Annotated in this window: 88 protein-coding genes, 3 pseudogenes and 1 riboswitch (2 of these 92 only partly in view); of the genes and pseudogenes, 46 read left to right on the top strand and 45 right to left on the bottom strand. The window is 75.0% G+C overall.

What is annotated here, in order from left to right:
- On the bottom strand, positions 1-824 hold the 5' portion of the coding sequence (gene dhaK, locus ACHZ99_RS19530) for a dihydroxyacetone kinase subunit DhaK (RefSeq protein ID WP_420305923.1). The gene continues 169 nt to the left of window position 1, outside the view; 824 of the gene's 993 nt are visible here — the first part of the coding sequence; it begins with the start codon at positions 822-824; its stop codon lies off the left edge, out of view.
- A 232-nt stretch (positions 825-1,056) separates the two neighbouring features.
- Between dhaK and ACHZ99_RS19525 the strand changes: the two genes are divergently transcribed.
- The 3 genes from ACHZ99_RS19525 to ACHZ99_RS19515 all read left to right on the top strand — a co-directional run bounded on the left by ACHZ99_RS19525 (position 1,057) and on the right by ACHZ99_RS19515 (position 5,335).
- Positions 1,057-1,836, top strand: coding sequence for a class I SAM-dependent methyltransferase (locus ACHZ99_RS19525; protein ID WP_420305922.1), 780 nt, complete (start codon positions 1,057-1,059; stop codon positions 1,834-1,836).
- Between the two features lie 123 nt (positions 1,837-1,959).
- Positions 1,960-2,907, top strand: coding sequence for an oxygenase MpaB family protein (locus ACHZ99_RS19520; RefSeq protein WP_420305921.1), 948 nt, complete (start codon positions 1,960-1,962; stop codon positions 2,905-2,907).
- A 37-nt stretch (positions 2,908-2,944) separates the two neighbouring features.
- Positions 2,945-5,335: a protein kinase domain-containing protein gene (locus ACHZ99_RS19515; protein ID WP_420305920.1), complete on the top strand. Its 2,391-nt coding sequence runs from the start codon at positions 2,945-2,947 to the stop codon at positions 5,333-5,335.
- 46 nt (positions 5,336-5,381) lie between these two features.
- On the opposite strand, the gene ACHZ99_RS19510 is transcribed toward ACHZ99_RS19515, so the two are convergent.
- Entirely contained in the window at positions 5,382-6,146 is a 765-nt protein-coding gene (locus ACHZ99_RS19510) for an SDR family NAD(P)-dependent oxidoreductase (protein ID WP_420305919.1), read from the bottom strand.
- Positions 6,147-6,203: 57 nt separating this feature from the next.
- On the opposite strand from ACHZ99_RS19510, the gene ACHZ99_RS19505 reads away from it, so the two are divergent.
- A complete protein-coding gene (locus tag ACHZ99_RS19505; RefSeq protein WP_420305918.1) occupies positions 6,204-6,608 on the top strand; it encodes an ArsR/SmtB family transcription factor in 405 nt (134 codons plus the stop codon).
- A gap of 59 nt (positions 6,609-6,667) precedes the next feature.
- On the opposite strand, the gene ACHZ99_RS19500 is transcribed toward ACHZ99_RS19505, so the two are convergent.
- On the bottom strand, positions 6,668-8,137 hold the full coding sequence (locus ACHZ99_RS19500; protein WP_420305917.1) for an FAD-dependent monooxygenase: 1,470 nt from the start codon (positions 8,135-8,137) through the stop codon (positions 6,668-6,670).
- A gap of 254 nt (positions 8,138-8,391) precedes the next feature.
- Here ACHZ99_RS19500 and ACHZ99_RS19495 point away from each other — a divergent pair, with 254 nt between their 5' ends.
- The gene (locus ACHZ99_RS19495) at positions 8,392-9,948 is read left to right on the top strand and encodes a phytoene desaturase family protein (protein ID WP_420305916.1); all 1,557 of its coding nucleotides are present in this window, start codon (positions 8,392-8,394) and stop codon (positions 9,946-9,948) included.
- Positions 9,949-9,977: 29 nt separating this feature from the next.
- Here ACHZ99_RS19495 and ACHZ99_RS19490 read toward each other — a convergent pair whose 3' ends face one another.
- Complete coding sequence (locus ACHZ99_RS19490) at positions 9,978-11,759, bottom strand: serine hydrolase (RefSeq protein ID WP_420305915.1); 1,782 nt, start codon at positions 11,757-11,759, stop codon at positions 9,978-9,980.
- Positions 11,760-12,011: 252 nt separating this feature from the next.
- Positions 12,012-12,668 (bottom strand): phosphotransferase, encoded by a 657-nt coding sequence (locus ACHZ99_RS19485; RefSeq protein ID WP_420305914.1) that lies wholly within the window; start codon positions 12,666-12,668, stop codon positions 12,012-12,014.
- Positions 12,669-12,750: 82 nt separating this feature from the next.
- Between ACHZ99_RS19485 and ACHZ99_RS19480 the strand changes: the two genes are divergently transcribed.
- A complete protein-coding gene (locus ACHZ99_RS19480; protein ID WP_420305913.1) occupies positions 12,751-13,581 on the top strand; it encodes an endonuclease/exonuclease/phosphatase family protein in 831 nt (276 codons plus the stop codon).
- Between the two features lie 138 nt (positions 13,582-13,719).
- Positions 13,720-13,959, top strand: coding sequence for a DUF397 domain-containing protein (locus ACHZ99_RS19475; RefSeq protein ID WP_420305912.1), 240 nt, complete (start codon positions 13,720-13,722; stop codon positions 13,957-13,959).
- A 4-nt stretch (positions 13,960-13,963) separates the two neighbouring features.
- On the opposite strand, the gene ACHZ99_RS19470 is transcribed toward ACHZ99_RS19475, so the two are convergent.
- Together ACHZ99_RS19470 and ACHZ99_RS19465 are read right to left on the bottom strand one after the other, a co-directional pair.
- The gene (locus ACHZ99_RS19470; RefSeq protein ID WP_420306065.1) at positions 13,964-14,683 is read right to left on the bottom strand and encodes a leucine-rich repeat domain-containing protein; all 720 of its coding nucleotides are present in this window, start codon (positions 14,681-14,683) and stop codon (positions 13,964-13,966) included.
- The gene (locus tag ACHZ99_RS19465; RefSeq protein ID WP_420305911.1) at positions 14,680-15,405 is read right to left on the bottom strand and encodes a maleylpyruvate isomerase family mycothiol-dependent enzyme; all 726 of its coding nucleotides are present in this window, start codon (positions 15,403-15,405) and stop codon (positions 14,680-14,682) included. Before ACHZ99_RS19465 ends, ACHZ99_RS19470 begins: the two co-directional genes overlap by 4 nt.
- A 138-nt stretch (positions 15,406-15,543) precedes the next feature.
- Here ACHZ99_RS19465 and ACHZ99_RS19460 point away from each other — a divergent pair, with 138 nt between their 5' ends.
- Complete coding sequence (locus tag ACHZ99_RS19460) at positions 15,544-16,047, top strand: hypothetical protein (protein ID WP_420305910.1); 504 nt, start codon at positions 15,544-15,546, stop codon at positions 16,045-16,047.
- A 232-nt stretch (positions 16,048-16,279) separates the two neighbouring features.
- A complete protein-coding gene (locus tag ACHZ99_RS19455; RefSeq protein ID WP_420305909.1) occupies positions 16,280-18,499 on the top strand; it encodes a glycosyl hydrolase family 95 catalytic domain-containing protein in 2,220 nt (739 codons plus the stop codon).
- On the opposite strand, the gene ACHZ99_RS19450 is transcribed toward ACHZ99_RS19455, so the two are convergent.
- Together ACHZ99_RS19450 and ACHZ99_RS19445 are read right to left on the bottom strand one after the other, a co-directional pair.
- Entirely contained in the window at positions 18,484-20,406 is a 1,923-nt protein-coding gene (locus ACHZ99_RS19450; RefSeq protein ID WP_420305908.1) for an N-acetylmuramoyl-L-alanine amidase, read from the bottom strand. The two genes, ACHZ99_RS19455 and ACHZ99_RS19450, sit on opposite strands and share 16 nt — an antisense overlap.
- 169 nt (positions 20,407-20,575) lie before the next feature.
- Positions 20,576-21,697 carry an aminoglycoside phosphotransferase family protein gene (locus ACHZ99_RS19445; protein WP_420305907.1) on the bottom strand — a complete coding sequence of 374 codons (1,122 nt, stop codon included), beginning with the start codon at positions 21,695-21,697 and terminating at the stop codon, positions 20,576-20,578.
- 311 nt (positions 21,698-22,008) lie between these two features.
- Between ACHZ99_RS19445 and ACHZ99_RS19440 the strand changes: the two genes are divergently transcribed.
- A complete protein-coding gene (locus ACHZ99_RS19440) occupies positions 22,009-23,481 on the top strand; it encodes a hypothetical protein (RefSeq protein WP_420305906.1) in 1,473 nt (490 codons plus the stop codon).
- Between the two features lie 90 nt (positions 23,482-23,571).
- Here ACHZ99_RS19440 and ACHZ99_RS19435 read toward each other — a convergent pair whose 3' ends face one another.
- Positions 23,572-24,591, bottom strand: coding sequence for a SpoIIE family protein phosphatase (locus ACHZ99_RS19435; protein ID WP_420306064.1), 1,020 nt, complete (start codon positions 24,589-24,591; stop codon positions 23,572-23,574).
- 728 nt (positions 24,592-25,319) lie between these two features.
- On the opposite strand from ACHZ99_RS19435, the gene ACHZ99_RS19430 reads away from it, so the two are divergent.
- On the top strand, positions 25,320-26,738 hold the full coding sequence (locus tag ACHZ99_RS19430; protein ID WP_420305905.1) for a HEAT repeat domain-containing protein: 1,419 nt from the start codon (positions 25,320-25,322) through the stop codon (positions 26,736-26,738).
- A 50-nt stretch (positions 26,739-26,788) separates the two neighbouring features.
- Positions 26,789-30,409: a hydantoinase B/oxoprolinase family protein gene (locus ACHZ99_RS19425; RefSeq protein ID WP_420305904.1), complete on the top strand. Its 3,621-nt coding sequence runs from the start codon at positions 26,789-26,791 to the stop codon at positions 30,407-30,409.
- Positions 30,410-30,477: 68 nt separating this feature from the next.
- On the opposite strand, the gene ACHZ99_RS19420 is transcribed toward ACHZ99_RS19425, so the two are convergent.
- Genes ACHZ99_RS19420 through ACHZ99_RS19405 form a run of 4 tightly spaced genes read right to left on the bottom strand, consistent with a single transcriptional unit; the run spans position 30,478 to position 35,478 of the window.
- Complete coding sequence (locus ACHZ99_RS19420; protein ID WP_420305903.1) at positions 30,478-31,668, bottom strand: patatin-like phospholipase family protein; 1,191 nt, start codon at positions 31,666-31,668, stop codon at positions 30,478-30,480.
- Positions 31,661-32,677 carry a hypothetical protein gene (locus ACHZ99_RS19415; RefSeq protein WP_420305902.1) on the bottom strand — a complete coding sequence of 339 codons (1,017 nt, stop codon included), beginning with the start codon at positions 32,675-32,677 and terminating at the stop codon, positions 31,661-31,663. Before ACHZ99_RS19415 ends, ACHZ99_RS19420 begins: the two co-directional genes overlap by 8 nt.
- Positions 32,674-33,624 (bottom strand): hypothetical protein, encoded by a 951-nt coding sequence (locus ACHZ99_RS19410; RefSeq protein ID WP_420305901.1) that lies wholly within the window; start codon positions 33,622-33,624, stop codon positions 32,674-32,676. Before ACHZ99_RS19410 ends, ACHZ99_RS19415 begins: the two co-directional genes overlap by 4 nt.
- Positions 33,625-33,627: 3 nt before the next feature.
- Positions 33,628-35,478: an Hsp70 family protein gene (locus ACHZ99_RS19405; protein WP_420305900.1), complete on the bottom strand. Its 1,851-nt coding sequence runs from the start codon at positions 35,476-35,478 to the stop codon at positions 33,628-33,630.
- A 198-nt stretch (positions 35,479-35,676) separates the two neighbouring features.
- Between ACHZ99_RS19405 and ACHZ99_RS19400 the strand changes: the two genes are divergently transcribed.
- Genes ACHZ99_RS19400 through ACHZ99_RS19390 form a run of 3 tightly spaced genes read left to right on the top strand, consistent with a single transcriptional unit; the run spans position 35,677 to position 43,153 of the window.
- A complete protein-coding gene (locus tag ACHZ99_RS19400) occupies positions 35,677-37,194 on the top strand; it encodes a hypothetical protein (RefSeq protein ID WP_420305899.1) in 1,518 nt (505 codons plus the stop codon).
- Entirely contained in the window at positions 37,191-38,105 is a 915-nt protein-coding gene (locus ACHZ99_RS19395) for a hypothetical protein (RefSeq protein ID WP_420305898.1), read from the top strand. Before ACHZ99_RS19400 ends, ACHZ99_RS19395 begins: the two co-directional genes overlap by 4 nt.
- Before the next feature lie 35 nt (positions 38,106-38,140).
- The gene (locus ACHZ99_RS19390; RefSeq protein ID WP_420305897.1) at positions 38,141-43,153 is read left to right on the top strand and encodes a hypothetical protein; all 5,013 of its coding nucleotides are present in this window, start codon (positions 38,141-38,143) and stop codon (positions 43,151-43,153) included.
- Positions 43,154-43,263: 110 nt separating this feature from the next.
- Here ACHZ99_RS19390 and ACHZ99_RS19385 read toward each other — a convergent pair whose 3' ends face one another.
- Together ACHZ99_RS19385 and ACHZ99_RS19380 are read right to left on the bottom strand one after the other, a co-directional pair.
- On the bottom strand, positions 43,264-44,790 hold the full coding sequence (locus ACHZ99_RS19385) for a sensor histidine kinase (RefSeq protein WP_420305896.1): 1,527 nt from the start codon (positions 44,788-44,790) through the stop codon (positions 43,264-43,266).
- Complete coding sequence (locus ACHZ99_RS19380) at positions 44,774-45,457, bottom strand: response regulator transcription factor (RefSeq protein ID WP_420305895.1); 684 nt, start codon at positions 45,455-45,457, stop codon at positions 44,774-44,776. Before ACHZ99_RS19380 ends, ACHZ99_RS19385 begins: the two co-directional genes overlap by 17 nt.
- A gap of 113 nt (positions 45,458-45,570) precedes the next feature.
- Here ACHZ99_RS19380 and ACHZ99_RS19375 point away from each other — a divergent pair, with 113 nt between their 5' ends.
- Positions 45,571-46,812, top strand: coding sequence for a hypothetical protein (locus ACHZ99_RS19375; protein WP_420305894.1), 1,242 nt, complete (start codon positions 45,571-45,573; stop codon positions 46,810-46,812).
- Positions 46,813-46,837: 25 nt separating this feature from the next.
- Here ACHZ99_RS19375 and ACHZ99_RS19370 read toward each other — a convergent pair whose 3' ends face one another.
- Entirely contained in the window at positions 46,838-47,227 is a 390-nt protein-coding gene (locus tag ACHZ99_RS19370; RefSeq protein ID WP_420305893.1) for a hypothetical protein, read from the bottom strand.
- A gap of 173 nt (positions 47,228-47,400) precedes the next feature.
- On the opposite strand from ACHZ99_RS19370, the gene ACHZ99_RS19365 reads away from it, so the two are divergent.
- Complete coding sequence (locus tag ACHZ99_RS19365; RefSeq protein WP_420305892.1) at positions 47,401-47,823, top strand: roadblock/LC7 domain-containing protein; 423 nt, start codon at positions 47,401-47,403, stop codon at positions 47,821-47,823.
- A gap of 45 nt (positions 47,824-47,868) precedes the next feature.
- On the opposite strand, the gene glpK is transcribed toward ACHZ99_RS19365, so the two are convergent.
- From glpK to ACHZ99_RS19340, 5 genes are all read right to left on the bottom strand, one after another.
- Positions 47,869-49,380: a glycerol kinase GlpK gene (gene glpK / locus ACHZ99_RS19360; RefSeq protein ID WP_420305891.1), complete on the bottom strand. Its 1,512-nt coding sequence runs from the start codon at positions 49,378-49,380 to the stop codon at positions 47,869-47,871.
- Positions 49,381-49,493: 113 nt separating this feature from the next.
- Positions 49,494-50,312: an RluA family pseudouridine synthase gene (locus ACHZ99_RS19355; protein ID WP_420305890.1), complete on the bottom strand. Its 819-nt coding sequence runs from the start codon at positions 50,310-50,312 to the stop codon at positions 49,494-49,496.
- Complete coding sequence (locus ACHZ99_RS19350; RefSeq protein ID WP_420305889.1) at positions 50,305-50,799, bottom strand: TrmH family RNA methyltransferase; 495 nt, start codon at positions 50,797-50,799, stop codon at positions 50,305-50,307. Before ACHZ99_RS19350 ends, ACHZ99_RS19355 begins: the two co-directional genes overlap by 8 nt.
- Before the next feature lie 31 nt (positions 50,800-50,830).
- A complete protein-coding gene (locus ACHZ99_RS19345) occupies positions 50,831-51,661 on the bottom strand; it encodes a M15 family metallopeptidase (RefSeq protein WP_420305888.1) in 831 nt (276 codons plus the stop codon).
- A 94-nt stretch (positions 51,662-51,755) separates the two neighbouring features.
- Positions 51,756-54,104: a glycoside hydrolase family 31 protein gene (locus tag ACHZ99_RS19340; protein ID WP_420305887.1), complete on the bottom strand. Its 2,349-nt coding sequence runs from the start codon at positions 54,102-54,104 to the stop codon at positions 51,756-51,758.
- A gap of 292 nt (positions 54,105-54,396) precedes the next feature.
- Between ACHZ99_RS19340 and ACHZ99_RS19335 the strand changes: the two genes are divergently transcribed.
- Together ACHZ99_RS19335 and ACHZ99_RS19330 are read left to right on the top strand one after the other, a co-directional pair.
- A complete protein-coding gene (locus ACHZ99_RS19335; protein WP_420305886.1) occupies positions 54,397-56,472 on the top strand; it encodes an acetoacetate--CoA ligase in 2,076 nt (691 codons plus the stop codon).
- A 71-nt stretch (positions 56,473-56,543) separates the two neighbouring features.
- Entirely contained in the window at positions 56,544-57,428 is an 885-nt protein-coding gene (locus ACHZ99_RS19330) for a hypothetical protein (RefSeq protein WP_420305885.1), read from the top strand.
- Between the two features lie 104 nt (positions 57,429-57,532).
- Here ACHZ99_RS19330 and ptsP read toward each other — a convergent pair whose 3' ends face one another.
- Together ptsP and ACHZ99_RS19320 are read right to left on the bottom strand one after the other, a co-directional pair.
- Positions 57,533-59,203: a phosphoenolpyruvate--protein phosphotransferase gene (gene ptsP, locus ACHZ99_RS19325; RefSeq protein ID WP_420305884.1), complete on the bottom strand. Its 1,671-nt coding sequence runs from the start codon at positions 59,201-59,203 to the stop codon at positions 57,533-57,535.
- Between the two features lie 99 nt (positions 59,204-59,302).
- On the bottom strand, positions 59,303-59,752 hold the full coding sequence (locus tag ACHZ99_RS19320; RefSeq protein ID WP_420305883.1) for a PTS sugar transporter subunit IIA: 450 nt from the start codon (positions 59,750-59,752) through the stop codon (positions 59,303-59,305).
- A gap of 229 nt (positions 59,753-59,981) precedes the next feature.
- On the opposite strand from ACHZ99_RS19320, the gene ACHZ99_RS19315 reads away from it, so the two are divergent.
- From ACHZ99_RS19315 to ACHZ99_RS19270, 10 genes are all read left to right on the top strand, one after another.
- Positions 59,982-60,602, top strand: a complete 621-nt coding sequence (locus ACHZ99_RS19315; protein ID WP_420305882.1) for a CDP-alcohol phosphatidyltransferase family protein — start codon at positions 59,982-59,984, stop codon at positions 60,600-60,602.
- 47 nt (positions 60,603-60,649) lie between these two features.
- A complete protein-coding gene (locus tag ACHZ99_RS19310; RefSeq protein ID WP_420305881.1) occupies positions 60,650-63,169 on the top strand; it encodes a sugar phosphate nucleotidyltransferase in 2,520 nt (839 codons plus the stop codon).
- A gap of 81 nt (positions 63,170-63,250) precedes the next feature.
- A complete protein-coding gene (locus ACHZ99_RS19305; RefSeq protein WP_420305880.1) occupies positions 63,251-64,144 on the top strand; it encodes a DUF881 domain-containing protein in 894 nt (297 codons plus the stop codon).
- The gene (locus tag ACHZ99_RS19300; protein ID WP_027744874.1) at positions 64,141-64,473 is read left to right on the top strand and encodes a small basic family protein; all 333 of its coding nucleotides are present in this window, start codon (positions 64,141-64,143) and stop codon (positions 64,471-64,473) included. The genes ACHZ99_RS19305 and ACHZ99_RS19300 overlap by 4 nt, the downstream gene beginning before the upstream one ends.
- Positions 64,474-64,658: 185 nt before the next feature.
- A complete protein-coding gene (locus ACHZ99_RS19295) occupies positions 64,659-65,567 on the top strand; it encodes a DUF881 domain-containing protein (protein WP_420306063.1) in 909 nt (302 codons plus the stop codon).
- A gap of 156 nt (positions 65,568-65,723) precedes the next feature.
- A complete protein-coding gene (locus ACHZ99_RS19290) occupies positions 65,724-66,554 on the top strand; it encodes an FHA domain-containing protein (protein ID WP_420305879.1) in 831 nt (276 codons plus the stop codon).
- A gap of 33 nt (positions 66,555-66,587) precedes the next feature.
- Positions 66,588-67,319: a MerR family transcriptional regulator gene (locus tag ACHZ99_RS19285; protein WP_420305878.1), complete on the top strand. Its 732-nt coding sequence runs from the start codon at positions 66,588-66,590 to the stop codon at positions 67,317-67,319.
- Positions 67,320-67,372: 53 nt separating this feature from the next.
- Positions 67,373-67,846: a bifunctional nuclease family protein gene (locus tag ACHZ99_RS19280; protein ID WP_420305877.1), complete on the top strand. Its 474-nt coding sequence runs from the start codon at positions 67,373-67,375 to the stop codon at positions 67,844-67,846.
- 158 nt (positions 67,847-68,004) lie between these two features.
- A complete protein-coding gene (locus ACHZ99_RS19275) occupies positions 68,005-68,610 on the top strand; it encodes a MerR family transcriptional regulator (protein WP_420305876.1) in 606 nt (201 codons plus the stop codon).
- 85 nt (positions 68,611-68,695) lie between these two features.
- Positions 68,696-70,066, top strand: coding sequence for a DNA polymerase IV (locus ACHZ99_RS19270; protein WP_420305875.1), 1,371 nt, complete (start codon positions 68,696-68,698; stop codon positions 70,064-70,066).
- Here ACHZ99_RS19270 and ACHZ99_RS19265 read toward each other — a convergent pair whose 3' ends face one another.
- Entirely contained in the window at positions 70,067-70,468 is a 402-nt protein-coding gene (locus ACHZ99_RS19265; RefSeq protein ID WP_420305874.1) for a PRC-barrel domain-containing protein, read from the bottom strand. It lies immediately after the preceding gene.
- A 153-nt stretch (positions 70,469-70,621) separates the two neighbouring features.
- Positions 70,622-70,718, top strand: a riboswitch (glycine riboswitch).
- Between the two features lie 172 nt (positions 70,719-70,890).
- Here ACHZ99_RS19265 and gcvP point away from each other — a divergent pair.
- On the top strand, positions 70,891-73,788 hold the full coding sequence (gene gcvP / locus ACHZ99_RS19260) for an aminomethyl-transferring glycine dehydrogenase (protein WP_420305873.1): 2,898 nt from the start codon (positions 70,891-70,893) through the stop codon (positions 73,786-73,788).
- 173 nt (positions 73,789-73,961) lie between these two features.
- Here the strand turns inward: gcvP and ACHZ99_RS19255 are convergent, their stop codons facing one another.
- Together ACHZ99_RS19255 and ACHZ99_RS19250 are read right to left on the bottom strand one after the other, a co-directional pair.
- Positions 73,962-74,168, bottom strand: a complete 207-nt coding sequence (locus tag ACHZ99_RS19255) for a DUF5999 family protein (RefSeq protein WP_047014426.1) — start codon at positions 74,166-74,168, stop codon at positions 73,962-73,964.
- A gap of 258 nt (positions 74,169-74,426) precedes the next feature.
- Entirely contained in the window at positions 74,427-75,014 is a 588-nt protein-coding gene (locus ACHZ99_RS19250; protein WP_420305872.1) for a hypothetical protein, read from the bottom strand.
- A 457-nt stretch (positions 75,015-75,471) separates the two neighbouring features.
- Between ACHZ99_RS19250 and ACHZ99_RS19245 the strand changes: the two genes are divergently transcribed.
- Positions 75,472-76,965 carry a glutamate--cysteine ligase gene (locus ACHZ99_RS19245; RefSeq protein WP_420305871.1) on the top strand — a complete coding sequence of 498 codons (1,494 nt, stop codon included), beginning with the start codon at positions 75,472-75,474 and terminating at the stop codon, positions 76,963-76,965.
- Between the two features lie 42 nt (positions 76,966-77,007).
- Here ACHZ99_RS19245 and ACHZ99_RS19240 read toward each other — a convergent pair whose 3' ends face one another.
- Positions 77,008-78,774, bottom strand: coding sequence for a substrate-binding domain-containing protein (locus ACHZ99_RS19240; RefSeq protein WP_420305869.1), 1,767 nt, complete (start codon positions 78,772-78,774; stop codon positions 77,008-77,010).
- A gap of 101 nt (positions 78,775-78,875) precedes the next feature.
- On the opposite strand from ACHZ99_RS19240, the gene ACHZ99_RS19235 reads away from it, so the two are divergent.
- From ACHZ99_RS19235 to ACHZ99_RS19225, 3 genes are all read left to right on the top strand, one after another.
- Positions 78,876-79,640 carry a CPBP family intramembrane glutamic endopeptidase gene (locus ACHZ99_RS19235; RefSeq protein ID WP_420305868.1) on the top strand — a complete coding sequence of 255 codons (765 nt, stop codon included), beginning with the start codon at positions 78,876-78,878 and terminating at the stop codon, positions 79,638-79,640.
- Between the two features lie 116 nt (positions 79,641-79,756).
- Entirely contained in the window at positions 79,757-80,272 is a 516-nt protein-coding gene (locus tag ACHZ99_RS19230; protein ID WP_420305867.1) for a lytic polysaccharide monooxygenase auxiliary activity family 9 protein, read from the top strand.
- A gap of 161 nt (positions 80,273-80,433) precedes the next feature.
- Positions 80,434-80,988, top strand: a complete 555-nt coding sequence (locus ACHZ99_RS19225; protein ID WP_420306062.1) for a PadR family transcriptional regulator — start codon at positions 80,434-80,436, stop codon at positions 80,986-80,988.
- Positions 80,989-81,040: 52 nt separating this feature from the next.
- On the opposite strand, the gene ACHZ99_RS19220 is transcribed toward ACHZ99_RS19225, so the two are convergent.
- Positions 81,041-81,835, bottom strand: a complete 795-nt coding sequence (locus ACHZ99_RS19220; protein ID WP_420305866.1) for a DUF4232 domain-containing protein — start codon at positions 81,833-81,835, stop codon at positions 81,041-81,043.
- 162 nt (positions 81,836-81,997) lie between these two features.
- Here ACHZ99_RS19220 and ACHZ99_RS19215 point away from each other — a divergent pair, with 162 nt between their 5' ends.
- Positions 81,998-83,086, top strand: a complete 1,089-nt coding sequence (locus ACHZ99_RS19215) for an EamA family transporter (RefSeq protein ID WP_420305865.1) — start codon at positions 81,998-82,000, stop codon at positions 83,084-83,086.
- On the opposite strand, the gene ACHZ99_RS19210 is transcribed toward ACHZ99_RS19215, so the two are convergent.
- Positions 83,068-83,739 carry a pyridoxamine 5'-phosphate oxidase family protein gene (locus ACHZ99_RS19210; RefSeq protein WP_420305864.1) on the bottom strand — a complete coding sequence of 224 codons (672 nt, stop codon included), beginning with the start codon at positions 83,737-83,739 and terminating at the stop codon, positions 83,068-83,070. The two genes, ACHZ99_RS19215 and ACHZ99_RS19210, sit on opposite strands and share 19 nt — an antisense overlap.
- An 88-nt stretch (positions 83,740-83,827) precedes the next feature.
- On the opposite strand from ACHZ99_RS19210, the gene ACHZ99_RS19205 reads away from it, so the two are divergent.
- Complete coding sequence (locus ACHZ99_RS19205; RefSeq protein ID WP_420305863.1) at positions 83,828-85,159, top strand: aminotransferase class I/II-fold pyridoxal phosphate-dependent enzyme; 1,332 nt, start codon at positions 83,828-83,830, stop codon at positions 85,157-85,159.
- Between the two features lie 45 nt (positions 85,160-85,204).
- Here the strand turns inward: ACHZ99_RS19205 and ACHZ99_RS19200 are convergent, their stop codons facing one another.
- Positions 85,205-86,185 carry a DMT family transporter gene (locus ACHZ99_RS19200; protein ID WP_420305862.1) on the bottom strand — a complete coding sequence of 327 codons (981 nt, stop codon included), beginning with the start codon at positions 86,183-86,185 and terminating at the stop codon, positions 85,205-85,207.
- Between the two features lie 74 nt (positions 86,186-86,259).
- On the opposite strand from ACHZ99_RS19200, the gene ACHZ99_RS19195 reads away from it, so the two are divergent.
- Entirely contained in the window at positions 86,260-87,159 is a 900-nt protein-coding gene (locus tag ACHZ99_RS19195) for a LysR family transcriptional regulator (protein WP_420305861.1), read from the top strand.
- A gap of 23 nt (positions 87,160-87,182) precedes the next feature.
- Here the strand turns inward: ACHZ99_RS19195 and ACHZ99_RS19190 are convergent, their stop codons facing one another.
- Together ACHZ99_RS19190 and ACHZ99_RS19185 are read right to left on the bottom strand one after the other, a co-directional pair.
- Positions 87,183-87,671 (bottom strand): Rieske (2Fe-2S) protein, encoded by a 489-nt coding sequence (locus ACHZ99_RS19190; protein WP_420305860.1) that lies wholly within the window; start codon positions 87,669-87,671, stop codon positions 87,183-87,185.
- A gap of 79 nt (positions 87,672-87,750) precedes the next feature.
- Positions 87,751-89,844 carry a prolyl oligopeptidase family serine peptidase gene (locus ACHZ99_RS19185; RefSeq protein WP_420305859.1) on the bottom strand — a complete coding sequence of 698 codons (2,094 nt, stop codon included), beginning with the start codon at positions 89,842-89,844 and terminating at the stop codon, positions 87,751-87,753.
- Between the two features lie 55 nt (positions 89,845-89,899).
- Between ACHZ99_RS19185 and ACHZ99_RS19180 the strand changes: the two genes are divergently transcribed.
- Entirely contained in the window at positions 89,900-90,487 is a 588-nt protein-coding gene (locus tag ACHZ99_RS19180) for a TetR family transcriptional regulator (protein ID WP_420305858.1), read from the top strand.
- A gap of 36 nt (positions 90,488-90,523) precedes the next feature.
- Here the strand turns inward: ACHZ99_RS19180 and ACHZ99_RS19175 are convergent, their stop codons facing one another.
- Positions 90,524-91,933, bottom strand: a complete 1,410-nt coding sequence (locus tag ACHZ99_RS19175; protein WP_420305857.1) for an MFS transporter — start codon at positions 91,931-91,933, stop codon at positions 90,524-90,526.
- A 116-nt stretch (positions 91,934-92,049) separates the two neighbouring features.
- Between ACHZ99_RS19175 and ACHZ99_RS19170 the strand changes: the two genes are divergently transcribed.
- A complete protein-coding gene (locus ACHZ99_RS19170; RefSeq protein WP_420305856.1) occupies positions 92,050-92,676 on the top strand; it encodes a TetR/AcrR family transcriptional regulator in 627 nt (208 codons plus the stop codon).
- A 43-nt stretch (positions 92,677-92,719) separates the two neighbouring features.
- Here ACHZ99_RS19170 and ACHZ99_RS19165 read toward each other — a convergent pair whose 3' ends face one another.
- On the bottom strand, positions 92,720-94,333 hold the full coding sequence (locus tag ACHZ99_RS19165) for a long-chain fatty acid--CoA ligase (RefSeq protein ID WP_420305855.1): 1,614 nt from the start codon (positions 94,331-94,333) through the stop codon (positions 92,720-92,722).
- Positions 94,334-94,498: 165 nt separating this feature from the next.
- Between ACHZ99_RS19165 and ACHZ99_RS19160 the strand changes: the two genes are divergently transcribed.
- From ACHZ99_RS19160 to ACHZ99_RS19135, 6 genes are all read left to right on the top strand, one after another.
- Entirely contained in the window at positions 94,499-95,302 is an 804-nt protein-coding gene (locus ACHZ99_RS19160) for an ABC transporter ATP-binding protein (RefSeq protein ID WP_420305854.1), read from the top strand.
- Between the two features lie 10 nt (positions 95,303-95,312).
- The gene (locus ACHZ99_RS19155) at positions 95,313-95,987 is read left to right on the top strand and encodes an ABC transporter ATP-binding protein (RefSeq protein ID WP_420305853.1); all 675 of its coding nucleotides are present in this window, start codon (positions 95,313-95,315) and stop codon (positions 95,985-95,987) included.
- 53 nt (positions 95,988-96,040) lie between these two features.
- Positions 96,041-97,291 carry an ABC transporter substrate-binding protein gene (locus ACHZ99_RS19150; protein WP_420305852.1) on the top strand — a complete coding sequence of 417 codons (1,251 nt, stop codon included), beginning with the start codon at positions 96,041-96,043 and terminating at the stop codon, positions 97,289-97,291.
- Positions 97,292-97,355: 64 nt separating this feature from the next.
- Positions 97,356-98,225, top strand: coding sequence for a branched-chain amino acid ABC transporter permease (locus tag ACHZ99_RS19145; protein ID WP_420305851.1), 870 nt, complete (start codon positions 97,356-97,358; stop codon positions 98,223-98,225).
- Positions 98,222-99,277 (top strand): branched-chain amino acid ABC transporter permease, encoded by a 1,056-nt coding sequence (locus tag ACHZ99_RS19140; protein ID WP_420305850.1) that lies wholly within the window; start codon positions 98,222-98,224, stop codon positions 99,275-99,277. Before ACHZ99_RS19145 ends, ACHZ99_RS19140 begins: the two co-directional genes overlap by 4 nt.
- Before the next feature lie 17 nt (positions 99,278-99,294).
- Positions 99,295-101,277 (top strand): helix-turn-helix domain-containing protein, encoded by a 1,983-nt coding sequence (locus tag ACHZ99_RS19135; protein ID WP_420305849.1) that lies wholly within the window; start codon positions 99,295-99,297, stop codon positions 101,275-101,277.
- A 121-nt stretch (positions 101,278-101,398) separates the two neighbouring features.
- Here ACHZ99_RS19135 and ACHZ99_RS19130 read toward each other — a convergent pair.
- The 10 genes and pseudogenes from ACHZ99_RS19130 to ACHZ99_RS19085 all read right to left on the bottom strand — a co-directional run.
- Positions 101,399-103,552, bottom strand: a pseudogene (locus tag ACHZ99_RS19130) (ThuA domain-containing protein); the annotation flags it as partial.
- Positions 103,553-103,632: 80 nt separating this feature from the next.
- Positions 103,633-104,835: an iron-containing alcohol dehydrogenase gene (locus tag ACHZ99_RS19125; RefSeq protein ID WP_420305848.1), complete on the bottom strand. Its 1,203-nt coding sequence runs from the start codon at positions 104,833-104,835 to the stop codon at positions 103,633-103,635.
- Positions 104,796-105,716, bottom strand: a complete 921-nt coding sequence (locus tag ACHZ99_RS19120; RefSeq protein ID WP_420305847.1) for an alpha/beta fold hydrolase — start codon at positions 105,714-105,716, stop codon at positions 104,796-104,798. Before ACHZ99_RS19120 ends, ACHZ99_RS19125 begins: the two co-directional genes overlap by 40 nt.
- A gap of 10 nt (positions 105,717-105,726) precedes the next feature.
- The gene (locus tag ACHZ99_RS19115) at positions 105,727-106,290 is read right to left on the bottom strand and encodes a DJ-1/PfpI family protein (RefSeq protein ID WP_420305846.1); all 564 of its coding nucleotides are present in this window, start codon (positions 106,288-106,290) and stop codon (positions 105,727-105,729) included.
- 141 nt (positions 106,291-106,431) lie between these two features.
- Positions 106,432-107,295 (bottom strand): annotated as a pseudogene (locus ACHZ99_RS19110) (alpha/beta hydrolase family esterase); the annotation flags it as partial.
- Positions 107,296-107,492: 197 nt separating this feature from the next.
- Positions 107,493-109,842: pseudogene (locus tag ACHZ99_RS19105) on the bottom strand (ThuA domain-containing protein); the annotation flags it as partial.
- Positions 109,843-109,992: 150 nt separating this feature from the next.
- Positions 109,993-111,027 carry an endo-1,4-beta-xylanase gene (locus ACHZ99_RS19100; RefSeq protein ID WP_420305845.1) on the bottom strand — a complete coding sequence of 345 codons (1,035 nt, stop codon included), beginning with the start codon at positions 111,025-111,027 and terminating at the stop codon, positions 109,993-109,995.
- Positions 111,028-111,106: 79 nt separating this feature from the next.
- Positions 111,107-112,036, bottom strand: coding sequence for an alpha/beta hydrolase (locus ACHZ99_RS19095; RefSeq protein WP_420305844.1), 930 nt, complete (start codon positions 112,034-112,036; stop codon positions 111,107-111,109).
- A gap of 55 nt (positions 112,037-112,091) precedes the next feature.
- The gene (locus ACHZ99_RS19090) at positions 112,092-113,204 is read right to left on the bottom strand and encodes a non-reducing end alpha-L-arabinofuranosidase family hydrolase (RefSeq protein WP_420305843.1); all 1,113 of its coding nucleotides are present in this window, start codon (positions 113,202-113,204) and stop codon (positions 112,092-112,094) included.
- 329 nt (positions 113,205-113,533) lie between these two features.
- Positions 113,534-114,232: a FadR/GntR family transcriptional regulator gene (locus ACHZ99_RS19085; protein ID WP_420306061.1), complete on the bottom strand. Its 699-nt coding sequence runs from the start codon at positions 114,230-114,232 to the stop codon at positions 113,534-113,536.
- Between the two features lie 469 nt (positions 114,233-114,701).
- On the opposite strand from ACHZ99_RS19085, the gene ACHZ99_RS19080 reads away from it, so the two are divergent.
- Positions 114,702-114,845: the 5' end (the start) of a glycosyl hydrolase family 95 catalytic domain-containing protein gene (locus ACHZ99_RS19080; RefSeq protein WP_420305842.1), read on the top strand. It continues 2,307 nt past the right edge of the window; the window shows 144 of its 2,451 coding nt (coding positions 1-144); its start codon is at positions 114,702-114,704; its stop codon lies off the right edge, out of view.

The following is a 114,845-nucleotide window of genomic DNA, read 5'->3' as shown; positions in this document are numbered from 1 at the left end:
TGCACCTCGGCGTTGAAGCCGTACAGCTCGATCAGCGGGGTGGCGCCCATGCCGTTGACGAGCGCCAGCACCGGGCCCGTCGGCCGCAGGTCCTCCAGCACGGCGTCGACCGACACGTCCGCGATCTCGTGCGACGTCATCATCGGCCGCCGCTCGCGGCCCGGCTCGCCGTGGATGCCGATGCCCAGCTCCAGCTCGCCGTCCGGCAGGTCGAAGGTGGGGCTGCCCTTGGCCGGCGTGGTGCACGCGCTCAGCGCGACGCCGAAGCTGCGCGAGGACTCCACGACCTGCCGGGCCAGCGCCTCCACCCGCTCGAGCGGCGCGCCCTCCTCGGCCGCGGCCCCGGCGATCTTCTCCACGAACAGCGTCGCGCCGACGCCGCGGCGGCCGGCGGTGTAGAGGCTGTCGGTGACGGCGACGTCGTCGTCCACGAGGACCTTCGCGACCTGGATGCCCTCGTCCTGGGCGAGGTCGGCGGCCATGTCGAAGTTCAGCACGTCGCCGGTGTAGTTCTTCACGACGAACAGCACGCCCCGGCCGGCGTCCACGGCCGCCGCGGCGCGGGTCATCTGGTCCGGGACGGGCGAGGTGAAGATCTCGCCGGCGCAGGCGGCGTCCAGCATGCCGCGGCCGACGAAGCCGCCGTGCAGCGGCTCGTGCCCGGAGCCGCCGCCGGAGACCAGGCCGACCTTGTCGGTGACCGGCGCGTCCCGCCGCACCACCACCCGGTTCTCGACGTCGACGGTCAGTTCGGGGTGGGCGGCTGCCATGCCGCGCAGCGCGTCCGGCACCACGGTCTCCGGCACGTTGATGAGCATTCGCATGGGGTACCTCCGGTGGCGTTCGCGCCCGGTCACGACCGGGTCTGGCTTGCCCAGTATCACGGCAGCGGCGGCCCCGGTCACTCCCTGGGCGGGCGTCGGGGGTACGTCCCGGGGCGCGGGTGCGCGCGCGTCACCCGAACGGCCGCCGCCCGCCTTGCGTACGCCCTTCGGGCCTCTAAACTCTGCCGCCATCGTCCGTGCCCGTTCCACTGGCATTCACCAGGGGTGCACCTTGCCGCGCAAGAACCTGACCGCCAACCGGACCACCCTCACCCACCGCGTCCGCTACGCCGCCCGCCACCCGGACCGGGTCCCCCGCTACCTCGCCCGCGCCGGCCGCGACGCCTGGCTGCGGCTGCGCCACCGCGACCACGTCGCGTACTACCGCGCCGTGATGCGCTCCGACTGCGCCGCCGATCCCGAGGCGGCCGTGGGGAGCAAGACGCACGACCGGTGGCTGGCGCTGGGCAAGATGCAGTTCGACTACCTCCTGGAGCACGGGCTGGAGCCCGGCGACCGCATGCTGGAGATCGGCTGCGGCAACCTGCGGGCGGGCTGGCGCTTCATCGACTACCTGAAGACCGGCCGCTACTACGGCCTCGACATCTCCCCGGACATCCTGTTCGCCGCCCAGGACACCCTGATCCGGCACGGGTTGCAGGACAAGCTGCCGCACCTCACGCCCGTACGGGACCTGACCTTCGCCTTCCTCCCGGACCGGCACTTCCGCGTCGTCCACGCGCACAGCGTCTTCTCGCACTCCCCGCCGGACGTCATCGACGAGTGCCTCGCCCACGTCGGCCGGGTGCTGCGGCCCGACGGCTGGTTCGACTTCACCTTCGACCGCACCGAGTCCGAGGAGCACCACGTGCTGCGCGAGGACTTCTACTACCGCACCGGGACGCTGGTGGCGCTGGCGGAGAAGCACGGCCTCACGGCCGAGTTCATGGCGGACTGGGAGAAGCTGCCGCACGGCCAGTCGAAGATCCGCGTACGCCCCGGGGCCGCCTGATCTCCGGCCCGCCCGTCGCCCGTACGCACCGGCCCGCGCCCCGGCCGCGGGAGCGCGCGCCCGGCGGGTGACAATGGACCCGGCGCACGGCGGGCGCCCGCGCGCCGTTGGGGAGGGGTCCGCATGGCCGTGCCGGACGGGACCGGAACGACCGGGACCGAAGAGCCCCCCGGGAGCCCGGATCCGGGGCTGTTCGGGCCCGCGTCGGTGACCTGGCAGCTGCACAGCGACCCCGTGATGTGGATAGGCGGGGTCCGCGCGCTGTACCTCCAGGCCCTGCACCCGCGCGCCGTCCGCGGCGTCGTGCAGAACTCCGACTTCCGTGCCGACGCCTGGGGCCGCCTCCTGCGCACCGCCGCCTTCGTCGGCACCGTCACCTACGCCGCCACCCCCGCCGCCGAACGCGCCGGCGCGCGCGTCCGCGGCATCCACCGCCGCCTGCGCGCCGTCGACCCCGCCACCGGCGCCAGCTACCGCGTGGACGAACCCGGGCTGCTGCTCTGGGTGCACTGCGCCGAGATCGACTCCTACCTCCACGTCGCCCGCCGCTCCGGCCTGACGATCCCCGACGCGCACGCCGACGCCTACGTACGCGAACAGCGCACCGCCGCCCGCCTCGTCGGCCTCGACCCGGAGGCGGTACCGGGCGACACCGCCGCGCTCGCCGCGTACTTCGATCGGGTGGCACCCGAGCTGGCCGCCACCCCCGAATCCGCCGACGTCGACGCGTTCCTCCGCCGCCCGCCCGTCGGCCCGCTCCTGGCCCCCGCCCGCGCACTCCTCTGGAGCCGCGTCGCGGGCCTCGCCTACGCCACCCTGCCGGAGCCCGCCCACCGGCTCTACGGCCGCCCCGCGCCCCCCGCCCCCGTGGTCGACCGCCGGCTGCGCGCGACGGCGGGCATCCTGCGCGCCGTACCGGACGGACTGCGCTGGCGGCTGCCGCCGCGCAACATCCTCAAGGCCATGGAACGGCTCGGTCCCACATCGCGGCCCTCACCTTCCACGCTGGCGCGGACGGCCGCCATACTGGACGAGTCGGGGGATAAGACCACGGGTAACGGCTACGAGTGACGGCTGAAGGCGGCGACGGCGGGGGCGGCAGCGGGAGATGGCGGAGACCAGGCTGATCCAGGGCCGCTACCGGCTGCTCGAACTCCTCGGCCGCGGTGGCATGGGCGAGGTCTGGCAGGCCCGCGACGAGTCGCTGGGCCGCCGCGTCGCCGTGAAGTGCCTCAAGCCGGCCGGTCCGCACCGCCAGGGACACCCCGTCTCCACCGCGATACAGGAACGCTTCCGGCGCGAGGCCCGGGTCGCCGCGCTCCTCCAGCACCGCGGCGTCACCGTCGTGCACGACTTCGGCGAGGACGACGGCGTGCTGTACCTCGTCATGGAGCTGCTGCAGGGCCGCAACCTCAGCCAGCTGCTGGAGGCCGGCGGGCACCGGCCGCGGCCGGTCGAGGAGGTCATCGACATCGCTGAGCAGGTCGCGGCGGCCCTCGCGTACACCCACGACCAGGGCGTCGTGCACCGCGACCTCAAGCCCGCCAACATCATGCGGCTCGGCGACGGCACGGTGAAGATCCTCGACTTCGGCATCGCGCGCCTCGCCCACGACATCGGCTTCACCTCCCGGCTCACCGGCGCGGGCGGCATGGCCATGGGCACCCCGCACTACATGTCGCCCGAGCAGATCTCCGGCAGCGGGGGCATCGACCACCGCAGCGACCTGTACTCGCTGGGCTGCGTCCTGTACGAACTCGCCACCGGCGTCCCCCCGTTCGACATGGACGACGCCTGGGCGGTCCTCGTCGGCCACCGCGACACGCCGCCGGAGCCGCTGCGCACGCACCGGCCGGAGATCCCGGAGCCGCTGGAGCGGGTGGTGCTGGACCTGCTGGCGAAGGCCCCGGAGGACCGGCCGGCGGACGCGGCGGACCTGGCGACGCGGCTGCGCGGCAGCCGCGCGGCGGCGGAGGCGGCGCGGCCGGCGTCGGGCAACGGCTCGGCGGCCGGCGGCGGCGGGGAGAGCCGGGAGAGCGGGCCGGGCACCCCCGGCGGGCGCGACCCCCGGAGCCTGCCCGGCCGGGACAGCGGGGGAAGCGGCGGGTCCGGACTGCCGGCGTGGACGGCGGGCATGACGACGGGCGCCCGCTCCGTACGCGCCACCCGCGACACCCCGGCGCCCCCGCGCCCCGAGGACGCCCTGCGGCGCACCTGGCCCCCGGCGAGCGCGCCGCTCCCCGCCGGGCAGCACCCCGTCTCGCAGGCGCCCCCCTCCTTCCACACCCCGCCCCGCTCCTCCCACCCCCCGCACCCCTACGCCCCCGATCCGCCCACCACCCCGCCGCCCGCGCCGCCCGCGGCACCCCCGCACGTGCTCGACGCCTTCGCCGGCCGCCACGAGGCCGCCGCCAGCCTCGCCCGCCTCGGGCGCTGGGAGGAGGCCGCCGCCGCCCACCGCGCGCTCGCCGCCGAACGCGGCGCCGCGCTCGGCGCCGACCACCCGGACACCCTCGCCAGCCGCCACCAGACCGGCCTGTGCCTGGCCCGCCTCGGCCGCACCGCGGAGGCGCTGGAGGAGTTCCGTACGGCGGCGGCGGGCCGCGAGCGGCGCCTCGGCCGGGAGCACGTCGACACCCTCGCCGTGCGGCAGGAGACCGCGTACGCGCTCGGCCAGCTGGACCGGCACGCCGAGGCGCTGGAGGTGTACGGCGGCGTCCTCGCCGACCGCGAGCGCACCATGGGCCACGAGCACCCCGACACCCTGCGCTGCCGCCACAACCTCGCGTACACCCTCAGCCGCCTCGGCCGCTACGAGGAGTCCTACCGCGTCGCCGGCGAGGTCACCGCCGTCCGCACCCGCGTGCTGGGCGCCGACCACCCCGACACCCTGGTCAGCCGCTACGAGGTCGGCCACGCGCTCGGCAGCCTCGGCCACTGGGAGCAGGCGCTCGCGACGTACCGCGAGGTCGCCGCCGCCCGCGGCGGCACCCTCGGCCGCGACCACCCCGACACCCTCGCCGCGCGCTACGAGGCGGGCATCTGCCTGGGCCGCCTGGGCCGCCACGAGGAGGCCCTCGGCCACTACGAGGCGCTGATCGCCGACCGTACCCAGGCCCTCGGCACCCGCCACCCCGAGACGCTGCGCGCCCGCCACATCCGGTGCGTGACGCTGGGCCGCCTCGGCCGCTGGCACGAGGCGCTGACCGAGGCCCGCGAGGTCACCGCCGTACGCGAACGGGTGCTCGGCCCGGAGCACGCGGACACGCTCGCGGGCCGCCGCGAGACCGCGGTCGCGCTGGGCTGGCTGAACCGCTGGGCGGAGGCCCTGACGGTGCACCGCGAGGTGGCCCGCGCCCGCGAGCGCACGCTGGGCGCGGCGCACCCGGAGACCCTGTCCAGCCGCCACGACGAGGCTCACTGCCTGGAGCAGCTGGGCCGCACGGCGGAGGCGGCGCAGGTCTACCGGCTGGCGGCGTCCCGCCGCGCCTCGGGCTGAGGCCCGGGCCGCGCCGCGGGCCGGGTGAGGGTCCGGACGACGGTCGCTAGGTGAGTTCCAGGCCGCCGTCGACGGTGAGGACCTGCCCGGTGAGCCAGGTGGCGGCGGGGTCGGCCAGGCGCAGGATCCAGGCGGCGACCTCGTGCGGCTCGCCGCGGCGGCCGAGGGGGATGCGCCCGGCCTCGTCCCGCTTGATCCGTTCCACGGCGTCCGGGGGCAGTCCGGCGGCGGCGAGGGCCTGGCTCTCGGTCGGGCCGGGGGCGACGGCGTTGACGCGGACGCCGTCGGCGGCCAGCTCCAGGGCCCAGGTGCGGGTGAGCTGTTCCAGGGCCGCCTTGGAGGCCGCGTAGTGGGCGGCGCCGGGCAGCGGCCGGTGCCCGTAGGTGCTGGAGACGTTGAGGATCGCGCCGCGGCGCCGGCGCAGGTGGGGGAGGGCGGACCGGGCCAGCAGGCTCGGCGCGGTGACGTTGAGGCCGAACAGGTCGGCGATGCCGGCGGCGGTGGTCTCGGCCAGCGGCATCACCCGGGTGGCGCCGGCGTTGTTGACCAGGACGTCGAGGCGCCCCCAGCGTTCGACCGCGGCGTCGATCACCTCGTCGGGAACGTCCGCGGTGAGCAGGTCGGCGGGGTGGGGGGTGATGCGGGGGCGGCCGAGGGCGGTTTCCGCCAGCGCGTCCGTGCGGCGTCCGACGCCCAGCACGTGTGCCCCGGCGTCGGCGAAGGCGTGTGCGGTGGCGCGGCCGATGCCGGAGCCGGCGCCGGTGACGACGACGACCTGCCCGGTGTGGTCGGCCGGTGGCGGGAGGGACATGTCCATTCCTTCGTTCGACGTTCGTAGAACAACGAATGACAACGTAGCATCGCCTCCATGCGGAAGGCACGGCACCCGGAGCGGCACGAGATCGAGGTCCTGTCGGTGATGAGCGCGCTCAGCGACCCGATCCGGGTCGGGCTGGTGCGCGTGCTGGCGGACGGCCGGGAACGCGGCTGGGGCGAACTGCGCGCACCGGTGGCCAAGTCCACCCTCAGCCACCACCTGAGCGTGCTGCGCGACGCCGGCGTCACCCGCACCCGGCAGGAAGGCACCCGCTGCTTCGTCGAACTGCGCCGCGACGACCTGGATGTACGGTTCCCGGGCCTGCTGGCCGCCGTACTCGACGCGGCGGACGCCGCCGACGTCGGTGCCGGCGTCGGCGTGGCCCGGGACTCCGACGCCGGCCCGCCGCAGGCGCCGTGCGCGCCGGCGGCGGGCCCGCGGGCCCGCGCCCGCTAGCGGCACGGGCCCGGCGGCGCGGACGCGGGGGGGGCCGGGACCGGGGAGCGCCGGCGGGATCAGCCGGCGGGCCTGCCGAACCAGCGGGCGAGGTGGGCGTCCAGGTCCGCCTGGTCGTCGCCGATCCAGGCCACGTGCCCGTCGGGGCGCAGCAGCACGCCCGGCACGTCCAGCACCGCGGTTGGGTCCGCGACGTGGTCGACGCGGTCCGACCAGCCGCCGGCGGTCAGGCGGGCGGTGCGGTCCAGCAGCAGGCCGCGGCCGCCGTGCAGCAGGCCGTAGAGGCGGCCTTGGCGGACGTCGGTGTCGGGCAGGCGGCGGCCGAGCAGGTCGGGGCCCGGGCCGAAGTCGTAGCGGAGGCCGGTCGCGGTGATCTTCCCGGTCAGGCGGCGGTTGACCTCGTCGATGTCCATCAGCTCGGTGAGCAGCCGGCGCACGGCCCGCGGGCCCGGCCCGTCGGACAGCAGCTCCGTCTGGGCGCGGGTGTTGTCCAGCACGTCCGCCGCGACCGGACGGCGTTCGGCCTGGTACGTGTCCAGCAGCGCCGCCGGCGCCCAGCCGCGGACCTGGGCGGCCAGCTTCCAGCCGAGGTTGAACGCGTCCTGAACGCCCAGGTTGAGACCCTGACCGCCGAGGGGCGGATGGATGTGCGCCGCGTCGCCGGCCAGCAGCACCCGGCCGACCCGATAGCGGTCGGCCAGCCGGGTGGCGTCCCCGAAGCGGGACAGCCGGCGCGGGGAGTGCACGCCGAAGTCGGTTCCGGCGACGGCGCGCAGCTGCCGGACGAAGTCGTCCAGGGTGGGCGGTTCCGCGCGCCCTGCGACTCCCGCGGCGGGGACCACGACGCTGTAGATCCCCCCGCCGATGGGCCGGAGCCAGAACCGCCGGTTGCTCTCGCGGACTTCGGCCGCCCTGGCGGCGACCTCCTCCTGCGCCACCCCCACCTCCATCTCGCCCATCAGCGTCTCGTTCCGCGAGGGCTCGCCGGGGAAGCCGACGCCGAGGAGCTTGCGCACCGTACTGCGCGCGCCGTCGCAGCCGACGAGCCAGCGCGCCCGCAGCCGCTCGCCTCCCCCGCCGGCTACGCCCTCATGGGCGGGGGTGCCCCCCATGCCGCCCAGCTCGACCGTCACGCCCTCGTCGTCCTGCGCGAAACCGGTCACCGCGCGACCGCGCCGGATCCGCGCACCCAGCCCGGCCGCGTGTTCTTCGAGCAGCCGGACGAGCACCGGCTGCGGGATGCCCAGCAGAAAGGCGTGCGCGGAATCCAGGTCCGCGGGCGGCGGCTTGGGGATCGCGGCGAAGAGCCCGCCGGCCGGGCGCCGCCTGCCCAGCGGCAGAACGCGCTCCAGCAGCCCGCGCATCGCCAGCAGCTCCAGGCTGCGGACGTGCAGGCTCACGATGCGGACGTGCGACGCGGGCTCGGTCTCCTTCTCCAGCACGAGCACCCGCACACCGTGCAGGCGCAGTTCGGCCGCGAGCGTTGCGCCGGTGGGCCCGGAGCCGGCGATGACGACATCGAAATCCATGGGTGTTGCCTCTCAGGAGTGCCTGGTCCGTCAGGCGCTCCCGGCGACACCTACGTCGATCGCCCGGCCGTGACGGGAAGGGGGAGAGCCCACGACGATGCTGCGTTCACGGGTCTCACCTCCTCGGACGGCGTCACGGCCGACCGCACGCTACAAGTCCGCCGATCGGCGCGTCCAGTTCTTTCCGGGCCCGCGCGCCCGCGCCCCGCGCTGTGTCCCCTGGCCCGGGGCGATCTTCCGTGTTACGAAGAGCCATGTCCCTCCGCAGCAGCTACGACGCCGTCGTCGTCGGCGGCGGCCACAACGGCCTCGTCGCCGCCGCCTACCTCGCCCGCGCCGGCCGCTCCGTGCTCGTCCTGGAGCGCCTCGGCCACACCGGCGGCGCCGCCGTCTCCGCCCGCGCCTTCGCCGGCGTCGACGCCCGGCTGTCCCGCTACTCGTACCTCGTCAGCCTGCTGCCCCGCGCCATCGTCGACGACCTCGGCCTGACGTTCGCCGTGCGCAAGCGCGCCGTCTCCTCCTACACCCCCGCCGTCCGTGGCGGGCGGCCCACCGGCCTGCTCGTCGAGACCGGCCCCGGCGCCGCCACCCGGGAGTCGTTCGCCGCCCTGACCGGCGACGACCGCGAGTTCGACGCCTGGCAGCGCTTCTACGGCATGACGCAGCACGTCGCCGAGCGGGTCTTCCCCACCCTCACCGAACCGCTGCCCACCCGCCGCGAGCTGCGCGCCCGCGTCGGCGACGACGACGCCTGGCGGGCGCTGTTCGAGCGGCCGCTCGGCGAGACCGTCGAGGCGGCGTTCGCCGACGACCTCGTCCGCGGCGTCGTGCTCACCGACGGCCTCATCGGCACCTTCGCCTCCGCCCACGACCCGTCCCTCGCCCAGAACCGCTGCTTCCTCTACCACGTCATCGGTGGCGGCACCGGCGACTGGGACGTACCCGTCGGCGGCATGGGCGCGCTCACCGACGCCCTCGCCGCGGCGGCCCGGGCGGCGGGCGCGGAGATCGCCACCGGCCACGAGGCCGTCGCGCTGCGCACCGACGGCGAGCGGGCGGAGGTGACGTACCGGACGGGGGACGGGGAGGACACCGTCGCCGCGCGCACCGTGCTCGTCGGGGCCTCGCCCGTCGCGCTCGCGGCGCTGCTGGGCGAGGATCCGCCGGGCCCCGCCCCCGAGGGCGCGCAGCTCAAGGTGAACATGCTGCTGCGGCGGCTGCCCCGGCTGCGCGACGGGCGGGTGGACCCGCGGCAGGCGTTCGCGGGCACCTTCCATGTCGCCGAGGGCTACGGCGACCTGGAGACCGCCTACCGCGAGGCCGCCGCCGGCATGCTGCCGCACGCGCCGCCGTCGGAGATCTACTGCCACTCGCTGACCGACCCGTCGATCCTCGCCGCCGACCTGGCCCGCGACGGCTACCAGACGCTCACCCTCTTCGGCCTGCACGCCCCCGCCCGTCTCTTCACCGAGGACAACGAGGCCGCCCGCGAAGAACTGCTGCGCGCCACCCTCGCGCAGCTCGACGCCCACCTCGCCGAGCCGCTGGCCGACTGCCTCGCGACGGACGCGGAGGGCCGCCCCTGCATCGAGGCGAAGTCACCGCTCGACCTGGAGCGCGACCTGCGCCTCCCGGGCGGCAACATCTTCCACCGCGAGCTGGCGTTCCCGTACGCGGCCGGGGAGACGGGCCGGTGGGGGGTGGAGACGGCGCACGCGAACGTGCTGCTGTGCGGGGCGGGCGCGGTGCGCGGCGGGGGCGTGAGCGGGATCCCGGGCCACAACGCGGCGATGGCGGCGCTGGGGCGGTAGCGCGGGGCCGCCGCCCGTCAGTCCGCCGGTCAGTCCGCCGACGCCGTCCAGCCGTCCCGCTCGACCCGCGCCGCGTCCCCCCGCCGCCCGTCGTCGAACAGCACCCGGTGCCCGTCCTTCACCCGCACGCCGTCCACGTAGACCCCGCGCCCCACGTACCGCCGGTCCGTCCCGTACCGCCACCGCAGCCGCACCGCCCGGCCGCGCCACGGGCCGAGATCCGCGTGCGCCCGGTGCCACACCCGCCCGGACCACCCGTCGGCCGTCCCCTCCGGGTGCTCCCGCACGTCCCCGTCACGGCCGTCAGCCGGGCGGCTGGTGAACGGCACCGGCTCCCACGTCCCGCCGCCGTCCGCCGACGCCTCCAGGTGGACCTTGTCCCACCGCGGCTCGGTGTCCCACCACAGCCCGAACTCCAGGGACCCGCGCGCACCGCGCACCGTGACCGCGGGCAGAACGAGCGTCGCCGTCCTCTGGTCGGCCGTGCCGCTGAACCACGCCGTGCGCCCCTCCCACGGCCGTACGGGCACGGCCCGGGCCAGGTTCGTCCCCGCCGCCACCCGCGGCGCGCTGCCGGAGCGCCAGCTGCGCACGGGGTGGACCGAGTTGCCGAGGAGGACGAGGAAGCTGTCGGTCGTCGGGTCGACGACCAGCGAGGTGCCGGTGAAACCGGTGTGCCCGGCCGACGCCGGGGTGGCCATGGCGCCCATGAACCAGTGCTGGTACAGCTCGAAGCCGAGCCCGTGCTCGTCGCCCGGGAACGCGGTGTTGAAGTCGGTGAACATCAGCTCCACCGACTCCCGCTCAAGAATCCGGGTCCGCCCGTAGGCGCCGCCGTTCAGCAGCGTGCGGCAGAGGATCGCCAGATCCCACGCGGTCGAGAACAGCCCGGCGTGCCCCGCGACCCCGCCGAAGGAGTACGCGTTCTCGTCGTGCACCTCGCCCCGCACCATCCCGCGGTCGAGCCCCGACCAGGGCTTGCGCGCGTCCTCGGTGGCGGCGATGCGGGGCAGCCACTCGGCGGGCGGGTTGTAGCGGGTGTCGGTCATCCCGAGGGGCCCGGTGATGTCGTCGGCGAGGAGGCGGTCGAGGGGCTTGCCGGTGATCTTCTCCAGGACGAGCTGGAGGGTGATGAGGTTGAGGTCGGAGTAGAGGTACGCGGTCCCGGGCGGGTTGACCGGCTCCTCCCGCCAGAGCCGGGCGAGCTTGGCCTCCCACGTCGGCTCGGCGTACAGCGGGATCCAGGAGGTGAACCCGGAGGTGTGCGTCAGCAGGTTCAGGACGGTGATGTCCTGCTTGCCCGCGGCGCCGAAGTCGGGGAGGTACGAGGCCACGGTGGCGTCGAGGGCGAGCGCCCCGCGCTCGATCTGCTGCACGGCGAGGAGGGAGGTGAAGAGCTTGGAGACGGAGGCGAGGTCGAAGACGGTGTCCATCGACATGTCGACCTGCTGGTCCTCGGGCAGCTCGACACCGGTGTCGGTGGTCTCGTCGTACGCCGCGTAGCGCACCGCCTTCCCGATCGCCCGCTCCAGCGCGACCGTCCGCCCCCGCCCGGCGAGAATCACCGCGCCCGCGTACCAGGGGTGCTCCGGCGACGGGCCGAGGAACGTCTCGGCGTCGGCGACCAGTTGCCGCAGGGGCGACTCGACCAGCCCGGCCCGCGCGGCGCTGCCGCGCCGCAGCACGGGCGCGCCGCCGGCCGCCGCGTCCGCGGCGTGGGCGGGGAGTCCGGTGGCACCGGGGACCACGAAGAGCGCACCTCCTGTAGCGAGTACACCGGCGGTGAAGTGTCGTCGGTCCAGGTGACCCATACTCCGACCCCTCCTGAAAGATTCCTTCCGGGCGCCGCATGAACGGTGAAACTTTCTTCCAGGAGCGTCGGGCTGTCAAGACCGCTGGAGGGCGGTGCCGGTCGGTGCGGCGGCGACCGCGTGGCCCCCGCGGCCGGGACCGGCGCACACCACGAACTGCTGCCGTTCGTCCACTGAGCCGGTAGGAGGCGGAACGGGTGGCCCGCCGGATCCTCGTACACGCCCCCGCCGCCGGCGCGTCATCCCCCGACCCTACGCCCGCGTCCCGTCTCCCAGCGCCCGGCGCAGCCGCCGGGCCTCGCCCGGGGTGAGGTGGGGGTCGGCCAGCCGGGCGGGGAGCGCGTGGGCGTAGCCGGAGGCGGGGTCCGTGGCGGTCGCCCGGAGCAGGGAGCGTACGAGGACGCGTACGGTGAGGGCCTCCGGCGGGCCCGGCTCCACGCCGCGCAGGATGCACACCGTCATCGCCACGTCGCACGCCGGGTCGCCCGCGGCGGCGTTGCGCCAGTCGATGACGTACGGGCCGCGGGCGGTGAGGACCACGTTGTCCGGGTGCAGATCCAGGTGGAGCACCCGGCCGCCGCTCCCGGAGCAGGCGGAGGACGGCAGGAAGCCGGGGGCGGGCACGGCGTGCAGCCTGTCGTGGAGCCGGGCGAGGATCCGCCCGTACGACGCGGCGCGCCACGGCCGGCGGCGCAGCGAGGCGCGCATGGTCGGGCCGTCGAGGCGTTCGAGGATCTGGTCGCGGTCGTTCGCGTCGTACACCCGCGGGACCGGGTAGCCCGCCCCGGCGAGGTGCGTCATCAGCCGCGCCTCCGCCCGCGCCGGACCGTCCTCCCGGTACCGGCGCAGGACCCGGCCGGCGGCCAGCGCGTACACGTCCGCGTCCCGCCCCCGCCCGATCAGCTCCATCCCGTCGACTCTCGCACATCATTCCGGTCCGGTAGAGATAGCCTCTGATCGGAAAGCCGGCCCGTGGTTGGGAAACACACGCATGATCCGCGTCATGACCTGGAATCTCTGGTGGCGCTTCGGGCCGTGGCAGGAGCGGAGCAAGGCCATCCTGCGCACGCTTCGCGACGTGCGTCCGGACGTCGTCGGGTTGCAGGAGGTCTGGGCCCGGGACGGGGAGAACCTCGCCGGATGGCTCGCCAACGAGCTGGGCATGGAGTGGATCTGGGCGCCCTCGACCGAGCCCGGGCGCTGGCAGCGGCGCATCGGCGACCCCACGGTCGAGGTCGGCAACGCGGTGCTCAGCCGGTGGCCGATCGCCGCGCGGGAGACCGTCGTGCTGCCCGCGGGGGAGGAGGAACCGGACGGACAGCAGGCGCTGTACGCGCGCGTGGCCGCGCCGGGCGGGGTGGCGGTGCCGTTCTTCACCACGCACCTCCTCTCCCACGCCCACGCCTCCGCCACCCGCCGCGCGCAGGTCTCGGCGCTCGCCCGGTTCGTCCACCGGCGGCGCGGCGACGGGGACTTCCCGCCCGTGGTCACCGGCGACTTCAACGCCGAGCCCGACTCCGACGAGATGCGGCTGCTGTCCGGCACGAAGACCGCGCCCGCCGTCCGCGGGCAGGTGCTCTACGACGCCTGGCGCTACGCCCGCCCGGGCGCCGCGGGGGCGACGTGGGACCTGGCCAACCCGCACGCGGCACGGGTCCTGGAGTGGGACGCGCGGATCGACTACGTGCTGGTGGGCCCGGCCGGTCCCCGGGGCGAGGGGCACGTACGGGACGTGCGGCGGGCCGGGGACGCGCCGGTCGACGGGGTGTGGGCGTCGGACCACTGCGCGGTCGTCGCGGACCTGGCGACCACCGCCGGCTGAGCCCCCGCCGAACCCCCCGGCCCACCCCCGGCCGCCTTCCCCCTTACCACTTCCGCGGTCCTCCTATCGTGGCCTGTTCCACCGCCCGCCGCGGTGGATACCCTGGCTCCGGACGACGCTCACCGGGAGGAGCAGGACGTGGCCAAGAGCACCACTGAGCAGCCGGCGGCGGGCAGCGGGAAACCGCAGCTCGATCTGACAGGCGCCACGTGGCAGTCGAGCAGTCAGGGAGTGGGGGATGTCGAGATCGCGTTTGTGGAGGGCTACATCGCCATGCGCGACGGGCGCAACCCGGAGGGGCCCGCGCTGATCTTCACCCCGGGCGAGTGGCGTGCCTTCGTCCTCGGCGCCCGCGACGGCGAGTTCGACCTGACCTGACCGGTCACGCCAGCACGGCGCAGCCCCGCTCGCGCAGCGCGACGAGCGGGGCTTCGGTGCCTTCGACGCCGTTCCAGCGCAGATCCAGCTTCTCCAGCGCGGGCAGCTCCGCCAGCCAGCCGGGGACGTCGCCGATCGCGTTGGCCCGGAGATCCAGGCGGCGCAGCAGCGGCAGCCCGGCCAGCGCGGCGGGCACGGTCCGCAGCGCGTTCTCGCGCAACTCCAGCTCGCGCAGCGCCCCCAGCCCCGCCACCGACTCGGGCAGCGCCGTGAGGGCGTTGCCGCGCAGCCACAGCTCGCGCAGCGCGGACAACCGCCCCACCGACTCCGGCAGCCCGGTCAGCCCGCAGCGCTGCGCGCGGAGTTCCTGGAGCGCCGCCATGTCGCCCAGCTCGTCGGGCAGGGCGCCGAGGGGGTTGTCGCCGACGTTGAGGTAGGCAAGCGAGCGCAGCCGGCCGAGCGCGGCGGGCAGGGCGGTCAGCCGGTTGTCGTGCAGGTACAGGCAGCGGGTCAGGGCGGGGAGCGACCCGAGGGCCCCGGGCACCGCCGCGAGCGCGTTGTGCCCGAGGTCGAGGGTGTGCAGCCGGGTGAGGGCGGCGAGGTCGTCCGGGACGTGCGTGAGCGCGTTGCCGGCCAGGACCAGCACCTCGGCGTCCGTCTCCCGCCACACCCCGGGCGGTACGGCGGTGAGGCCGGACCGCCCGAGGTCGACGACCCGGGTCACGGCCACGGGCCGAGTTCCGGCAGCCGGCCGTCGAGCCGCAGGTGCGGGTCGCGGCCCGCCAGCCACGCGGCGAGGTCCGTGAGCCGGCCCCGGACCACCGGCCCGTGGCCGGCGCTCCTGGTGCTCCCGGTGCTCCCGGCGCCGAACGTGTACCGCACCGGCCCGTCCGACTCGACCAGCGTGAGCCCCGCGGGCGCGCGCGGCGCGAGGAAGTCGAAGAGGTGCAGGCACAGCTCGCGCGGCCAGGCCGCCGAGCAGGTCGCCAGATTCGCGTCCGCGGTGTGCACCTCCAGCTCGCGCCACCAGCAGCGCAGCGCGCCCAGCAGGTCGCCGTCCCGGTAGCGCACCGGGCGGTCCCAGTCCGTGTCGCCCACCGACCCCCAGACGGTCTCCGCCTCCGCCAGGGTGGCCGTCACCGCCGCGGTCAACTCCGCGGCGCTGCGTACCGCACCGGCCTCGATGCCCGCGTCGCGGGCCGGCCGGCCGCCGTCGTACACCTCGATCAGCTCGTCCTTCAGCGCGTACCGCGCCTGGCGGGTGAGCGCCCGGCCGATGCCCTCGATGTGCGACAGCACGTGCGCGCGGGTCCAGTCCGGCAGCCTGGACGGTCCGCGCTCCCTGCCCTCGGTGAGCTCTGCCAGCGCGATGCGCAGCCGCTCGTGTCCGTCCAGCACGTACGCCCACACCTCCGGGCCCGCCGGCACGCCCCCGGATCTCGCCATCCGCCCCTCCTCGGTCGTCGACGGGGAGACCCTACTCGGGTGGCAGGCGGGGTACGCCTGATCCGGCAATGCCGGATCAGGAGGACGGCGGAGCCGCCCCGGGGGCCGGCGGTGCCGCGGGACCCGTACGATTGGTGCATGGCCTTCCTCCGCCGCCGCAGCAGCGCCGCCAAGCCCGCGGGCCCGGACTTCGACGTCCTGGCCATGGACCCGGGCGACTGGCCCGGTGACCTCGGCGCCGGCCTGCTGCCCGCGCCCGACGGGAGCTGCCAGGGGGTCTTCCTGCGGTACGACCTGTTCGGCGGCCGCGGCCCCGCGATGATCATCGGTAACCTCCCGGAGGGCTCGCCCGCCCGCGAGGTGCCGGAGGGCCAGCCGCCGTTCGAGGTCGCGCAGCTGCTGCTGGCGCTGGAGCACGACGAGCCGGTGACCGTCACCGACGTCGAGGACGCCCCCGTGATGCAGGGGGACAACCTGCTGATCGTGCGCCGGCTGAAGCTCTCCGAGAGCCGCGTCTCCTGCGTGCAGTTCGACCGCAGCGACAAGGTGCTCGTCACCATCGCGGCCTGGGACCGGCCCATCTCCGAGGAGCTGTACGCGCTGCTCAAGCCGCTGCCCGCGGAGCTGTTCCAGCAGGTCTGAACCCGCGCCCCCGCGCACCCCGCCCGGCATCTCCGCCAACAGCGGGCGCTGCGCGATGTCTTGTCACCTAGTCATCGGACCTCTAGCGTGACGCGTCATGACTGAGGGGATCACGCGCAGAACCACCGTCATGTCAGCGATCGGCGCAGCGGGCGCTATGGCCATGGGGCCGGCCGGCCTCTCCGGGAACGCGTTCGCTTCTTCTGATTCCGCTGATACCTCCGATGAATTGATGCTCTGGTACGCGGCGCCCGCCGCGGACTGGGAGCGCGAGTCGCTGCCCCTGGGCAACGGCGCGCTCGGCCTCGGCGTCTTCGGCACGCTCGCGTCCGAGCAGCTGACCCTGAACGAGAAGACCCTGTGGACCGGCGGCCCCGGCTCCGACGGCTACGACTTCGGCAACTGGCGCGAGCCGCGGCCCGGGGCGCTGGCGGCCGTGCAGGACCGCATCGACGCCGAGGGGCGGCTCGACCCGGAGACCGTCGCGGCGGAGCTGGGCCAGCCCAAGCACGGCTTCGGCGCGTACCAGGTGCTCGGCGACCTCCGGCTGGACCTGGCCGCCGCGCCGGACGCGCCCGACGGCTCGTACCGCCGCGGGCTCGACCTCCGGCGGGCGGTCGCCACCGTCGCGTACGAGCACGAGGGCGCCCGGCACCTGCGGGAGTTCTTCGTCTCGTACCCGGACTCGGTGGCCGTGGGCCGGCTGTCCGCGAGCGAGCCGGGGCGGGTGTCGTTCACCCTGCGCTACACCTCCCCGCGCGACGACTACACGGCCACCGCGGACGGCGACCGGCTGACGGTCCGCGGCACGCTGGCGGACAACGGGCTGGTCTTCGAGGCGCAGATCCGGCTGATCGCCGACGGCGGCACGGTCACGGCCGGGGACGGCACGCTGACCGTGAGCGGCGCGGACAGCGCCCGCTTCGTCCTCGCCGCGGGCACGGACTACGCCGACGCCCACCCCGGCTACCGCGGCCCCGACCCGCACGACCGCGTCACCCGCGCCGTCGACCGGGCCGCCCGGTCGCCGTACCGGCGACTGGCGCGGCGCCATGCCGCCGACCACGGCGAGCTGTTCGACCGCGTCGCCCTCGACGTCGGCGGCAAGCTGCCCGACCTGCCCACGGACCGGCTGCTCGCCGGCTACGGCGGCGGCGACGCGGGCGCGGACCGGGCGCTGGAGCAGCTGTTCTTCCAGTACGGGCGCTACCTGCTGATCGCCTCCTCGCGCCCCGGGTCGACGCCGGCGAACCTCCAGGGGGTGTGGAACAACGTCACGAACCCGCCGTGGAGCGCGGACTACCACGTCAACATCAACCTGCAGATGAACTACTGGCCGGCCGAGGTCACCAACCTCGCCGAGACCACGGTCCCGTACGACGAGTTCGTCGACGCGCTGCGCGCGCCGGGGCGGGTGAGCGCGCGGGAGATCCACGGCAGCGGCGGCTGGGTGGTGCACAACGAGACCAACCCCTACGGCTTCACCGGCGTGCACGACTGGGCCACCGCCTTCTGGTTCCCCGAGGCCGCCGCCTGGGTCACGCAGCAGATGTACGAGCACTACCGCTTCGGCGGCTCGACGGACTACCTGCGCCACACCGCGTACCCGGTGATGAAGGAGGCCGCGGAGTTCTGGCTCGCGAACCTGCGCACCGACCCGCGCGACGGCAAGCTGGTCGTCACCCCCAGCTACTCGCCCGAGCAGGGCGACTTCACCGCGGGCTGCTCCATGTCCCAGCAGATCGTGTACGACCTCTTCACCTCCACGCTCGAAGCCGCCGCGACCCTCGGCGACGACCGGGCGTTCCGTACGCGGCTGGAGCGGGCCCTCGCCGACCTGGACCCCGGGCTGCGGATCGGGTCGTGGGGGCAGTTGCAGGAGTGGAAGGCGGATCTGGACGACCCGGGCAACCGGCACCGGCACGTGTCGCACCTGTTCGCGCTCCACCCGGGGCGGCAGATCGAGGTGGGCAGCGAGTGGGCCGAGGCGGCGAAGGTGTCGCTGACCGCGCGCGGTGACGGGGGAACGGGCTGGAGCAAGGCGTGGAAGATCAATTTCTGGGCGCGGCTGACGGACGGCGACCACGCGCACAAGATGCTGTCCGAGCAGCTGAAGTCGTCCACGCTGCCGAACCTGTGGGACACCCACCCGCCGTTCCAGATCGACGGCAACTTCGGCGCCACCTCCGGCATCGCGGAGATGCTGCTGCAGAGCCAGCACGGCCCCATCGAGGTGCTGCCCGCCCTGCCGGGCGCCTGGCCCGCGGGCTCCGTGACCGGGCTGCGCGCCCGCGGGGGCGCGACCGTCGACGTCACCTGGGCCGGCGGGCGCGCGACCCGCATCGCCCTGCACGCGGGCCGGACGCGCCGGCTCACCCTGCGCAGCGACCTCCTCCCCGGCGGCGAGGAGACCGTCAACGCGCGCGCGGGACGCACCTACACCTTCGGCTGACCGCCGCTCCGGGGCCGCACCACGGTCACGTCCGCCGCCTTGACGTAGCCGATCCGGTGGCCGACCTGGATCTGGTGCCACACGGTGCGGCCCCGGACCACCCGGCTCGGGGCGCCGGACTCGTCGGCGAGACCCGGCGCGTGGAAGTACTCCCCGCGCTGGGTGCCGCCGAGGACGTAGGCCTGTCCCTCGCGCAGCGTGTACGGCAGCGGACGGGCCCGCTCCGGCTCGACGCCCCCGGGGTACGCGGACGCCTCCGGCAGCGCGAGGCCGTGCACCCGCACGGGGCCGGCGCCGCGGCGCGGGGTGACGGTCGCGCCGTCGTCGACGACCGCCGTGGGGGCGGACGCGGGGTTGTGGAACCACGCCTTGCGGCCCAGGTACCAGATCGCCGTCCAGTCGCCGCGGCGGCCGGCGACGGCGAACTGCTGGCCCGTCGAGGCGCGCGCCCCGGTGTCGTTGACGCCGGTGGAGGCGGGGGAGCCGCCGTGCAGCCCGGGGTCGCCGACCAGCGGGGCATCGGGGGCGGGGCGGGCGCGGAGGCGGACCGCGCCGGAGCCGTGGGGCGGGCAGGCGGCGGCGGTGTCGCCGGTGCAGGCGGTGTAGACGGGGCGGTGGCGCGCGTAGTCCGGGCGGATCGTCACCACCCGGCCGTCGGCGTACGCGGCCCGCTCCAGCGGGGCGCCGAGCAGGTCGAAGTAGTGCGCCCAGTCCCAGTAAGGGCCGGGGTCGGTGTGCATGCCGGGGACGTGGTCCGGGCCGGGGGCGGGCACGTTGTCGTGGCCGATGATGTGGTGCCGGTCGAGCGGCACGTCGTACTCCCGCGCCAGGTAGCGCACCAGCCGCGCCGAGGAGCGGTACATCGCCTCCGTGAACCAGGCGTCCGGGTCGGTCAGCCGCGCCTCGTGCTCCAGGCCGATGGACTGCGCGTTGACCTGCCAGTTGCCCGCGTGCCAGGCGACGTCCCGGGTGCGCACGTGCTGCGCGACGTGGCCGTCCGAGGAGCGCAGGGTGTAGTGCCAGGAGACGAACCGGGGGTCCTGCACGGCCTGTACGGAACCGTCGAAGCCGCCCTCGGTGTCGTGCACGACGATGTACCGGACGCGCTGGTCGTGGGGGCGGCGCGCCTTGTCGTGGTTGCCGTAGTCCGGCTTGCCGTCCTTCCCGCCGTACACCTCGTACGGCGCGGGCACCCACGCGCAGGCCAGCTCGGGTGGGCACTCCGCGCCGGCGCCGCCGGTCGCGGCGGCGGTCCGGTGGGCGGCGGGGGCGGCGGGGACCGCGGCGGTGCGCGCGCGGGCGGCGCCGGCCGGGAGCGTGACGGTCTCGCCGGTGTCGGTGGTACGGCGTACGCCCGCGCGGATCACCGCGTACACCTCGTCGGCGAACACCCGCGCCGTCGCCGGGTCCGGGGCCTGCGCGTACGCGGCCACGGCCCCGTACCACGCGGCCGGCCCGTCGCCCGGCTCCGCGCCCAGCCGGCGGCCGTGCTCGGCGAGCAGCGCGGCGCCGCCGAGGACGTTGGCCGCCGGGTCCGTACGCAGCCGGGCCGCCGGGATCCCCGACAGCCGCGCGGCGCGCTGCACCGTCTGCGTCCCCCGCGTCCGCCCGCCCGGCCCGGCGTCCCGGCCGGTGGCCGCGCGCAGGTCCGTCAGGTGCATCGGCCCGTACCCGCCCGCCACGCTCGGCGCCCCGCCGTGCACGTCCCAGCGCGACTCCAGATACGCCACCCCCAGCAGCACGCTCTCCGGCACCCCGTACCGCCGGGCGGCCTCGGCGAACGACGCCCGCAGCGGCTCCGCCCCGGCGGGCGCCTCGCCCGCCGGGGGCGCGCCCGCGGCGAGCAGCGGCAGCAGGACTGCGGATGCGGCGGTGGCGGCGGCGCGGCGCGCGAGGCGTCCGGGCACGGGGTCCTCCGGGTGCGTGGGGCGAACGATCACCCAGCACTACCGCCGGCCTGACAGACCGTCAATCATCTCCCTGGCGCGTCGCCCGCCCGTCAGGCGGTTGCCCCGGCAACCGGACGAGCGGACGGGCGGGCGGGGCGGCGTGTCACGGGCCGCCGCCCCGCCGGGCTCACCGCGTGCCGACCGCCGCGCGCACCGCGCGGCGCGCCATCTGCACGTCGTCGTGGAGCCGGCGCAGCAGCAGCCGGTGCTCCTCCCCGGCGGTCATCCCGCTGTGCACACCGACCGGGGCCGCCGGGTCCCGCATCGCCCGCTGCACGGCGGCCTCGTACGTACGGACCTCGCGCACCAGCACCAGCATCAGGTTGACCAGGAACCCGTCCCGGTGCGCCGCCCCGCCCGCCTGCGCGAGCTGGCTGATCTGCCGGCGGGCCGGCGAGCCCTCGCCCAGCACCGCCCAGAGCGTCGCCAGGTCGTACCCCGGGAGGTACCAGCCGGCCTGCTCCCAGTCGACCAGCACCGGGCCGGCGGGCGACAGCAGGACGTTCGACAGCAGCGCGTCGCCGTGGCAGAACTGCAGGTGCCCCGGCCCGATGCCGTGCAGGAGGGTCTGCAGGTCGCCCATGTCGCGGTCGGTGAGCAGACCCACCTCGTGATACCGGCTGAGCTGCGCCCCGTAGTCCAGCGGGGCGCCGAACGCGCCGGCCGGCGGCCGCCACATCCCGATGCGCACCAGCGCGGCGAGCGTCGCGCGCACGTCCGCGTGCGGCGGGACCTCCAGCGGGTGCCGCTGCAACGCGGCGGCCCGGCCGGGGGTCCGCTCGACGACCAGCGTGCAACTCTCCGGGTCGGCGGCGATGAGGCGCGGTACCCGTACGGGCGGCCGGGCCCGGACGAAGGTGCGGTAGGCCGCTATTTCCTGCCGCAGCTTCGCCACCCGCCCGGCCGACCTGTCGACCGGGCACTTGGCCACCGCCGTGGTCCGGCCCGCGGAGCCGACCAGCAGCACCGTGCGGCTGCTGCGGCGCAGCACCTGCACGGGGTTGAAGTCGGGGACCACGCGGTGCACCGACTCGACGGCCGCGCGCAGCAGCGCCCCCTGCGGGCCGGACAGGTCGAGCCGTCCGCTGACGGGACGGCGCGCGGTGGCGGGGAACTGTCGCAGGCGTGCGCCCGCGGCCGGTGCCCGGCCCGGGTCCAGGAACGGCGCGCCCCCCGCCGCGGTCCGGTGCGGGGCTGGCGGGCGTACCGTACGGACGGGGGCGGACGCGGATGCCGATGCTGCGTACATGGGCGAGACAGATCCCTTCAGGCACGGGCCGGTTGCGCGCGGCGCAGGCCACCGGACGTCCCGTGCCCTCCCGGGCACCGCGCCCGGTGGGCCGGCTGGGGGTCCGGGCCCCGGGCGCTGGGGCCGGGATGTGCGGGTGGGCCGTGCGGTTGGCATGTGCCCCGGCGGTTGCGGCCGGATGGCGCAGTCATAGCCCACACCGCTATACGGGTGGCACACCATCTGGCGCACCCTGGCGAACCCTGGCGAATGGTCGCCGGGCCACCGGGCCGTCGGTACGGTCAAGTGAGCCGAGACCCTGGGGGCTTGATGTGAGCAAGGGACCCAACACCAGGCTCGCCGACCTGTTCGGGATGACCGGATGGTCGAAGGGCGAGCTGGCGAGGCTGGTCAACCGGCAGGCGGCGGCCACCGGCCATCCGCAGCTGTCGACCGACACCTCGCGGGTGCGGCGCTGGATCGAGACGGGCGAGATCCCGCGCGAGCCGGTGCCCAAGGTGCTGGCTGCCCTGTTCACCGAGCGACTCGGCCGTGTCGTGACCACCGAGGATCTCGGGTTCGAACGGGCCGCGGGGCCCGGCAGGGTCAGGCGGCAGTCCGACGACGCACTGCTGCCCTGGGCGCCCGAGCGGACGGCCGAGGTCCTCACCGAATTCACGGGAATGGACCTCATGCTCAATCGACGCGGCCTGATGGGCGCGGGTGCCGCGCTCGCGGCCGGCTCCGCCCTGACCGGTTCCCTGCACGAGTGGCTGGGCTCCGACCCCGCCACGCTCGACCCCGCCGCCGGCGGGGGCGGCACCGTCGAGCCGGCGCGCTTCGGCAGGTACGAGGCGACGCCGGTCGGCGCCCAGGAGGTCGAGGCGCTGGAACGCTCCGTGGCGGTCTTCCGCTCCTGGGACGCCGAACGTGGCGGCGGACTGCAGCGCAAGGCCGTCGTCGGCCAGCTCAACGAGGTCGGCGGCATGCTCGCGTACCGGCACCCGGACCCGCTGCAGAACCGGCTGTGGGGCGTCGCGGCGAACCTCGCCGTGCTGGCCGGCTGGATGTCGCACGACGTGGGGCTGGAGCCCACCGCCCAGCGGTACTTCGTCATCGCCGCGCACGCCGCGCGCGAGGGCGGCGACCGGCCGCGGGCCGCGGAGGCGCTGTCCCGCGCCGCCCGGCAGATGATCCACCTGGGCCGGCCCGACGACGCGGTGGAGCTGATGGCGGTGGCCAGGTCCGGCACCGGCCCGGAGACCCAGCCGCGGATCCGCTCGATGCTCCGCACCGTCGAGGCGTGGGCGCTGGCGGCCAAGGGGCGGTCGGGCGCGGTGCGGCGCACCCTGGGCGAGGCGGAGGACCTGTTCGCCGCGGACCCGGGGGGCGAGCCGGTGCCCAGCTGGATGCAGCTCTTCGACCGGGCCGACCTGCACGGCATGCAGGCGCTGGCGTACCGCACGCTCGCCGAGTTCGACCCGGCCGCGGCGGCGCGCGCCCAGGAGCACGGCAGGCTGGCGCTCGCCCACCGGCCGGAGGGGCGCCAGCGTTCCCAGATCCTCGACCACGTGTCCATGGCCGCCGCCGGCTTCCTCGCCGACGAGCCGGAGGACGGCGAAGCCTACGCCCGGCTCGCGCTGGAGCGCATCGGGGAGAACTCCTCGCACCGCACCTGGGACCGGCTGCGGGAGACGTACCGGCTGACCGCGCCGTACGCGGACGAACCGCTGGTGCGGGCGCTGCGCGAGGAGATCAGGGACGCGCTGCCGCGGGCGGCGCGGGGACGCACGAGCCCCGTCTGACCGGCCCCGGCCCCGGTGCACCGCCGCGGGGCCGGGCGCCCGTACGGGGACGGGCGGGGGGCGGCGGGCCGGGCCGCCGGAGGCAGCGGCTCAGCCGGGCACCCGCGCGAGGAGCACGCACGCGTCGTCCCCGCGACGTCCCCCGCCGAACTCCTCGACGACCGCGCGCAGGCAGTCCTGCGCCCCGGCCGCCGCCGCGAACCGCGGGGCGAGCGCCAGCAGCCGCTCCCGGGCCGGCTCCGGGCTGTGCGCGCCGAGCCCGGCGGTGTGCAGCAGGAGCAGGTCGCCGGCCCGCAGCGGCTCGCTCACCTGCTCGTACGGGCGCTGTGCGCGAGCGGCGCCCAGCAGCATGCCGTCGGGGGCGGCGAGGACGCGGCCGACGCCGTCGCGGAACAGCAGCGGCGGGGTGTGCGCGGCCCGGGCCCAGCGCAGCGCGCGGTCCGCCGGGTCGTAGCGGCAGCAGACCGTGCCGACCAGCACCGGCTGCGCCGACACCTCCAGCAGCTCGTTGACCCGGCCGAGCAGCCCGCCCGGCGCCGTGCCGCCCAGCGCCATGCCGCGCACCGCGCCGAGCAGCATCGTCATCGCGGCGGCGGCGGGCACCCCGCGGCCGGCGACGTCGCCGACGCCGAGCAGGGTGCCGCCGCCGGGCAGCGGCAGCGCGTCGTACCAGACGCCCCGGACCGGGGTGTCGGCGGCGGCCGGAAAGTGGTGCCCGGCGACGGTCAGCGCGCCGGGGCCGCCGGCCGGCAGGTGCACCGCGCCGCGCCACGGCGGCAGCACCGACTCGTGCAGCTCCTGGGCGATGCGGCGCTCGGCGTGCGCGAAGTGCCGCTCGCGCTGCAGCACGGACTCCGACTCCCGCACCGCCTGCCGGCTGCGGCGCAGCTCCGTCACGTCGCGGACGACCGTCCACATCGACGCCGTCGCGCCGCCGGCGTCGAGGACGGGCTCGCCGACGACGTGCAGGGTGCGCGGGGGGCCGTCCGGCCGGCGGACGCGGAACTCGCCGTCGATCGGCCGGCCGTCGACCAGGCAGTCCGTGACCATCGCGGTCAGCCGCGGCTGGTCGGCGGGGTCGAACCAGGACGGCAGGTCGTCCAGCGCCAGCGGGCCGTCGCCGGGGTCCCTGCCGAGGATGTCGTACAGGTCGTCCGACCAGTCGACCTCGTCCGAAAGCAGATGCCACTCGGCGCTGCCGACCCGGGGCTGCGGCCGCTCCCGGGGCTCCTCCGCGGCCGCGTCGCCGGGGCGGCCCGGGCCCCTCGCGCCCGGCGGTGCCGTCGCGGTCCCGCCCGACCGGGTGACCTTCGCGCAGCTGTCCGAGCTGTACGGTCAGCGAGTCGAGCTGCCGCGCCGCCAGGTCGCAGAGCGCCCGCTGCCAGCGCAGCTCGGCCTCCTCGGCGTCGCCCGCGGCGGCGATGGTCTCCCGCCGGACCGCCTCCAGGCTGCCGCGCAGCCGGGCGATCTGCGCGAGCAGCGTGGCCACGGCGCTGTGCTCGGGCTGCTGCGCGGCGCGCGGGTCCGCGGCGCGGGGGAGACGTGCGGCGGCGGCCATGGCGTGATCTCCGAATACCTTCCGACCGTGGGACTGTCGTCTGCGGTTTCGCCGCTACGACTGTGGCACAGGCGGCGACGCTGCGTAAGGCGTTTACGGACAGTCGAGCACATGCGTGGGGCATATGCACCGATGGCCGGTTCCCGACCGCACTTCACCCGGTCTCCGCACTCCAGTAAGCTGCCGCGGCAATGGAGCCGGCAGCCGGCCGGTGGCCCGGTCTGTCCGTTCCGCGGAAAATTCCGTTGCCAGGGGTCCCACCACACCGGATGCTGACGTCATGTTCGAGCCAGCCATAGCGCCCAGCGGCACCCTCCTCGGCCTCCTCCAGCGGGGCCGGGGCGACGGGACCCTGCACGCACTCGCCGCGCCGCGGGCCGAAGCCCTCCAGGCGCTGTACAGCTGCGTGCTCGACGACCCCCGGCACGACTGGCAGGTGGAGAACCGCTCGCTCTATTACGCCCGGCTCTGCCTGGAGCTGGACGCCCCCGTGGACGCCCTCGCCGACCACCTCTTCGCCCCCGACGACCTGCTCCGCCCCGACGAGCAGCGCACCGGCCTCACCCTCTCGGTCCTCGGCCACCTCGCCTCGTACGGCCGCGAGGACGCCCTGAAGCTCCTCCGCCGCTACGCCGCCGCCGGCGGCTGCTGGCAGTGGGCCCTCGACGAGCTCGCCCTGCGCGACGACGACGCCGGTCTGCGCGCCCTCGCCCCGCACGTGCTGGCCCGCTTCCCGCGCACCCCCGAGGGCGAGCGCGAGCTGGCCGCGGAGATGCGCGACGCGTTCGAACCCCGCCCCTGGCGGCTGTGGGCCGAGGACCCCGACCTGGGCGAACGGGTGCGGGCGGCGCGGGAGCAGGGGAGCTTCGACCGCTGGCAGCGCCAGCTCGGCTCCCGCGGCCCGCGGCCCGGCTGGAGCGTCACCGAGATCCTCGACTGGGCGCAGGACGGCCTGGAGCAGTACCCGGCCCAGCCCCGGCACGCCGCCGCCGCCCGCTGTCTCGCGGCCGTCGCCGGGCCCGAGGACCGCCCCGAGCTGCTCGCCGCGGCCCGCGGCGGCGGCGACGGCGCCCGGGCCGCCGCCCTGGCGCACCTCGCGGCGACCGCCGACCCCGAGACGTACGACCTGATCGAGGCCGCCGCCGGCGCGCCCGCCGAGACCCTCGCCGAAGCCGCCCTCGCCACCTTCGGCCGGATGTGCTCCACCGCCGCCCTCGACACCGCCCGCCGCTGGGCGGCGCGCGAGGACGCGCTCGGCACCGCCGCCGGCGTGATGCTCGCCCGGCGGGGCGCCGCGCGCGACGCCCGTGCCGTACGGGCCGTGCTGCTGCGCCGCGTCCGCGACGCCGGGCCCGACGCGCCCGAGCTGTGCGCCCTCGTCGCGGGCGCCGGACGGCTGGCGATCGCCTCCGCCGCGCCCGTGCTCCGGCACATCTACCGCGAGACCGGCAGCTCGCAGCTCCGCGGCTGCACCGCCCGCGCGCTGGCCGCCACCGACCCGTCGTTCCCCGCCTCCTTCGCCGTCGAGTGCCTGTGGGACTGCGAGGACGCCACCCGTGAGATCGGCGCCCGGTACGCCGAGACCGCCGACGCCCGCGTCGTCGCCCGGCTGCGCAGCCTCGCCGCCGACCCGGCCGAGGACGGCGAGGTGCAGAGCACCGTGCGCACCCGCATCACCCCGGACGGCGCCGCCGGCTGACGCCCGTGACGCCTCCTTCCCGTACGGCCGCGAGCTGCGAGAATGGCCGCATGACGGCGCGCTGGCAGTTCTGGATCGACCGCGGCGGCACGTTCACCGACGTGGTGGGCAGACGGCCGGACGGCACCCTCGTCGCCCGCAAGCTGCTCTCGCACGACCCCGGGCGGTACGGCGCCCACGACGACGCGGCCGTCGCCGGCGTCCGGCTGCTGCTCGGCCTCGGCCCGGACGAGCCGGTGCCGGCGGAGCGGGTCGAGGTGGTCAAGATGGGCACGACCGTCGCCACCAACGCCCTCCTCGAACGGAAGGGCGAGCCGACGGTCCTCCTCGTCACCGAGGGGTTCCGGGACGCGCTGCGGATCGCGTACCAGAACCGGCCCCGGCTCTTCGAGCGGCGCATCCTCAAGCCCGAGGCGCTGTACGAGCGGGTGGTCGAGGTGCCGGAGCGCGTCGGCGCGCACGGCGACGCCGTGCGCGAGCTGGACACCGCCGCCGTACGGGAGGCGCTCGCGGCGGCGTACCGCGACGGGTTCCGCAGCGCGGCCGTCGTCCTCGTGCACGGCTACCGCCACGCGGCCTACGAGCGGGCCGTCGCCGCCGAGGCCCGGCGGGCGGGCTTCACGCAGATCAGCTGCGGCCACGAGGTCAGCCCGCTGATGAAGCTCGTGCCGCGCGGCGACACCACCGTCGTCGACGCCTATCTGTCGCCCATCCTCCGCCGCTACGTCGACCGGGTCGCCCGCGAACTGCCCGGCATCCGGCTGCAGTTCATGCAGTCCAACGGCGGCCTGCGGGAGGCCACGCACTTCCGCGGCAAGGACGCCGTGCTCTCCGGGCCCGCCGGGGGAGTCGTCGGCATGGTCCGCTCCTCGGCGGAGGCGGGCCACGACCGGGTGATCGGCTTCGACATGGGCGGCACGTCCACCGACGTCTCCCACTACGCGGGCGAGTTCGAGCGCGACTTCGACACCCGGGTGGCGGGCGTGCGGATGCGCGCGCCGATGCTCAGCATCCACACCGTCGCCGCCGGCGGCGGCTCCGTCCTGCACTTCGACGGCCGCCGCTACCGCGTCGGCCCCGACTCCGCCGGCGCCGTCCCCGGCCCCGCCTGCTACCGCCGCGGCGGGCCGCTCACCGTCACCGACGCCAACGTCATGCTCGGCCGCGTCCAGCCGCGGCACTTCCCGGCGGTCTTCGGGCCCGGCGGCGACCAGCCGCTCGACGACGAGGCCGTCCGGCGGGCGTTCACCGAGCTGGCCGAGGAGTCCGCCGGGGCCGCCGGCGACCGGCGCTCCCCGGAGGAGGTCGCGGCCGGGTTCCTCGACATCGCCGTGCTCAACATGGCCAACGCGGTCAAGAAGATCTCCGTCCAGCGCGGCCACGACGTCACCCGCTACGCCCTCACCAGCTTCGGCGGCGCCGGCGGCCAGCACGCCTGCGCCGTCGCCGACGTGCTCGGCATCTCCACCGTCGTCGTGCCGCCGCACCCGGGCGTGCTCTCCGCGTACGGCATCGGGGTGGCCGCCGCGACGGCCATGCGGGAGCAGGCCGTGGAGGCGGAGCTGGACGAGGCGTCGATGCCGCGGATCCGGAAGGTGTGCGCGGAGCTGGCCGGGCGGGCGGCGGCGGACCTGGTGGACGAGGGCATTCCGGCGGCTGCCGTGGGCACCGGGGCGCGGGTGCACCTGAGGTACGCGGGCACGGACTCCGCGATCGCGGTGCCGCTGGCGGACGAGGCGGAGATGCGGGCGGAGTTCACGGCCGTGCACCGCAGGCGGTTCGCGTTCACGATGGACAAGCCGGTCGTCGCCGAGGCGGTGTCCGTCGAGGCGGCCGCCGAACAGGCCGCGACCACCCGGGAGGAGACCGGCCGGGGCACCGGCGCCGGAGGCCCGCCGGAACCCGCCGACCGGGTACGGATCTTCACCGGCGGGCGGTGGCGCGAGGCCGGGCTGTACCAGCGCACGGAGCTGCGCGCCGGCGACACCGTCACCGGCCCCGCGCTCCTCGCCGAGGAGGGCTCCACCACCGTCGTCGACCCCGGCTGGCAGGCCGCCGTGCACCCGCGCGGCCACCTCACGCTCACCCGCGTCCGGCCGCGGCCCGCCACCCGGGCGGTCGGCACCGGTGTCGACCCGGTGATGCTGGAGGTCTTCAACAGCCTCTTCATGGCGATCGCCGAACAGATGGGCGTACGGCTGGAGAGCACCGCGCACTCCGTCAACATCAAGGAGCGGCTCGACTTCTCCTGCGCCCTGTTCGACGCCGACGGCAACCTGATCTCCAACGCCCCCCACATGCCCGTACACCTGGGGTCGATGGGGGAGTCCATCAAGGAGGTACTGCGCCGCAACCGGGACACCGCCGGCGGCCTGCGGCCCGGCGACGTGTACGCCATCAACGACCCGTACCACGGCGGCACCCACCTGCCCGACGTCACCGTCGTCACGCCGGTCTTCGACGAGGAGAGCCGGCACCTGCTGTTCCTCGTCGCCTCCCGCGGCCACCACGCCGAGATCGGCGGCATCACCCCCGGCTCGATGCCCGCGTTCAGCCGCACCATCCAGGAGGAGGGCGTCCTCTTCGACAACTGGCTGCTCGTACGCGACGGAGAGCTCCGCGAGGCCGAGACGCGCCGGCTGCTGACCTCCGGCCCGTACCCCTCGCGCGCGCCGGACGCCAACCTCGCCGACCTGCGCGCCCAGATCGCCGCCAACAACAAGGGCATCGACGAACTGCGCCGCATGATCGGCACGTTCGGCCTCGACGTCGTGCGCGCCTACATGGGGCACGTGCAGGACAACGCCGAGGAGTCCGTGCGCCGCGTCATCGCCGCCCTGGGCGACGGCTCGTACCGCTACGAGACGGACGCCGGCGCCGTCATCGAGGTCGCCGTCCGCGTCGACCGCGCGGCGCGCGCCGCCGTCGTCGACTTCACCGGCACGTCGGCCCAGCTGCCCGGCAACGCCAACGCGCCCAGCTCCGTCGTCATAGCCGCCGTGCTCTACGTCTTCCGCACGCTCGTCGCCGAGGACATCCCCCTCAACAGCGGCTGCCTGAAGCCGCTGGACGTGCGCATCCCGGCCGGCTCGATGCTCGCGCCGGAGTTCCCCGCCGCGACCGTGGCGGGGAACGTCGAGACCTCGCAGGCGGTGACGGGCGCGCTGTACGCGGCGCTCGGCGTGCAGGCCGAGGGCTCCGGGACGATGAACAACGTCACCTTCGGCAACGACAAGGCGCAGTACTACGAGACCGTCGCCTCCGGCTCCGGCGCGGGCGACGGCTTCCCCGGTGCCGACGTCGTGCAGACCCACATGACCAACTCCCGCCTCACCGACCCCGAGGTGCTGGAGTGGCGCTACCCCGTCCGCGTCGAGGAGTTCGCCGTACGGGACGGCAGCGGCGGCCGGGGCCGCTGGGAGGGCGGGCGCGGCGCGGTGCGGCGCATCCGGTTCCTGGAGCCGATGACGGTCACGCTGCTGACCGGCCACCGGCGGGTCGCGCCGTACGGGATGGCGGGCGGCGGGCCGGGGGCGCTCGGCTGCAACGCCGTGGAGCGGGCCGACGGCACGGTGGAGCCGCTGGCGGGGTCGGACACCGTCGAGGTCGGGGCGGGGGACGTGCTGGTGGTCGAGACGCCCGGCGGCGGGGGGTACGGCGCCCCGGCCTGAGCCACCCCGCTCAGCCGCCCGGGCACCCGGCGGACCGCCGCCCCGGACGCGAGGGCGGCGAGCCTTGTTCACCCGCCGCCGTGTCCGCCGCCCTTCCCCGTCCGGCTCCCCGTCCGGTTCCCCGCCCGGTCCTGGTCTCTCAGCGCGGTCAGCGCCGCGGTCATGCGGGCCTCCGCGGCGGTCAGCCCGCTGCGGGCGGTCAGCAGCCGGCGCACCTCGGCGAAGCGGGCCCTGGCGTCCTGGTAGCCGAGATTCCTGAGCGCCTGGACCCGTTCGGGTGAGAAGGCGAGCATCCCGCTCAGTGGCCCCAGCGGTCCCGGCGGCACGATCGGCACGCTCGGCCGGATGTCGATCCGCAGGAACCGGGCCGTCGAGCCGGGGTTGATCACGGCGTCCGGGTGGAGGTGGACGACGATGAGGACGTCGCAGTGCTCCTGTTCGGCGAACGCGCGGACCGGTGTCCGGTCCCCCGGGCCGCCGAGCCCTCCGTCCAGGTAGGCGCAGCCGTCCACCACCCGGGCGGGGAAGATGAACGGCAGCGCGGCGCTGGCCAGGACGGCCTGCCGGATCTGTTCGTCCGGGTAGCCGTTGAGCCGCAGGATCGTGCCCTGGCCGCCCGCCAGCCAGCGCATGATCTCGACCAGGTGCCGCAGCCGCGGCGGCAGGGGCGCCAGCTTCGGCAGCGTCGCGGGATCGAGCAGCGGGTACGCCGCCACCCACAGGGGGCGGCCCGCGCGGATGGCGGGGGCGTTCACCGCCCGGACCACCATGTCCTCCAGCAGGCCGGCCCGCTGCCTGAGCGCGCGCAGCCGGGGTGCGAAGCGCCGGAGCTGGCGGTGTGTGCTCTCCACCGCCAGCCCCGCCTCGTCCAGCGGCAGCCCGCGGTCGGCGAACGGCGCCACGCCCGACCGGGTGGAGAACTGCTCCCAGAAGGCCGCCAGCTGCGCGGTGCCGCGGCGCAGGTCCGGCTCGGCGGCCAGCACCGCGCCGTTCAGCGCGCCGATGCTGGTCCCGGCGATGGCCGCGACGTCCGTGCCGATCTCCGCCAGGCAGTCGCAGACGCCCAGCTCGTACGCGCCCTTGGCGCCGCCGCCGGCCAGCACCAGGCCGACCCGCGGCAGGGCGGCGCGGTCCGGCGGGGCGGGCTCGCGCCGCCCGGCCGCGGCGGGGGTGCCGACGAGGGGGCGGTGGCCGGCCAGGGCCTCGGCGCGGTCGGCGAGGGCGTCGAAGTTCCGGCCGATCTCCTGCGGGCTAGTCACGGCCGGGCTCCGGCGGCTCCCTGCGGTCGCGCAGCCGCGCCCGGCGGGCCGCGGCCTCCTCGAACTGCTCGTCCACCACGCGGCGCAGCAGGCGTTCGACGCTGAGGCTCGTCCACAGGTAGCCGCCGCCGTTGCCGCTCGCGTTCCGCAGGGCGACGCCGGCGGCCTCACCGGGGTCGGTGTGCGCCGTGGCGACGCGGTGGGCGGTGTCCGCCAGCGCCCGGGTCAACGGGCGTACCGGCTCGGCCAGCTCACCCGCGAGGCCGGCCCCCAGCAGCTCGGCGACCATGCGCCGGTGGTCGTCGCCCGGCAGCGCCGTCACCGAGGCGGTGAGCAGGCCGGCCAGCGACTTGCTGCCGTCGTACCAGGGCGCGGGCGGGTTCTGGAGCATCCGCTCCACCAGGTCGTCGCGGACCCGTACCCGGCCGTCGCCGGTGAAGGCGAACTCCCCGGCCGGGCCGGCGGCCACCTCCCGGGCCAGCAGCACCGCCCGCACCAGCCACGACAGCCCCGGATCGGGGCGCGGCCAGCGCCATCGCCGTACCGACGCGTCGATCGCGAGCTGCGTCTCGACGGCCGCCAGCCGCCGGTCGTGGCCGTGCAGGACCCGGCCAGTGTCGCGGGCCAGGCGGCCCACCAGCTCGCCCAGCTCGTCGATGCGCTCCGCCGACCACTCGCCCTGCGCCACGAGGGCCGCCTGCTGCCGCTTGACGGCGCCGACCTCTTCGATCACCTCGGCCACCACCAGATCGGTGACGGTCAACCGCTCGGTGAGGCTGGTCAGCCACGCGAAGGTGTGCTTCTGCGCGCTGTTGACGCTGTCCCGCATGTTCCGCTCGCGGATCCGCTCCCTGCCGGTGACGTGGCCCAGCAGCCGGGCGAAGAACCCCTCACGCGAGGCCGCGCGGCTCAGATCGTCCGCGGTGTGCAGCTCGTTGGCCAGCTCCAGCAGCAGCCGGTCGTCGACCATCGGCACCCCGCGGGCCACGATGTCCAGGTGGTCGGTCACGCGCCCCGCTCCGCGCCGCCCGGCTGCGCGCCGGCGTCGGCGGGCACGACGAAGACGAGGGGCCGCGCCAGCTCCAGCGGCCGGTCGCCGTCGATGACGTAGGCCGGTGCGACCAGGAACCCGGGTACGCCCGTGGCGCCGCTGTTGTACGGCTCGTAGGCGCCGGGCGGCAGCCCGCGCACATCGGCGCCGAAGACCAGCGTGGCGGGGAGCGTACCCCCGGCGAGCTCGCGGGCGATGTCGGCGGCCCTGTCCACGGTCTGCCCGAGCTTCTGGCCGAAGCCGTCCTGATCGGTGGCGTAGCCGCCGGCCGCCAGCTGTGCGACCAGCTCCTCCACCGCGGGCGGCCGGCCGGCAGGGGAAGCGGCGAAGAGCATGCCGAGCAGCCCGGCCACGGCGCGGGCCCGGCGCGCCGCCAGCGGTTCGTCCTGCTCCGGGCCCACGGGGCACAGGAGGACCGCGAGCCGGCGCAGATCCTGTGCCACCAGCGTGCGGTAGGCGTCGGCGTTGCGCATATGGCGCCGGTGGAGATCGCTGGTGACCTCTCCCGAGTTGATCGCGTCCTGTACGCGCTCCCCGCGCACCCCGTCCAGCAGCCGGTCCATCTCCGCCACGCGTGCGCGCAGTTCGTCCAGCCCCCGCCGCAGGTCGGCGGCGCGCAGCTGCTCGACCTCCGCTTCGAGCCCGACGATGCGGCCGGTCAGCCACTGGATCTGCTTCTGGACCTGCTCCGCGTCGGTGTGGGCAGGGGGCCGGAACCGGCCCCGGGAGCCCGACAGCCGCCGCAGCTCCTCGCCCTGCCGGGCGACCAGCGCCTCCAGGTCGGCCAGCCGCTGCGCGTCCAGGTGCCCGCTCAGCTGCGGGGCCTGCTCGGCGGGTGCCGGCAGGGCGGGAAGGCCCCGAGGGGGCTGCCGGTCGCTCCATTCGTGCTCGCCGTTGGGGGCCATGCCTCATCGCTTCCCTTCGTGACCGGCACCGCTGCCGCGCCCGTACAGCTCGTGGAATTCGATCCCGGTCCGGCGCGTGGCTCCGGAATGCGTGTCCCGGGCCTCCACCTCGATCTCGGTGGTGCCGAAGGAGAACGTCACGTCGAAGTACCGCCTGCCCTCGACCCTGCCCTGGGAAGCGGCGAGGTCGGCGGTGACCGTGCCGATCTCCTGCACGCCTTCCTCGTCGGTGTACACCGGCTCGGCGGCGTAGGTCACCAGAAGGTTGTGGGTGCTCTGCGTGTTGGAGGGGTAGGTCATCACCGTCTGGGTCGTCTTGTGGCCGACCGGGATGGAGTCGCCGCGGCGGGCTATGATCGAGAAGCGGTTGTTGCACCGCTCCTCGCCGTACTCGTCCGTCCACCGCTTCGACTCGGGGTCGATGCCCTCCCGGAAGGGACGCGCGACCCCGAACCCGTAGGTGTACCTGGAGCGGCGCCCCCAGATGACCGACGGGTCGTACGCGAAGTGCACGGCGCCGCCGAGCACGGCGACCGCCGGGTCCTCGGGAAGGATGATCCGCGCCTCCTCGCCGAACCGGTACGCGACGGCGTCCCGCAGATAGGGGGAACGGGCGAAGCCGCCCACGAGGAGCATCTGCTCCCGCCCCGGCGACGGGTCCTCCGCGCGGTTGAGGGCCCGCTGCCGCTCGATGACCGCGAGAATCTCGTCCACCACCGAGTCGAAGAGCCGGGTGACCTCTCCCGGGCCGACCACGAGGGTGTGGGTCTCGCCGTCCGCCAGGTCGGTGAGACGCTCGCGGGTGGCGGGGTCCACGGCGTCCCAGACCCTGCCCGGCACGGAGACGTAGACGGCCTCGGAGACCACGGGCCGGCCGTCGCCCTCGGTCTCGGGGGCGAGGTTCACCTTCACGGACTCCCAGGTGCCCTCCAGCTCGCTCATCTCCCGGGGGAAGTCGGCCAGGAGCTTGTCCAGCCCCTCGGCGCCGAACCGCTCCGCGAGCACCAGGTCGGTGAACGCCTGGTTGACGTACGCGGAGCCCAGCCGGTCGCCGTCGGCGGCCCGGGTCTCGTCGAGGCGGCCCGGGCCGACCCCCTCGGGGCGGATGCGGTAGCTGGTGATGTCCACCGTGCCGCCGCCGCAGTCGACCACCATGAACCGGCTGCCGGGCTCCGCTTCGACGTCCAGCCTGCCCTCGGGGTGGCCGGGGGCGAGAAGCTGCCCGGTGTACAGCGCGCAGTGGACGGCGGCCGCCTCGGGCTCCTGGACGAGCAGCAGGCGCTCCCGGTCGTCGGGCAGTCCGGCGGCCTTCGCGGCCTTCCGCATCAGGCTCCGCTCCGCGTCTCCCCAGATCGCGGGAATCGTCACACACCACCGGATGTCCTCGGCGGCGTAGGGGAACTGAGCGTCGATCTTGAGGATCTGGGCCAGCGCCGCCTGGCTGATGTGCCGCAGGGAGGCTGTGATCAGCTCGACCACCGTGGACCGGTCGGCGCCGCTCAGGCAGCCCTCGAACCGGGGCACCCCGGAATCCGCCCCGCCGGGCTGGAGCGCCATTTTGAACCGGCTCGCGTAGCCGTGGTTGTCGGGATTCCCACGGGCGAGCTCCCGCTCCCAGCGCTGCCGTGCCCTGCTTCCGAACGCCACCGGCTCGCGGTTCGCGTCGACCAGCACGGCGGTGAGGTCCTTGGGGTAGGTCACGCCGCCGGAGTGGGTGAACGGCTGGTAGACGATGACCCGCTGGTTCGCGCGGTCCTGGAGCGCGGAGACGGCAGCCCAGGCGTACCCGGAGCCGTGGGTGCCGAAATCGATCGCCGCCACGATCTTGGGAGTGAAAGTGGTGCTTCCGGGCATCGCGGCTTCTCCTGCCGGGTGAGCTACTGCGTCAACGCATATCGTATGGGCGGCACTTACCGAGTGTGAGTGGGACGATGCAGGTTGCGACCGTCCTGTGACGTGACCGCTCCGGGCAGGCAGGCGGGCCGGCGGGACCCGCTGGAGGCCGCCGTGCCGTTTCGGCCGTTGTCGGTGGCACCGCCTAATCTGTCCGTCGTGACTGCTCCGACCACCGCGACGCCCGCCGCCGGCGCGCCCCGGCCCGCCCCGGGCCCGGCCGCCGACGAGGGCCTGGCCCGCCGCCTGCGCGCCCTGGCGTGCACGGCCCCGCTGCACGACCTGGACGCCCGCAAGGCGATGCTCGCGGGCGAGTTCGGGGTGTACGCGATGGCGGAGGTGGCCCTCTCCGCCATCGACCTGGTCACGCTGCAGATGGACTTCGACACCGGCGCCGAGCCCGACGAGGTCATCGCCCGGCTGCTGCCCCGCGTCGCCGCCCAGGCGCCGCTGCGCCCCCGCGCCGAGCACGAGCGGGTGGCCCACTGGGTGCTGGACAGCCTGGTCAACGTCGGCAGCGTCGACCGCGGCTTCCGCGCGGTGTACGGCACGTTCGGCCACGACGGGGCGTACGTGCGCAGGGAGTACGACTTCAAGCTCGTCGAGGAGGTCCCCGGCCCCGGCGGCGCGGTCTACCTGCGCACCACCGACGAAGCGGTCAACGTGCTGGTGGGCGCGCTCGACACCGATGTCACCAGCGCGCAGATCGCCGCCGAGGTCAAGCTCGACGTCCTCATCAGCCGCGGCCGCCTCGCCGACGCCCAGCTCGCCGCCGAGCAGGCCCGCTACCGCACCGTGCAGTACGCGGAGACGCTGCGCCGCGCCCTGGAGGCCACCCGGCGCAACGTCCGCGCGGTCGACTGGCTGCGGACCGTGCCCGCGATGATCGACGAGGCACTGGACCACGTCGCCGACCGCTACCGGCACGAGAACGCCATCCTCACCAACATCCGCCGCGCCCGCGACGAGGCCGAGGACCCCGACCACAAGCGCCGCGCCGCCGAGCTCGTCGACATCGTCAAGGACTGCATCCGCCGCCACACCCAGCTGCAGACCCGGCTGCTGGACGCCGGCCCGCTGTTCCGCGCCGAGCAGGACCGGCAGGCGTTCGCACCGCCCGCCGCCCGCACCGGGGTCGACCTCTACGGCCAGCTCCTCGCCCCCGTGCTGCCGCTGCCGGTCTCCGCCGCCCACCGCGTCACCGACGCCTTCTTCGCCCGCGGCACCGGCCTGCGCGCCCCGCACGCCGTACGCCTCGCCGACCTCGCGGAGCTGCTGCTCACGCCCCCGCTGGAACGGGCCCACCTCGGCGCCGAGATGCCCGAGCCCGACCTCGTCGCCACCCCGGACGACAGCCGGTTCAGCGAGGAGCAGCTCGCCGCCGCCGGTGAGCTGCTCGACCTGCCGCCCGACGCCCCGCGCCGGCTGTCCGGGCTGCTCGCCGACGCCCGCCGCCGCGACCCCGAGCTGCCGTACCTCGTCGCCCTCCTCGCGGTGCACGCCGCGGGCCCGGCCGTGGGCACGGCGTACCGGCAGGGGGACGAGCGGCTGCTGTTCGCCGTGGACGACGGGACGGAGATGGCGGACGACGAGTTCGGCGGCGCCGACCTCATCGTCGGCACGGCCCTGCTGGACGCCGCCGGGATGGCCGCCGGGCGCACGGAGGCCGCCTCGTGACCCCCGACCCCGCGACCGTCCCCGGCCCCGGAGCGGCCCCCGCGGCCGACGGCGCGGGCGGCGCCGCCGGGCACCCGGCCGCGGTCACCCCCGCCGACGCCGCCGACGCCGCCCGCCTGGTCTCCTTCGGCCTCCAGCCCAAGCTGCTGCCCGCCCGCGACCTGGAGTACGCCGAACTGCTCCGCCGCTACCGCGAAGAGCCGCCCTTCGCCCGCCTCGCCGACGCCGTCGCCACCGGCCTCGGCCTCGTCGTCCTGGAGGTCTCGGCGCGTACCGGCATGGCCGTCACCGCCGCCGAGGACTCCGTCTTCGCCGTCCGCATGGGCGACTACGCCCGCCGCGCCGCGACCGACTCCGCCGACCGCTTCCTGCACGGCCTGGCCCATCTCGCCGTCGCCGCCATGGCGTTCCCCCGCCCCGAGGACCTCGCCGACGACGGGTACATCGGCCGGGTCAGCGTCAACGGCGTCGACGCCTTCGTCCGCCAGGCGTGCCGCCGGCTGGAGGAGCGCGCCGAGGAGGCCGGGGAGAACACCGACCCCGCCGAGGGGGAGCGCGGCCTGGAGGCCGCCTGGCGGGTGTACGCGCGCCGCAGCGCCACCGGCGCCACGAAGGACGCCCGCCGCCTCGCCGGCTCCACGACCGGCATCATCGGCAAGGCCATGGCGTTCCTCACCGACTCCGGCTTCCTGCAGCGCACGTCCGACGACGCCGGGGGCACGTACCGCACCACCGCGCGCTACCAGTTGCAGGTGCGCGACATGGCCGGCAGCGCCGCCATGTCCGAGCTGCTGGAGCTGGGCGTCGTGCCGGTGGCCGACGGCAGCGCCACCCTGGTGCCCGCCGCCGACGACGGCGAGGTGCCCGGCGGCGCGCTGCCGTTCTTCCCCAGCCAGCACGAGCGGGCCTGACGGCCGGTCGAGACGTCACGAGCGAGGGCCCATCGATGTACGAGCTGTCCCGGATCCGCCTCTACTCCATCGGACCCGCCGGCGCGCGGTACGCGGACACCGTGCTCGACCTGCGCGGCGTCGGCGGCGAGGTGCCCCGCCCCGCGCCCGCCCAGGGCGACTTCTTCGCCGCCGAGCCGGCCGGCCCGCCGCGCCGCCCCGCGCCCGCGGGCGTGCTCTTCCTGGAGAACGGCGGCGGCAAGTCCGTACTGCTGAAGCTGATCTTCTCCGTGATGCTGCCCGGCCACCGCAACACCCTCGGCGGCGCCAGCTCCGGCGTGCTGCGCAAGTTCCTGCTCGCCGACGACACCGGGCACGTCGCGCTGGAGTGGCAGCACACCGTGACCGGCGAGCAGATCGTCGTCGGCAAGGTGAGCGAGTGGCGCGGCCGGCAGGTCTCCGGCGACCCGCGGAAGTTCGCCGAGGCGTGGTACTCGTTCCGCCCCGGGCCCGGGATGGGCCTGGACGCGCTGCCGGTCGCGGAGTCCGCGGGCGTACGCCCCGCCGCCGAGGGCGCGTCGGGGGCGCGGGGGCGGCGCCGCACGATGAAGGGCTTCCGGGACGCGCTGACCGAGGCCGGCAAGGCGTACCCGCACCTCGACGTGGCCTGGGAGGAGATCCACGAGCGGTGGAACGAGCACCTGGGACGCCTCGGCCTCGACCCCGAGCTCTTCCGCTACCAGCGGGAGATGAACGCCGACGAGGGCGAGGCCGCCGGGCTGTTCGCGGTGAAGAACGACTCCGACTTCACCCATCTGCTGCTCCGCGCGGTCACCGACACCCGCGACACCGACGGACTCGCCGACCTCGTCCACGGCTTCGCGCACAAGCTGGGCCGCCGCGCCGAACTCACCGCCGAGCGCGACTTCACCGCCGGCTCCCTCGACCTGCTCACGCACATCGTCACCGGCGCCGAGCAGCGCACCCGCGCCCGTGACGTGCTCGGCGGCGCCGAGCGCCGGGCCCGGGCGCTCGCCGGGCGGCTCACCGCGCGCGCCGACGCCGAGCGCGCCCGGGCGGCGGAGCTGGCCGGGCAGGAGCGGTCCGCGGCGGAGCGGGTCACGGCCGCGGAGGAGTCCCGGCGCGGCAGCGAGCTGATCGCCGCGGAGCTGGCGTACCGGCACGCGTCGCTGGCGCTGGCCGCCGCCGAGAAGAGCGCCACGGGCAAGCGCCGCGAGCTCACCGACGCCCGCACGCTGCACGCCGCGTGGCAGGCCGCGGAGGCGGTGCTGCGGCACCGCGCCGCCGCCGACCGCGCGACGCGCGTCTCCGCCGCCATCCGCGAGGCCGAGCGCGACGCCGCCCCGGCGCTGGCCGCCCGCGCCCAGGCTGCCACCGGTCTCGTACGCGCGCTGCACGCCGCCGCCCGCGACGGCGAGGCGCTGGCCGCGGAGCAGGAGGAGCGCTCCGCCGGGCTGCAACGGGAGTCGGAGACGGCGCACGCCGACGCGGTGGCCGCCGCCACCCGCGCGCAGCGCGCCCGCAGCGAGGCCGATCACCTGCGCCAGCGGCTCGCGGAGGTCGAGCAGGAGACGGCCCGGGCGGTACGGGCCGGCTGGCTGGACGCCGCCGACGAGTCCCTCCCCGACACCGACCCGGCCCGCGCGGCGCTCGTCGCCGGCGATGCGGAGAAGGCGGCGGTCGCCGCCTGGGACGAGGCCCGCGAGTCCGCCCGCACGGCGACGGACCGGGCCCGCGAGACGGCGGCGGAGCTGGCCCGCGCGGAGCTGGCCGCGGCCCGCGCCGCGGACGCCGCGGAGGCGTCGGCGGCGGCGTACGACACGGAGCGCCGGGCGGCGGAGTCGCTGGCGGCGGAGCCCCGGCTGGTGGAGCTGCTGGGGCTGCCGGAGCCGGGCGCCGCGGACGGCGGCCCGGCCGGGGGCGGCGGGCAACGGGTGCTGAGCGCCGTGGAGTTCGACCGGGCCGCCGACGAGCTGGTGGCGCTGCTGGACGCGCGCGTCACGGACGACGACCGGCGGCTGTTCGACCTGCGCACCGCCGCCGGGGACGACGCCAGGATCCTCGCGGCCCTCGGCGACGGCGGCCTGCTGCCGCCCGGGCCGGACGTGCTGGCCGTCGTGGACTGCCTCGGCGAGCACGGCATCCCCGCCCTGCCCGGCTGGCGGTACCTGGCCCAGGCCGTCGACCCGGCCGACCACGCCGCGGTGCTCGACGCCCGCCCGGAGCTGGTCGACGGCGTCGTCATCACCGACCCGGACACCCACGCGCGCGCCCGCGAGGTGCTGCGCGAGGCCGCGCTGCTGCCCCGCTCCGCCCTCGCCGTCGGCACCGCCGCCGCGCTGCTCGCGCCCCCGCCGCCCGCCGGGGAGCGCGACGGCGGGGTGTTCCTCGTCCCGCCCAACCCGGCCATGCACGACGAGCGCGCCGCCGACGACGAGCGCCACGCCCTGCGCGCCCGCGCCGCCGACCGCGACGAGCAGATCCGCGCCCTCGCCGCCCGTCTCGCCGCGGACCGCGCCCTGGCGGCCCGGCTCGCCTCGTGGCGTACGGGCTGCCCCGCCGGCCGCCTGGCCGAGCTGGCCGCCGCCGCGGAGGCGGCCCGTACGGCGTCCGCCGCGGCCGACGAGGCGCTGACCCGTACCCGCGCGGCCGCCGAGGACGCGGCGGCCGCCGCCGAGGAGACCGCCCGGGCCCGCGAGGAGCGCCAGGAGCGGGCCCAGCGCGCCCGCCGCAGCGCCGACGCCCTCGCGGGCCTGGCGCACCGCCTGCGCGAGCGCTCGGGATGGCAGGCCCGCCTCCGCGAACTCGCCGACGAGGCGGCGGAGTACGAGGCCGCCGCCGCCGACTGCGTCGCCCGCGCCCGCGCCGCCGACGAGGACCGCCGCGACGCCCAGCGCGCCGCCGACGACGCCCGCCGCACGGCCCGCGCGCTGCGCGCGGAGCGCGCGGAGATCGCGGGGGTGGCGGAGGAGCTTGAGGCCGAGGCGGCGGACGAGGCCGCGGCGGCGGAGTCCGCCCGGACCCCGGACGGCGCGCGGCCCGGGAGCCGGGCCGCCGGGTCGGACGGCGAGGGGGAAACGGGAGACGGGCCGGACCGCCGGAGCGACGACGCCGGTACCTCCGGCGGCCGGACCGACGAGGGCCGGGTCTCCGCCGGACCGTCCCGCTCCGCCGGAGGCGACGCGGGCGGTGCGACCGCTTCCGGCCGCGCAGACGCCGCGGCGTCCCCGGCGGCGGGTGCCCGCGCCGATGCCGCCAATGCCGCCGACCCCGACGCAACCGGCGCCGGCCCGGCCGCCGGCACCCCCGCCGCCCGGCCCGAGGGCAGCGCCCGCCGCCGGGCCCGCCTCGCCCGCGCCGCCGCCGCCGACGCCGCGCGCGCGTCGCTGCCCGCGCTGCGGGAGGCGTACCGCGCCGCCTCGCAGGTCTACGAGAAGGTCGGCGTCGGCGCCGACCTGCGGGCCGAGCAGGCGCGGGCCGAGAGCGAGGAGTCCGCCGCGCTGGCCGAGCTGAACCGGCTCAGCAACAAGGTCCGTACCCGCGCCGCCACGCTCCTCGCCGGCCCGGATGGCGCCGACGCGCCGTCGCGGCAGGCCGCCGCCGCCCGCGCCCAGTCCGCCGTGCAGCTGCTGGAGTCCCGTGCCGCCGCGGCCAGCGAGACGCTGGGGCGGCTGCGCGGTGACGCCGAGCGGCTCGCGCCCGAGGGCGGCGACGCGCACACCGAGCTGCCCGGCGAGCTCGTGCCCGACGGCGCCGACCACGCCCAGGCGCTGCTGCGCGCCGCCGCCGCCACCGCCGCGGAGCGGGCGGACGAACTCGCCGCCGCCACCGCCGCGCACGCGGAGCTGCGCCGCGCCCGCGCCGCCGCCGAGGACGCCGCCGGCGCCTTCGCCGAGACCGCCGCCCTGCTGCGGGACCTGCTCCGCGGCCCGGCCGCCGCGGAGGAGCAGGACCCGCAGCAGGGCGCCGCGGGCCCGGCCGAGCCGTTCCCCGGCGGGCTGGACGGCGCCCGGCAGGCCGCCGCCGAGGCCCGCCGCTCGCTGCGCGGCTGCGCCGCCGACGTCGCCGCCGCCGAGTCCGCCCTGCGCGACGCCTGCGACGTCCTCGTACGGCACGCCAACTCCACCCGCTACGAGCAGGTCCGCACCCCCGCCCGGCAGCAGATCCGCGAGCTGCCCGCCGCCGCCCTGCCGGAGCACGCCGCCGCCTGGGCGGCGGCCTTCGCGCCGCGCCTGCGCGTGCTCACCGACGAGCTGGCGCAGCTGGAGCGCAACCGCGACGGCATCGTCGACCGGCTGCGCGGCCTGGTCGAGTCCGGCCTGGCCACGCTGCGCGCCGCGCAGCGGCTGTCGCGGCTGCCGGAGGGCCTGGGGGAGTGGTCCGGGCAGGAGTTCCTGCGCATCCGCTTCGACGACCCCGACCAGGCGACGCTCGCGGAGCGGCTGGGCGAGGTCATCGACGAGGCCACCCGCGCGGCCGTACGCAGGAACAGCGACCTGCGCCGCGACGGCACGACGCTGCTGCTGCGCGGCGTGGACGCCGCGATGGCGCCCCGGGGCGTGGCGGTGGAGATCCTCAAGCCGGACGCGGTGCTGCGCGCGGAGCGGGTACCGGTCGGGCAGATGGGCGACGTGTTCTCCGGCGGCCAGCTGCTCACCGCCGCCATCGCGCTGTACTGCACGATGGCCGCCCTGCGGGGCAACGACCGCGGCGACGACCGCCATCACCACGCGGGCACGCTCTTCCTCGACAACCCCATCGGCCGCGCCAACGCCACGTACCTGCTGGAGCTGCAACGCGCCGTCGCCGACGCCCTCGGCGTGCAGCTCCTCTACACCACGGGGCTGTTCGACACGACGGCGCTCGCCGAGTTCCCGCTGGTGATCCGGCTGCGCAACGACGCGGACCTGCGCGCGGGGCTGAAGTACATCACCGTGGAGGAGCACCTGCGCCCGGGGCTGCCGGCGCAGCGGGAGGGCGCGGAGCCGTCGGTCGGCGAGGTGACCGCCACCCGCATCTTCCGCCGCCCCCCGGCGCCGGCACCGTAGGAGACGGCCCCGCGCCGCGGGGGACCGGTCACGCGGGTCGCTCCGGCCCGTCCGCCCGACACTGCGGGGCTGCGCCGAACCGCCCGGCGGCCCCGGGCCGCCGGGCGGCGTCAGCTTCCGTGCCCGGTGTCCGGCGGCTCCCCGTGCCGCTCCGGGGGCCCCGCGGCGGGGAGCCGGGCGACGGCGTGGGCGCCCTGCGGCGCGTCGGCGAAGCGCAGCGTGCCGCCGTGGTGGTCGGCGATCTCCCGGGCGATCGCCAGCCCGAGCCCGGCCCCGCCGGACCTGCGGGCGCGGGCGCCCTCCAGCCGGCTGAACCGCTCGAACACCCGCTCCCGGTCGGCGGCCGGTATCCCCGGGCCGTCGTCGCGCACGTCGATCCGCACCGTCCCGACACCGTCGTGCCGCTCCGTGCCGACGGCGACCTCGACCTCCTTGCCGGCGTGGCGGCAGGCGTTGTCCAGCACGTTGCGCAGCATGCGCTCCAGCTGGACGCCGCTGCCCGTCACCCACGCCTCCGGCCCCCCGCCGCCCTGCCTCGGGGCGGTGAGGCGGATCTCCAGCGGGTGCGGCCGGTGCAGGTGGCGGTGCTCCTCGATCAGGTCGTGGACGAGGCCGGTGAGGTTCACGGGGTCGCGGGGCAGGCGCGCGGTGCCGTCCAGCCGGGCCAGCAGGAGCAGGTCCTCGCTGAGACTTTGCAGCCGCTCCATCTCGTGAAGGGCGGTGCGCACGGCGGTCGGCCAGTCGACCTCCTCCGGGTGCGCCAGCAGCGATTCGAGCGACGCCCGCACCGCCGCCAGCGGGCTGCGCAGCTCGTGCGAGGCGTCGCCGATGAACCGCCCCTGGAGCGCGGTCGCGCGCTCCAGCCGGTCCAGGATCGCGTTCGTGGTCAGCGCCAGCCTGGTCAGCTCGTCGCCGCCCGCGGGCACGGGCACGCGCCGGTCCAGCGAGCGGAGGGTGATGTCCTCCAGCTCCCGGCGGACGGCGTCCACGGGGCGCAGCGCCCGCCCGGCCGTCAGCCAGGCGCCGGCGCCGATCAGGACGGCGGCGGTCTGCGCCAGATAGAGCAGTTCCCCGCGGAACTCGCCCGGACCCCAGGAGATGTGCCCGCCGTTGGCCTCCGCCAGCGCCGAGGTGATCGTGAAGACCGCGGAGAAGGCGAGCACCGTGCCGCCGTACGCGACCACCGCGAACCGGGCCCGCAGCGGCACGCCCCGCCCGGAGGGCCGCGCGAACAACCAGGCCGTGACCCCGACCGTGAGGGCGAGCAGCGGAGCGACGAACGGGGGCGTCTCGACGACCGACAGCTCGGAACGGTTCGTGCCGTAGCCGTAGTAGGCGTCGAGCGGGCGGTCGAAGGCGGCGCGCAGGGCGAACTGGGCCGCCGCCATCCCGCCCGCCGCCAGGGCGCCCCAGAGCCGCGGCAGGCGTGGCCCGCCCTCTCCCGCCGCCCAGGCGGCCAGCACGACGAGGACCACGCCCGGCAGCCCGCCGAACGCCAGCAGCGGGCGGACGAAGAGCACCGCACCCGCCGTGAGGCCGGCGGCGACCGCCGCCCGGGTCCGGGGGTCGTGCGCCGCGCGGCGCAGCGGGCGGGGCGCGGACCCCGGCGCTACCCGGGCGTCAGCGGGCGGCGGCATGGCCCGATATCAGGTAGCCCACGCCGCGCACCGTGGTGATCGAGCGGCGGCCGAACGGGATGTCGAGCTTGCGGCGCAGGGCACTGACGTACACCTCGACGATGTTCAGATCGCCGTCGAAGTCCGCCGACCACACCTGCTCGGCGATCTCCGTCTTCGACACGACCTCGTCGGACCGGCGGGCCAGGCACTCCAGCACGGCGAACTCCTTGGCCGTCAGCGCCACCCGGACCTCGCCGCGCCCGCACGAGCGGCCCGCCGGGTCGATCCACAGGTCGCCGAGGCGCAGCAGCGCCCGGGTGCGCGCCCCGCCGCGGCGGAGCAGCGCGCGCAGCCGGGCTTCCAGCACCACGTACGAGAAGGGCTTCGCCAGGTAGTCGTCGGCGCCCGTGTCCAGCCCCTCGGCCTCGTCGTACTCGCCGCTCTTGGCCGTCAGCATGAGGATGGGCGTGTGGACGCCCTCCGCCCGCAGCCGGGCGCAGACGCGGTAGCCGTTCAGCCCGGGGAGCATGATGTCGAGCACGATCGCCTGGTACGGGTACTCCCGCGCCAGGTACAGGCCGGTGTGGCCGTCGTGGGCCACGTCCACGGCGTAGCCGGCCGCCTCCAGGCCCCGTTTGAGGGACGCGGCGAGCCCTTCCTCGTCATCGACCACCAGCAGACGCATGCGTCCAGTATCCCCGCGGCCCCGTTCCCTTCCTGAAGGAACGCTTCAGGTCTGAAGCGGACTTCAGGGTCCTTCAGCGTCCTCACAGCGGCCGCCGGAGAGCATCCGGGCCCATGACGGCTCTCCCGCGTACGGACCCCGGCCCTTCCGGCACCCGGCCCCGGCCCCGGCGGCGGCCACGGCCCCGGCTGCGGCGGGCGCTGCGCGCCGCCGCGTCGGCGGCCCCGGCGGCGGCGCCCGCGCTGGCGGCGTACGCGGCGGTGCGGCTCACCGGGCTGCTGCTCCTGCTCGGCGCCGGCGCCGCGGTGACGGACGAGGACCCGCTGCACCGGCTCAACGGCCGCTGGGACTCCGTCTGGTACCGGCGCATCGCGGAGAACGGCTACGGCTTCGAGGCCCGCCTGCCGGACGGCGGCGTCCACCCGGACCTCGCCTTCTTCCCGCTCCTGCCCGCGCTGGAGCGGCTGCTGGCGGCGGTCTCGCCGCTCGGCGCCGCGGACGCCGGGCTGCTGGTGGCGTGGGTCTCGTCGTTCGGCGCCGCGTGGGGGATCTACGCGGTGGGCGCCCGTGTCGCCGGGCACCGCGCCGGGGTCCTGCTGGCCGCCCTCTGGGGCGCGCTGCCCACCGGGTTCGTGCAGTGGATGGCGTATACGGAGTCCCTGTTCACGGCGCTCGCGGCGTGGTCCCTCCACGCCTGGCTGACCGGCCGCCCGCGGGCGGCGGGCCTGCTGGCCGCGGCGGCGGGGCTGTGCCGCCCGACGGCCGCCGCGCTGATCGCCGCTCTCGGCGTCGCCGGGGCATGGCACCTGGCGGCCGAGGTCCGCGGCGGCGCCGCGGTGGGCACGGTGCTGCGCCGGAACCGTCGGCTGCTCGCCGGGGTGCTCCTCGCCCCCCTGGGCTGGCTCGCGTACCTGGCCTACGTCGGGGTGCGCGAGGGAAGCGCCCTCGGCTACTTCGACGTCCAGGCGGCCTGGGGCAACCACGTCGACGGCGGCGCCGCCCTCACGGCCTTCATCTGGGGCCTGCTCACCGGCCCCTGGCCCTCCCCGCTCGCCGGCGCCGGCATCTGCGCCGCGCTGGGCCTGGTCGGCCTGCTCCTCGGCGCCGCCGTCCGGCAGCGCCTGCCGCCCGCCCTGATCACGTACGCGTGCGTCGTCGTCGCCCTCTCCCTGGTCGGCTCCGCCTACTTCGGCTCCCGCCCCCGCCTCATGACCCCGGCCTTCCCGCTGCTGCTGCCGCTGGCGGTGTCGATGGCGCGCCGGCCCGCGCGGCGGACGGCGGTGGTGACGGGGGCGGCGGCGCTGGTGTCGGGCGCGTACGGCGCGGTGATGCTGCTGGGCGACGGACCACCCTGAGCGGCCCGCGCGGGGCGCGCCCCGTTCAGACGCCGGCCGGTACCGGTCCGGGCGGCCGGTCGCGCTGTGTGCGGCGGCCGCCGCGGCGCTCCCGGCGGGCGCGCCGGGCCGCGCTGCTGGGCAGGGACTCCACCCCGTGCCGCTGCTTCCACACCTGCCGGGTCACCCAGACGTCCAGCACGCCCCAGGTCGCGACCACGGTGCTGACCACCGTGCTCAGCAGCAGCGGGAAGGCCGGCCAGGCACCGGTGACGGTGAAGAGCACGGCCGCCATCGCCTGCGAGAGGGTCACGGCCACGATGATCACGGCGCGTACGGCCGCCGTCCGCACCGGATCCGGAAGCCTCGGTGTGCCGACGGGCTCCTCGACCCAGAGCGGCGACTCGGGGCGCCGCAGCTCCTCCTCCGCAGCCATCAATACCCTCTCCCGCTCGTCTGCCGGGTGCCCCGGGTGACTGCCCCGCCCGGGGGGCTGTGAAAGCCCGGGGTACCCATGTTCACACGTTCTGATGTGTCAACGTTCGAAGGGGGCTACGAGTTGCCGGGGCGACGGTAGTAGGCTGCGCCGACCGGGGAAGGGACGCGGGCATGGTTGTGCAGGGTGGGAACAGACAGCAGCCGGCGGGGAGCCGGCTGAACTGGCTGCTCGACGATCTGGTGGGTCGGCTGGCGAGCGTGCGGATGGCGCTGGTGCTGTCGTCCGACGGGCTGCCGATGAGCGTGTCCGAGGACGTGAGCAGGGAGGACTCCGAGCATCTCGCGGCGGTCGCCTCCGGCATCCACGGCCTGGCCAAGGGCGTGGGCACCCACTTCGCGGCGGGTTCGGTACGGCAGACGCTCGTGGAGCTGGACGACGCGTTCCTCTTCGTCACCGCCGCCGGCGACGGCAGCTGCCTCGCGGTGATGGCGGCGTCGGACGCCGACATCGGGCAGATCGCGTACGAGATGACGCTGCTGGTCAAGCGGGTCGGCGAGCATCTGGCGGCGGCACCGCGGGGCAACCGGTCCTGACGGCCGACGGCCGCGCCGCGGCGCTGCCCCACTGTCACCCGGCCGTCACCCGGCCTCGTCCTCCTGCCAGCCGAAGCTGCGCTCGACGGCCTTGCGCCAGTTCCGGTATTCGCGCTCCCGGGCGGCCCCGTCCATCCGCGGGGTCCACTCGGTGTCGCGCTGCCAGTGGGTCCGCAGCTCGTCCTGGTCCCGCCACACGCCGGTGGCCAGCCCCGCCGCGTAGGCGGCGCCGAGGGAGGTGGTCTCGGAGATCACGGGCCGCAGCACCGGCACGCCCAGAACGTCGGCCTGGTGCTGCATCAGCAGACCGTTGGCGGTCATCCCGCCGTCCACCTTGAGGTCCGTCAGCCGTACCCCCGAGTCCTGGTACATCGCGTCGACGACCTCGCGGGTCTGCCAGCTCGTCGCCTCCAGCACCGCGCGGGCCAGGTGCGCCTTGGTGACGTACCGGGTCAGGCCGGTGACGACGCCGCGCGCGTCGCCGCGCCAGTAGGGGGCGAACAGGCCGGAGAACGCCGGGACGATGTACGCGCCGCCGTTGTCCGGCACGCTCGCCGCCAGCGGTTCGATCTCGTCGGCGGCGGAGATGATCCCGAGCTGGTCGCGGAACCACTGCACCAGCGCCCCGGTGACGGCGATGGACCCCTCCAGGCAGTAGACGGGCGCCTCGCCGCCGATCTGGTAGCCCACGGTGGTCAGCAGCCCGCTCTTCGACGGCACCGGCCGGGTGCCGGTGTTGAGCAGCAGGAAGCTGCCCGTGCCGTACGTGTTCTTGGCCTCGCCGACGCCGTAGCAGGTCTGGCCGAAGACCGCCGCCTGCTGGTCGCCCAGCGCGGCGGCCACGGGCACCCCGTCGAGTTGGCCGGTGCAGGTGCCGTACACCTCCGCGGAGGAGCGGATCTCCGGCAGCATCGCGGCCGGGATGTCCATGGCCGCGAGGATCGACGGGTCCCACTCGTGGGTCGCGAGGTTCATGAGCATGGTGCGGGAGGCGTTGGTGACGTCGGTGACGTGCACGCCGCCGTCCCGTCCGCCGGTGAGGTTGTAGATCAGCCAGGAGTCGACGGTGCCGAAGGCGATCTCGCCGTTCTCGGCGCGGCGGCGCAGGCCCGGCACGTTGTCCAGCAGCCAGGCGGCCTTGGGGCCGGAGAAGTAGCCGGCGAGCGGCAGGCCGGTGCGGTCGCGGAAGCGGTCCTGGCCGTCGGCGCCGCCGAGTTCGGTGCACAGGGCGGCGGTGCGGGTGTCCTGCCACACGACGGCGTTGTGCACCGGCTTGCCGGTGGCCCGGTCCCACAGCACGGTCGTCTCGCGCTGGTTGGTGATGCCGACGGCGCTCAGCTCGTCGGCCCGTAGCCCCGCCCGGGCCAGCGCGCCGCCCACCACGGCCCGGGTCTTGGCCCAGATCTCGGCGGGGTCGTGCTCCACCCAGCCGGGCCGGGGGAAGATCTGGCGGTGCTCGCGCTGGTCGGCGGCGACGGCGGCGCCGTTCTGGTCGAAGACGATGCAGCGGCTCGACGTGGTGCCCTGATCGATCGCGGCGACGTACCTGTCCGTCATGACGTCCCCCTGCTGCGGGAAGGAGAGATCGGGCGCGGCGTATCGCCGGTGGGGGAGACGGAACGGCGATGCCCCGATGACATCCGGCAGTGTTCACCGGGGCTGACGGGCCGTCAAGACGAGGGACGCGACGCCTTGCCGGCGGCCTCCGCGCCTTCGCGCAGCAGCCGGGCGACCGCGTCCGGCGGGAGCGAGCCGGCCAGCGGCCGCCAGAAGCCGTCGTCCGGGTCGGCCACCGCCTCGACGCGGCCGCCGTCGAGCCAGGAGGCGTCGAAGGCCAGCCGCCACGCGTGCAGATGCGTCCGCAGGCCCGCCGCCGCGGCGCCCTTGTCGAACAGGGGGTCGCCCCAGATGGGGTGGCCGATCCAGGCGAGGTGGACGCGGATCTGGTGCCGCCGGCCGGTGACCGGGAGCGCCAGCAGCACCGAGTACGTGCCGTCGCTCCAGAGCGTCCGGAACCGGGTGGCCGACGGGTAGTTCTTCACGTCGAGGAGGTCGTCCTCCTCGACCCACCAGCGGCCCTCTTCCTCGTCGGCGCGGATGTCCTCGCGGGCCGCGGCGATACGCACCCTGTTCTTCCGCCCCACGCTCAGCGGCAGCTCGATCGTGCCCCGCTCGGGCAGCCCGGTGGTTCCGGTGACGACCAGGTACGCCTTGTCGACGGTCCGCTTGTTGAACTGCCGGGTCAGTCCGCCGTGCGTGGCCAGGTCCTTCGCGAAGAGGACGACGCCGGAGGTGACCTTGTCGACGCGGTGGGCGGGGAAGAGCCGCTCTCCCGCCTGCCCGGCCAGCTCCACGAGATCGGTGCCGTGCCGCTCGCCCGTCACGGAGATACCGGCCGGTTTGTCCAGCACCAGGACCGCGTCGTCCTCCAGGAGGGCGGCGGAGCCGCGGAGGTCCCGCCACCCGGGCACGGTCATCGGATCAGCCATCGGGGTACTGCTTGCAGTATTCGTACAGGGCCATCGCCGTCGCGGTCGCGACGTTGTAGCTGTGCGGCATTCCCCACACCGGGATCTCGACGCAGTCGTCGACGAACCGCAGCTCTTCCTCGGTGAGGCCGAGCCGCTCGTTTCCGACGGCGAGGGCCGTTTTCCGGGGAAAGGCAAACTCGTGCAGGCTGTGGGAGTTCGTCGTCTGCTCCAGCCCGACGACCCGGTACCCCTCCGACCGGAGGTCCCTGAGCACCGGGGGCAGCGTCCGGCGGACCTCGATCGTGACGTGGTCCAGGCTGTCGCGTGCGACGTCGGGGTCGACCTTCCCGTTGCCGCACGCGATGACCCGGCCGATTCCGCAGCACCCCGCGGTGCGCACAATGCTGGACAGATTGGCGCGGGTACGCAGCGGAGCGCAGGCCAGCACGATCTCGCGCGCCCTGGTCAGCGTGGCCGGCGGCCGATGCCGCGTATGGTCGAACATGATCGGCTCAGTCTACAAGGGCCGGGCCCTGCTATTCGCGGTCGTGGCCGGTCAGCGAGCGGCGGTGGACCGGGAAGTCGAAATAGGTGTCGGGGAAGGGCTCGTTCGCGAGCCCGAAGTGCCACCACTCGTACGCGTAGTTGACGAAGCCCGCCGCCTCCAGGCCCTCCTTGAGCCGCAGCCGGTTGGCGCGCTGCTCGCCCTGCACCCGCTCGTCCAGCGTGTGGCTGAGGGTGTCGAAGCAGTCGTAGCCGGTGCCCATGTCGATCGAGTTGTCGGGGAACCGCTCCTGCCGCGGGGCGGCGCAGTCGACGAGCGGCTCGCCCGGTACGTACGGCCGGGTGGGCTCGGCCGGCAGCCTGACCAGCGTGAGGTCCACGACGCTGCCGCGGCTGTGCCCGGAGCGCTCGGCGATGTAGCCGTCCTCGAAGAGCCGGGACTTGTCGACGCGCGGGTAGAACTCGTCCTTCATCCGCTGGTCGTCCAGGTCCTCGGCCCACGCCACGAAATGGTCCACGGCACGCTGCGGGCGGTAGCAGTCGTAGACCTTCAGCGAGTAGCCGTCCCGGAGGAACGCCCGCTGCGCCTTCTTCAGCGCCCGCGCGGCGTCCTCGGTGAGGAGGCACATCGGCTTGCGGTAGCCGTCGATGCGCTCGCCGGTGAAGTTGTGCCGGGTGACGTAGCGGATGTCGTGCAGGATCGTCCGGTCCACGTCCGCGAGCGCGACGAACTCCTCCGGGGCCTTCGGCTCCGGCCGTGCGGCGGCCGGAGGAGCCGCGGTGGCCGTGACGGCGAGGGCTGCGGCGGCGGCCAGGACGGCGAGCCGGGTCAGGGGGCGCGCGAGGGCGGCGTTCTTTGGCATGACCCTTTCACTATCGCACCGGCGGCCGCGCGGGAAGGGTGCGGCGGGGACCGTTCGGGTGGGCGGAGCCGCGGTCCGTACGCTCCGCGCGGCCCTACCCGCCGCGGACCCGCACCGGCAGGTCCGGCTCCGCGCCGTCCTCGCGCCGCACCGTCGTACGGCCCGTCCAGCGCGTGACGTACCGGTCCAGCTGCGGCGCCGCCCAGCCGTCGCCCGCCTCCCGTACGACCACCCCGCCCCCCGTGACGCCGGGCGCCGGCGCCCAGACCTCCAGCTCCGTGCCGCCGTCCGCCCCCGCCACCGGCAGCACGGCGCCCGCCCGGGCCAGCACCGGCACCCGGGACAGCGGCGCGTCCAGCTCCACCGTGCGCGGGCCCTTCAGGGCGCGGCCCGTCGCCGTGTCGTACCACCGGCCCGCCGGCAGCCGCACCGCGCGCCGCCGCACCCCCGCGGCCAGCACCGGCGCCACCAGCAGCGCGTCCCCGAGCAGAAACGCGTCCGCGCGCTCGCGCAGCGCCCGGTCGGCATGGTCGTACCACCACACCGGACGCACGTACGGCGCGCCGGTGCGCTCCGCGAGCCGCGCCAGCGTCGCCAGGTACGGCCGGAGCCGCTCCCGCTCGCGCAGCGCCGCGCCCGCGTGCGCCAGCACCTCGGACCCGAACTCCCACGGCTCGCGCCGCCCCGCGTCGACCCCGCAGTGCGTGCGGAACAGCGGCAGGTACGCGCCGAGCTGCAGCCAGCGCAGATACAGCTCCGGCTCCGGCCGGCCGCGGAACCCGCCGACGTCCGGGCCCGCGTACGGCACGCCGCTCAGGCCGAGGCCGACGACCAGCGCCAGCGACGCGGCCAGCCCGGGCCAGCCGGTGGGCACGTCGCCGGACCAGGTGCCGCCGTAGCGCTGCAGGCCGGCCCAGCCGGAGCGGGAGAACAGAAACGGGCGGCGGTCGGGCTGCAGGCTGGTCAGCGCCCCGTAGGCGGCCCGGGCCATGAGCAGGCCGTAGACGTTGTGCGCCGCGCGGTGGTCGCCGCCGCGGCCCTCCAGGGCGTGCCGGGCGGTGCGGGGCAGGGTCTTCTCGCCGAAGGCGGCGAAGGACACCGGCTCGTTCATGTCGTGCCAGAAGCCGGTGAAGCCCTGCTGGAGCCGCTCCGCGTAGAGCCCGCCCCACCACTTGCGCGCCCGCGGGTCGGTGAAGTCGGGGAAGACCGCGGTGCCGGGCCGGACCACGCCGCGTACGGGCCGGCCGCGCGCGTCCCGTACGAACGCGTCGGCGGCCACGCCCGCGTCGTACACCGGATAGCCCGGCTCCGCCTTCACCCCCGGGGCGACGACCGAGACCAGGCGCACGTCCTCGGCGGCCAGCTCGCGGGCCAGCCGGGGCAGGTCGGGGTAGCGGTGCGGGTCGGCGGTGAAGACGCGGTGGCCGTCGTGGTGGTCGGTGTCGAGGTGGACGGCCGCCAGCGGCAGCCCGCGCTCGCGGTAGCCGCGCACCACCCGGCGTACGCCCTCGGCGCCGCCCAGGTCCCGGCGCGCGTGCTGGTAGCCCAGCGCCCAGGCCGGCGGGACGGCGGGGGAGCCGGTGAGCGCCGCCCAGCTCTGGAGGACCCGGGCGGGGGTGCCGGCCATCACCCAGTAGCGCAGGGGGCCGCCGTCCATGCGCACCTCGATGCGGCCGGTACGGTCGTGGCCGGAGCCCGCGCCCTCCAGGCCGCGCTGCCACTCGATGCCGCCGTCCCACGGGTTGTCGTGGAAGAGCAGGTGGCAGCCGGCGTCGGCGACGACGAACTGCACGGGCATCGTGAGCGACAGCGGGCCGTCGCCGGGGGCGGCGGCGCCGGGGCCGCTGTTCCACAGCCGGTAGCGGCCGTCCGGCAGGGCGGGGCCCGCGGCGCGGCCGCCGAGGCCGAAGAGCCGGGCGTCCGGGGCGACGTGCCCGCGCTGCACCCACCGCCGTACCCCGCCGTCCCCGCCGTCGTCCGCGCCACCGCCCCCGCCGGCGGGCGCGTCCGGCGTCTCCCACCAGCGCGGCGGCTGCTCCCGGCGCAGCACCACGCCGGCCGGCGTCCGCACCTCCACCGCCCCGCGCCGCGACACCGCCACCGTGACCCGCTCCGACACCACCCGCCAGCCCCCGCCCGCGGCGTCCGGTTCGAGCTCCACGCGCGCGTCCGCCTCCGCGCCGTGGGCGAGGGCGTACGACGGCTCCGGCTCGGCGCCGTCCCAGCCGCAGAACACCGCGCCCGCGGTCGTCACCCGCAGCTCCAGCGCGGAGCGGGCGAAGCGGACCAGGCCGCCGCCGGGCGCCGGCTCGGCATCGACCGCGAGCCCCGGCACCCGGGCCCGCTCCACCCGGCGGCGGGGGAGCGCGGCGGCGTCGGCACGCCGGTTCCGCACGGCGGCGCGCAGCGCGCGGGCACGCCGGGTGAGGGCGGAGGGATCCATGCAGATCAGCCTGCCACCGCGCACCTCCGCGAGCGAGAGAGTTCAACCGCTGTTCACCGGGAGTGCGGCCACGCGCCCCCCCCGCGGCCCGCCGGGCCCCCCGCGCCCGCCGGGCGACCCCACCGACGCGGCGGACCACCGGCCGTACTGGTGCCGCATTCGATCACGTGGCATCGTCTCTCCGGAGCGCCGGACACACCTCGTCCGGCGCACCACGAGCGCCGCGGCAGGCCCCACCGGGCCGGCGGCGGCGCGGACCCTCATGCGGATGCCGTACCACGGGAGTCACGCCATGCCGAGCCAGCCGCCCACCGAACAGTCCGCGCCGCCCGCCGCGCTGTGGCGCCCGGGGCCGGAGCGCGTCGAGCAGGCGCAGCTGACCCGGTTCCACCGCTGGGCGGCCGCCCGGCACGGCGCGCCGGCGCCCGTACCCGGCGACCCGGAGGCGAGCTACGCGGCACTGCACCGCTGGTCGGTGGCGCCGGACGGCGGCCTGGAGCGGTTCTGGGGGGCGGCGGCGGAGTGGTTCGGCGTCCGGTTCTCCAGCCCGTACGAGACGGTCCTCGCGGACGCCGCGATGCCGGGAGCGCGCTGGTTCCCCGGGGCCCGCCTGAACTACGCGGAGCACGCGCTGCGCCCCGACGCCGGCGGCGGGGCGGAGGCCGGCGGCGGGGCAGGGGCCGGCGGCGGGCCGGCGCTGCTGCACGTCGCCGAAGGCGCCGAGCCGCGGCCCGTCGGCCGGGCGGAGCTGCGCGCGCAGGTCGGCTCGCTGGCCGCGGAGCTGCGCCGGCTCGGCGTACGGCCCGGGGACCGGGTCGGCGCGTACCTGCCGAACATCCCGCAGGCCGTCGTCGCCCTGCTGGCGACCGCCGCCGTCGGCGCGGTGTGGACCTCCTGCTCCCCCGACTTCGGCGCGCGCAGCGTCCTCGACCGCTTCCGCCAGGTCGAGCCGGTGGTGCTCGTCACCGTCGACGGCTACCGCTACGGCGGCAAGGAGCACGACCGCCGCGAGACCGTCGCGGAACTGCGCCGCGAACTGCCCACGCTGCGCGCCGTCGTGCACGTCCCGCTGCTCGGCACCGCGCCGCCCGAGGGGGCGCTGGAGTGGGACGATTTGGTGGCCACCGGCGCCGAACCGGTCTTCGAGCAGGTGCCGTTCGACCACCCGCTGTGGGTGCTGTACTCCTCCGGCACCACCGGCCTGCCCAAGGCCATCGTGCAGTCCCAGGGCGGCATCCTGCTGGAGCACCTCAAGCAGCTCGCGCTCCACTGCGACCTCGGCCCCGACGACCGGTTCTTCTGGTACACCTCGACCGGCTGGATGATGTGGAACTTCCTCGTCTCCGGCCTGCTGGTGGGCGCGACCGTGATCACCTACGACGGCAGCCCGGGCCACCCGGACGTGGCGGAGCAGTGGCGGGTCGCGGAGCGTACGGAGGCGACGTTCTTCGGCACCTCCGCGGCGTACGTCATGGCCTGCCGCAAGGCGGACGTGCACCCGGGCCGCGACCTCGACCTGACGCGGGTGCGCTGCGTGGCCACGACGGGCTCCCCGCTGCCGCCGGACGGGTTCCGGTGGATCCACGACGAGTTCCACCGGGACGGCCCGGGCACGGCGCCGGGCGCGTCGGACATGTGGATCGCGTCGGTCAGCGGCGGCACGGACGTGTGCAGCTGCTTCGCCGGCGCGGTGCCGACGCTGCCGGTGCACGTGGGCGAGCTCCAGGCGGCGTGCCTGGCCACGGACCTGCGGGCGTGGGACCCGGCGGGCGAGCCGGTGACGGACGAGGTGGGCGAGCTGGTGGTCACCCAGCCGATGCCGTCGATGCCGGTGCGCTTCTGGAACGACCCGGACGGCGAGCGCTACCGGGACAGCTACTTCGCCACGTACCCCGGCGTCTGGCGGCACGGCGACTGGATCACGCTCACCTCCCGCGGCTCGGTCGTCATCCACGGCCGCTCCGACTCGACGCTGAACCGGCAGGGCGTGCGCATGGGGTCCGCCGACATCTACGAGGTGGTCGAGCGGCTGCCGGAGGTGCGGGAGTCGCTGGTCATCGGCGTGGAGCGGCCGGACGGCGGGTACTGGATGCCCCTCTTCGTCCAGCTGGCCGCCGGCGCGCGGCTCGACGACGCGCTGCGGGACCGGATCCGCGCCGCGCTGCGCCAGCAGCTGTCGCCGCGGCACGTGCCGGACGAGGTGATCGAGGTCGAGGGCGTGCCGCACACGCTGACCGGCAAGCGGCTGGAGGTGCCGGTCAAGCGGGTGCTCCAGGGCACGCCGCTGGAGAAGGCGGTCAACCCGGGGTCGGTGGACCGGGTGGAGCTGCTGCGGTTCTACGAGCGGCTGGCGCGCGAGCGCGGCTGACGGCCGCGGGGATTGTCAGACCCCTCGACTACGGTGCGTAGTGATCGGTTGCGCTCCGTAGAGGGGGAGTCATGGTGCGTACGAGGACGGATGCCCGGCTGCTGCGCCGGGAGATGCCGGGCACGGTGGGGCTGCTGGCGGACGCCGCGGACTTCGCGTCGATGCGGCGGTACGCGAGCTTTCTGTTCGACGACCACGCCGCGTATCTGCGGCAGGTGGACGGGCTGCTGCGGGCCCGGGCGGCCCAGGGGGCGTACACGTCGGTGGCGCTCTTCGACCCGCCGGGCTTCGCCCGCTTCTGCGCGGAGCGCGGCCTGGACGCGGACACGCCGGTGAGCCGCTGCCGGTACGTGGCCGAGGCCGCCGGCCGCGGCCCCGCCGTGCCGTACGGCGGCCAGCCGATGGACCGGCTGGTGCCCCAGCTGCTCGACGCGGCGGCGCGCAGCCGCTCCCGCGAGCGCGCGGCGGCGCTGCTGGCGGCGGCCGGGCGGTGCGAGGACTGCGGCGAGCACCGGGCCGACGCGGCGCTGGCCCGCGCGGGCGTGCTGACCGGCCGGCTGACGGAGGCCCTGGGGCCGGGCGCGCAGCACGTGGTGTGCACGGCCCGGGCGGCGGGCTTCCCGCTGGTCGCGGTGGCCCGCGGCGGCGCTGAGCCGGCGGCGGAGCCGCGGCCGGGGCTGCTGCTGCCGGACGCGGAGGCGCTGCGGCTGGTGCTGGCGGCGGGGATCGCCACGTCGGGGACGGGCGGGGTGGTGGCGCGGACGACGCGCGCGGGGGCCGAGTGCGTCCGCGGCTGGCGGCTGCGGGACGGCTGGCTGGAGCCGCTGACGGAGAAGGAGGTCTACGCGGCGTACTGCACGGACGCCAGATCCGGAGCCCCGCTGCCCCCGGAGCCGGGCGTCACGTACGCCGCCGGGATCCCGCTGCCCCGCCCGGAGAGGGGCTGCCACCGATGAGCGGGACGAGGAGGTGGGGTGCCGGAGGCGGTGTCCGGCGGGGATCGCCGGCGGCGGGGCGCCGCGAGGACGGCGCCCCGCCGCCCCGGCCGGAGGCCCTTCCGCTACTCCCCGGACAGCACCGCCCGCGCCGCCTCCCGCGCCTCCTGCGCCGTGTCCGCCGCCCGGGCCGCGGAGGCCGCGCGCTCGCACTGCGCGAGCGTGTGCTTCGCCAGCGTCGCCCGCACGTACGGAATCGCCGCCGCGCCCATCGACAGCGACGTGACCCCCAGCCCGGTCAGCACACACGCCAGCAGCGGATCGGACGCCGCCTCGCCGCACACGCCGCAGCTCTTGCCCTCCGCCTTGGCGCCCTCCGCCGCGAAGGACACCAGGTCCAGCAGCGCCGGCTGCCACGGGTCCTGCAGCCGGGACACGGCCCCGACCTCGCGGTCGGCGGCGAAGGCGTACTGCGCCAGGTCGTTGGTGCCCAGCGACAGGAACTCGACCTCCTGCAGGATCGCCCGCGACCGCAGGGCCGCCGCCGGGATCTCCACCATGGCGCCCGCCTTCGCGGGCAGCCCGGCGTCGCGGCACGCCGCCGCGAAGTCCGCGGCGTCCTGGCGGTCCGCCACCATCGGCGCCATCACCTCAAGGTAGACGGGCAGCCCGGCCGCCGCCTGGGACAGCGCGCGGAGCTGCGTACGCAGCACCTCGGGGTGGGCGAGCAGCGAGCGCAGCCCGCGGACGCCGAGGGCGGGGTTGGGCTCGGCGGCGGGGGTGAGGAAGTCCAGCGGCTTGTCGGCGCCCGCGTCGAGCACGCGCACGACGACCCGCCCCTCCGGAAACGCCTCCAGCACCTTGCGGTACGCCTCCACCTGCGCCTGCTCGGACGGCGCCGTCCGGCTGTCGTCCAGGAACAGGAACTCGGTGCGGAACAGGCCCACGCCCTCCGCCCCCGCGGCCAGCGCCGCCGGCACGTCCGCCGGGCCGCCGACGTTGGCCAGCAGCGGCACCTTGTGCCCGTCGGAGGTGGCGCCCGGGCCGGTGGAGGCCGCCAGCGCCGCCCTGCGCTCCGCGGCCGCCTGCTCCAGCGCCGCCCGCCGGTCGGGGCCGGGTTCGACGTGCACCTCGCCGGTCGAGCCGTCGACGGCGACGACGGTGCCCTCGGCGAGTTCGCCGGCGCCGGGCAGCGCCACGACGGCGGGCACGCCGAGCGCGCGGGCGAGGATGGCGCTGTGGCTGGTCGGCCCGCCCTGTTCGGTGACGAAGCCGAGGACGAGCGCGGGGTCGAGCAGGGCGGTGTCGGCCGGGGCCAGGTCGCGGGCGATCAGGACGTACGGCTCGTCGCTGTCCGGTACGCCGGGCATCGGCACGCCCAGCAGCCGGGCGACGATCCGGTTGCGTACGTCGTCGAGGTCGGCGACCCGCCCGGCCATGTACTCCCCGGCGCCGGCGAGCAGTTCGCGATAGGCCGCAAAGGCGTCGTAGGCGGCCCGCTCGGCGGAGGAGCCGACCGCGATCCGCCGCTCCACGTCCGCCGCCAGCTCCGGGTCCTGCGCGATCATGGCCTGGGCGGTCAGCACGTCCTGCGCCTCGCCGCCGGCCAGGTTGCCGCGCGCCGTCAGGTCGGCGGCCACCGCCTCCACGGCCTTGCGCACCCGCTCCTGCTCGCGCGGCGCCTCCGCGGCGGGAATCTGCTTCGCCGGCGGTTCGAGCACCGCCGTGCCCATGTGCCGGGCCTCGCCGATCGCCACCCCGTGACTCACGCCGACGCCTCGCAGAGTCGTCTCCATGTCACCAGTCTTCCGCAAGTGCGCGGCGGCGTCCCGCCGCGGCTGTCGTACGCGTGCGGGCCACAGCGCCGGGGCCCGCCGGATGCCGTCGCCGGCGCGTCACCGCCAGCTGAACAGTGTCTCCCCGGCCTTGAGGCCGCCGTCCTCCCGCACGTCGCTCAGCGCGCCCTCGGCTGCCTCCAGGGCCACCACCGGCGAGATCGGCGACTTGCCCGCCGCCTCGACGGCGGCCGTGTCCCAGCGGACCACGGGCTGCCCGCGCTCGACCCGGTCGCCCTTGGCCACCAGCAGGTCGAAGCCCTCGCCGTTGAGCTGCACGGTGTCGATGCCGAGGTGGGTGAGCACGCCGTGCCCCTCGTCGTCCACGACGACGAAGGCGTGCGGGTGCAGGGAGACCACCAGGCCGTCGATCGGGGCGACCGCCTCGGCGGGTCCGCGTTCGGGGTCCACCGCGGTGCCCGGACCGACCATCGCCCCGGAGAAGACCGGGTCGGGTACGGCGGCGAGCCCGATGGCGCGGCCGGTGAGCGGGGACGAGACTTGGGTCATGCCAGGGCCTTTCCGAAACGGCGGGGGGTCGGCGCCGCCCGCGTCCGCGAGGGCCGCGCCGTCCTTGCAGCGTAACCAATCGGAACTTGAGGTTCCGCACCGAGTGGTCCCCGCCGGGGATCACCGCCGCCCGGCCTGCGCGCGGGCCGTTCGCCGCCGGCGGGTAAGGTCGGAACGCATCGTCGGCGCATGTGGCGGCACCGGCGGGATCGGACGGGGAGGCGGGCGGGTGGAGGCCCAGGAGACGGCGGCGGCGACGAACCGGATCTTCACCGTTCCCAACCTCCTCAGCATGGCCCGGCTCGTGCTGGTGCCCGTCTTCCTGTGGCTGATCCTCTGGCCCGAGTTCGGCGGCCCCAACGCGGACGGCTGGGCGCTGGGGATCCTCGCGTTCAGCGGCGTCAGCGACTATCTGGACGGCAAGCTCGCCCGGATGTGGAACCAGGTCTCGGACCTGGGCCGCATCCTGGACCCGGCCGCCGACCGGCTCTACATCCTGGCCACGCTCGTCGGCCTGACGTGGCGGGGGATCCTGCCGCTGTGGCTGACCGTCCTGCTGCTGTCCCGCGACGCGATCGTCGGCGTGGCCGTCTGGACGCTCGGCCGCCACGGCTACCCGCCGCCGCAGGTCAACTTCCTGGGCAAGTCCGCCACCTTCTGTCTGATGTACGCCTTCCCACTGCTCCTGCTCAGTGACGGAAGTGGATGGGTGTCGTCACTCTCTGCTATTTTCGGATGGGCGTTCGCCGGCTGGGGTACAGCGCTGTACTGGTGGGCCGGCGGCCTCTACCTCGTTCAGGTACGCCGTCTCATCCGAGGGGACGCCCGCGCGGACACCACCCCTGACTAGGCGGCAGTCGGCATCGCCGTCCCACGCCCAAGGAGGATGCTTCCGATATGAAGGCCGTCGTGATGGCTGGGGGAGAAGGCACCCGCCTGCGCCCCATGACCGCGAGCATGCCCAAGCCCCTGCTGCCGGTGGTGAACCGGCCGATCATGGAGCACGTCCTGCGGCTGCTCAAACGCCACGGGCTGACGGAGACGGTGGTGACCGTCCAGTTCCTCGCCTCGCTGGTGCGGAACTACTTCGGGGACGGCGAGGACCTCGGCATGGAGCTCTCGTACGCCAACGAGGACCGGCCGCTCGGCACCGCGGGCAGCGTCAAGAACGCCGAGGAGGCCCTCAAGGACGACTCGTTCCTGGTCATCTCCGGGGACGCGCTCACCGACTTCGACCTCACCGACCTGATCGCGTTCCACCGCGAGAAGGGCGCGCTGGTCACCGTCTGCCTGACCCGGGTGCCCAACCCGCTGGAGTTCGGCATCACCATCGTCGACGACGAGGGCAGGGTCGAGCGGTTCCTGGAGAAGCCCACCTGGGGCCAGGTGTTCTCCGACACCGTCAACACCGGCATCTACGTGATGGAGCCCGAGGTCTTCGACTACGTCGAGGCGGACACCTCCGTCGACTGGTCCGGCGACGTCTTCCCGCGCCTGATGAAGGACGGCAAGCCCATCTACGGCTACGTGGCCGAGGGCTACTGGGAGGACGTCGGCACCCACGAGAGCTACGTCAAGGCCCAGGCCGACGTGCTGGAGGGCAAGGTCGACCTCGACCTCGACGGCTTCGAGATCTCGCCCGGCGTCTGGGTCGCCGAGGGCGCCGAGGTGCACCCCGAGGCCGTGCTCCGCGGCCCGCTCTACATCGGCGACTACGCGAAGGTCGAGCAGGGCGCCGAGGTCCGCGAGCACTCGGTGCTGGGCTCCAACGTCGTCGTCAAGCAGGGCGCCTTCCTGCACCGCGCCGTCATCCACGACAACGTCTACGTCGGCGGCCACACCAACCTCCGCGGCTGCGTCATCGGCAGGAACACCGACGTCATGCGCGCCGCGCGGATCGAGGACGGCGCCGTCATCGGCGACGAGTGCCTGATCGGAGAAGAATCGATCATCCAGGGCAATGTGCGCGTCTACCCCTTCAAGACCATCGAGGCGGGCGCGTTCGTCAACACCTCGGTGATCTGGGAGTCGCGCGGCCAGGCCCACCTCTTCGGCGCCCGCGGCGTCTCCGGCATCCTCAACGTCGAGATCACCCCCGAACTCGCCGTCCGGCTGGCCGGCGCGTACGCCACCACCCTGAAGAAGGGCTCGACCGTCACCACCGCCCGCGACCACTCCCGCGGCGCCCGGGCGCTCAAGCGCGCGGTGATCTCCGCGCTCCAGGCCAGCGCCATCGACGTGCGCGACCTGGAGAACGTGCCGCTGCCGGTGGCCCGGCAGCAGACCGCCCGCGGCAGCGCCGGCGGCATCATGATCCGCACCACCCCCGGGGTGCAGGACTCCGTCGACATCATGTTCCTCGACGAGCGCGGCGCCGACCTCTCCCAGGCCGCCCAGCGCAAGCTGGACCGGGTCTACGCCCGCCAGGAGTACCGCCGCGCGTTCCCCGGCGAGATCGGCGACCTCACCTTCCCCGCCAGCGTCTTCGGCTCCTACACCGGCTCGCTGCTGCGCGCCGTGGACACCGGCGGCATCTCCGAGGCCGGACTGAAGGTCGTCGTCGACGCCTCCCACGGCAGCGCCGGGCTGGTGCTCCCCAGCCTCCTCGGCCGCGTCGGCGTCGACGCGCTGACCATCAACCCGGGCCTGGACGAGTCCCGGCCCACCGAGACGCCGCAGTCCCGCCGCGCCGGCCTCGTGCGCCTCGGCGAGATCGTGTCCTCCGCCCGCGCCGCCTTCGGCGTGCGCTTCGACCCCGTCGGCGAGCGCATCTCGCTGGTCGACGAGAAGGGCCGGATCGTCGAGGACGACCGGGCCCTGCTGGTCATGCTGGACCTGGTCGCGGCGGAGCGCCGCAGCGGCCGGGTGGCGCTGCCGGTGACGACGACGCGCATCGCCGAGCAGGTGGCCGCGTACCACGGCACCCAGGTGGAGTGGACGACGACGTCGCCCGACGACCTGGCCCGGGTGGCGCGCATGGACGGCACCGTCTTCGGCGGCGACGGACGCGGCGGCTTCATCATCCCGGAGTTCTCCTCCGTCTTCGACGGCGCCGCCGCGTTCGCCCGGCTCACCGGCCTGGTCGCGCGCACCCAGCTCACCCTCAGCCAGATCGACGCCCGCATCCCGCGCGCCCACGTGCTGCGCCGGGACCTGGCTACCCCGTGGGCGGTCAAGGGCATGGTCATGCGCCGGGTGGTGGAGGCCGCGGGCTCCCGGGACGTGGACACCACCGACGGCGTGCGCGTCGTGGAGGCCGACGGCCGCTGGGTGCTGGTGCTGCCGGACCGCGCCGAGGCCGTCACGCACCTGTGGGCCGAGGGGCCGGACCGGGCGTCCGCCGAGGCCCTGCTCGACGAGTGGGCTGTGATTGTCGACGGGAGCAGCGACGCAAGCGGCGACGGGAGCGGCGACTGACCCGGGCACAGCGGAGCGAGAGTTCACCCAACCCAGGGGTCGCGGCACCGTAGGGCCTCCGGGCGTGCAACGATGTCCGGCATGCCGCAGCAGCCCCCCGAACGGAGCAGCGCACCGGCACGCCCCCGCCCGGACGCCTCCATGTCGCTGCTGACCCGGCTGATGGACCACAGCCTGGACGACGGCTACGCCGAGGCCGCCGCGCGCCACGGCGCCCGCCCGCGCGGCGAGCGGCTGCCCCAGCGGCTGCGCGGGCGGGCCTGGCTCGCCGTCGGCCTGGTGCTCACCGGGCTGGTCCTCACCGTCGGCGCCGCCGAGGCGCGGATCGAGGCGCCGGACCTCGCCCGCGAGCGCGAGGAGCTGATCGACCGGGTCGAGGACCGCACCGCCGCGGCGGACGACCTGGACCGCACGATCGAGCAGCTGCACGAGGAGGTGGCCGACCGGCAGCGCGAGGCGCTGGCGGAGTCCGGGAGCGACCGGGCGGCCCTGCTCGCGCTGCTGGCCGGCGCGGCCGAGGCCGAGGGCCCCGGCGTACGCCTGGTGGTCGACGACGCCGCCGACGCCGGCACCGGCGGCACCGGCGGCCCGCGCACCTCGACGAGCTTCGCGGACGACGGCCGGGTACGCGACCGCGACCTGCAACGCATCGTCAACGGGCTCTGGCTCGCCGGCGCCGAGGCGGTCTCCGTCAACGGCCGCCGGCTCACCGCGCTGTCCGCGATCCGCGCGGCCGGGGACGCCATCCTCGTCGACAACCGCCCGCTGGCGCCGCCGTACACCGTCCTGGCCATCGGCGACGGCGAGCGGCTGCTGGAGCGGTTCCGGGAGAACGCCGACGGCCGCTACCTGGACGTACTCGAAGACAACTACGGCATCCGGGCCGGGATCTCCGCGCGCGACGACCTCCGGCTCCCGGCCGCCCCCGGCCTGTCCGTACGCCACGCAGAACCGAAGGAGAACACCCCCTCGTGATCGCCGTACTGGGCCTCGTCGCGGGAATCGTCATGGGCCTCGTCGTCCAGCCCGTGGTGCCGGCGGGCCTGGAGCCGTACCTGCCCATCGCCGTCGTCGCCGCGCTCGACGCGGTCTTCGGCGCGCTGCGGGCCATGCTCGACGGGATCTTCGACGACAAGGTCTTCGTGGTGTCGTTCCTCTCGAACGTCGTCGTGGCCGCGCTGATCGTCTTCCTGGGCGACAAGCTGGGCGTCGGCGCGCAGCTGTCGACGGGCGTCGTGGTGGTGCTGGGCATCCGGATCTTCTCCAACGCCGCCGCCATCCGGCGGCACGTCTTCCAGGCGTGAGGCCCGTGTCCGACGAGACCCCTCCGAAGTCCCCCCGCCCCGGCGACCCGCCCGCCGCGTACCCGCAGGGCACGCCCGGCGCGCCGCCCACGCCGCCGCGCCCGCCCGCGCCCCGGCGGGAGCCGCCCGCGGACCGTCCCCGGCAGCAGCAGGGCCAGCCGCCGCAGCCGCCGCGCCGGGCGCCCCTGCGGCGGCCCGACGCGCCGCCGCAGCCGCCCGCCCAGCCGCCCGCGCAGGAGCGCCCGTCCGCCCAGCGGCCGCCGCAGGCCGGGCAACGCCCCGCCGCGCCGCCGCCCGCCGCGCCGCCGCCCCCGGCCCCCGCCGCCCGGGCGCGCCGCGCCCCCGGCCCGCCCGCCCCGCCGGAGCCCGTGCTCGGCGCCGGCCGCCGCCGCCTGGCCGGCGCCGTGTGGCCGCCCCGGCTGACCCGCTCCCAGCTGATCGTCGCCCTGCTGCTGTTCGTGCTCGGCCTCGGCCTGGCCATCCAGGTCCGCTCCACCGGCGAGTCCAGCGCGCTGCGCGGCGCCCGCCAGGAGGACCTGGTCCGCATCCTCGACGAGCTGGACGACCGCACCCAGCGGCTGGAGGACGAGCGCGAGGAGCTGGAGGACCAGAAGGCGGAGCTGGAGAACAGCTCCGACCAGGCGGAGGAGGCCCGCCGGCAGACGGAGGCGAAGGAGCGCGAACTCGGCGTGCTGGCCGGCACCGTCGCGGCCGAGGGGCCGGGCATCGAGATCACCCTCCGTGGTCCCGCGGGGGCGGTCGAGGCGGACATGCTGCTCGACACCATCCAGGAGCTGCGTGCCGCCGGCGCCGAGGCGATCCAGATCAACGGCGTGCGCGTGGTCGCCGGTACGCACTTCGCCGCCGCCGGCGAGAACGACGTGTCCATCGACGGCCGCCGGGTCTCCCAGCCGTACGTCTTCCGCGTGATCGGCCGCCCCGAGGACCTGGAGCCCGCGCTGAACATCCCCGGTGGGGTGGTTCAGACCATGGAGGAGGAGCAGGTTACGGTGTCCATCGAACCCCGGGACACGGTCATCGTGGACGCCTTGCGGCGGGCGAAGTCGCCTGACTACGCTCGGTCGTCGTCGTGACCTCAAGGTTATGGGGGGTCGACGCATCGGCTGCGGTTGCGTAAGGGAAACTGTCCGGGGGTTGTGGACGTTCAGTGAATGTCCGGTGCCGCTGATGCGCGTGTCGAGTGACCTGCTCGAACATGGGCCTGTCCGACGGTCAAGGGGAAATCGCCCGTGAAGTTGTTCGCTAAGTTGTTCGGGAGGGGCTCGGCGGAACGGCCGGGTCGGCACCGTGCCGCGTCCCAGGGCGGCGAGGCCGGCGAGCGTGCCTTGTACCGGGATCAGGCGCCTCCGCCGTCCGGCGACATTTCGGGTGGTCAGGGCGAGTCTTATGTTGACCCTGCCGCGTCGGGCCGCATAGGTTTCGGGGAACCATCAACCTCAAGTGCGGGTGGAGGGTTCGCCCCAGGCCCGCACGCGCCCGACTCCGCTGCGGGCGCTCCGCAGCAGGAGGCTCAGTCCATGGACCTGCCGGTGTGCAACAGGTGCGGGGCCCGGAACGCCCAGGCGAGCCGGTTCTGCTCCAACTGCGGCGCCCCCCTGCGCGCCGGAGCGGCCGAGCGCCCGTCGGAGACCACCACCACGATCTCCATCTCGGGCCTGGAGGCGTACGAGGCCGAGGTCGCCGCCGGGGGCGGCGGCCAGGCGCTGCCGTCGCTGTCGCCCGAGGCGCAGGCGGCCGTCGACGCGCTGCCGCCCGGCTCCGCGCTGCTCGTCGTCCGCCGCGGCCCCAACTCCGGCGCTCGGTTCCTGCTGGACAGCGAGCTGACCACGGTCGGGCGCCACCCGCAGAGCGACATCTTCCTGGACGACGTCACGGTCTCCCGGCGGCACGTGGAGTTCCGCCGGATGCCGGACGGACGGTTCTCCGTCGCCGACGTCGGCAGCCTCAACGGCACGTACGTCAACCGTGAGCGGATCGACGAGAGCGAGCTGACCAGCGGGGACGAGGTGCAGATCGGAAAGTTCCGGCTGGTCTTCTTCGCCAGTCGGCACGCCGCCTGACCGGCGGGAGCACACGACCACGGGACGGAAGCGATGGGCGACACCCCGAGAGGCGGCACCGCCGCCCCGCCAGCGGACCGGCCGGACCGGCGTCCGGAGCGCGACCGGCAGTTGAGTATCGGGGGTGTCCTCGCCGTGCTGCGCGAGGAGTTCCCCGAGGTCACGATCTCCAAGATCCGCTTCCTGGAGTCCGAGGGCCTGGTGGAGCCGCAGCGCTCGCCGGGCGGCTATCGCAAGTTCGGCACGGCCGACGTTGAGCGGCTGGCCCGGATCCTGCGGTTGCAGCGGGATCACTACCTGCCGCTGAAGGTCATCCGCGAGCAGCTGGACGCGGAGGCCGCCGAGTCCGCGGCCGGCGCCCCGGCGGGCGCCGGCGCGGCCGCGGAGCCGCCCCACGACCCCCGCGTCGACCGCGCGACCCTCCTGCGCACCGCCGCCGTGGGCGAGGAGGAGCTGGCGTCCTGGGAGGAGTTCGGCCTCGTCGCCCCGGACGCCGACGGGCTCTACGACGCGGACGCCGCCGCCGTCGCCCGCCTCGTCGCCGAGCTCGGCAGCTACGGGCTCCAGGCCCGCCATCTGCGTGGCCTGAAGGCCGCCGCCGACCGCGATGCCGGCCTGGTCGAACAGGTCGTCGGCCCGCTGCGGCGGCACCGCAGCCCGCAGACGCGGGCGCACGCGGAATCCACGGCAGAACGCCTGATCGAGCTGTCCGCGCGGCTGCACGCGACCCTCGTACGGTCCTCGCTGCGGGTGGCCGGCGGCTGACCGGTCCCGTGCTCGACTACCCAAAACCGCCGGGGTCGGCCTAGGGTTGCTGTGTGAACGAGCTCGACGTTGTGGGTGTCCGGGTGGAAATGCCCTCGAACCAACCGATCGTTCTCCTGCGCGAAGTGGGCGGCGACCGGTACCTCCCCATCTGGATCGGTCCGGGGGAGGCGACGGCGATCGCCTTCGCGCAGCAGGGCATGACCCCCGCGCGCCCGCTGACCCATGACCTGTTCAAGAACGTGCTGGACGCGGTCGGCCAGGAGCTCGCCGAGGTCCGGATCACGGACCTGCGGGAAGGCGTGTTCTACGCCGAGCTGGTGTTCTCCGGCGGCACCGAGGTGAGCGCCCGCCCGTCCGACGCCATCGCCCTCGCCCTGCGCACCGGCACGCCGATCTACGGCAGCGAAGGAGTGCTCAACGACGCCGGTATCTCGATCCCGGACGAGCAGGAGGACGAGGTGGAGAAGTTCCGCGAGTTCCTCGACCAGATCACGCCCGAGGACTTCGGTACGAACCCCCAGTGACAGCCGCCCGCGGTGGTCCGCCCGGGCCTACCGCACGGGCGCCGCGGGCAAACCACCCGTAGGGTGATGAGCACCCGGCGTGCCCCGTGTGGCGTTCGTTGACGCGCCCGGGGCGACTGCCTACCGTCGGGAGGCAGGTCAGGGAGCGGGAGGTCGGCGTGGTGGTCACGGGCGGCGGGAGATCGGCCGGAGGGGGCGGAGCTGTTCCGCTTTACGGTCACGGCGCGGAGCCCGCGAGGCAGGGGCAGCCACCGGCCGCCCCCGCGGATCCGGACGAGGTCGGCTACCGGGGCCCCGCCGCGTGCGCCGCGGCCGGCATCACCTACCGCCAGCTCGACTACTGGGCCCGCACCGGCTTGGTCGAGCCCGGCGTCCGCCCCGCGCACGGCTCGGGCACCCAGCGGCTCTACGGCGCCCGCGACGTCGTCGTACTCAAGATCGTGAAGCGGCTGCTGGACGCCGGGGTCTCGCTCCAGAGCATCCGGACCGCCGTCCGGCACCTGCGCGCCGCCGACGCCGCGGACCTGCGCCGGATGACGCTCATCAGCGACGGCGCCACGGTCTACGAGTGCACCTCCCCGCACGAGGTCGTCGAGCTGCTCCAGGGCGGCCAGGGCATCTTCGGCATCGCCGTCGGGGTGGTCTTCAGCGACGTGCAGGCGGACCTCGCGCAGCTGCACGCGGAGCGCGTCGACACCGGCGAGACGCTGGTCGGGCGCAACGCCGCCGACGAGCTGGCCCGGCGCCGCAGCCGCGCCGGCTGACCCCCGGGGCGTACGCGCCGCGCCCGTCCCCGGCCCGTACGCCCGCCGCCGGGCCGATGTCGTACCCATGAGGGACCATTCGAGCGTGAGAAGAGCGCCGTCGGTCCTGCACCTGGACATGGACGCGTTCTACGCCGCCGTCGAGCAGGCCGCCAAGCCGAGCCTGAAGGGCAAGGCCGTGATCGTCGGCGGCCTCGGCCCGCGCGGCGTGGTGGCCACCGCGTCGTACGAGGCCCGCGTCTTCGGGGTGCACTCGGCAATGGCCATGGGCATGGCCCGCCGGCTCTGTCCGAACGCCGCGTTCCTCATCCCCCGCTTCCGGCTCTACCAGCAGGTCAGCGGGCAGGTCATGGCGCTGCTCGGCGCGCTGTCACCGCTGGTGGAGCCGCTGAGCCTGGACGAGGCGTTCGTCGACCTCGAAGCCGGCGGGACGCCCGCGGAGGAGACCGCGCTGCGGGGCGTGGCCGCGCGGCTGCGCGCGGACATCCGCGCCGTCACCGGCCTGACCGGGTCCGTCGGGCTCGCCGCCTCCAAGATGCTCGCCAAGGTCGCCTCCGAGCTGGCCAAGCCGGACGGCCTCGTCGTCGTCCCGCCGGGCGGCGAGCGGGCGCTGCTGGGGCCCATGAGCGTGCGTACGCTGCCGGGCGTGGGCCCCGCGACGGCGGACGCGCTGCGCCGCGCCGGGATCACCACGGTCGCGGAGGTCACCGAGGCCGGCGAGGACGAGATGGTGCGGCTGCTGGGCCGGGCGCACGGCACCGGGATTCACGTCATGGCGCTGGGGGTGGACGAGCGGCCGGTGGTCGCGGACCGGGACGCCAAGTCCGTCTCCGTCGAGGACACCTTCGACGTCGACCTCACCGACCGGACCCGCATCCGCACGGAGGTCGAGCGGCTGGCGCGGCGGTGCGTGGAGCGGCTGCGCCGCGCGGGCCGCTCCGGCCGCACGGTGGTCCTGAAGGTCCGGCGGTTCGACTTCTCCACCCTCACCCGCTCCGAGACCCTGCGCGGGCCCACCGACGACCCCGCCGTGGTCACCGAGGCGGCGCTGCGGCTGCTGGACGGGGTGGAGACGGCCGCCGGGGTGCGGCTGCTGGGTGTCGGCGTGAGCGGGCTCGCGGACTTCACGCAGGAGGACCTGTTCGCGCAGGCCGGCCAGGCGCCGGAGGTGGCGCACGGGCCGGTGGACGCCGACGGCCCGGTGGCGCAGCCGCCGCCCGGGCCGCCCCCGCCGCCCGCCGCGGCGGAGCCGGAGCCGGCGGCGCCGCGGTGGCTGCCGGGGCTGGACGTGCGCCACGCCGAGCACGGCCCGGGGTGGGTGCAGGGCAGCGGCGTGGGCCGGGTCACGGTGCGGTTCGAGGTGCCGGGCTCGGCGCCCGGGCGGGTGCGTACGTTCCCCGCCGACGACCCGGCGCTGGCGCCGGCGGACCCGCTGCCGCTGGTGCCCGGCGGGTGATCAGTCGTCCGGCCCGGCGACCTCGCCGAAGTCGCGGTCCTGCGGCTGGTGGGGCTGCGGGTCCTGCGGGCGGGTCTTGGCGACGTCCGGGGGCAGCGCCATGCCGTAGTGCTGGTAGAGCTGGAGCTCCTGGCCGGGGGAGAGGTGCCGGCCGACGCCGAAGCCCGGCGCGTCCTTGATCAGCTCCCGGTCGAACGGCACCCGCAGCCCCTCGTCGGCCAGCTCGCTCGGCCCGAGCGGCACGAACGCGTCGCGGTGGAACAGGCCCGTGCGCACCGCCGCCCACTGCGGCGCTCCGGTGGCGTCGTCGAGGTACACCTCGTCGACGGTCCCGAGCTTCTCGCCGTTCCCGTCGTACGCGCGCACGCCGATCAGGCTCCGGGGGTCGATGTCGGTCTGCACGGCGCCTCCTGACGTCTCGGTACAGCTCCGCTGCCTCCACGTAACGGCACAACGTGCCCGGCGGCCACTCGGCGGGCGCCGGGCGGGCGCACCGGCCGCGGCGCCCGCGCCGGGCTGCGCGGGCGCCTGCGCTGGTACGCTGACCGTGGCTGCAGACCCCGTGCGGGAGAGTCCTCCGCCCGCCAGCCGGAGGCGCCGAAGGAGCAACTCCTCCCCGGAATCTCTCAGGCCCCCGTACCGCACGGACGAGGTCACTCTGGAAAGCAGGGCGGGCCGCACGCGGCCCCTCCTCACCGACGGTGCAAGCCGGCGCCCCGAAGCGGGCCGGCGGTGAAGCTCTCAGGTCCGGATGACAGAGGGGGAGGCCGTACGGGTGCCCGGCCCAGGGGTATCCGCGAAGGTCCGCGCGACCAGGAGGCCCCTTGTCTGAGACGAACGCCCACCGCACGCCGCTCGCCGCGCTGGAGCGCGGCACCTCCTTCGAGCAGCGCCACATCGGCCCGGACGCGGGCGACCGGGCCAAGATGCTCGCCCAGGTCGGCTACGGCTCGCTGGACGAGCTGACCGCGGCCGCCGTGCCCGGCCCGATCAAGGGCACCGGCGACGTCACGCTCCCCGCGGCCCGCTCCGAGGCGGGGGTGCTGGCCGAGCTGCGCGCCCTGGCGGCCCGCAACGAGGTGCTGACCTCCATGATCGGCCTCGGCTACCACGGCACCCACACGCCGCCCGTCATCCTGCGCAACGTCATGGAGAACCCCGCCTGGTACACGGCGTACACCCCGTACCAGCCGGAGATATCCCAGGGCCGGCTGGAGGCGCTGCTCAACTTCCAGACCGTCGTCGCCGACCTCACCGGGCTGCCCACCGCCGGCGCCTCGCTGCTCGACGAGGCCACCGCCGCCGCCGAGGCGATGGCGCTGTCCCGGCGGGTCGGCAAGGTCAAGGACGGCGTCTTCCTCGTCGACGCCGAGACCCTCCCGCAGACCGTCGCGGTGCTGCGCACCCGCGCCGAGCCGGCCGGCGTCGAGGTCGTCGTCGCCGACCTCGCCGACGGCATCCCGGGGGACGTCGCGGAGCGCGGCGTCTTCGGCGTGCTGCTCCAGTACCCGGGCGCCTCCGGCGTCGTACGGGACCTCGCGCCCGTCATCGGGCGGGCGCACGAGCTGGGCGCCGTCGTCACCGTCGCCGCCGACCTGCTCGCGCTCACCCTGCTGTCGTCGCCCGGCGCGCTCGGCGCCGACATCGCGGTCGGCTCCAGCCAGCGCTTCGGGGTCCCGATGGGCTTCGGCGGGCCGCACGCCGGCTACATGTCCGTACGCTCGACGTTCGCGCGCAGCCTGCCCGGGCGGCTCGTCGGCGTCTCCAGGGACGCGGACGGGGCGCAGGCGTACCGGCTCGCCCTCCAGACGCGCGAGCAGCACATCCGCCGCGAGAAGGCCACCAGCAACATCTGCACCGCGCAGGTGCTGCTGGCGGTGATGGCCTCGATGTACGCCGTCCACCACGGCCCCGACGGCCTGGCGGCCATCGCCCGGCGCACCCACCGCTACGCCGCGGTCCTCGCCGCGGGCCTGCGGGCCGGCGGCGCCGACGTGGTGCACGACGCGTTCTTCGACACGGTCACCGTCCGGGTCCCCGGCCGGGCCGCCGAGGTCACCGCCCGCGCCCGCAACGCCGGCGTCAACCTCCGCCTCGCCGACGCCGACCACGTCGGCATCTCCTGCGACGAGACCACCGTCCGCGACCACCTGGCCGTCGTCTGGGACGCGTTCGGAGTCCCCGGGCAGGACGTCGGGGAGCTGGACGCGGCCACCGCCGACGCGCTGCCCGCCGCTCTGCTGCGCGCCGACGAGTACCTGACCCACCCCGTCTTCCACCGGCACCGCTCCGAGACCGCCCTCCTGCGCTACCTGCGGACGCTCGCCGACCGGGACTACGCGCTGGACCGCGGCATGATCCCGCTCGGCTCCTGCACGATGAAGCTCAACGCGACCGCCGAGATGGAGGCCGTCACCTGGCCCGAGTTCGCCGGTCTGCACCCCTTCGCGCCCGCCGACCAGGCCGAGGGCTATCTGACCCTGATCCGCGAGCTGGAGGAGGGCCTGGCCGCCGTCACCGGCTACGACAAGGTGTCCCTCCAGCCCAACGCCGGCTCCCAGGGCGAGCTGGCGGGCCTGCTGGCCGTACGGGCGTACCACCGCGCCAACGGCGACGAGGGCCGCACCGTCTGCCTCATCCCCTCCTCCGCGCACGGCACGAACGCCGCCTCCGCGGTGATGGCGGGCATGCGGGTCGTGGTCGTGAAGACCGCGGAGAACGGCGAGGTCGACGCGGACGACCTGCGCGCGAAGATCGAGCAGCACGGCGCCGAGCTGGCCGTGCTCATGGTCACCTACCCCTCCACGCACGGCGTGTTCGAGGAGCACATCACGGAGATCTGCGACGCCGTGCACGCCGCCGGCGGCCAGGTGTACGTGGACGGGGCCAACCTCAACGCGCTCGTCGGCCTCGCCGGCCCCGGGCGGTTCGGCGGCGACGTCTCGCATCTGAACCTGCACAAGACGTTCTGCATCCCGCACGGCGGCGGCGGCCCCGGCGTCGGCCCGGTCGCGGTCCGCGAGCACCTCGCCCCGTACCTGCCGAACCACCCGCTGCAACCCGCCGCCGGGCCGGAGACGGGCGTCGGCCCGGTCTCCGCGGCGCCGTGGGGCTCGGCCGGCATCCTGCCGATCTCCTGGGCGTACATGAAGCTCATGGGCGACGGCGGCCTGCGGCGCGCGAGCCAGGTCGCGGTGCTCGGCGCCAACTACGTGGCCAAGCGGCTGGAGCCGCACTTCCCGGTGCTGTACACCGGCCCGGGCGGGCTCGTCGCGCACGAGTGCATCGTCGACGTCCGGCCGCTGACCAAGGCGACCGGGGTGACCATCGACGACGTGGCCAAGCGGCTCATCGACTACGGCTTCCACGCCCCGACGATGTCGTTCCCGGTGGCCGGGACGCTGATGATCGAGCCGACCGAGAGCGAGGACCTGGCCGAGCTCGACCGGTTCTGCGAGGCGATGATCGCGATCCGCCGGGAGATCGACCGGGTCGGTTCGGGGGAGTGGGACAAGGACGACAATCCGCTGGTCGGCGCGCCGCACACCGCGGCGCAGCTGGCGGGGGAGTGGCCGCACCCGTACGGGCGGGACGAGGCGGTCTTCCCGGCCGGGGTCACGCCCGCGGACAAGTACTGGCCGCCGGTGCGCCGGATCGACGGCGCCTACGGCGACCGCAACCTGGTCTGCTCCTGCCCCCCGCTGGACGAATACGACGCCTGACGTGCGGCCGCGTGCGTACCGCGCCCGGTCCGGCGCCCGCGCCGGGCCGGGTGGCGTGCGGGGCGCGTGCCGGAGTGCGGGGACCCCGCCGGTGTGCGCCGGCGGAGTCCGCCGGGCCGGTCACGCGCCCGGGTCGGTCACGCACCCGGGCCGGTCCGGGCCGGGTGCGCCGGTCAGGCCGCCGCGGTCACGTCGTCGGCGTTCGGCGGCCGGTGCGGCGCGATGATCCGGCCGTCGGGCAGCAGTTCGCCGGTGTCCTCGAACAGCAGAACGCCGTTGCAGAGCAGGCTCCAGCCCTGCTCCGGATGGTGCGCCACCGGGCGCGCCGCCTCCCGGTCGGTGGACTGGGCGGTCGGGCAGGGTGGCTGGTGCTGGCACATGGCTGGGTACTCTCGCTGGTTCTGGGTCTCGGTCCTGCGGTCTGCAGATGTCATCGCCGCCCCCGTGTCGACTCGTTCCGCAACCAGTGTTCCCCCGCGAGGCTCAATCCGCAGGGATTTACCGGCAGGTGGTCTCCCGGGGCAGAAGACGCATCACCCTCGCGGGCGGTTGCCCGGCGCCAGACCATCCTTTCGGGGGGCGCGCCCCCCGGGAGTGGACTAGTCCACAGCGGTGATCAGACCGTGACCTCGCCGTGATCAGGCGGAGGAGCCGAGGAGCCGCGCCGCCGCCAGCCGGTCGCGCAGCGCGGGCAGCAGGTCGCCGGCGCGGTGCGCGCGGTGGGCGCGGATGCCGGGGGGCGCGGGCGCCAGCGGCACCAGCAGATCCGCCGGGTCGATCCCGTCCGGCTCGGCCGCGGCGCCGGCGTCGGGGCGCAGCCAGAGCGTGACCATGTACAGCTCCGGCACGGACAGCAGGCGCGGTTGCAGCACGGCGGGGAGCGACTCGGCCTGGCGCAGGGCGCGTTGGGCGGAGGCGACGTACGGGCCCTCGGAGAAGTGCGAGAACGCCCAGCCGTCCGGGGTGATCCGGGCCTCCGCGGCGGCGACCACCCGGCCCTCGGCGGCGAGGTGGAACCGCCAGCCGCCGAGCGCGGCCCGCGGCGGGCCGTCCCCGGGGCCGACGCCGTCCAGGACGTGTACCGGCAGCGGGTCCGTGACGCCCGCCGGGCCGGCGCCCGACGTCGGCGTGAGCGTACGGAACCCGCGCACCGCCGTCGGGGACTTCAGCGCGGCGCGCACGCTGCGCAGAGCCGGGGAGGGGGGCGTAAGGACGCTGAGCGGCATAAGGGGTCGCCTACCTTCGACAGACGTGGAGCAGAGCGGGGAGCAAGATGCGGACGGCGCTGTCTGCTAGCGGGGTCAGAGGGGACCGCATCCGTGCGAGGGCGCCAACTCTCTGCCTCGTTCGCGAATTTTATACGACTACCGGTGGGAGCCCTTCCGCCTGGCTGCTCGGGTGAAATCCACAAGGGGATTATCGGCCGGATTCTCTCTGGCCTTTTGCGGAAGATCCGCGGGAAATACCTGACCGGTGCGGCGACACCCGTCGCCCGGGGTCGGCCGGATCTCGTCGGTGATTGCGACCAATCGGCGAGCGGCGCGGCGCGCCTCCGGCGGTGTGCGATCGGAACGACTCCGCACCGCGCGGGCCGCCAGCGTAGCCGACGAACGGCGGTACCGGGCGTTAGGGATCCCCGCGCCTGGGCATCATCCCAGGCAGCCGAGCCGAGGAGGAGCCTCGATGGGCGAGAAGGTCGTGGCCGGCGGGTTCGACCTGTCCGACCGTCACCGCTATCGGCAGCGGCTCCGCGAGTGTCTCGCGGGGCTGGAGCGACTGCTGGAGGAGAAGAGATTCGACCGCCCGCAGAATCTGATGGGGCTGGAGATCGAACTGAATCTCGTGGGTCCGGACGGCATGCCGCGCATGATGAACTCGGAGGTGCTGGAGCGTATCGCCAGCCCCGATTTCCAGACCGAGCTGGCCCAGTTCAACCTGGAGGTGAACATCGCGCCCCACCGGCTCGCCGGCCGGGTGCTCGACCAGCTCGCCGAGGAGCTGCGCACCGGGCTGTGGTACGCCGACCGGCAGGCGCGCGAGGTGGACGCCGGCATCGTGATGATCGGCATCCTGCCGACGCTGACCGGCGCGGACCTGGTGTCCGCCAACCTCTCCGAGGTGGACCGCTACCACCGGCTCAACGAGCAGATCCTCGCCGCCCGCGGCGAGGAGATCCGGCTCGACATCCGCGGGGTGGAGGAGCTGACGTACGCCACCGGCTCCATCGCCCCCGAGGCCGCCTGCACCTCGGTGCAGCTGCACCTGCAGGTCACCCCCGGGCGGTTCGCGGACGTCTGGAACGCCTCCCAGGCGACGGCGGCCGTGCAGGTCGCGCTCGGCGCCAACGCCCCGTTCGTCTTCGGCCGCGAGCTGCTGAGCGAGTCGCGGCCCGAGCTGTTCCTCCAGGCCACCGACACCCGGCCGCCGGAGCTGCGGGCCCAGGGCGTGCGCCCGCGCGCGTGGTTCGGCGAGCGCTGGGTCACCGAGCCGCTGGAGCTGTTCGAGGAGAACATCCGCTACTTCCCCGCGCTGCTGCCGCTCTGCTCGCCGGAGGAGCCGCTGCGCGTGCTGGACGAGGGCGGGGTGCCGGAGCTACCCGAGCTGGTGCTGCACAACGGCACCGTCTACCGCTGGAACCGGCCGGTGTACGACACCGCCGGCGGCGTGCCGCACCTGCGCGTGGAGAACCGGGTGCTGCCCGCCGGGCCGACCGTCACCGACGTCGTCGCCAACGCCGCGTTCTACTACGGGCTGGTCCGCTCCCTCGCCGACGAGCAGCGCCCGGTGTGGGGCCGGCTGCCCTTCGACGGCGCCGCGGCGAACTTCGCCGCCGCCTGCCGCGATGGCATCGACGCGACCCTGGTGTGGCCGGGCCGGCGGCGGCTCGGCGGGGTGGCCAGGGTGCCGGCGGTCAAGCTCGTCCGGGACGAGCTGCTGCCCATGGCCGCCGCCGGGCTGGACGCCTGGGGCGTCGACCCCGCCGACCGGGACCGCTACCTCGGCGTCATCGACGAGCGCTGCCGGCGGCGGGTCAACGGCGCGTCGTGGCAGGCGGCGGCCTTCCACCGGGCGCGGGACCGCGGGCTGGACCGGGGCGCGGCGCTGGCGGAGATGACCCGGCGGTACGTGGAGCTGACCCGCACCGAGGAGCCGGTGCACCGCTGGCCGGTGGACTGACGGGGACGCGCGCGCCGGCGCCCGGGCCCGTATCCGTACGGCTCAGGACAGCGCCGCCCGGACGCCGGCGTCCGTCACCGCCCGCAGCAGCACCGAGTGGATCTCCTTCGGGTCCGTCACCTGGTACGACTCGCCCCCGACCGCCGCCGCGATCTCCCCGCACGCCTCGACGTCCGCGTCCGGCCCGATGGCGATGGCGATCAGACCCACCGGCCGCTCCGGGTCGGCCGTCTCGCGCAGCCGCTCGGCCAGCTCCCCGGCGGAGACGCTGCCCGGGTCCTCGTTGGCGCCGTCGGTGAGCAGCACCACCGCGTTGAAGCGCCCGGGCGCGTACTCCTTGACCTGCCGCTCGTACGCCGCGAGCGCCGTGTCGTACAGCCCCGTCGCCCCGTCCGGCACCGGCGCGAGGTCCCCGAAGGCGGCGGCGAGGCGCTCGCGGTGGCTGGTGCCGTCCTCGGTGCGCTGGGCCAGCCGCGTGGTGCCGGTGACCTCCTCGTAGTCCTGCTCGCCCGCCAGCCGGGTGGAGAACCGCCACAGCCCGATCTCGTCCTCGCCGGTGAACTGCGAGAGCGCCTGGATCAGCGCGCTCTTCGTCACGTCCATGCGCGTCTGCCCCGGCTCGCCGGGCACCGGCTCGCCCATCGAACCGGAGACGTCGACCACGGTCGTCAGCCGGGCGCTCTGCACCGTGACGGTCCACATGCCGAGGACCGAGGCCACCTCGTCGGGGGACGGCGGCTCGGCGGGCGGCGCGTCGACCGGCTGCGGCACGGCGCCGCCGGCGGCCGCCGTCAGCTCCGCGTCGAAGCTCCCCTCGGCGGACCGGAAGCCGTGCCGGCGCAGCAGGCCGGCGGCCTTGCCGTCGGTGAGGAGCCGCTGGAAGCGGCTGACGGCGCGCACCCGGTCCATGGCCATGGAGTCGTTGTCGACGATGGCGTACGGGTAGTCGAGGGCGACCGTGCCGCCCTCGGGATAGAACATGTCGAGCCGGGAGACGGTGCCCGCCTCCGCGTTGTGGCGGAAGGCCGCCTGCTCGGAGAGGAACAGCGCGTCGTTGTCCCGCGGGTCGTCCAGCCCGGAGTCCGGGAGCGAGGCGAGCACCGCCCGGTCGCCGGGCTCGACGCGCTCGGCGAGCAGCTTGGCGGTGGCGGCGGTACGGGTGTCCGCCCGCTTGCCGCCGGCGCGGTGCACCGCCGTCAGCGCGAGCGCGCCGGTGGCGCTCACGGCCGGGTCCGCGGTGCCCAGGCGCAGCCCGGCGTCCTCGCCCATGACGGCGTCCGTCAGCTCCGCCCAGCCGTAGGTCTTCTCGGGCCAGCCGAGCCTGCGGGCGCCGTCCGGCAGGGTGGCCACGCCGATCGGCGAGGTGGCCAGGCGCGTCACCTCGTCGATGGTCGCGCCCTCGCCGCCGGCGGTGACCATCCCCGTCCAGATGCTGGAGTCGGGGATCCAGACCTGGAAGTCCGGGTGCGCGCCGGCGCGGCGCAGCGACTGGGCGACCTCGGCGGCGGGGCGCGCGGTCACCTCGACGTCCAGGCAGCGGCCGTCGGACTTCAGCTCCGCCCGGCGGGCGCGCTCGGCGGTCCTGCGCACGACCGGGGCGATGTCGGGCGCGGCGACGACGCGCAGTTCGAGGTCCCGGCCCGCGCAGGGGTCGTCCGACGACAGCATCCCGGTCCGGGCGGCGACCAGCGTGCCCGCGCCGATCGCCAGGACGAGGGCGGTCGCGATGACCACGGCGCGGCCCCGTACGCTGCGGCGCAGCCCGGCTTCGTCCGTTCCGTACGCATCGGGCAAGCTGTGTCGTCCCATGGTCGTCCCCCCGGACAGCCGCATATTGGTCACGTGTTTTTGCGGTGACCCTAGCGAGACGGCGGGGCCGGTGGGGAGGGATTGACCAATTGGAGGAGCGCGTGCAGGACCAGTCCCGCCGGCAGCTGGGCGGCGAAACGCTGCTGGTGCTGGCGCTGTCCCTGGGGGCGAGCGCGGTCTCGGCCCTCATCAGCTTCGTCGGCTCGGTCACCCGGCCGGGCGGGCTGAAGGAGCAGTCGGCCAACCTCAACTCCTCCGCGGCGCCCGGGCGCCCGTGGCTGGACCTCGCGTGGCAGCTGTTCGGGATCACCACCGCGCTGGTGCCGGTGGCGCTCGTGGCGTACCTGCTGGTGCGCGAGCGCGCGGGCGGGCTGGGCGCGGTGGGGTTCGACCACCGGCGGCCGGCGTTCGACCTGGGCCGGGGCGCGGTCGTGGCCGCGGTCGTCGGCGGCACGGGGCTGGCGTTCTACCTGGGCGCGCGGGCGTCCGGCTTCAACCTGACCGTCGTGCCGGAGTCGCTGCCCGACGTGTGGTGGAAGATCCCGGTGCTGATCCTCTCCGCGGTGCAGAACTCCGTGGTGGAGGAGGTCATCGTCGTCGGCTATCTGCTGCGCCGGCTGGACCAGCTTGGCTGGACCCCGGCGGCGGCGCTGGCGGCCAGCTCGCTGCTGCGCGGGACGTACCACCTCTACCAGGGCATCGGCGGATTCATCGGCAACGCGGTGATGGGCGTGCTGTTCGTCCTGCTGTACCGGCGGTGGGGGCGGGTGGGGCCGCTGGTGGCGGCGCACGCCTTCATCGACATCGTGGCCTTCGTGGGGTACGCGCTGCTGGCGGGGAAGGTGGGGTGGCTGCCGACGGAATGAGAACGTCCGGCGCGGTGCGGGGCGCCGGGCGGCGGGTCTCCCTGGTCGTCGGTCTTGACGGTGGTCTGACAATAGATAAAGTCTAGACCAATGCCCCCCATGCAGGGAGAGACAAGATGCGCAGTCTCAAAAAGCGCGCGGCGGTCGTCGCCGCGACCGTGACCCCCCTGGTAGTCCTCGCCCTCCCGGCCCCGCAGGCGAGCGCGCACGGCTGGATCACCTCGCCGCCCAGCCGGCAGCAGCAGTGCGCGCAGGGGACCGTCCCGTGCGGTCAGATCAAGTGGGAGCCGCAGAGCGTCGAGGGGCCCAAGGGCCTCAAGAGCTGTCACGGCGGCAACAGCCGGTTCGCCGAACTCAACGACGACAGCAAGGGCTGGCACGTCACGCCGGTCAGCCGGACGACGTCGTTCCGGTGGCAGATCACCGCCAACCACCGCACCAGCACGTGGCAGTACTTCGTCGGCGGCCAGAAGGTCGCGGAGTTCAACGACGGCGGCGCGCAGCCCCCGGACTCGTTCAGCCACACGGTGAACTTCGGCAACATCACGGGCCGGCAGAAGGTCCTGGCGGTATGGAACGTGTACGACACGGCCAACGCGTTCTACGCCTGCATCGACGTCAATATCCGGTGACGGTGCGCCGGCCGTAGCAGCGGCATCGGCCCCCGGAGAGCAGCGGCTCCCCGGGGGCCTCTTCGTGGGGTCACCCGCCCCGGCTTGTCTGGCGACCGGTTCCGATATATCGTTGAGGTGTCGCAATCGATCGTAGAAGAGTTCAAGAAGAGGTGATGACCATGCGATCCCACGGACACGGACACGGCCCGCGCGACGGGCGCCGCTCGGCCTTCGGCGGGTTCGGCCCGCCGTTCGGGCCGCCCTTCGGCCGGGGCCGCGGCGGGCCGCGGGGCCGCGCGCGCCGCGGCGACGTGCGGGCGTCGATCCTGGCGCTGCTGAAGGACCGGCCGATGCACGGGTACGAGATGATCCAGGAGATCTCCGAGCGCAGCGGCGGGGCCTGGAAGCCGAGCCCCGGCTCGGTCTACCCCACGCTTCAGTTGCTGGAGGACGAGGGCCTGATCGTCAGCGCCTCCGAGGGCGGCAAGAAGCTGTTCTCGCTCACCGGTGCCGGCCGCGAGGAGGCCGAGTCCGGGCCCGAGGCGCCCTGGGAGGACGCCGGCCGCGGCGTCGACTGGGAGGCGTTGCAGGAGGTCCGGCAGTCGGGCTTCGCGCTCGCCGAGGCGTTCCGGCAGGTGTACACCACCGGCACCGCCGAGCAGCGTCAGGAGGCCCTGGCCGTCGTCAACGAGGCCCGTAAGAAGCTGTACCTGATCCTCGCCGAGGAGCACTGAGCCGCGGTGCCCGGTTCGGCCGGCCGGGCACCGCGGCTCAGCCGCGCCGGTGTCACCGCGCCGGGCCGTCGCCCTTCGCCAGCGGCAGCGCGTCGATGCGGCCCGCGTCGCAGACCTCGCCGAGGCGCCAGGAGGCGTCCGTGTGGTGGTACGTGTCGGGCGGGATGACCTCCAGCTCCGCCGGCCGCGGGCGGCAGGCGCCGGTCGTGTCGTCCGAGCCGCTGGCCACCACCGTCCAGTGCAGCCTGCTCCACGCCGCCGAGCCCGGGGAGAGCGTCAGCATGGCGGGGGCGCGGCTGTCGTCCCGTACCACCTGGGTCGGGACGTTCGCGCCGTTCTCCCGGACGAGTTGCAGTCCGGTCCAGCCGCGGGTGCGGCAGTCGGAGTCCGAGTCGTTGGTGAGGACGAGCGCCGCGTAGCGGTTGCCCGCGGCGGAGTTGAGCGGGCGTACGGAGGCCGACAGGTCGTCCGTACGGCACCACGGGGCCGCCCCGGAACCGGCGGCCGCCTTCGGCTCCGCCCGGAGCGGCTCGATGTCCGCGCCGTCGTCCGCGCCGTCCGCCGCGTTGTCCTCCGCCGCGCCGTCTTCCGCCGCGTCGTCCTTGCCGCCTTCGGCCGCCTGTTCCGCCGCGTCGCCGTCCTGCGCGGGCGCGTCCTGCTCCGCCCGGTCCCCGTGCTGCGCGCTCTCGTCCCCGCCGGCGCGCTCCGCCTGCCGGGGCTGTGCGCCGCCCGCGGGGGCCGTGTCCGCGTCGTCGGAGTCGGTGCCGCAGCCTGCGGCCAGCAGCCCCGCCGCCGCGAGGGCGGCGAGGGCGATGCGGGTGCGGGCGCGGCCGGGCTGTCGTGTCATGTCTTCCCCCTGGCTCCTCGGAGTGACCAGATCGTGGGGTGTCGGTCGTTGGACCCGTGCGGGGAGCGATCGGTTCCACCGAGATGGATTCCCGGGGACGCGGGGAGGATGCGCGGTCCGCGCCCGCTCTCTTCGTGTCAGTAGCAATGAAGAATGACACTCATGTACGGCGCTGACATAATCGCCCGCATGCAGCAGTCATTCGACAGGCGCGCGGGGCTCGGGCTCGCGCTGGCCTCCGCGCTCGCGTTCGGCGGTTCCGGGGTGGCGGCGAAGCCGCTCATCGAGCAGGGCATGGACTCGTTGCACGTGGTGTGGCTGCGGATCGCCGGGGCCGCGCTGGTGCTGCTGCCGCTCGCCTGGCGGCACCGCGCGCTGGTACGGGAGCGGCCCGCGCTGCTCGCCGGGTTCGGCGTGCTCGCGGTCGCCGGCGTGCAGGCGTTCTACTTCGCGGCGATCGCCCGGATCCCGGTCGGGGTGGGGCTGCTCATCGAGTTCTTCGGGCCGGCGCTGGTGCTGGGCTGGGTGCGGTTCGTCCAGCGGCGGCCGGTCACCCGGCAGGCGGCGGTCGGCGTGCTGTTCGCGGTCACCGGGCTGGCGTGCGTGGTCGAGGTCTGGTCCGGGCTCGGCTTCGACGCGCTCGGGCTGCTCCTCGCCTTCGGCGCGGCGTGCTGCCAGTGCGCGTACTTCGTCCTCGCCGGGCACGGCACCGACACCGCCGACGGCGCCGCGCCGCACCCGCTGGGCGTCATCGCGTACGGGCTGATCGTCGGCGCCGTCGTGCTGACGGCCGTCTCGCGGCCCTGGAACCTGCGGTGGTCGCTGCTCGGCGAGCGCGCCGAGATCGGCGGCGCGCACCCGCCGGCCTGGACCCTGATCGTGTGGATCGTCCTGGTCACGACCGTGCTGGCGTACCTGTTCGGCGTGCTCGCGGTGCGCCGGCTCTCGCCGCCGGTGGCGGGCGTCGTCGCGTGTCTGGAGGCGGTCGTCGCCACCGTCCTGGCGTGGGTGCTGCTGTCCGAGCACCTGGGCGCGGCGCAGATCGTGGGCGGCGCGCTGGTGCTGACCGGCGCGTTCACGGCGCAGCTCGCGGCGCCCGGGCCCGCGCCGGGGGCGGGGGAGCGCGGTGAGCCGGTCGCCGGGAACGTGCCGCGGCCGCGGGACGGCGGCGCGGCGTCCGCCGGCGACGGCCCGGCGGCGCCCGACGCCGCGGGCGCGCCGCCGGGCCCGGGTCAGCCCGCGGGCAGGTAGCCGGGCGGCTCGATGCCCGGCGCCAGGTCGTCGGCCGGCACGGGGGCGCCGTAGCCGGAGGTGACCGGGACCACCCCGGTCCAGTGCGGCAGCCGGAGGTCCTCCGGCTCGTCGTTGGGTCCGCCGGCGCGGCTCTTGACGGACACCTCCTCGATGGCCAGCCGGATCACGGCGGTCTGGGCCAGCTCCTTGGTGTTCGCGCGCCGGGAGTCGGCGGACCGCCCGGGGACCACGTGGTCGACGATCGCGTCGAGCGCCATGGTCCGCTCGTCGTGGTCGGTCACCGGGTACGCGTCGCCGTGCACCACCGCGGAGCGGTAGTTGATCGAGTGGTGGAACGCGGAGCGGGCCAGCACCAGCCCGTCCACGTGGGTGACCGTCAGGCACACCGGCAGGCCGGCGTCCGCCTCCCGCCCGGCCGTGCGCAGCGGGCGGGAGCCGGTGGAGCCGTGCACGTACAGCAGCTCGCCGACGCGGGCGTAGAGCGTGGGGAGCACGACGGGGCGGCCGTCGCGTATGAAGCCGAGGTGGCAGACGTAGGCGGCGTCGAGCACGGAGTGCACGGCCTCGCGGTCGTACGACGCCCGCTCGCGGGAGCGCGTCGGCACGGTGCGGTCGGTGGGCAGGTAGTCGGCGGGCGTCGTGGTGGACACGGGCGGCTCCCTCGGTGTTCGGCGGTGCGTGCGGCCGGTGTGTGTCGCGGAGTTGCGATCCCTATTGCACTAGTGCAATATATTCTTTGTGCTAGGAGAGTATCGGATCGAGGGCCGGGGCGCAGCGGAGATCTCCGCCAGCATCGAGCGCGGCATCGGCGCCGGCGCCCTGCGGCCGGGCGACCCGCTGCCGCCGCTGCGGGCGCTGGCGACGGAGCTGGCGGTCAACCCGAACACGGTGGCCGCCGCGTACCGCACGCTGCGCGAGCGCGGCGTCGTCGAGACCGCCGGCCGGCGCGGCACCCGGGTGCGGGCCCGGCCCGCCACCGCCGCCCGCGAGCAGATCCGCGTCACCGTGCCGCCCGGCGCCCGCGACCTGTCCACCGGCAACCCCGATCCCGCCCTGCTGCCCCCGCTCGCCGACGCCCTCGCCGCCGCGGCCGCCCGGCACGCCGCCCGCCCCGTGTACTACGGCGACGAGGGCACCGACCCCGAGCTGGCCCGGCTCGCCCGCGCCGACTTCGACGCCGACGGCGTGCCGCCCGGACCGGTCGCCGTGACCTCCGGCTCGCTCGACGCGATCGAGCGCGCCTTCGCCGCCCATCTCCGCCCCGGCGACGCGGTCGCGGTCGAGGACCCCGCCTGGGGCAGCCTGCTCGACCTGGTGCCGGCGCTCGGGCTGCGGCCGGTGCCGGTGGCGGTGGACGACGAAGGGCCGCTGCCGGAGCGCGCGGCGGCGGCGCTGGCCGCGGGCGCGCGCGCCCTGGTCGTCACCTCCCGCGCGCAGAACCCGACCGGCGCCGCGCTCACCCCGGCGCGCGCCGCCGGGCTGCGCGCCGTCCTCGCCGGCCACCCGGAGGTGCTGCTCGTCGAGGACGACCACTGCCACACGATCGTCGACCTGCCGTTCCAGCCGCTCGCCGGCACCGCGCGGCACTGGCTCGCGGTGCGCTCCGCCGCCAAGGCGTACGGGCCCGACCTGCGGCTCGCCGTCATCACCGGGGACCGGGTGACCGTGGACCGGATCGAGGGCCGCCAGCGCCTCGGCCCCGGCTGGGTCAGCCGGCTGCTCCAGGACACCGTGGTCCACCTGCGCCGCAGCGGGGTCCTCGACCCGGCGGCGGTCGCGCGCTCGTACGGCGGGCGGCGCGACGCGCTGCTGGCGGCGCTGCGGCGGCGCGGGGTCGAGGCCACCGGGCGCAGCGGCATGAACGTCTGGCTGCCGGTGCCCGACGAGACCTCCGCGGTCACCCAGCTCCTCCAGGCCGGCTGGGCGGCGGCGCCCGGCGCCCGCTTCCGCCTCGCCTCCCCGCCCGGCATCCGGCTGACCGTCTCGCCGCTCGCGAGCGACGAAGTGGAGCTGCTGGCCGACGCGGTGGCTGCGGCCGTACGGCCCGCACCCGGACGGCGGTACGTCTGAGGGGCCGTACGGGGCGTACGCACCGCGCACCCGCGCCGGACGCCCCTACCCGCGCCCCGCGCCCGCCCCGCCCGCCCCGTGCGGCCGGCTGCGGGAGAGCGCCGCGCCCGCCAGCACCACCGCCGCCCCCACCGGCGTGTTCCACGTCAGCTCCTCGCCGAGCAGCGCCACGCCCGCGGCCGTGGCGATGACCGGGATGAAGTACGTGACCATCTGCGCCGTCGTCGGCCCCACCTCGGCCACCAGCCCGTACTGCACGAGCACCGCGAAACCCGTCCCCAGCGCGCCCAGCGCCAGGACCGCCAGCACCGGCCCCGCCGGATACCCGCCGGGCGCCGAGGTGAACAGCCCCGTGACGACCGCCAGTTGCGCCGTGCCCAGCAGGAGCTGCGCGCCGGTCATCGACAGGTGGGAGTGCGGGCTGCCGGCCAGCGTGCGGCGCACGTACAGCCAGCCGACCGCGTAGCTCGCCGACGCCAGCAGCGCGAGGGCCGTGCCCAGCGGGTCCTGGCCGCTGAAGCCCTGCCAGGCGCCAAGGACGATCAGCACCCCGGCGAAGCCGAGGCCGAGGCCCGCGACCCGGCGGCGCGTCGGCCGGTCCTCGCGCAGCGCGACAAAGGAGAGCAGCATCCCCCACAGCGGCGAGGTGGCGTTGCAGATCCCGGCGAGGGAGGAGGGGATGTGCAGCTCGGCGTAGGCGAAGAGGGAGAACGGCAGCGCGTTGAGGAAGAACGCGGCGACCGCCAGGTGCGCCCAGGTCCTCCCGCCGCGCGGCAGCGGCTCGCGGCGCACGGCCAGCGCGGCGGCCAGGACGGCGGAGCCGCACACCATGCGGCCGAGCGTCACCTGAAGCGGGGCGAACCCGTCGGTGCCCACTTTGATGAGCAGGAAGCTGAAACCCCAGATGAGGGAGAGGGCGGCGAAGCGGACGCGCCAGTCGAGGACGGGTTTCCGGGCAGTAGAGGCGCTGGAGGCGGCGGAGGCGGGGGTGGTGGCCGGGTCGGTGGCGGCCGGTGCCGGGGTCATGCGACTACGGTGCGCCGCCTACTCCTCGTAGCACAAGCGAGACTTACTCGCCCCTATCTCGTAGCATCACTTACATGTTGAACCTGGACCGGCTGCGCACCCTGGCCGCCCTCGCCCGGCACGGCTCCGTCAGCGCCGCGGCCGACGGGCTGCACGTCACCACCTCCGCCGTCTCCCAGCAACTCGCCAAGCTGGAGCGGGAGACCGGGCAGCAGCTGCTCGCCAAGAACGGCCGCGGCGTCCGCCTCACCGACGCCGGCCGGCTGCTCGCCGAGCACGCCGTCCGGATCCTGTCGCAGGTCGAGGCGGCGCAGTCGGAGCTGGAGGCGCACCGCGGCCGGCCCGTCGGGGAGCTGGCGCTCGCGGCGTTCCCGACCGCCGCCCGCGGGCTGTTCCCCACCGCCCTCGCGGCGCTGCGGCGCGACCACCCCGAGCTGCGCGTACGGCTGCGCGAGCAGGAGCCGGACCAGGCGGTGCCCGGCGTCATCCGCGGCGACCACGACGTCGCCGTCGTCCTGGACTGGTACAACAAGCCGATGCCGCTGCCGGCCGGCCTGTCCCGGGCGCCGCTGCTCGACGACCTCGCCGACGTCGCCGTGCCCGCGGGGCACCGGCTCGCGGACCGGGCGGACGTGGTCCTGGCGGACTTCGCCGACGACGACTGGGTCTCCTGGCCGGAGGCCGAGTTCTGCCACGACTGGCTGACGTCCACGCTGCGCGCCGAGGGCATCGAGCCGCGCATCGCGCACACCGCCGAGGAGCACCACACGCAGCTGTCGCTCGTCGCCGCCGGCCTCGGCGTGGCCGTCGCCCCGCGGCTGGGCCGCGGGCCGGTGCCCGCGGGGGTGCGCGTCCTGCCGGTACGGGGCGCGATGCACCGGCACATCTACGCGATCTGGCGCTCCGACGCCGACCGCCGGCCGTCCATCCGGGAGGCCGTCCGGGCGCTCCAGGCCGCGGGCCGCGCCGTCTGAGCGCGGCCCGCGGCACGCGCGCGTCAGCCCTGGCGGAGCACGTCCCCGTCGACGCGTACGTCCGCCGCGGGCAGCGGCTCCAGGGCCGGGCCCTGCGTGACGCTGCCGTCCGCGATGGCGAACTTGCTGCCGTGGCACTCGCAGTTGATCGTGCCGTCCTCGACGCTGCTGACGACGCAGCCCTGGTGGGTGCAGACCGCCGAGAACGCCTTGAACCGGCCCGGCTCCGGCTGCGTGACGACCACCTTCTGGTCCTTGAAGATCATCCCGCCTCCTTCGGGCACCTCGCCGGTGCTGCCGAGCTCCGAGCCGCCGTCCCCGCCGCCCTCCTGCGGCTCGTCCGCGTCGCCACCGCCCTCCCCGGGGGTCGCGCTGTCCTCGGCGGCGCCGGAGCCGCCGGAGTCGTCCGAGTCGCCGCAGGCGGCGAGCGCCGCGGCGAGACCTCCGGCGCCGGCGGCGGCCACGACGGTGCGGCGGGCGGTGAGCCTGGCCGGGTTGCGGGATTGCATCATGGTGGGGCCCTTTCCTGGTGCGCCGGCCGACCGCCCTGGGCCGGCGGGACCGGCGTGCTGTCCGTGTGCCTCAGCGCCCTCATACGTACGCCGGGGGTTCGGCGTTCAGCTCCCGCCGCAGGAACGCCAGCTCGAACCAGAGGAGATTCTCCGCGATCGCGTCGTCCGAGATCATGTGCGACGCGCCGGGCACCGGCAGGACGCTGTGCGGCCGTCCGGCGGCCAGCAGTTCGGCGGAGAGCCGCAGGGTGTGGGCGGCGACGACGTTGTCGTCCGCGAGGCCGTGGACGAGCAGCAGGGGGCGGCGCAGCCGGTGGCCGAGCCCCACGAGGGACGAGCGGTCGTAGTGCTCGGGGTGCTCGGCGGGGTGGCCGAGGAAGCGCTCCTGGTAGTGCGTGTCGTACAGGCGCGCGTCGGTGACGGGCGCGCCCGCGACGGCCGCGTGGAAGACGTCCGGCCGGGTGAGGACCGCCGCCGCGGCGAGGAACCCGCCGAACGACCAGCCGCGGATGGCGACCCGCCCCAGGTCGAGGTCCGGGTGCCCGGCCGCCGCCGCGTGGAGCCCCCGCACCTGGTCCGCGACGGCGGTGTCCCGCTTGTCGCCGCTGTTCGACCGCTCCCACGACGGCGGGCCGGTGGTGGCCCGGCCGTCGGTGACGAGCACGGCGAAGCCCTGCTCCGCGAACCACCGCGAGACCAGCGTCCACCACCCGCGGGCCGGCACCGCCAGCCGCAGCCCCGGGCCGCCGTACGGGTCGAGCAGCACCGGCAGCGGGCCGTCGCCGGCGCGGTGCCACGACGGCAGGAACAGGTGGCCGCGCAGCCCGTCCGGGCCGTCGAGGACGAGCGGGCGCGGCCGGAGCGCGGGTTCCTCGGCGAGCGAGACGAGCGGCCGCAGCGGGCGGCCGGCGGTCAGCACCCGGGCCGCCGTACCGTCCGGCGTGGCGCTCTCCAGGACCGTCGTGCCGCCGCCCGCGGTCGCCGTGTGGTGGCCGGGCCCGTCGCTCAGCCGCACGCAGCCCGCTTCCGGTTCGTACGACCACACATGCCGCTCCGCCGGGTCGGCGGCCGCCGTGAACAGCACCCGCTCGCCCGCGACTCCGAGGACCGCGCGCACGTGCAGCCCGGCGGGCGTGACGGGTTCGCCGTCGCGGACCAGCCGGTAGGTGTCGGTGGCGGTGTCGTTGGTGACCCGCAGCAGCGCGCCGGACGCGGTCCGGGCCGGGGTCCCCGGCACCAGCCGGGTCCAGTGCGCGTCGCGCGCCTCGGCCAGTACGCGGGTGGCGCCGGTGTCCGGGTCGGCGGCGAGGGTGAGCAGCGTGCGCTGGTCGCGGCTCTGCACGCCGAGAAGCGGGCCGTGCGCGTCCCAGCCGGCGGTGGCCAGGTACTCGTACGCCGTCCGGTCCCAGCGCACCTCGGTGCGCCGGCCGCCCGGCGTGACCACGTACAGGGAGACGTCCGCGTTGGCCGTGCCGGCCGCCGGGTAGCGCACCGTGCGCGGCTCCGCCGACGGGTCGGCGGGGTCGGCGAGGTGCCAGCGGTGCACGCCGGACTCGTCCACGCGCGCGACGAGCAGCGCGCCGCCGTCCGGCGCCCACCAGTGGCCGCGGCCGCGGTGCATCGACTCCGCCGCCACGTGCTCGGGCAGCCCGTACGTCACGTCCGGCCCCTCCGGCGCGACGAGCCGCCGGTCGTCGCCGCCGGCCACCGGGACGGTGTGCAGCGCGCCCCCGGTGACGTACGCGACGTGCCGCCCGTCGGGCGAGGGGCGGGGGTCGACGGCCGGCCCGGCGGTGGGCAGCCGGAACGGCGCGGAGCCGTCCGTCCGTACCGCCCACAGCTCGCCGCCCAGTGCGAACGCGGCGAGCCGCACGGCGGCGTCGGTGGCGTACGAGGTCACGCCCGCCGTCCGCGTCCGCGACCGCTCCCGCCGCACCCGCTCGGCGACCGGCTCCGCCCCGCCGGCCACCAGCCCCGCCGGATCCACCAGCTCCTGCTCCGCGCCGTCCTCGTACAGCCACAGCCGGGCCACGGGGTCGGTGCCGCTCCCGGTGCGCAGGAACAGCACGCGCTCGCCGTCGGGCGAGACCGTCGCGGCGTGCGGCAGGCCGAGGGTGAACTTGCGGGTGCGGGCGAGGCGGCGGGGGAACTCCGGCGCGGGGTTTGCGTTCATGCCCGAGACCATGCCCGGATACCCGCCGCCGCCACCAGGGGGACAAGCCGGGGCAATGCCCCTCCGGACGCCGCCGGGGCCGGCCGGCCCGGTCTCCACCCGGCCGGGCGCCCCTCAGGTCCGCGTGCCCCCCGCCCTCGCCGCTGCGGAGGTGTTCATCGGCGAGGGATACGCCAAGGCTTCTCTGCACACGATCAGCACCCGGGCCGGCGTCAGCTCCGGCGCCCTGCACTTCCACTTTCCGAACAAGGACGCGCTGGCCGAGCAGGTCGAGTGCGCCGCGGCGGCCCTGAGGGAGGAGCTGGTCGACCGCTCCCGCGCCGCCGCCGACACCGCGCTCCAGACGCTGGTCAACACCACCCGCAGCGTGATGCTCGCCGCCGCCGGCGACCCGGTGATCAGGGCCGGGTTCCGGCTGAGCGGCGACCCGTCGCGCAGCGGGGCGGAGTTGCTCCGTGCTCAGCGAGCGCGAACGGGCCGTGCTCGTGGCGGTGGCCCAGGGGATGTCCAACGCCGAGGCCGGCCGGGCCCGGGCGTGCGGGAGGCGACGGTCAAAGCCCACGTCAGCAGCATCCTGGGCAAACTCGGTGTGGCGAACCGGGTGCAGGCGGCCATCCTCGCCCGCGACGCGGCCTGGCTCTGACCCCGTTGCCCCGCGGGCAGCGACCGGCCCCTGCCGTCAGTCCGGTGCCCGGCCGTGCGGGCGGTGCCTGCGGGCGGCGAGTAGGGCCAGGAAGGCGACGAGTACGCATCCGGTCAGGGCGGCGGCCCCGGCGCGGAACCCGGCCACGCCGCCGGCGGCGGCGCTCCAGCCGAACGCGGCCAGGGCGGGCCCCGCGGTCTGGCCGAGGGTGCGGGCGAGGTTGGTGATTCCGCCGGCGGAGCCGGCGCGGCCTTCCGGGACGGCGGCCAGGATCGCGGTCATGTTGGGGGAGTTGAACAGGGACATGGCCGCGCCCACCAGGCACAGCCGCCAGGTGACGTCGACGGGCCCGGCACCGGCGTCCAGGGTGAACATCGGCACCATGGCCAGTACGGTCAGGGCTCCGCCCGCGGCGGCCACCGACCGCGGGTCGAAGCGGTCCGCGAGCACCCCGGCGAGCGGGGTGACCAGGGCGCTGACGACGACGAAGACGCCGATCGCGGTGCCGAGCAGTTCCGGGCTGCGGCCCAGCACGTCGCTGATGAAGAACGGCAGCAGGAACGAGGTCAGCCCGACGAGCGCGGCGTTGCCCAGCAGCGCGAGCGCGGGCAGCCTCAGGGACGGCCGCCGCACCAGCGAGGTGACCGGCCGGGAGGCCGGCAGCCGGGCCCACCACACGCCCAGCGCCACCGCGCCGGCGGCCAGGGCGGCGGCGGGCACCGGATGCCGGCCGCCGTGCTCGACGGCCAGCAGCCCGGCGGTGACCGCGGTTCCGATCAGCGCCACGTCGGCGAGTACCCCGCGGTCCGGGCTCGGCAGCCGGCGCCCGCCCGGCCCTGGCGCGGCGGGCGGCACGGTGATCCATCCCAGCAGCGCGGCGAGCACCAGCGGCGGCACCCGGGCGAGGAAGACGGCCCGCCAGCCGTGGCTGTCGGCGAGCCAGCCGCCGAGCGGGGCGACGGCCACGCTGCCCACCATCATGAGGGCGGTGTGGTAGCTCATTGCCCGGCCGCGCTGGTCATGCCGTACCGCGGCGGAGACGACCGGCAGATACACCCCCAGGTACAGGGCCGCGGCGAATCCCTGGAGCACCCGCGCGGCCAGCAGCAGCCAGAACTGCGGCGCCAGTCCGGCCAGTACGTCGGCGGCGGCGAGCGTCAGCAGCGCCAGGGTGAAGACCAGCCGGGAGTCCGCCTTGTCCGTCCACCGGCCGGCGGGGAGCGCCAGCGCCGCCATGGGCAGCTGGTAGGCCAGCAGCACCCAGGCGGTCGCTCCGGTGCTCACGCCGAGGTCGTCGCCGATCAGCGGCAGGGCGAAGGCCGCCATGCTCAGCTCGCCGGCCACCAGCAGCGTGGCCAGTGCCGAGGCCGCCATCGTCGCCCACTTCGTACGTGCCGGGGCGGCGTGCTCCGACGTCTGGGCGGCGGTGTCGTCAGGCTTCTTCACAGGGCGAATGTACAATGGTGATTGTAGAAATGTAAGCTGGTGATTGCAGTCCGAGGGAAGGGCGGGACGACGTGGCCGAACGGGACGGGACGACAGCGCGGCCACCGCGGGGACGGGTGGCCAAGCGGCAGGCCATCACCGTCGCGGCCCGCGCGGTCTTCGGGCGGGACGGCTACGCCCGGGCCGGTATCGAGGCCATCGCCGCGGAGGCCGGGGTGTCGACCCGTACGATCTACAACCACTTCGACGGCAAGGAGCAGCTGTTCGCCGCGGTGATCGAGGAAAGCTCCGTGCAGGTCGCCGGCGCGCTGGTCCGCCTGATCGACGACCACCTCGACCCCGTGGAAGGGGCCGCCGACCTCGAACCCGCCCTCACCGCGCTCGCGCACGCCTGGGCGGCGGTGCCCCGGGCCGGGTTCGCCGAGCACTTCGCCGTCGTCAGGCAGCTGAAGGCCGAGGCGGCGAGCATGCCGCCCGCTCTGGTGCAGGCGTGGAACGACGCCGGGCCGCGGCGCGCCGAGGCCGCCCTGGCCCGGCACCTGCGCGCGCTGGCCGGGCGCGGGATCGTGGCGGCCGACGATCCCGTGCTGGCCGCCGACCACTACCTGCTGCTGACCCTGGGCGCCCTCGACACCCGCAGCGACCAGGGCGCCACCCCCCTCGGCGACGCCGAGACCGCGCGGATCACCACCGCCGGCGTCCGCGCCTTCCTGGGCGGCTACCTGCCCCGCCCCGCACGCTGACCGCGCCCGGCCCCGTCGGCGGCGAAATCACCCGTCCGGCGGTTCAGGACGCGAAGCGGGCGCGCAGCTTCTTCTTGTCGAACTTGCCGGTCCCGGTGCGGGGCACCGCGTCCACCAGCTCCACCCGGTCGGGCAGCTGCCAGCGGGCGAACCCGCTGCGCTCCAGGTGCGTACGGACCTCGTCGAGGGTCACCGCCGCCCCGGGGCGCAGCGCCACGCACACCAGCGGTCGTTCCGACCACTTCTCGTCGGGCACCGTGACCACGGCGGCCTCGGCGACGGCGTCCATCGCCATCACCGCCGACTCCATGTCGACGGACGAGATCCACTCCCCGCCCGACTTGACGAGGTCCTTGGCGCGGTCGGTGATGACGAAGTAGCCGTCGGGCGAGCCGGTGGCGATGTCGCCGGTGACGAACCAGCCGTCGTCCGTGAACTGCCCGGCGCCCTCCCCGCCGAGGTACGCGTCGGCCACCCACGGGCCGCGCACCAGCAGCTCGCCCATCGACTCCCCGTCCCAGGGCAGCGGGTGCCCGTCCCGGTCGCGGATCTGCGTCTGCACCCCCGGCAGCGGCAGGCCGGCCATGTCGCGGACGGAGTCCGCGAGCCGCTTCTCGTCCCAGCCGCGCATGTGCTCCTTCGGCCAGGCGAAGCTGGCGAGCGGCGACGTCTCCGTCATCCCCCAGATCTGCACCAGCGGGATGCCGAACTCGGTGCGGTAGCGGTCGATGAGCGCCCGCGCCGGCCGGGCGCCGCCGCACAGCAGATGCCGGACGTCCGGAAGGCCCCCGCCGCGGGCGGCGACGGCGTCCGCCACGGCCATCCACACCGTCGGCACGCCGGCGGCGACGGTGACGCGCTCGGCGGCCATCAGCTCCACGAGCGCCGCCGGGTCCAGCGGCCCGCCGTAGAACACCTGCTTGGCGCCGTACGGGGTGGCGGTGTAGGGCAGGCCCCAGGCGTTGGCGTGGAACATCGGCACCACCGGCAGCACCGCGTCGCCGGGGCCGATGGACATCGCGGCCCGGGAGGAGCCGGCGACGGCGTGCAGCACGGTCGAGCGGTGCGTGTAGACCACGCCCTTGGGCCGTCCGGTGGTGCCGGAGGTGTAGCACAGGCCGAGCGGGGCGCGTTCGTCGATCTCCCGGGGCTCGTACGTCTCCGGCTGCGCGGCGAGGAGTTCCTCGTAGGCCACGGCGCGCGGCAGCCCGGTGCCGGGCGGCACCCGGTCGCCGAGCACCACCACGTGCTCCACGCCCGCCAGAGCGCCGCGCTCGGCCACCTCCGCGAGCAGCGGCAGGAGGTCGGCGTCGACCAGCACGGCGCGGTCCTCGGCGTGCCTGACGACGTAGGCGAGTTCGTCGGCGGACAGCCGTACGTTCAGCGTGTGCAGCACCCGTCCGGTGCAGGGCACCGCCCAGTACGCCTCCAGGTGCCGGTAGCCGTTCCAGGCCAGGGTGGCCACGCGCGCGTCCGGCGGCAGCCCCAGGGCGTCGAGCGCGTGCATGAGCTGCTGCGCCCGGCGGCCGAAGTCCGCGTACGTGTAGCGGTGCTCGCCGCCGTCCGGCAGGCGGGTGACGACCTCGGTGTCGTGGAAGTGACGCGGCCCGTGGCCGAACAGCAGCCAGCTGTTGAGCGGGATGTCCATCATCGCCATGGCGGACATGGTGACCGGGGTCCCGCACGCGGACCACGGAGAAAACCCACACTCCGGCCCCGGTCCTTGTGGGGGCTGTCTCTGTAGTCGCGGCCACCGTCCGCTTCTACGTTCTCCCCGACGCCGACGCCCTGTCGGCGGCCACCCGCGGCATCCGAGGTCGGTATGACGAGGAAGACGAGCACCACGAGCACGGCGAGCGGCGACGGCGCCGCGCCCGGGCACGCCCTGATGTCCACCCACGGCCTGACGAAGGAGTTCGGGGGATTCCGCGCCGTCGAGGGCGTGGACCTGGCTGTCGCGGAGGGAACGATCCACGCCCTTGTCGGGCCCAACGGGGCCGGGAAGACGACGCTGTTCCACCTGCTGACGGGCTTTCTGCCGCCGTCGGCCGGACGGATCGAGCTGGCGGGCAGGGACATCACCGGGCTGCCGCCGGAGCGGGTGGCGCGCCTGGGTGTGGCCCGCTCCTTCCAGGTCACCAGCCTCTTCCCCGCGGAGACGGCGCGCGCCCACCTGGAGCTCGCGCTCCAGGCCGGCACCGGCCTGGGCCGCCGGTTCTGGCGGTCGGACCGGCTGCTGGCGCGGTTCTCCGGCCGTGCGCGGGAGCTGCTGGACCAGGTGGGGCTGGCCGACCGGGCGGAGTCGCCGGCGGGCAGCCTGCCGTACGGGCAGAAGCGCGCGCTGGAACTGGCGCTCGCGCTGGCGCTCGACCCCCGGGTGCTGCTGCTCGACGAGCCCACGGCCGGCATGGGCCTGGAGGACGTGGACCGGACCGTCGCGCTGGTGGACCGCGTCCGTGCCGGGCGGACGGTGGTGCTCGTCGAGCACAACATGAGCGTCGTCGGCTCGCTCGCCGACACCGTCACGGTGCTCCAGCGGGGCCGGGTGCTCGTCGAGGGCACGTACGACACCGTCCGCTCCGACCCGCGGGTCGTCGAGGCGTATCTGGGGGCCGGCGGTGCTTGAGGTGCGGGGCGTGACCGCCCACTACGACGAGGCCGAAGTCCTGCGGGAGGTGTCGTTGGAGGTCGGTGCCGGGGAGGTCGTGACCCTGGTGGGCCGCAACGGGGCGGGCAAGACGACCCTTCTGCGCTGCGTGATGGGACTGCACCGGCGCACGGCGGGCACCGTCCGGCTGGAGGGCCGGGACCTGAGCGCGCTGCCGCCGCACCGCAGGGCCCGCCGCGGCCTGGGGTACGTCCCCGACGACCGGGGCATCTACGCGGGCCTGAGTGTGGCGGAGAACCTCACCCTGCCCCCGGCGAAGGCGGGTTCGGCCTGGCCGCTGGCGCGCGTGTACGAGGAGTTCCCGGTGCTCCGCGAACGGCGCCGCAGCCCCGGCGGGAAGCTCTCCGGCGGCGAGCAGCAGATGCTCGCCCTGGCCCGGGTGCTCCGCACCGGCGCCCGGGTCCTGCTGTGCGACGAGCCGACCGAGGGGCTGGCGCCGATCGTCGTCGAACGTATCGCCGCGATCCTGCGCGAGGCCAAGCGGAACGGGACGGCGGTGCTGCTGGTGGAGCAGAACCTGCGCTTCGCCACCACCGTCGCCGACCGCCACTACCTGCTGGACCGCGGCCGGATCGCCGAGTCGCTGGCCAACGACGACGTCCGGGAGCGCGAACACGAACTCCTCGGCCACCTGGGCCTGTAGCCCGGCCCGCGCCCGGGCCGCACCGGTCGTGCCGACCACTTCAAGGAGGAAGCATGGGACACACCTGGTCGAAAGCAGCGGGTGCCGCGGTGGTGGCCGGATCGCTTCTCGCGGGCTGCGGGGGCGGCGGGCCGGGCTCCGGCGGCGGCAGGATCAGCGACGGCGGGATCACCCTGGGCGTACTCACCGACCTCTCCGGCGTCTACGCCGAACTGGCCGGACCCGAGGCGGTCACGGCGGTGGAGATGGCCGTCGCGGACTTCGAGAGGAAACACGGCGGCGACGCGGTCGCCGACGACATCGACGTCATCTCGGCCGACCACCAGAACAAGCCGGACATCGCCAACACCCAGGCGCGGGACATGTACGACCGCGAGCACGCCGACGCGGTCTTCGACGTGCCGACGTCGTCCGCGGCGCTCGCCGTGGCGAACGTCGCCGAGCAGTCCGAGAAGCTCTACTTCAACATCGGCGCCGCGACCACGGAGCTGGCCGGCGAATCCTGCAACCCGTACACCTACGCCTGGGCCTACGACACCTACATGCTGGCCAACGGCACCGGCACCGAGGTGACCCGGCAGGGCGGCGACAGCTGGTACCTCCTTTACCCGGACTACGCCTTCGGTCAGGACATGGAGAAGCAGTTCAGCACCGCCATCGAACAGGCCGGCGGCGAGGTGGTGGGCAAGGACCCGACCCCGTTCCCGAACGACAACTTCTCCACGTTCCTGCTCAAGGCGTCCGCGAAGAAGCCCGCGCCCGCCGTGCTCGGCGCGCTGCAAGCGGGTGGCGACCTGGTCAACGTCGTCAAGCAGTACGACCAGTTCAAGCTGCGGGACAAGGACATCGAGCTGGCCATCGGCCTGCTGTTCGACACCGACATCAAGGCCATCGGGCAGGACAAGCTCGCCGGGACGATGTTCACCTCCCCCTGGTTCTGGAACGTCGACGAGGAGTCCAGGCGGTGGGCCGAGCGGTTCCGGAAGAAGGCGGGCACCTGGCCGACCTTCGACCACGCCGCCAACTACTCCGCCGCCACGCACTACCTGGAGGCCGTGCAGCGCGCCGGAACCGACGATCCCCAGGAGGTCAACAAGGAGCTGGAGGGCATGGAGTTCGACGACTTCTTCGCCCGCAACGCCCGGGTGCGCGCGGCCGACCACCGGGTCGTGCACGACGCCTACCTGGCCCGGGTCAAGGACCCCGCGGACAGCGAGACCGAGGGCGACTTCACCGAGAAGGTGAAGACCATCCCCGCCGACGAGGCGTTCGGTCCGGTCTCACCCGACTGCTCGATGACCTGACCGTCGACACACGGCCCCGGCCCGGCGAGCTCCCGCGCCGGGCCGCGGCAGAGGACGGACGACGATGACCTCCTTCCTGCAACAGGCGTTCAACGGCCTGGTCTCGGGCGGCTTCTACGCGCTCCTCGCCCTCGGCCTCGCCGTCATCTTCGGCATGCTCCACGTCGTCAACTTCGCGCACGGCGCCGTCTACATGCTCGGCGCGTTCGCCGCGGTGGTCCTCCAGGACACCGCGGGCCTGGGGTTCTGGTGGGCGCTGCTGCTGGTGCCCCCGGCCGCGGCCCTGGCCGGCACGCTGCTGGAGCGGCTGCTCATCCACCGGCTGGCCGCCCTCGACCCGCTCTACAACTTCCTGCTCACCTTCGGCATCGCGCTGGTCTGCCAGGACCTGATGCGCATGAAGTACGGGGCCCGGTCCACCCCGTACGACGCCGGCCCCTTCACCGGCTCCGTCGACCTCGGGCTTTTCGACTACCCCGCGTACCAGGTCTTCGTCCTCGGCGCCGCGGCCGTCGTCTGCCTCGGAGTCTGGCTGCTGCTGACCCGCACCCGCACCGGCACCGTGGTGCGCGCCGCCACCGAACGTCCGGAGCTGACGCGGGCGCTGGGCATCGACACCGGCCGCTGGGTCGCGCCCGTGTTCGGCTGCGGCGTCGCGCTGGCCGCGCTGGCCGGGGTGCTGGCGGCGCCGATGCGGGCGGTCAACTCGGGCATGGGGGCGGACCTCATCATCGTGGTCTTCGCCGTCGTCGTCATCGGCGGCCTCGGTTCCATCCCCGGTGCGGTGGTCGCCGGGTTCGCCGTCGGGATGCTCCAGGCCCTCGGCAACCTCTACGTCCCCGTCCTCTCGCAGACGTCGGTCTTCGTGCTGATGGCCGTGGTGCTTCTGGTCCGGCCCGCCGGACTCTTCGGCAAGGAGGAACGCGCCCTATGATCCTCGCCCTGACCGACCGGCTCCGCGGCCGGCCCGGCCCCCTGCGCTGGGGGCTGCCGGCCGCCGGGCTGGTCTGCGTCCTCGGGCTGCCGTGGGTGCTCTATCCGCCGGTGGCCGCCGACATCCTGTGCTGGGGCCTGTTCGCCGTCGCGTTCGACCTGCTGCTGGGGCACGCCGGGCTGCTGTCCTTCGGCCACGCCGCGTTCTGGGGCTCCTCGGCGTACGCCACCGGGCTCCTCGCCATCCACGCCGGCGTGCCCTTCCCGCTCGCGGTGGCCGGCGGCGCGGTGGCCGCGGCGGTCGTCGCCCTGCCCATCGGCCTGCTCGCGGTCCGCCGCAGCGGCATCTACTTCGCCATGGTCACCCTCGCCTTCGCGCAGATGATCTACTTCATCGCCAACCAGTGGGACGACGTCACCGGCGGCGAGAACGGGCTTCAGGGCATCCCGCGCGAGCTGCCGGGCGTGGACCTGTCGGACTCCTTCGTCTACTACTACGCGGCGCTGCCGCTGGTCCTGGCCGGCCTCGCCGTCGCCTGGCGCCTGGTGCACTCGCCGTTCGGCCGCGTCGTTGCCGCGGTGCGGGAGAACCCGGCGCGCGCCCGGGCACTCGGCTACCCCGTGGACCGCTACAAGGTGGTCGTCTTCACCGTCTCCGCGTTCCTGTCCGGCCTCGCCGGCGGGCTGTACGCCGTCAACCACGGGTTCGCCTTGCTGCAGGAGGTGTACTGGACGACGTCGGGCAAGGTCGTCGTGATGACGGTCCTCGGCGGCATCGGCACCCTGTGGGGCGGCCTGCTCGGCGCGGCGGCGGTGGTGCGGCTGGAGGACTGGCTGTCCACCTCGGGGTTCGAAGAGGTCGGCATCGTCACCGGCAGCCTGTTCATCCTCGTCGTACTCCTCTTCCGCCGCGGTATCTGGGGCACCGTGGCGCACCTCCTGCGGCCACCCGCGGACCGTACGGGCATGCCCCCCGCCGGCCGCGGGAACGGTACGGTTCGTGACCCCGCCGCCGGCGACCGGCCGGAGCGCTCCCTGGTCGGGGAGCCGTGAGGGAGGAGGGGACCGCCATGCGCACCGATCCGCCCCGCACCGGCCAGACGGCAGGCACGGCAGGCGAGACGGCAGAACGGCTGCTGTGCCTGCTGCGCGAGGGCGCGCCCCAGGAGGAGTACGAGAATCTGCTCGCCGGCGCCCGCGGCGAGGCCGCCGGGGCGCTGCGCCCGCTGGTCGACGCGGCCCTCGCGGTGCGCGCGCAGCTGGAGGAGCGCCGCCGGCGTGAGGCCGAACTGGCCGCGCTGTACGAGACCGCCGGCGACCTGTCGTCGCTGCGCGACCTGGAGGCCGTCCTGCGGGCGATCGTCCGCCGGGTCCGGCAGCTCATGGGCACCGACGCCGCCTACCTCATGCTCAACGACGACGACCGCGGCGACACGTACATGCGGGTCACCGACGGTATCCGCACCGACGCCTTCAAACAGGTGCGGCTCGCGATGGGCGCGGGTCTCGGCGGTCTCGTCGCCAAGACGGGCGTGCCGTACCACACGCCGGACTACCTCCACGACCCCCGCTTCGACCACACCATCGACGACGTCGTGGGCGGCGAAGGCGTCACGGCGATCCAGGGCGTGCCCCTGTCCCTGGGCGACCGGGTCATCGGTGTCCTCTTCGCCGCGAACCGCCGCGCCCGGCCCTTCTCACCGGCCGAGGTGGCGCTGCTGGTCTCCCTCGCCGACCACGCCGCCATCGCCATCGAGAACGCCACCCTCTTCCAGGACGTGCGCCGCACCGTCGACGAACTGACCGAGGCCAACGCGGTCATCCAGGCGCACAGCGAGTCCATCGAGCGGGCCGCGGCGCTGCACGAGCGGCTGACCGGGATCGTCCTGGACGGCGGCGGCCTCGCGGACGTCGCCGACACCCTCGCGGAGGTGCTCGGCGGCGGCCTGCTGGTCCTCGACCCGCGCGGGCGCACCATGGCGGCCGCCGGCGCCGACCCGGTGGTCGAGCGGGCCCGCACCGAGGGTGCGCTGCCCGAGAGCTGCCCGGAGGCGCGTGCCGTACGCGAGGCGCGCGTGCTCGGTTCCGGCACCCGCAGCACGCGCCGCGTGCCCGCCGCGGACGGCGGCTCCGCCGCCTGCGCCGCCCCCGTGGTCGCCGGCGGTGAGGTGCAGGGGGTGCTGCTGCTGCTCTGCCGCCGCATCGGCGCCGACGACGTACGCCTGCTGGAGCGGGCGGCGATGGTCACCGCGCTGCTGCTGCTCGGCGAGCGCACGCTGGCGGAGGCCGAACACCGGCTGCGCGGCGAGTTCCTCGACGACCTGCTGTCCTCCCCGCACCGCGACCCCGAAGGGCTGCGCCGCCGGGCCGCCCTGATGGGCATCGCCCACGGCCGCCCGCACACCGTGCTCGCCGCCCGCTCCCGCGACGGCGCCCCACGCCGGCGCATCGCGGACGCCGCGGTCCCGTACGCGGCCCGGCACGGCGGCCTCGCCGGGGAGCACCACGGCGAGGTCGTCGTCCTGCTCCCCGGCGACACGGACCCCGGCGCGCGGGCCCGCGCCGTCGCCGAGCACCTGCGGCGCACACTGGACGCGGCGGTCACCGTCGGCGCCGCCGCCGCGTCCGCCGGACTGGAGTCCATCGTCGAGGCCCACCCGGACGCGGTGCGCTGCCTGGACGTGCTGCTCGCCCTCGACCGCGACGGCGAGGGCGCCGCCCCCGACGAACTCGGCGTCTACGGCCTGCTGCTCCACCAGACCGGCCGCGACGAACTCCGCCGCTTCGTACGCCGCACCCTCGGCCCGGTGCTCGACTACGACCGGCGCCGCGGCGGCCACCTGGCCCACACCATGACCACCTACTTCGCCTGCGACACCAACCTCACCCGGACGGCGGCCGAGCTCTACATCCACGTCAACACCCTCTACCAGCGCATCGACCGCATCACCGCGCTGCTGGGCCCGCACTGGCGCCACGGCGACCACGGGCTCCAGGCACACCTGGCGGTGAAGGTGCACGCCATGCTCTCCGCCGCGACCGAACCCGGCTGAAGGAGGCCCGCGAGCACGCGTCGCGATGGCAGCCGGTGCCCGCGGTGCCCGCGGGCTCCGCAACCGGCCGCCGGATGCGACCTCGTGCGGAGCCCGCTGCTCACCGAGGTGTTCGGTGGGTGACCGGGGCGCCTGCCGCGCCCTGGTAGTCGATGCGGTAGAGGCCGGAGTCGTTGTTGCCGCCTCCGAAGGAGCTGCCCCACTCCAGGAGGTAGAGCGAGCCGTCCGGGCCGAACGTCATGTCCATCGGCCTGGTGAACCCGGTGGCGGGCATGAACTCGTTGACGGCTCCGAGGCCGCCGCTCCCGTCGAAGCGGACTTCCTTGATGAAGTCGCGGTCCCACTCGTAGAAGAACGCCGAGCCGTCGAACGACTGCGGGAACTTGGTGCCGGAAGGGTTGCCGGCGTCGAAGCGGTAGACGGGTCCGGCCATCGGGGCGATACCGCCCGTGCCCAGTTCGGGGAACTCCGACGAGGCGTCGTAGCCGTACCACACGGTGGGCGTCCGCACCGGAGGCAGTTCGGTCAGCCCGGAGTTGTGGGGAGACTCGTTGACGGGGTCGGCGCAGTCGAACTTGGGGCCGATCTCGCCCGTGTCGGGGTTGTAGGGGGCATAGGGCTGGTTGTTGCCGTGGCAGAACGGCCAGCCGTAGTTCCCCGGTTCGGTGATGACGTTGTACTCGCCCAGGCCCGCGGGGCCGCGGTCGTCGGTCACACCGCGGCGGTCGGGGCCGTAGTCGGCCAGGTGCACGGCGCCGGTGGCGGGGTCCACGGCAAAGCGGAAGGGGTTGCGGAAGCCCATGGCGTAGACCTCGGGGCGGGTGTGCTCCGTTCCCACGGGGAAGAGGTTGCCGTCGGGGATGGTGTATCCGCCGCCGTTGGTGGGCCGGATGCGCAGGATCTTGCCGCGCAGGTCGTTGGTGTTGCCGGCCGTGCGCGCCGCGTCCTGCATCTCATGACCCGGGCGCCAGTCCAGCGGGGCGTAGCCCTGCCAGGCCGGGTCGAGGTTGGGCGCCGTGTCGTCGCCCGTGCCGATGTAGAGGGTCCCGTCCGGGCCGAATTCGAGGCTGCCGCCGGTGTGGCCGGGCTCCGGGTAGGTCCGGTCCCGGTAGGCGGGGATGTCGATCACCTGCTGCTCGCTCGCGGGATCCAGAGTGTTTCCGTCGAGGGTGAAGGCGGACACTCTGTTGACGTCTTCCGCGCTGCCGGCGGGGGAGTAGTTGAGGTAGATCCTGTCGTTGGTGGCGAAGCCGGGGTCGAGGGCCAGTCCGATGAGCCCGTCCTCACCGCCGGTGTACACGTTGAGGTTTCCGGCGGTCGTGGTGGACCGGGTGGCCGGGTCGAAGATGCGCACCGCGCCGCCGCGCTGGATGTAGATCACGCGGCCGTCCGGAGCGACGTCCAGCTCCATGGGATCGGCGGTGTCGTCGTCGAGCGTCACCTTCGCGAAGGTGTCCTGGTCGGGTGTGGCCGTCCCGCACGCTCCCGGCACGGTGCCCGACGCCCACCGCACGCCGCCCATCAGGTGCTTGCGGAAGTTCTCCTCCGCGTAGGACGCGGCGTCGTGGCCCATGGCGGTGGCCCAGACCTTGCCGCCGGAGGCGACGCTGCACCAGGAGATGGGATGGTCCTCGCCCATCGCGAACCCGCCCGGGTCGTAGGTGGATTCGTCGACGGTCGCGAGCACGTGGACGTTCGCCCGCGGGTTGGGGTCGAAGTTGTACCACTCCTCGGGCCGCGTCCAGGATCCGGGGAGGTCCCGGGTGGAGGGGTGGTCCGGGTCCTCGATGTGGACGGTGCCCTCCTGGATGCCGGCGGCGTGGCCGGGCATGTGGGCGCCGCCGTTGATGGTCTCGTCCCACCAGGGGAACTCGCCCTCGATGCCCGCGTCGAGGCTGTTGTGTACGGCCACCACGCCTCCGCCTGCGGTGACGTAGTCCTGCATGGCCTGACGCTGTTCGCCGGTGTCCCAGACCATGCCGGAGTTCTGGAGCATGACGACGGCGTCGAACCCGGCGAGTTCGGCGTCGTTGAAGACGGCCGGGTCGTCGGTCTGGACGAGCTCGATGTCCTGCTCGGCCGCCTCCTCCTGGAACATCCGGATGCCGGCCGGTATGGAGTCGTGGACGTAGCCGACGGCCCTGGTGAATAACAGGACACGGGACTCGGCGGCCTCGGCGCCGGACGCGGTCGCCGTCAGGGCACCGGTGGCGAGCAGCGGCGCCATGGCGAGCGCCACGAGGGCGCGTGGGCGTGTGCGGTGTCGTTCCTTCATGTGGGGGGTCCTTTCGGGTGTTGAGGTGCGGCTTCGGTTGTTCCGGTCCGGGAAGGGACGTCGTGAGGCGGTCGGCCGCCTCACACGCCTGCCGCGCGGAGCCGGTCCGGCTCGCCGTGCCAGGCCGCCGTCAGGATCTGTTCCAGCGCGTCCACGTCGAGCCGCACGGGGTTGTTGTCGACGAGCCTCCTGATGCCGATCGACGCCTCGGCCAGTCCGCGGATCTCGCCGGCCTCGATCCCGATCTCCGCCAGCGAGGCGGGCAGCCCGACCCGCAGCCCCAGCTCGTGGACCGCTGTCACGGGGTCGGTGCACTCCATCACCCCGGCCAGGGCGGACATCTCGGCGAGGCGCGCTGGCCGGTTGAACTCCATGACGTAGGGGAGCAGGAGGCCGGTCCCCAGCCCGTGCGAGGTGCGGGTGGCCGCCCCGACCGCGAACTGGAGGGCGTGGGCCGCGGTGACCCCGGCGTTGCCGAAGGCGATGCCGGCGAGGAGGCTGCCGTAGAGCATCGCCGACCGGGCGTCCAGGTCGTCCCCGTCGCCGACGGCGTCGGCCAGGTTCGCGGAGATGCCGCCGGCCGCGGTCAGCGCGAGGGTGTCGGAGAGCAGGTTCTTGCCGACCTGCGGCCGGGCGAGCACCGAGGACGCGGTCGGGGGCCGGCTGATCGCCATGAACGACTCCACGGCGTGCGCCAGCGCGTCCATGCCCGAGTGGGCGGTCACGGTCCGCGGCGCGCTCACGGTGAGCAGCGGGTCGCAGAGCGCGTGCCGCGGGATGAGGTGCCGGCTGGCGATGCCGACCTTCATCCGTGTCGTCGCATCGGTGATCACCGAGACCGGCGTGACCTCCGAACCCGTCCCGGCCGTGGTGGGCAGAGCGATCAGCGGCAGCACGGGCCCCGGCACCGACTCCACGGGGTAGTAGGTGCTCAGCGGGCCCGGGTGGCTCGCCAGCAGGGCGGTGACCTTGGCGAGGTCGATGGTGCTCCCGCCGCCGACGGCGACGACCACGTCCGGCCGGTGCTCCGCGGCGTACGCGACCGCTTCGGCGATGGTGCTCTCCGGCACGTCCACGACGGCTTCGGAGAAGACGCGTACGTCGACACCCGCCTCGTGCAGCGAGGTGCGTACGGAGTCGAGTCCGGTCGATCCGGCGATGTTCGGATCGGTGACGACCAGCGTCCGGTCGCCGTACCCGGCGGCGAGCGGACCCGTCGCCGAGGCCATCCCGGTGCCGAAGATCACCTGGGCGGGTGTGCGCAGGATCGCGAAGTCGTCCATGGCCCCTCCAGGAAGGTCGTCAGGAGTCGGTGCAGCTCCGTCGGCCGTTCGGCCGGTGAGGCGTGCCCGCACCCAGCGAACAGGTGCGCCCTCACGTCGGGCAGCAGGTGCAGAAGTCGCAGCGTGCTGGACTCCAGCGGCACGACGCGGTCCTCCACGCCGTGCACCAGGAGCGTGGGCGCCTGGATCTGCGCCAGCTCGCCGGCGGTCAGCGCGAGGTCGCGGACCCATCGCTCGCGCGGCGGCGGGAACATGCCGGCGAACGCCTCGCGCGGACCCGGCTCCAGCGTGGCGGCCAGGCGCGCCTCGACGGCCTCGTCGGTGCGGAACGCGTCGTCGACGTGCAGCAGCTCCAGGAGCCCGCGGGCCGCCGCGCGCCCGGGCCGGTACGCCCAGAGCCGGTCCAGGCCCGGCGGCAACGGCATGTCGAGCCCGAGGGTGCCGATCCCCACCAGCCGGGCGACCGTCCGCGGCCGGGCGTGGGCCACCGACAGCGCGATGGCGCCGCCCATGGAGTTGCCGACGACGGCGCAGCGGTCCAGCGCCAGCGCGTCCAGGAGGCCCAGGACCTGCGCCGTCCACGTGCGGCGGCCGTAGGGGTGCTCCCCGCCGGACTCCGAACCGGGCAGCGGCCTGCTCCGGCCGAAGCCGGCGAAGTCCGGCGCGAGGACGCGGAAGCCGGGCGTGAGCGCGGCCATGAGAGGCTCCCAGGCCGCGCCCGTGGTGCCCGGGCCGGAGCCGTGCAGCAGGACGACGGCCGGGCCGGAGCCCGCCTCGCGCACGAAGGTCTCCCACCCGGCGACCCGGACGGTCCGTCCGCCGATGCCGGGGCGTGCCGTCCTCGCGCCGTCCGGGCGCGCGCCGCCCGCGGGAAGGCTCATGCGGCGACGGTCAGGCGGGAGCGCCGGAGCGCTCCAGCACCGCCACGAACGCCCGCGACCACTCCGGCAGATCCGGCCAGCCCCGGCAGGAGACCATGTTCCCGTCGACGACGTCGGGCTCGTCGACGACCGTCGCGCCGGCGTTCACCATGTCGCCGGCCAACGGCCCGAACGCGGCCGTCCTGCGGCCCTTCAGGAGGCCGTAGATCGCCGGCACCTGCGGTCCGTGGCACACCGTGCCCACGGGCAGGTCCCGGGCGAAGAAGTGCTCGGTGATGCGGCGGACATCCGCGTCGAGGCGGATGTACTCGGGAGCGCGGCCGCCGGGGATGATCAAGCCCGCGTACTCCGTCGGATCGACCTCCGAGAAGGCCAGGTCGACGGGAAGCCTGCGCCCGTTCTTCTCCGTGTAGGCGTCCGACTCCGGCTCGAAGTCGTGGATCACCAGCTGCACGTCCCGGCGCGTCAGCGCCGCGACGTCCGTCCGGTAGCCCGCCTCGCGCATGCGGAAGATCGGGTACATCGCGTCCAGCTCCTCGGTCGCGTCGCCGACGAGCACAAGCACCTTGTTCATCGCACCTCCGGTTATCGGCAGCTCTGATCGCACGTATGCCTTGTTGCCCCGGACGTTCCTGAGGACGGAACGCCGGCTGATCCCTACCCCTCCGGGGCCCGGTGGGTGCACTCCGGTGACCGTGGAGTTCAGGGACTACCCGAACCGGGTGAAGAACTTCCATACCTCCCCCGATGTCCAGGTCTGCCAGCCGCCGCCGGTGGACCCGTCGATGGGGGCGGGGTCGTGACCTCCGTCGAACGCGGCCCATACGACGGGATGGCCGGAGGTGCACCCCGAGTAGGCGGTGACGATGTGCGTCAGGCTGCCTTGCCCCGGCTCGGGCGGGTTCTGCGGGGTACAGCCGTTGTTCCTGACGAACGTGTCGCGCAGCCCTCGTCCCGCAGAGATGGGCAGCACGTTGTCCCGGAGGCCGTGGAGCCCCATGTACGCGACGGGCTGCGTGCCGCCGTTGCACCCGCTGAGGTTCGCGCCGGAGTAGACCGCCACCGCGCGGAAGACCGTCGCCCGGCTGCAGGCGAGGGCGTACGACATCGCGCCGCCGTAGCTGAAGCCCGCGGAGAAGACCCGCGCCGTGTCGACACACAGCCCCGCCTCGATCTCCCGGAGTATGTCGTCGACGAGGGTCACGTCCTGACCGCCGGAATTGGCCCAGCCGTTGTTGAGGCCCTGGGGCGCCACGAAGATCGTGCCGTTGCCCGCGCTGTCCGCCAGGCGCCTCAGCCCGTAATAGGACCAGTTGTACCCGTCGGATCCGCCCGAGTCGACATCGTGGGCGGTGCCGCCCAGCCAGTGCATTCCGAAGATCAACCGGTAGGGGTGGTTGCTGTCGTAGCCGGCGGGGACCCTGAGGATGTAGCTGCGGTTCCGGCCGCTGCTGGAGATGGTGTGCGTACCGCTGGTCAGCGTCGGAGCCTGGCCGCAACCGGCGGTCGCCGTGGCGGCACCGGTGGGCGGCGTGCCGGCGTCGCGACTGCTGCCCAGCGCCGTGCCGGGAGCGGCCATGGCGAGAAGCGCCGCGGCCACGAGGGGTACGAGGAGGGACCTGCATCTCATCTGCTTCTCCCTTTCCGTCCGGATTCGGGTCGTCCGGGTGCGTGCCGGCCGGCGGAGCGCGGGAGCAGCCGCGGCGTGGGGCCCACCACCCCCCACGCCGCGGCCTTCCCGCCGCCCGCCGGATGTCAGCTGCCGGATGCGGCGGTGCCCGCGGCCCAGCGGATGCCGCCGAGCAGGTGGCGCCGGAAGTCCGCCTGTGCGTACGACTCGGCCGTGTGCCCGCCGCCGGTGTAGAACGAGCGGCCCCCCGCGTACTCCTTGCACCACGCGATCGGGTGGTCGCCGTTCATGGTTCCGCCGCTGTAGCTGGACTCGTCGAGCGAGGCCAGCACGCGGGCCCCGGAGCGGGGGTTGGTCCGGTAGTTGTACCATTCGTCCGTTCGATTCCAGGTCGTGCCGAGATGGGCGGTCGCGTCGTGCGTCCGGTCCTCGACGACGACCGTGGCGTTCTGGATCCACGGGTGGGACTCGAAGTAGGCCCCGACCAGCTCGCCGTACCAGGGCCACTCGTATTCGGTGTCGGCCGCCGAGTGGACGCCGACGTACCCGCCGCCGCCCGCGATGTACTCCTCGAACGCCGCCTGCTGGGCGGCGTCGAGCACGTTGCCCGTGGTGTTCAGGAAGACGACCGCCGCGAACCCGGCGAGGCCGTCACCGGTGAACGCGGTGGCGTCCTCGGTGGCGGTCACCTGGAAGCCGTTCTCCGCCCCCAGTTCCCCGAGCGCGGTGATGCCCTCGTCGATCGCGTCGTGGCGGAAGCCCGCCGTCCTGGAGAAGACGAGCACGTCGTACGGGGCACGGGAGGCCGCGGACGCGCCCGGAGCCGCCGCGATCGGCAGCGCCGCGACGCCCAGGGCTCCTCCGAGGAGCGTGCGGCGGGTCGGGAGGTCGGACATGTGGATGTTCCCTTCCGTGGTGGTCTCGACGCCGCTCTGGTCGGCGAAGCGCTCGGTCCGGTGCGCCGGCGGGTCCGGCGGCCCTGCGGGTCGTGCCTGGTCAGCCCTCCTGCGTGGGTGACTCTTCGGTCCGGGAGACGCTCTCGATGCGGTACAGGGCGCTGTTCTCGTCCCCGGCGTACCAGCCGGTGCCGTAGTCCAGGACGTACAGGGCGCCGTCGGGGCCGAAGGCCGCGTCCATGGGCTGAGTTCCGGACCACGGGATGCCGCCGATGTCGCCGCGGCTGCCGTCGGCGTTCACACCGATGTCCTTGATCCAGCGGCGGCCCCACTCCATAGCGAAGAAGTCACCGTCGAACTCCTGCGGGAACTTCACCGCCGAGTCCAGGTCCGGGTCGTAGCGGTATACGGGGCCGGCCATCGGGGACTCCGTGCCGCTTCCGAACTCCGGCACGGAACCGCCGTCGTAGGGGATCCACGCCGCCCGGGCCGGCGGAAGGGTGCTCCGGCCCGTGTTGTTCGGTGAGTCGTTGACGGGCGCGGAGCAGTCGAACGCCGAGCCGGAGGAGCCGGTGGCGAAGTCGTAGTCGACGTAGGGCCGGTTGTCGCCGACGCAGTACGGCCAGCCGTAGTTGCCCGCGCCGGTCACCCGGGCGAACTCCACCATGCCGCCCGGGCCCCGGCTCGGGGAGGCGGACCCGGCGTCCGGGCCGTAGTCGCCCACGTAGACGACACCCGTCCGCTTGTCGACGCTCATCCGGTACGGGTTGCGGAAGCCCATGGCGTAGATCTCGGGCCGTGTCCGCGATGTCCCCGGCTCGAAGAGGTTGCCCTCCGGGATGGTGTACGAGCCGTCGTCGGCGACCTTGATCCGCAGGATCTTGCCGCGCAGGTCGTTGGTGCTGGCCGCCGAGCGCTGCGCGTCGAACGCCGGGTTGCGGTCGCCGCGTTCGTCGATCGGGGTGTAGCCGTCGGAGCCGAAGGGATTGGTGTCGTCGCCGGTCGAGAGATAGAGGTTGCCCGCGGCGTCGAAGTCGATGTCGCCCCCGGTGTGGCAGCACTGGCCGCGGTTCGCCGGCACCTCCAGGATCGTCGTCTCGGAGCCGGTGTCGAGGGTGCCGTCGTCCTTCAGCACGAACCGGGAGAGCCGGTTGACGCCGTCGAACGGCTCGAAGTCCGCGGCCGAGCCGGTGCTCGGCGCGTCCCCGGGCGGCGTGTCGAGCGAGGGGGCATAGTAGAGGTAGACGAAGCGGTTGGTGGCGAATCCGGGATCGAGGGCGACGCCCTGCAGGCCGTCCTCGTCGTGGGTGTAGACGTCCAGCCTGCCCGCGACCTCGGTGGTGCCCTGCGGATCGGTGAGCCGTACGGTGCCGTCGCGCGCGGTGTGCAGCACGGAGCGGTCGGGCAGGACGGCGAGCGACATCGGCTCACCCGTCTCGTTCGCGCCTTTGGCGAGGGTCACCTGCTGGAACTCCGCCTGCCGGGTGTCTGCCGTCCCGGCAGGTTCGGCGGAGGCCGCAGGCAGCATCGTGACGGCGCCTGCGGTGGCGAGCAGCGGGCAGATCGCCGCCGCGAGATACGTTCGTAACTGTCTGCGCATGTGAACCTTCCGTGGGGCGGCCCCCGGGGCGCTGTTCCGTGCCGTCGTGGGGCCGGCCGAGGTGTGTGGGTTCTCCGTGCCGGGGCGGGGCGCCCCGCGGCCTGCGCTCGGCAGGGCGGCCCGGCCCCGTGACACGGCGTACGGCGGACGTCAGGGAGCGCTGTTCAGCGCTTCCAGCACGGCGTCGTATGCCTGCTTCTTCTGGTAGTTGCTGTCGAACAGCAGCGGGGTGTCCTGCCCGCGCCACGAGTACTTGTCGGTGATGCCCCAGGTGGTGATGCCGGTGCAGCGGGACACGGCCACGCACGCCTCGGTGACCGTGCGGTAGGCGTCGGCCTGGGCGCTGCCGGAGCCGCCGATGTCCAGCTCGGTGATCTGGACCTCGACGCCGAGGTCGGCGAAGCGCTGCAGGTTCTGCCGGTAGCTGCCGAGGTCGGAGTTCGCGTCGAGGTGGGACTGGAAGCCGACGCAGTCGATGGGCACGCCGCGGGCCAGGAAGTCCTGGACCATGCGGTAGATGGCGTCGCTCTTGGCGTTGACGCCGTCGGTGCCGTAGTCGTTGTAGCAGAGCTTCGCCGCGGGGTCGGCGGCGTCGGCGGCGCGGAAGGCGTCCTCGATCCAGCCGTCGCCGATCTGCTGCTGGAGGTTGGACTGGCGGCGGCTGCCGTCCCATTCGAACGCCTCGTTGACCACGTCCCAGGAGTCGATCTCCCCGGCGTAGTGGCCGGCGACTCCGCGGATGTGGTCGAGCATCGCCCGGCGCAGGTTGTCGCCGGTCAGTCCTTGCACCCAGCCGGGCTGCTGGGCGTGCCAGACGAGGGTGTGGCCGCGTACGGACATGCCGTTGTCCCGGGCGTGGGCGACGAGCCGGTCGCCGCCGCTGAAGTTGAACTGGCCCCGGTTGGGCTCGGTGGCGTCCCACTTCATGACGTTCTCGGCGACGATGCTGTTGAACTCCCGGTTCAGGGTGGAGGCGTAGTCCGCCTCGCCGAGGAGGTGGGGGGCCACGGCGGCGCCGTAGTAGCGGCCGCTCTCGGCGGCCGCGGCGCCGAGCGTGTCGGCCGCGTGGGCGGTGCCGGAGAACGTCAGCAGGCCGGCCGCCGCCAGACCGGCGGATGTCGCGGCCGCGACGACCGCCGACCAGACCCGGCCGCGTGCGGGCCGCTTGCGTGAGGTGCTGAACATGGCTGCTCCTTGCTGTCCGGTGGAGGGTGACAGGGGCCGTACGGCCGCTGTCCGGAAGCGGTGCCGAGGGCCCGGTGGTTCAGTCGAGGACGGCTTCCCAGGCGGTGCCGGGTGCGGTGGCGCCGCCGGGGAGGCGGTCGCGGGCGGCGGTGTCGCCGTACAGGCTCCAGCGGAACCAGTCCACGAGGGTGTTCTGGGTCTGATCGAAGGTCGGGAAGCCCGGGTTGAGGTACGCGGCGTGGTCCGCGCCGACGTGGGTGAGGAACGCCTTGGGGGCGGACAGCTCCGAGTACGCCTGGCGGGCCAGGCTGTACTGGCAGGTGGGGTCCTGGTCGCCGTGGATGAACAGCACGTTGGCGTCCAGCCCCGCCGGGTTGCCCATGTCCACGCAGGCGACCGGGACGGCGGCTTTGATCCGGTCGTCCGGCCAGTTGGTCAGCAGGCCGTGGACGGTCATACCGCCCATCGAGTGGCCGGAGACGCCGACGCCGGCCGCGGTGTCGATCTGTCCGGCGAAGGGGCTGCCCGGGGAGTCGTTCAGCGCCAGGGTCCGGGTGATGACCTCGGAGACGTCCCTGGACCACTCGCCTCCGTACACGGAGCCGATGTTGGTGTTGTCGCTGATCGAGGGGGCGGGGCAGATGAAGCCGGCGGACGCTATCGCGTGCGTCTGCGAGGCGTAGGAGTCGGAGTTTCCGTACGCGCCGTGGTTCCAGTGGGCGACGGGGAACACGCCGTCGGCGAGCGGGGCGTCGGGCACCGGGTTGCCGCCGGGGGTCCCGGTGGCCGGGTAGAAGACCTTGGTGAAGAGCGAGCGGTTGCCGCGGCTCCAGTTGAACTGCCGCACTCCGATCGCGAAGTCCTGGGCCGGTGCCTGCCCGGCGAGGGCGGCCCGGCGAGCGGGGCTGCCGACGGCGGGTGCGGCGCCGAGCAGGGAGGCGGCGCCCGTCGTTCCGGCGATACCCAGACCCAGCGCGGCGCCCAGAGCGGTGCGCCTGTTCATGGACATACGAGGTCACTCCTGTGTGGGGGGAGGGGATGCTTGCGGTGTCGGCCCGGGTGGTTCAGCAGGCGGAGCCGGTGTGGGTGGCGAGAGCCAGGCGCCAGGGCAGCTGGGAGTACTCGCCGCCGGCGTTCGGGTCCATGCCCTGATAGAGGAGCCGGAGGTCGCAGGGGTCCAGGGTCATGGTCTGGTCGTGGGTGGTGCGGATCAGCTCGCCGTGGCTGATGTCGCGGGTCCACGCGCCGTCGGGGAAGGTGACGTTGTTGCTGCGCGCGAACGGGTTGGCCTCGGTGTCGGCGAGCGGCTGCCACTGGCCGCCGAGGCTCCGGGAGGTGAAGGAGCGGTACCAGCGGCGGCCGTCGCTGCCGATGGCCTCCCAGATCAGCAGGTAGGTGTCGGTCCCCTCGACGCGGTAGACGGCGCCGCCTTCGAAGAGGTTGTTCTTGGCGTCCGACAGCACGATCCGGGTGTTTCCGAAGCCGCCGGGGAATTCGGCGACGGTGGTCTCCGACCGGTAGACGTGGCCGTTGTCGTCCGCGGAGAACAGGTAGCAGTCGGTGTCGTCGCAGATGACGTAGAAGTCCAGCCAGTAGCCGTTGCCGATGTTCTCCCTGACGACGTCGGGCATGCTGTCCATGAAGTTCCGCGGCGCCGACCAGCTGGTGGGGTCGTCGGGGTCGGTGCTGGTGGAGAACGAGGGCAGGCCCGTCTGGTAGACCAGGTACCACTCGTCCTTCGGGGCGAAATAGAAGGCGTGCGGCGCGGCCCGGTAGCCGGTGCCGACGCCGGAGGCGGTCTCCAGGTCGGTCTGCTCCGCGTTTGCCGCCTGGGACCAGTCGTCGAAGGCGGTGTGCGCCAGGCCCCAGTCGCCGGCGGTGTCGACCCGGGTGAAGAAGACGTGCCAGGTCCCGTCCTCGTCCCGGACGACGGACGGGTCCTTCGCCGCGACGGAGTTGAGGCCCGGCCGAGGTGAGATCAGCGGGCCGGTGGACGACCACGCGAACGTGTCGGGCAACTCCTGCCTGGACACGGCGTCTGTGTCCGTCGCCGACGCGGACGTACGGGGGGGAGAGGACTCGGCGGGGACGGCGAACAGGGCCAGGACCAGACCGAGGAGGACGGTCACGACCGTCCGTACCGGAGGCGGGCGTCGGCGGTGTTTCGACAGAGGCATGGGGGTTTCTCCATCGCGGCTCGGCCGGGGGCCCACCACGCGGCGTCGCGCGTCCTCGAACCTTCCGAGATCCCGGACATGCGCGGGGAGAGCCTCACCGGAACGAATGAACTGGCTGTGCGAGTGCTGCCGTGCGCGGCGGCCTGCTGGATCACGCAGACCGAAGAGGCCCCGAGTGTTCGACATATCGAACTGTGGTCGAACTCTCAGACAAGGATGTTGAAGGGGTGGGAGGCGGTGCGTCAACCCCGTTCACTGAAATGATTCGGTTGTGGAGTCGAAATTTTCGATCGGGCTGACGCCGTCGAGATCGGCGCGAAGGCCGGTCATCAGGTGCCGGGCTGCGCGGCGGGCGTGAGGTGTCTGCGGAGCCACGCCTCGGTGGTGCTGACGTGGATGAGTGCGGCGGCCTCGGCGAGCGCGGCGTCTCCGGCGGCCAGCGCGTCGTAGATCTCCCGGTGCTGGGCGAGTGTCCGGTCGGCGACGTCCCCGTCGACCATCCCGCGCCAGACCCGGGCCCGTACCGTCCGGCTGGAGATGCCCTCCAGCAGGCTCGCCAGCGTCTGGTTGCCGGTGGCGGAGACGACGGCCCGGTGGAAGGCCGCGTCGTGCTTGTTGAGCAGTTCGACGTCGTCCCTGGCCGCGTGCATGGCGTCCAGATGCCCCGCCACCCCGGCGAGTTCCCCGGCCGAGATGCGGGTGGCGGCCAGACCGGTGGCGACCGGCTCGAAGAGCCGGCGCACCTCGGTGAGCTCCAGCAGGGTGTCGCCCTGGAGGAGCTCGACCGCGGAGCCCAGCCCTTCGAGCAGCACCCTCGGCTCCAGGGTCGTGACGTACGTGCCGTCGCCCCTGCGGATCTCCAGCACTCGTGCGACGACCAGCGCCTTGACCGCCTCGCGCATCAGCCCCCGGGACAGGCCCAGCTCCGCGGCGAGTTGCTGCTCCGGCGGCAGCTTCGCGCCCGGCGGCAGCTCGCCCGAAGCGATCAGCTCCCGAATGCGCCTGATCGCCTTGTCGGTCAGTGACATCGCTCGGCCTCCAGCCTCGGCCTTCGGGGTGGTGCGCAGCACAATACATCTGATGTCCAGGTAGTCGAACAGTCGATGGGGCGCGGTCTCCCTCCTGGACATCCGGCGCATCAGGCGCGTTGAGAGAGGTTTTTTCCTTTTGCGTGGTCGAAGTCGGCGCGAGAAGGGTTGCGTTGGGGTCCTGGGACATTTAATGTCTCCGGCGTGTCACGTCCGATGAGGTCATCGGCGTACCGGAGGTGGCCGGTGGTGAGCGCTGTCGGACAGGCCCGGCTCGGCCGGGTGCGGGTCCGGTTTCACCGGAGGCTGCGGGCGCGTGTCGCGTACGCGGCGTCGCAGGCCCGCTGAGGCTGCGTAGACCGTGCCTTTGTGCCGTACCGAGCCGCGCCGTCCGGGGCCGTTGCCCCACCGGTCACCTGGGCGACGAGGGAACCGCCGGGACTCTGCCAGGACTCAGTGGAGGATCAGGATGCGGAGACTGACACGCAGGGACATGATCAGGCTCGGCGCGGTGGGCACGGGGGCCGTCATGATGCCCGCCCCGTGGACGGCCGCCGCCCGTGCCGACTCGGCCGCACCCCCGGAGGTGCGGGCGGTCGACGACCTGGCGCTG

Origin of the sequence: Streptomyces sp. MAR4 CNX-425 (assembly GCF_048656465.1) — a bacterium.
In the GTDB taxonomy this organism is placed as follows: domain Bacteria; phylum Actinomycetota; class Actinomycetes; order Streptomycetales; family Streptomycetaceae; genus Streptomyces.
The sequence above is the reverse complement of the archived record's forward strand: the minus strand, read 5'-3'. Positions and strand labels throughout refer to the sequence as shown.

Coding starts and splice junctions, on each gene's coding strand:
- ACHZ99_RS19500 (WP_420305917.1), bottom strand. CDS start 8,137: ATGGATTTCGATGTCGTCATCGCCGGCTCCGGGCCCACCGGCGCAACG.
- ACHZ99_RS19135 (WP_420305849.1), top strand. CDS start 99,295: ATGCGCACCGATCCGCCCCGCACCGGCCAGACGGCAGGCACGGCAGGC.
- ACHZ99_RS19510 (WP_420305919.1), bottom strand. CDS start 6,146: ATGTCCCTCCCGCCACCGGCCGACCACACCGGGCAGGTCGTCGTCGTC.
- ACHZ99_RS19365 (WP_420305892.1), top strand. CDS start 47,401: ATGGTTGTGCAGGGTGGGAACAGACAGCAGCCGGCGGGGAGCCGGCTG.
- ACHZ99_RS19140 (WP_420305850.1), top strand. CDS start 98,222: ATGATCCTCGCCCTGACCGACCGGCTCCGCGGCCGGCCCGGCCCCCTG.
- ACHZ99_RS19220 (WP_420305866.1), bottom strand. CDS start 81,835: ATGACACGACAGCCCGGCCGCGCCCGCACCCGCATCGCCCTCGCCGCC.
- ACHZ99_RS19320 (WP_420305883.1), bottom strand. CDS start 59,752: ATGACCCAAGTCTCGTCCCCGCTCACCGGCCGCGCCATCGGGCTCGCC.
- ACHZ99_RS19370 (WP_420305893.1), bottom strand. CDS start 47,227: ATGGCTGCGGAGGAGGAGCTGCGGCGCCCCGAGTCGCCGCTCTGGGTC.
- ACHZ99_RS19490 (WP_420305915.1), bottom strand. CDS start 11,759: ATGGGTCACCTGGACCGACGACACTTCACCGCCGGTGTACTCGCTACA.
- ACHZ99_RS19410 (WP_420305901.1), bottom strand. CDS start 33,624: ATGGCCCCCAACGGCGAGCACGAATGGAGCGACCGGCAGCCCCCTCGG.
- ACHZ99_RS19375 (WP_420305894.1), top strand. CDS start 45,571: ATGACGGCTCTCCCGCGTACGGACCCCGGCCCTTCCGGCACCCGGCCC.
- ACHZ99_RS19090 (WP_420305843.1), bottom strand. CDS start 113,204: ATGCCTCTGTCGAAACACCGCCGACGCCCGCCTCCGGTACGGACGGTC.
- ACHZ99_RS19480 (WP_420305913.1), top strand. CDS start 12,751: ATGATCCGCGTCATGACCTGGAATCTCTGGTGGCGCTTCGGGCCGTGG.
- ACHZ99_RS19115 (WP_420305846.1), bottom strand. CDS start 106,290: ATGAACAAGGTGCTTGTGCTCGTCGGCGACGCGACCGAGGAGCTGGAC.
- ACHZ99_RS19255 (WP_047014426.1), bottom strand. CDS start 74,168: ATGTGCCAGCACCAGCCACCCTGCCCGACCGCCCAGTCCACCGACCGG.
- ACHZ99_RS19160 (WP_420305854.1), top strand. CDS start 94,499: ATGACGAGGAAGACGAGCACCACGAGCACGGCGAGCGGCGACGGCGCC.
- ACHZ99_RS19310 (WP_420305881.1), top strand. CDS start 60,650: ATGAAGGCCGTCGTGATGGCTGGGGGAGAAGGCACCCGCCTGCGCCCC.
- ACHZ99_RS19485 (WP_420305914.1), bottom strand. CDS start 12,668: ATGGAGCTGATCGGGCGGGGGCGGGACGCGGACGTGTACGCGCTGGCC.
- ACHZ99_RS19150 (WP_420305852.1), top strand. CDS start 96,041: ATGGGACACACCTGGTCGAAAGCAGCGGGTGCCGCGGTGGTGGCCGGA.
- ACHZ99_RS19285 (WP_420305878.1), top strand. CDS start 66,588: ATGGGCGACACCCCGAGAGGCGGCACCGCCGCCCCGCCAGCGGACCGG.
- ACHZ99_RS19445 (WP_420305907.1), bottom strand. CDS start 21,697: ATGTACGCAGCATCGGCATCCGCGTCCGCCCCCGTCCGTACGGTACGC.
- ptsP (WP_420305884.1), bottom strand. CDS start 59,203: ATGGAGACGACTCTGCGAGGCGTCGGCGTGAGTCACGGGGTGGCGATC.
- ACHZ99_RS19340 (WP_420305887.1), bottom strand. CDS start 54,104: ATGGATCCCTCCGCCCTCACCCGGCGTGCCCGCGCGCTGCGCGCCGCC.
- ACHZ99_RS19195 (WP_420305861.1), top strand. CDS start 86,260: ATGTTGAACCTGGACCGGCTGCGCACCCTGGCCGCCCTCGCCCGGCAC.
- ACHZ99_RS19330 (WP_420305885.1), top strand. CDS start 56,544: ATGGTGCGTACGAGGACGGATGCCCGGCTGCTGCGCCGGGAGATGCCG.
- ACHZ99_RS19180 (WP_420305858.1), top strand. CDS start 89,900: ATGCCCCTCCGGACGCCGCCGGGGCCGGCCGGCCCGGTCTCCACCCGG.
- glpK (WP_420305891.1), bottom strand. CDS start 49,380: ATGACGGACAGGTACGTCGCCGCGATCGATCAGGGCACCACGTCGAGC.
- ACHZ99_RS19245 (WP_420305871.1), top strand. CDS start 75,472: ATGGGCGAGAAGGTCGTGGCCGGCGGGTTCGACCTGTCCGACCGTCAC.
- ACHZ99_RS19335 (WP_420305886.1), top strand. CDS start 54,397: ATGCCGAGCCAGCCGCCCACCGAACAGTCCGCGCCGCCCGCCGCGCTG.
- ACHZ99_RS19120 (WP_420305847.1), bottom strand. CDS start 105,716: ATGAGCCTTCCCGCGGGCGGCGCGCGCCCGGACGGCGCGAGGACGGCA.
- ACHZ99_RS19225 (WP_420306062.1), top strand. CDS start 80,434: ATGCGATCCCACGGACACGGACACGGCCCGCGCGACGGGCGCCGCTCG.
- ACHZ99_RS19190 (WP_420305860.1), bottom strand. CDS start 87,671: ATGATGCAATCCCGCAACCCGGCCAGGCTCACCGCCCGCCGCACCGTC.
- ACHZ99_RS19250 (WP_420305872.1), bottom strand. CDS start 75,014: ATGCCGCTCAGCGTCCTTACGCCCCCCTCCCCGGCTCTGCGCAGCGTG.
- ACHZ99_RS19455 (WP_420305909.1), top strand. CDS start 16,280: ATGCTCTGGTACGCGGCGCCCGCCGCGGACTGGGAGCGCGAGTCGCTG.
- ACHZ99_RS19125 (WP_420305848.1), bottom strand. CDS start 104,835: ATGGACGACTTCGCGATCCTGCGCACACCCGCCCAGGTGATCTTCGGC.
- ACHZ99_RS19145 (WP_420305851.1), top strand. CDS start 97,356: ATGACCTCCTTCCTGCAACAGGCGTTCAACGGCCTGGTCTCGGGCGGC.
- ACHZ99_RS19100 (WP_420305845.1), bottom strand. CDS start 111,027: ATGTTCAGCACCTCACGCAAGCGGCCCGCACGCGGCCGGGTCTGGTCG.
- ACHZ99_RS19425 (WP_420305904.1), top strand. CDS start 26,789: ATGACGGCGCGCTGGCAGTTCTGGATCGACCGCGGCGGCACGTTCACC.
- ACHZ99_RS19430 (WP_420305905.1), top strand. CDS start 25,320: ATGTTCGAGCCAGCCATAGCGCCCAGCGGCACCCTCCTCGGCCTCCTC.
- ACHZ99_RS19505 (WP_420305918.1), top strand. CDS start 6,204: ATGCGGAAGGCACGGCACCCGGAGCGGCACGAGATCGAGGTCCTGTCG.
- ACHZ99_RS19305 (WP_420305880.1), top strand. CDS start 63,251: ATGCCGCAGCAGCCCCCCGAACGGAGCAGCGCACCGGCACGCCCCCGC.
- ACHZ99_RS19215 (WP_420305865.1), top strand. CDS start 81,998: ATGTACGGCGCTGACATAATCGCCCGCATGCAGCAGTCATTCGACAGG.
- ACHZ99_RS19405 (WP_420305900.1), bottom strand. CDS start 35,478: ATGCCCGGAAGCACCACTTTCACTCCCAAGATCGTGGCGGCGATCGAT.
- ACHZ99_RS19185 (WP_420305859.1), bottom strand. CDS start 89,844: ATGAACGCAAACCCCGCGCCGGAGTTCCCCCGCCGCCTCGCCCGCACC.
- ACHZ99_RS19520 (WP_420305921.1), top strand. CDS start 1,960: ATGGCCGTGCCGGACGGGACCGGAACGACCGGGACCGAAGAGCCCCCC.
- ACHZ99_RS19465 (WP_420305911.1), bottom strand. CDS start 15,405: ATGGCGAGATCCGGGGGCGTGCCGGCGGGCCCGGAGGTGTGGGCGTAC.
- ACHZ99_RS19240 (WP_420305869.1), bottom strand. CDS start 78,774: ATGGGACGACACAGCTTGCCCGATGCGTACGGAACGGACGAAGCCGGG.
- ACHZ99_RS19460 (WP_420305910.1), top strand. CDS start 15,544: ATGGCCTTCCTCCGCCGCCGCAGCAGCGCCGCCAAGCCCGCGGGCCCG.
- ACHZ99_RS19085 (WP_420306061.1), bottom strand. CDS start 114,232: ATGTCACTGACCGACAAGGCGATCAGGCGCATTCGGGAGCTGATCGCT.
- ACHZ99_RS19385 (WP_420305896.1), bottom strand. CDS start 44,790: ATGCCGCCGCCCGCTGACGCCCGGGTAGCGCCGGGGTCCGCGCCCCGC.
- ACHZ99_RS19350 (WP_420305889.1), bottom strand. CDS start 50,799: ATGTTCGACCATACGCGGCATCGGCCGCCGGCCACGCTGACCAGGGCG.
- ACHZ99_RS19380 (WP_420305895.1), bottom strand. CDS start 45,457: ATGCGTCTGCTGGTGGTCGATGACGAGGAAGGGCTCGCCGCGTCCCTC.
- ACHZ99_RS19165 (WP_420305855.1), bottom strand. CDS start 94,333: ATGGCGATGATGGACATCCCGCTCAACAGCTGGCTGCTGTTCGGCCAC.
- ACHZ99_RS19200 (WP_420305862.1), bottom strand. CDS start 86,185: ATGACCCCGGCACCGGCCGCCACCGACCCGGCCACCACCCCCGCCTCC.
- ACHZ99_RS19095 (WP_420305844.1), bottom strand. CDS start 112,036: ATGTCCATGAACAGGCGCACCGCTCTGGGCGCCGCGCTGGGTCTGGGT.
- ACHZ99_RS19355 (WP_420305890.1), bottom strand. CDS start 50,312: ATGGCTGATCCGATGACCGTGCCCGGGTGGCGGGACCTCCGCGGCTCC.
- ACHZ99_RS19495 (WP_420305916.1), top strand. CDS start 8,392: ATGTCCCTCCGCAGCAGCTACGACGCCGTCGTCGTCGGCGGCGGCCAC.
- ACHZ99_RS19345 (WP_420305888.1), bottom strand. CDS start 51,661: ATGCCAAAGAACGCCGCCCTCGCGCGCCCCCTGACCCGGCTCGCCGTC.
- ACHZ99_RS19515 (WP_420305920.1), top strand. CDS start 2,945: ATGGCGGAGACCAGGCTGATCCAGGGCCGCTACCGGCTGCTCGAACTC.
- ACHZ99_RS19230 (WP_420305867.1), top strand. CDS start 79,757: ATGCGCAGTCTCAAAAAGCGCGCGGCGGTCGTCGCCGCGACCGTGACC.
- ACHZ99_RS19390 (WP_420305897.1), top strand. CDS start 38,141: ATGTACGAGCTGTCCCGGATCCGCCTCTACTCCATCGGACCCGCCGGC.